This is a genomic window from Actinomycetospora endophytica, from assembly GCF_021026375.1.
GTDB lineage: Bacteria > Actinomycetota > Actinomycetes > Mycobacteriales > Pseudonocardiaceae > Actinomycetospora > Actinomycetospora endophytica.
The window spans coordinates 906,620-1,018,634 of record NZ_JAJNDB010000001.1; the positions used below are offsets into that span (position 1 = coordinate 906,620).

At 73.6% G+C, this 112,015-nt stretch carries 114 protein-coding genes, 3 tRNA genes and 1 pseudogene (2 of these 118 cut by a window edge); 31 read left to right on the plus strand and 87 right to left on the minus strand.

Annotated elements, in window-relative coordinates:
• From nuoL to menD, 22 genes are all read right to left on the minus strand, one after another.
• On the minus strand, positions 1 to 1,921 hold the 5' portion of the coding sequence (gene nuoL / locus LQ327_RS04400; RefSeq protein WP_230730313.1) for an NADH-quinone oxidoreductase subunit L. Its footprint begins 104 nt before the window's first position; the window shows 1,921 of its 2,025 coding nt (coding positions 1-1,921); its start codon is at positions 1,919 to 1,921; its stop codon lies beyond the left edge, outside the window.
• Positions 1,922 to 1,931: 10 nt separating this feature from the next.
• Entirely contained in the window at positions 1,932 to 2,231 is a 300-nt protein-coding gene (nuoK, locus tag LQ327_RS04405) for an NADH-quinone oxidoreductase subunit NuoK (RefSeq protein ID WP_230730314.1), read from the minus strand.
• A complete protein-coding gene (locus LQ327_RS04410; protein WP_230730315.1) occupies positions 2,228 to 3,037 on the minus strand; it encodes an NADH-quinone oxidoreductase subunit J in 810 nt (269 codons plus the stop codon). Before LQ327_RS04410 ends, nuoK begins: the two co-directional genes overlap by 4 nt.
• Positions 3,034 to 3,660: an NADH-quinone oxidoreductase subunit NuoI gene (gene nuoI / locus LQ327_RS04415; RefSeq protein ID WP_230730316.1), complete on the minus strand. Its 627-nt coding sequence runs from the start codon at positions 3,658 to 3,660 to the stop codon at positions 3,034 to 3,036. Before nuoI ends, LQ327_RS04410 begins: the two co-directional genes overlap by 4 nt.
• On the minus strand, positions 3,660 to 4,985 hold the full coding sequence (gene nuoH, locus LQ327_RS04420; RefSeq protein WP_230730317.1) for an NADH-quinone oxidoreductase subunit NuoH: 1,326 nt from the start codon (positions 4,983 to 4,985) through the stop codon (positions 3,660 to 3,662). Before nuoH ends, nuoI begins: the two co-directional genes overlap by 1 nt.
• A complete protein-coding gene (locus tag LQ327_RS04425) occupies positions 4,982 to 7,669 on the minus strand; it encodes an NADH-quinone oxidoreductase subunit G (RefSeq protein WP_230730318.1) in 2,688 nt (895 codons plus the stop codon). The genes nuoH and LQ327_RS04425 overlap by 4 nt, the downstream gene beginning before the upstream one ends.
• A gap of 1 nt (position 7,670) precedes the next feature.
• A complete protein-coding gene (gene nuoF, locus LQ327_RS04430) occupies positions 7,671 to 9,032 on the minus strand; it encodes an NADH-quinone oxidoreductase subunit NuoF (protein WP_230730319.1) in 1,362 nt (453 codons plus the stop codon).
• Positions 9,029 to 9,784, minus strand: coding sequence for an NADH-quinone oxidoreductase subunit NuoE (gene nuoE, locus LQ327_RS04435; RefSeq protein WP_230730320.1), 756 nt, complete (start codon positions 9,782 to 9,784; stop codon positions 9,029 to 9,031). Before nuoE ends, nuoF begins: the two co-directional genes overlap by 4 nt.
• Positions 9,781 to 11,148 carry an NADH-quinone oxidoreductase subunit D gene (locus tag LQ327_RS04440; RefSeq protein ID WP_230730321.1) on the minus strand — a complete coding sequence of 456 codons (1,368 nt, stop codon included), beginning with the start codon at positions 11,146 to 11,148 and terminating at the stop codon, positions 9,781 to 9,783. Before LQ327_RS04440 ends, nuoE begins: the two co-directional genes overlap by 4 nt.
• Positions 11,145 to 11,963, minus strand: coding sequence for an NADH-quinone oxidoreductase subunit C (locus LQ327_RS04445; RefSeq protein WP_230730322.1), 819 nt, complete (start codon positions 11,961 to 11,963; stop codon positions 11,145 to 11,147). Before LQ327_RS04445 ends, LQ327_RS04440 begins: the two co-directional genes overlap by 4 nt.
• Positions 11,963 to 12,523 (minus strand): NuoB/complex I 20 kDa subunit family protein, encoded by a 561-nt coding sequence (locus LQ327_RS04450; RefSeq protein WP_230730323.1) that lies wholly within the window; start codon positions 12,521 to 12,523, stop codon positions 11,963 to 11,965. The genes LQ327_RS04445 and LQ327_RS04450 overlap by 1 nt, the downstream gene beginning before the upstream one ends.
• A 16-nt stretch (positions 12,524 to 12,539) precedes the next feature.
• Positions 12,540 to 12,926: an NADH-quinone oxidoreductase subunit A gene (locus tag LQ327_RS04455; protein WP_230730324.1), complete on the minus strand. Its 387-nt coding sequence runs from the start codon at positions 12,924 to 12,926 to the stop codon at positions 12,540 to 12,542.
• A gap of 197 nt (positions 12,927 to 13,123) precedes the next feature.
• Positions 13,124 to 14,509, minus strand: a complete 1,386-nt coding sequence (locus LQ327_RS04460; RefSeq protein ID WP_230730325.1) for a geranylgeranyl reductase family protein — start codon at positions 14,507 to 14,509, stop codon at positions 13,124 to 13,126.
• A 265-nt stretch (positions 14,510 to 14,774) separates the two neighbouring features.
• Positions 14,775 to 15,482 (minus strand): demethylmenaquinone methyltransferase, encoded by a 708-nt coding sequence (locus tag LQ327_RS04465; RefSeq protein ID WP_308286246.1) that lies wholly within the window; start codon positions 15,480 to 15,482, stop codon positions 14,775 to 14,777.
• Positions 15,479 to 16,111, minus strand: a complete 633-nt coding sequence (locus tag LQ327_RS04470) for a DUF3592 domain-containing protein (RefSeq protein ID WP_230730326.1) — start codon at positions 16,109 to 16,111, stop codon at positions 15,479 to 15,481. Before LQ327_RS04470 ends, LQ327_RS04465 begins: the two co-directional genes overlap by 4 nt.
• A gap of 164 nt (positions 16,112 to 16,275) precedes the next feature.
• Positions 16,276 to 16,629 (minus strand): monovalent cation/H(+) antiporter subunit G, encoded by a 354-nt coding sequence (gene mnhG, locus LQ327_RS04475; protein WP_230730327.1) that lies wholly within the window; start codon positions 16,627 to 16,629, stop codon positions 16,276 to 16,278.
• Positions 16,626 to 16,907, minus strand: a complete 282-nt coding sequence (locus LQ327_RS04480) for a monovalent cation/H+ antiporter complex subunit F (RefSeq protein WP_230730328.1) — start codon at positions 16,905 to 16,907, stop codon at positions 16,626 to 16,628. The genes mnhG and LQ327_RS04480 overlap by 4 nt, the downstream gene beginning before the upstream one ends.
• Positions 16,904 to 17,503 (minus strand): Na+/H+ antiporter subunit E, encoded by a 600-nt coding sequence (locus LQ327_RS04485; protein ID WP_230730329.1) that lies wholly within the window; start codon positions 17,501 to 17,503, stop codon positions 16,904 to 16,906. The genes LQ327_RS04480 and LQ327_RS04485 overlap by 4 nt, the downstream gene beginning before the upstream one ends.
• Complete coding sequence (locus LQ327_RS04490) at positions 17,500 to 19,179, minus strand: Na+/H+ antiporter subunit D (RefSeq protein WP_230730330.1); 1,680 nt, start codon at positions 19,177 to 19,179, stop codon at positions 17,500 to 17,502. Before LQ327_RS04490 ends, LQ327_RS04485 begins: the two co-directional genes overlap by 4 nt.
• Complete coding sequence (locus LQ327_RS04495; RefSeq protein ID WP_230730331.1) at positions 19,176 to 19,640, minus strand: Na(+)/H(+) antiporter subunit C; 465 nt, start codon at positions 19,638 to 19,640, stop codon at positions 19,176 to 19,178. Before LQ327_RS04495 ends, LQ327_RS04490 begins: the two co-directional genes overlap by 4 nt.
• The gene (locus LQ327_RS04500; RefSeq protein ID WP_230730332.1) at positions 19,637 to 22,537 is read right to left on the minus strand and encodes a Na+/H+ antiporter subunit A; all 2,901 of its coding nucleotides are present in this window, start codon (positions 22,535 to 22,537) and stop codon (positions 19,637 to 19,639) included. The genes LQ327_RS04495 and LQ327_RS04500 overlap by 4 nt, the downstream gene beginning before the upstream one ends.
• 18 nt (positions 22,538 to 22,555) lie before the next feature.
• Positions 22,556 to 24,328: a 2-succinyl-5-enolpyruvyl-6-hydroxy-3-cyclohexene-1-carboxylic-acid synthase gene (gene menD, locus LQ327_RS04505; RefSeq protein ID WP_230730333.1), complete on the minus strand. Its 1,773-nt coding sequence runs from the start codon at positions 24,326 to 24,328 to the stop codon at positions 22,556 to 22,558.
• Between the two features lie 236 nt (positions 24,329 to 24,564).
• Between menD and LQ327_RS04510 the strand changes: the two genes are divergently transcribed.
• The gene (locus LQ327_RS04510) at positions 24,565 to 25,854 is read left to right on the plus strand and encodes a DUF8814 domain-containing protein (RefSeq protein ID WP_230730334.1); all 1,290 of its coding nucleotides are present in this window, start codon (positions 24,565 to 24,567) and stop codon (positions 25,852 to 25,854) included.
• 27 nt (positions 25,855 to 25,881) lie between these two features.
• On the plus strand, positions 25,882 to 26,760 hold the full coding sequence (locus LQ327_RS04515) for a 1,4-dihydroxy-2-naphthoate polyprenyltransferase (RefSeq protein ID WP_230730335.1): 879 nt from the start codon (positions 25,882 to 25,884) through the stop codon (positions 26,758 to 26,760).
• Positions 26,761 to 26,764: 4 nt separating this feature from the next.
• On the opposite strand, the gene LQ327_RS04520 is transcribed toward LQ327_RS04515, so the two are convergent.
• The gene (locus tag LQ327_RS04520; protein WP_230730336.1) at positions 26,765 to 27,205 is read right to left on the minus strand and encodes a DUF4229 domain-containing protein; all 441 of its coding nucleotides are present in this window, start codon (positions 27,203 to 27,205) and stop codon (positions 26,765 to 26,767) included.
• A gap of 224 nt (positions 27,206 to 27,429) precedes the next feature.
• Between LQ327_RS04520 and LQ327_RS04525 the strand changes: the two genes are divergently transcribed.
• The 5 genes from LQ327_RS04525 to LQ327_RS04545 all read left to right on the plus strand — a co-directional run bounded on the left by LQ327_RS04525 (position 27,430) and on the right by LQ327_RS04545 (position 30,309).
• Positions 27,430 to 27,633, plus strand: coding sequence for a BldC family transcriptional regulator (locus LQ327_RS04525; protein ID WP_230730337.1), 204 nt, complete (start codon positions 27,430 to 27,432; stop codon positions 27,631 to 27,633).
• Positions 27,634 to 27,825: 192 nt separating this feature from the next.
• The gene (locus LQ327_RS04530) at positions 27,826 to 28,089 is read left to right on the plus strand and encodes a hypothetical protein (protein WP_230730338.1); all 264 of its coding nucleotides are present in this window, start codon (positions 27,826 to 27,828) and stop codon (positions 28,087 to 28,089) included.
• A 140-nt stretch (positions 28,090 to 28,229) separates the two neighbouring features.
• Entirely contained in the window at positions 28,230 to 29,138 is a 909-nt protein-coding gene (locus tag LQ327_RS04535) for a TIGR04222 domain-containing membrane protein (RefSeq protein WP_230730339.1), read from the plus strand.
• Positions 29,135 to 29,980: an MbnB/TglH/ChrH family RiPP precursor modification enzyme gene (locus tag LQ327_RS04540; protein WP_230730340.1), complete on the plus strand. Its 846-nt coding sequence runs from the start codon at positions 29,135 to 29,137 to the stop codon at positions 29,978 to 29,980. The genes LQ327_RS04535 and LQ327_RS04540 overlap by 4 nt, the downstream gene beginning before the upstream one ends.
• Positions 29,977 to 30,309: an SCO6045 C-terminal-like domain-containing protein gene (locus LQ327_RS04545; RefSeq protein WP_230730341.1), complete on the plus strand. Its 333-nt coding sequence runs from the start codon at positions 29,977 to 29,979 to the stop codon at positions 30,307 to 30,309. The genes LQ327_RS04540 and LQ327_RS04545 overlap by 4 nt, the downstream gene beginning before the upstream one ends.
• 85 nt (positions 30,310 to 30,394) lie before the next feature.
• On the opposite strand, the gene LQ327_RS04550 is transcribed toward LQ327_RS04545, so the two are convergent.
• The 7 genes from LQ327_RS04550 to hemL form a co-directional block, all read right to left on the minus strand.
• The gene (locus LQ327_RS04550) at positions 30,395 to 32,038 is read right to left on the minus strand and encodes an AAA family ATPase (RefSeq protein ID WP_372460599.1); all 1,644 of its coding nucleotides are present in this window, start codon (positions 32,036 to 32,038) and stop codon (positions 30,395 to 30,397) included.
• Between the two features lie 402 nt (positions 32,039 to 32,440).
• Positions 32,441 to 33,481, minus strand: a complete 1,041-nt coding sequence (gene ccsB, locus LQ327_RS04555) for a c-type cytochrome biogenesis protein CcsB (protein WP_230730342.1) — start codon at positions 33,479 to 33,481, stop codon at positions 32,441 to 32,443.
• On the minus strand, positions 33,478 to 35,187 hold the full coding sequence (locus tag LQ327_RS04560; protein WP_230730343.1) for a cytochrome c biogenesis protein ResB: 1,710 nt from the start codon (positions 35,185 to 35,187) through the stop codon (positions 33,478 to 33,480). Before LQ327_RS04560 ends, ccsB begins: the two co-directional genes overlap by 4 nt.
• 6 nt (positions 35,188 to 35,193) lie before the next feature.
• Positions 35,194 to 36,066 carry a cytochrome c biogenesis CcdA family protein gene (locus LQ327_RS04565; RefSeq protein ID WP_230730344.1) on the minus strand — a complete coding sequence of 291 codons (873 nt, stop codon included), beginning with the start codon at positions 36,064 to 36,066 and terminating at the stop codon, positions 35,194 to 35,196.
• A gap of 131 nt (positions 36,067 to 36,197) precedes the next feature.
• A complete protein-coding gene (locus tag LQ327_RS04570; RefSeq protein ID WP_269069134.1) occupies positions 36,198 to 36,824 on the minus strand; it encodes a TlpA disulfide reductase family protein in 627 nt (208 codons plus the stop codon).
• The gene (locus LQ327_RS04575) at positions 36,821 to 37,447 is read right to left on the minus strand and encodes a histidine phosphatase family protein (RefSeq protein WP_230733024.1); all 627 of its coding nucleotides are present in this window, start codon (positions 37,445 to 37,447) and stop codon (positions 36,821 to 36,823) included. Before LQ327_RS04575 ends, LQ327_RS04570 begins: the two co-directional genes overlap by 4 nt.
• 20 nt (positions 37,448 to 37,467) lie before the next feature.
• Positions 37,468 to 38,802 (minus strand): glutamate-1-semialdehyde 2,1-aminomutase, encoded by a 1,335-nt coding sequence (hemL, locus tag LQ327_RS04580; protein ID WP_230730346.1) that lies wholly within the window; start codon positions 38,800 to 38,802, stop codon positions 37,468 to 37,470.
• 241 nt (positions 38,803 to 39,043) lie between these two features.
• Here hemL and LQ327_RS04585 point away from each other — a divergent pair, with 241 nt between their 5' ends.
• Positions 39,044 to 39,562, plus strand: coding sequence for a DUF3761 domain-containing protein (locus LQ327_RS04585; protein WP_230730347.1), 519 nt, complete (start codon positions 39,044 to 39,046; stop codon positions 39,560 to 39,562).
• A 90-nt stretch (positions 39,563 to 39,652) separates the two neighbouring features.
• On the opposite strand, the gene LQ327_RS04590 is transcribed toward LQ327_RS04585, so the two are convergent.
• From LQ327_RS04590 to LQ327_RS04640, 11 genes are all read right to left on the minus strand, one after another.
• Positions 39,653 to 39,898: a hypothetical protein gene (locus LQ327_RS04590; protein WP_230730348.1), complete on the minus strand. Its 246-nt coding sequence runs from the start codon at positions 39,896 to 39,898 to the stop codon at positions 39,653 to 39,655.
• Entirely contained in the window at positions 39,895 to 40,386 is a 492-nt protein-coding gene (gene mce1N, locus LQ327_RS04595) for a transport-regulating membrane protein Mce1N (RefSeq protein WP_230730349.1), read from the minus strand. The genes LQ327_RS04590 and mce1N overlap by 4 nt, the downstream gene beginning before the upstream one ends.
• Positions 40,383 to 40,796 (minus strand): hypothetical protein, encoded by a 414-nt coding sequence (locus LQ327_RS04600; protein ID WP_230730350.1) that lies wholly within the window; start codon positions 40,794 to 40,796, stop codon positions 40,383 to 40,385. Before LQ327_RS04600 ends, mce1N begins: the two co-directional genes overlap by 4 nt.
• A gap of 31 nt (positions 40,797 to 40,827) precedes the next feature.
• Entirely contained in the window at positions 40,828 to 41,802 is a 975-nt protein-coding gene (gene hemB, locus LQ327_RS04605) for a porphobilinogen synthase (protein WP_230730351.1), read from the minus strand.
• Between the two features lie 74 nt (positions 41,803 to 41,876).
• Positions 41,877 to 43,502, minus strand: coding sequence for a bifunctional uroporphyrinogen-III C-methyltransferase/uroporphyrinogen-III synthase (locus LQ327_RS04610; RefSeq protein ID WP_230730352.1), 1,626 nt, complete (start codon positions 43,500 to 43,502; stop codon positions 41,877 to 41,879).
• 51 nt (positions 43,503 to 43,553) lie between these two features.
• The gene (gene hemC / locus LQ327_RS04615) at positions 43,554 to 44,480 is read right to left on the minus strand and encodes a hydroxymethylbilane synthase (RefSeq protein ID WP_230733032.1); all 927 of its coding nucleotides are present in this window, start codon (positions 44,478 to 44,480) and stop codon (positions 43,554 to 43,556) included.
• Between the two features lie 29 nt (positions 44,481 to 44,509).
• Complete coding sequence (locus tag LQ327_RS04620; RefSeq protein WP_230730353.1) at positions 44,510 to 45,970, minus strand: glutamyl-tRNA reductase; 1,461 nt, start codon at positions 45,968 to 45,970, stop codon at positions 44,510 to 44,512.
• A complete protein-coding gene (locus LQ327_RS04625) occupies positions 45,967 to 46,719 on the minus strand; it encodes a redox-sensing transcriptional repressor Rex (RefSeq protein ID WP_308286247.1) in 753 nt (250 codons plus the stop codon). Before LQ327_RS04625 ends, LQ327_RS04620 begins: the two co-directional genes overlap by 4 nt.
• 264 nt (positions 46,720 to 46,983) lie before the next feature.
• Positions 46,984 to 47,655: a ferritin-like domain-containing protein gene (locus LQ327_RS04630; protein WP_230730354.1), complete on the minus strand. Its 672-nt coding sequence runs from the start codon at positions 47,653 to 47,655 to the stop codon at positions 46,984 to 46,986.
• Positions 47,652 to 48,287 (minus strand): hypothetical protein, encoded by a 636-nt coding sequence (locus LQ327_RS04635; protein ID WP_230730355.1) that lies wholly within the window; start codon positions 48,285 to 48,287, stop codon positions 47,652 to 47,654. Before LQ327_RS04635 ends, LQ327_RS04630 begins: the two co-directional genes overlap by 4 nt.
• Positions 48,284 to 48,514: a glutaredoxin family protein gene (locus LQ327_RS04640; RefSeq protein ID WP_230730356.1), complete on the minus strand. Its 231-nt coding sequence runs from the start codon at positions 48,512 to 48,514 to the stop codon at positions 48,284 to 48,286. The genes LQ327_RS04635 and LQ327_RS04640 overlap by 4 nt, the downstream gene beginning before the upstream one ends.
• 929 nt (positions 48,515 to 49,443) lie before the next feature.
• Between LQ327_RS04640 and LQ327_RS04645 the strand changes: the two genes are divergently transcribed.
• From LQ327_RS04645 to LQ327_RS04655, 3 genes are all read left to right on the plus strand, one after another.
• Complete coding sequence (locus tag LQ327_RS04645; RefSeq protein ID WP_230733036.1) at positions 49,444 to 50,031, plus strand: sigma-70 family RNA polymerase sigma factor; 588 nt, start codon at positions 49,444 to 49,446, stop codon at positions 50,029 to 50,031.
• 181 nt (positions 50,032 to 50,212) lie between these two features.
• Entirely contained in the window at positions 50,213 to 51,484 is a 1,272-nt protein-coding gene (locus LQ327_RS04650) for a DUF5667 domain-containing protein (protein WP_230730357.1), read from the plus strand.
• 210 nt (positions 51,485 to 51,694) lie between these two features.
• Positions 51,695 to 52,606: an HAD family hydrolase gene (locus LQ327_RS04655; RefSeq protein ID WP_230733038.1), complete on the plus strand. Its 912-nt coding sequence runs from the start codon at positions 51,695 to 51,697 to the stop codon at positions 52,604 to 52,606.
• A 172-nt stretch (positions 52,607 to 52,778) separates the two neighbouring features.
• Here the strand turns inward: LQ327_RS04655 and LQ327_RS04660 are convergent, their stop codons facing one another.
• The 11 genes from LQ327_RS04660 to LQ327_RS04710 form a co-directional block, all read right to left on the minus strand.
• Positions 52,779 to 53,867: a lysophospholipid acyltransferase family protein gene (locus tag LQ327_RS04660; protein ID WP_372460600.1), complete on the minus strand. Its 1,089-nt coding sequence runs from the start codon at positions 53,865 to 53,867 to the stop codon at positions 52,779 to 52,781.
• A 2-nt stretch (positions 53,868 to 53,869) separates the two neighbouring features.
• Positions 53,870 to 54,991, minus strand: a complete 1,122-nt coding sequence (locus LQ327_RS04665; protein WP_230730358.1) for an NAD-dependent epimerase/dehydratase family protein — start codon at positions 54,989 to 54,991, stop codon at positions 53,870 to 53,872.
• A gap of 96 nt (positions 54,992 to 55,087) precedes the next feature.
• Positions 55,088 to 55,189 (minus strand): 30S ribosomal protein bS22, encoded by a 102-nt coding sequence (locus LQ327_RS04670; RefSeq protein WP_010241351.1) that lies wholly within the window; start codon positions 55,187 to 55,189, stop codon positions 55,088 to 55,090.
• A 158-nt stretch (positions 55,190 to 55,347) separates the two neighbouring features.
• A complete protein-coding gene (locus tag LQ327_RS04675; RefSeq protein WP_230730359.1) occupies positions 55,348 to 55,572 on the minus strand; it encodes a helix-turn-helix domain-containing protein in 225 nt (74 codons plus the stop codon).
• 256 nt (positions 55,573 to 55,828) lie between these two features.
• Positions 55,829 to 56,641: a pyrroline-5-carboxylate reductase gene (gene proC, locus LQ327_RS04680; protein WP_230730360.1), complete on the minus strand. Its 813-nt coding sequence runs from the start codon at positions 56,639 to 56,641 to the stop codon at positions 55,829 to 55,831.
• 53 nt (positions 56,642 to 56,694) lie between these two features.
• Positions 56,695 to 57,444 (minus strand): sugar phosphate isomerase/epimerase family protein, encoded by a 750-nt coding sequence (locus LQ327_RS04685; RefSeq protein ID WP_230733042.1) that lies wholly within the window; start codon positions 57,442 to 57,444, stop codon positions 56,695 to 56,697.
• Between the two features lie 88 nt (positions 57,445 to 57,532).
• On the minus strand, positions 57,533 to 58,903 hold the full coding sequence (locus tag LQ327_RS34555) for an Rv0497 family membrane protein (RefSeq protein ID WP_308286248.1): 1,371 nt from the start codon (positions 58,901 to 58,903) through the stop codon (positions 57,533 to 57,535).
• Positions 58,900 to 59,919 (minus strand): Ppx/GppA phosphatase family protein, encoded by a 1,020-nt coding sequence (locus LQ327_RS04695; RefSeq protein WP_230730361.1) that lies wholly within the window; start codon positions 59,917 to 59,919, stop codon positions 58,900 to 58,902. The genes LQ327_RS34555 and LQ327_RS04695 overlap by 4 nt, the downstream gene beginning before the upstream one ends.
• A 36-nt stretch (positions 59,920 to 59,955) precedes the next feature.
• Positions 59,956 to 60,678 (minus strand): response regulator transcription factor, encoded by a 723-nt coding sequence (locus LQ327_RS04700; RefSeq protein WP_230730362.1) that lies wholly within the window; start codon positions 60,676 to 60,678, stop codon positions 59,956 to 59,958.
• 2 nt (positions 60,679 to 60,680) lie between these two features.
• Positions 60,681 to 62,129, minus strand: coding sequence for a sensor histidine kinase (locus LQ327_RS04705; protein ID WP_230730363.1), 1,449 nt, complete (start codon positions 62,127 to 62,129; stop codon positions 60,681 to 60,683).
• Between the two features lie 143 nt (positions 62,130 to 62,272).
• Positions 62,273 to 63,028 (minus strand): phosphoglyceromutase, encoded by a 756-nt coding sequence (locus tag LQ327_RS04710; protein WP_230730364.1) that lies wholly within the window; start codon positions 63,026 to 63,028, stop codon positions 62,273 to 62,275.
• 173 nt (positions 63,029 to 63,201) lie between these two features.
• On the opposite strand from LQ327_RS04710, the gene LQ327_RS04715 reads away from it, so the two are divergent.
• From LQ327_RS04715 to LQ327_RS33640, 3 genes are all read left to right on the plus strand, one after another.
• The gene (locus LQ327_RS04715; protein ID WP_230730365.1) at positions 63,202 to 63,525 is read left to right on the plus strand and encodes a BatC protein; all 324 of its coding nucleotides are present in this window, start codon (positions 63,202 to 63,204) and stop codon (positions 63,523 to 63,525) included.
• A 135-nt stretch (positions 63,526 to 63,660) separates the two neighbouring features.
• Entirely contained in the window at positions 63,661 to 64,965 is a 1,305-nt protein-coding gene (locus tag LQ327_RS04720) for a cupin domain-containing protein (RefSeq protein ID WP_230730366.1), read from the plus strand.
• Entirely contained in the window at positions 64,962 to 66,005 is a 1,044-nt protein-coding gene (locus LQ327_RS33640; protein ID WP_308286249.1) for a ferredoxin family protein, read from the plus strand. The genes LQ327_RS04720 and LQ327_RS33640 overlap by 4 nt, the downstream gene beginning before the upstream one ends.
• Before the next feature lie 71 nt (positions 66,006 to 66,076).
• On the opposite strand, the pseudogene LQ327_RS04730 reads toward LQ327_RS33640, so the two are convergent.
• Positions 66,077 to 67,183 (minus strand): annotated as a pseudogene (locus tag LQ327_RS04730) (acyltransferase family protein); the annotation flags it as partial.
• A gap of 36 nt (positions 67,184 to 67,219) precedes the next feature.
• A complete protein-coding gene (gene tatA / locus LQ327_RS04735; protein WP_230730368.1) occupies positions 67,220 to 67,528 on the minus strand; it encodes a Sec-independent protein translocase subunit TatA in 309 nt (102 codons plus the stop codon).
• Positions 67,529 to 67,743: 215 nt separating this feature from the next.
• Here tatA and LQ327_RS04740 point away from each other — a divergent pair, with 215 nt between their 5' ends.
• From LQ327_RS04740 to LQ327_RS04760, 5 genes are all read left to right on the plus strand, one after another.
• Positions 67,744 to 68,019: a GlsB/YeaQ/YmgE family stress response membrane protein gene (locus tag LQ327_RS04740; RefSeq protein ID WP_230730369.1), complete on the plus strand. Its 276-nt coding sequence runs from the start codon at positions 67,744 to 67,746 to the stop codon at positions 68,017 to 68,019.
• A 27-nt stretch (positions 68,020 to 68,046) separates the two neighbouring features.
• Positions 68,047 to 68,484, plus strand: coding sequence for an OsmC family peroxiredoxin (locus LQ327_RS04745; protein WP_230730370.1), 438 nt, complete (start codon positions 68,047 to 68,049; stop codon positions 68,482 to 68,484).
• 211 nt (positions 68,485 to 68,695) lie between these two features.
• Positions 68,696 to 69,535 (plus strand): hypothetical protein, encoded by an 840-nt coding sequence (locus LQ327_RS04750; protein ID WP_230730371.1) that lies wholly within the window; start codon positions 68,696 to 68,698, stop codon positions 69,533 to 69,535.
• Positions 69,536 to 69,566: 31 nt separating this feature from the next.
• Positions 69,567 to 69,746 carry a hypothetical protein gene (locus LQ327_RS04755; RefSeq protein ID WP_230730372.1) on the plus strand — a complete coding sequence of 60 codons (180 nt, stop codon included), beginning with the start codon at positions 69,567 to 69,569 and terminating at the stop codon, positions 69,744 to 69,746.
• Positions 69,747 to 69,779: 33 nt separating this feature from the next.
• Entirely contained in the window at positions 69,780 to 71,234 is a 1,455-nt protein-coding gene (locus LQ327_RS04760) for a hypothetical protein (protein WP_230730373.1), read from the plus strand.
• On the opposite strand, the gene LQ327_RS04765 is transcribed toward LQ327_RS04760, so the two are convergent.
• The 9 genes from LQ327_RS04765 to LQ327_RS04805 form a co-directional block, all read right to left on the minus strand.
• Positions 71,235 to 71,630 carry a trypco2 family protein gene (locus LQ327_RS04765; protein ID WP_230730374.1) on the minus strand — a complete coding sequence of 132 codons (396 nt, stop codon included), beginning with the start codon at positions 71,628 to 71,630 and terminating at the stop codon, positions 71,235 to 71,237. It lies immediately after the preceding gene.
• A gap of 52 nt (positions 71,631 to 71,682) precedes the next feature.
• Entirely contained in the window at positions 71,683 to 72,483 is an 801-nt protein-coding gene (locus LQ327_RS04770; RefSeq protein ID WP_230730375.1) for a pentapeptide repeat-containing protein, read from the minus strand.
• An 11-nt stretch (positions 72,484 to 72,494) separates the two neighbouring features.
• Complete coding sequence (locus LQ327_RS04775) at positions 72,495 to 73,061, minus strand: 2'-5' RNA ligase family protein (protein ID WP_230730376.1); 567 nt, start codon at positions 73,059 to 73,061, stop codon at positions 72,495 to 72,497.
• A gap of 100 nt (positions 73,062 to 73,161) precedes the next feature.
• Positions 73,162 to 73,608, minus strand: coding sequence for a MerR family DNA-binding protein (locus LQ327_RS04780; RefSeq protein ID WP_230730377.1), 447 nt, complete (start codon positions 73,606 to 73,608; stop codon positions 73,162 to 73,164).
• 117 nt (positions 73,609 to 73,725) lie between these two features.
• Positions 73,726 to 74,004: a hypothetical protein gene (locus LQ327_RS04785; protein WP_230730378.1), complete on the minus strand. Its 279-nt coding sequence runs from the start codon at positions 74,002 to 74,004 to the stop codon at positions 73,726 to 73,728.
• Positions 74,005 to 74,047: 43 nt separating this feature from the next.
• A complete protein-coding gene (locus LQ327_RS04790) occupies positions 74,048 to 74,443 on the minus strand; it encodes a DUF2568 domain-containing protein (RefSeq protein WP_230730379.1) in 396 nt (131 codons plus the stop codon).
• 352 nt (positions 74,444 to 74,795) lie between these two features.
• Entirely contained in the window at positions 74,796 to 75,770 is a 975-nt protein-coding gene (locus LQ327_RS04795; protein WP_230730380.1) for a DUF4190 domain-containing protein, read from the minus strand.
• Between the two features lie 140 nt (positions 75,771 to 75,910).
• A complete protein-coding gene (locus LQ327_RS04800; protein ID WP_230730381.1) occupies positions 75,911 to 76,342 on the minus strand; it encodes a cupin domain-containing protein in 432 nt (143 codons plus the stop codon).
• A 42-nt stretch (positions 76,343 to 76,384) separates the two neighbouring features.
• Positions 76,385 to 76,855 carry an HIT family protein gene (locus LQ327_RS04805; RefSeq protein ID WP_230730382.1) on the minus strand — a complete coding sequence of 157 codons (471 nt, stop codon included), beginning with the start codon at positions 76,853 to 76,855 and terminating at the stop codon, positions 76,385 to 76,387.
• Positions 76,856 to 76,923: 68 nt separating this feature from the next.
• Between LQ327_RS04805 and LQ327_RS04810 the strand changes: the two genes are divergently transcribed.
• Positions 76,924 to 77,664, plus strand: coding sequence for a class I SAM-dependent methyltransferase (locus LQ327_RS04810; protein ID WP_230730383.1), 741 nt, complete (start codon positions 76,924 to 76,926; stop codon positions 77,662 to 77,664).
• Between the two features lie 115 nt (positions 77,665 to 77,779).
• Entirely contained in the window at positions 77,780 to 79,429 is a 1,650-nt protein-coding gene (gene qcrB, locus LQ327_RS04815) for a cytochrome bc1 complex cytochrome b subunit (RefSeq protein ID WP_372460602.1), read from the plus strand.
• A 16-nt stretch (positions 79,430 to 79,445) separates the two neighbouring features.
• Here the strand turns inward: qcrB and LQ327_RS04820 are convergent, their stop codons facing one another.
• The 4 genes from LQ327_RS04820 to mshA all read right to left on the minus strand — a co-directional run bounded on the left by LQ327_RS04820 (position 79,446) and on the right by mshA (position 83,834).
• Positions 79,446 to 80,309, minus strand: coding sequence for a class I SAM-dependent methyltransferase (locus LQ327_RS04820; protein WP_230730384.1), 864 nt, complete (start codon positions 80,307 to 80,309; stop codon positions 79,446 to 79,448).
• Positions 80,310 to 80,337: 28 nt separating this feature from the next.
• The gene (locus LQ327_RS04825) at positions 80,338 to 81,924 is read right to left on the minus strand and encodes an AMP-binding protein (RefSeq protein ID WP_230730385.1); all 1,587 of its coding nucleotides are present in this window, start codon (positions 81,922 to 81,924) and stop codon (positions 80,338 to 80,340) included.
• Between the two features lie 135 nt (positions 81,925 to 82,059).
• Positions 82,060 to 82,563 (minus strand): type III secretion system chaperone family protein, encoded by a 504-nt coding sequence (locus LQ327_RS04830; RefSeq protein WP_230730386.1) that lies wholly within the window; start codon positions 82,561 to 82,563, stop codon positions 82,060 to 82,062.
• Positions 82,560 to 83,834 (minus strand): D-inositol-3-phosphate glycosyltransferase, encoded by a 1,275-nt coding sequence (gene mshA / locus LQ327_RS04835; RefSeq protein ID WP_230730387.1) that lies wholly within the window; start codon positions 83,832 to 83,834, stop codon positions 82,560 to 82,562. The genes LQ327_RS04830 and mshA overlap by 4 nt, the downstream gene beginning before the upstream one ends.
• A gap of 190 nt (positions 83,835 to 84,024) precedes the next feature.
• On the opposite strand from mshA, the gene LQ327_RS04840 reads away from it, so the two are divergent.
• Entirely contained in the window at positions 84,025 to 84,786 is a 762-nt protein-coding gene (locus tag LQ327_RS04840; protein WP_230730388.1) for an SDR family NAD(P)-dependent oxidoreductase, read from the plus strand.
• 70 nt (positions 84,787 to 84,856) lie between these two features.
• Here the strand turns inward: LQ327_RS04840 and LQ327_RS04845 are convergent, their stop codons facing one another.
• Positions 84,857 to 86,026, minus strand: a complete 1,170-nt coding sequence (locus tag LQ327_RS04845) for a L,D-transpeptidase (RefSeq protein WP_230730389.1) — start codon at positions 86,024 to 86,026, stop codon at positions 84,857 to 84,859.
• A gap of 118 nt (positions 86,027 to 86,144) precedes the next feature.
• A complete protein-coding gene (locus tag LQ327_RS04850; RefSeq protein WP_230730390.1) occupies positions 86,145 to 87,224 on the minus strand; it encodes a UDP-N-acetylmuramate dehydrogenase in 1,080 nt (359 codons plus the stop codon).
• 25 nt (positions 87,225 to 87,249) lie between these two features.
• On the opposite strand from LQ327_RS04850, the gene LQ327_RS04855 reads away from it, so the two are divergent.
• Positions 87,250 to 87,753 (plus strand): DUF2505 domain-containing protein, encoded by a 504-nt coding sequence (locus LQ327_RS04855; protein WP_230730391.1) that lies wholly within the window; start codon positions 87,250 to 87,252, stop codon positions 87,751 to 87,753.
• A 6-nt stretch (positions 87,754 to 87,759) separates the two neighbouring features.
• Here the strand turns inward: LQ327_RS04855 and LQ327_RS04860 are convergent, their stop codons facing one another.
• From LQ327_RS04860 to LQ327_RS04875, 4 genes are all read right to left on the minus strand, one after another.
• Positions 87,760 to 88,758, minus strand: a complete 999-nt coding sequence (locus LQ327_RS04860) for a pirin family protein (protein WP_230730392.1) — start codon at positions 88,756 to 88,758, stop codon at positions 87,760 to 87,762.
• A gap of 36 nt (positions 88,759 to 88,794) precedes the next feature.
• Entirely contained in the window at positions 88,795 to 89,352 is a 558-nt protein-coding gene (locus LQ327_RS04865) for a YbaK/EbsC family protein (RefSeq protein ID WP_230730393.1), read from the minus strand.
• On the minus strand, positions 89,349 to 89,675 hold the full coding sequence (locus tag LQ327_RS04870; RefSeq protein ID WP_308286251.1) for a DUF2516 family protein: 327 nt from the start codon (positions 89,673 to 89,675) through the stop codon (positions 89,349 to 89,351). The genes LQ327_RS04865 and LQ327_RS04870 overlap by 4 nt, the downstream gene beginning before the upstream one ends.
• Before the next feature lie 116 nt (positions 89,676 to 89,791).
• On the minus strand, positions 89,792 to 90,514 hold the full coding sequence (locus LQ327_RS04875; protein ID WP_230730394.1) for a hypothetical protein: 723 nt from the start codon (positions 90,512 to 90,514) through the stop codon (positions 89,792 to 89,794).
• Between the two features lie 355 nt (positions 90,515 to 90,869).
• Here LQ327_RS04875 and crcB point away from each other — a divergent pair, with 355 nt between their 5' ends.
• Both crcB and LQ327_RS04885 read left to right on the plus strand, forming a co-directional pair.
• On the plus strand, positions 90,870 to 91,340 hold the full coding sequence (gene crcB, locus LQ327_RS04880) for a fluoride efflux transporter CrcB (RefSeq protein WP_230730395.1): 471 nt from the start codon (positions 90,870 to 90,872) through the stop codon (positions 91,338 to 91,340).
• Positions 91,337 to 91,693 carry a fluoride efflux transporter FluC gene (locus tag LQ327_RS04885; protein ID WP_230730396.1) on the plus strand — a complete coding sequence of 119 codons (357 nt, stop codon included), beginning with the start codon at positions 91,337 to 91,339 and terminating at the stop codon, positions 91,691 to 91,693. Before crcB ends, LQ327_RS04885 begins: the two co-directional genes overlap by 4 nt.
• A gap of 14 nt (positions 91,694 to 91,707) precedes the next feature.
• Here the strand turns inward: LQ327_RS04885 and LQ327_RS04890 are convergent, their stop codons facing one another.
• From LQ327_RS04890 to LQ327_RS04905, 4 genes are all read right to left on the minus strand, one after another.
• Complete coding sequence (locus tag LQ327_RS04890) at positions 91,708 to 93,024, minus strand: DUF445 domain-containing protein (protein WP_372460603.1); 1,317 nt, start codon at positions 93,022 to 93,024, stop codon at positions 91,708 to 91,710.
• A 396-nt stretch (positions 93,025 to 93,420) separates the two neighbouring features.
• Positions 93,421 to 95,289 carry an asparagine synthase (glutamine-hydrolyzing) gene (gene asnB / locus LQ327_RS04895; protein ID WP_230730397.1) on the minus strand — a complete coding sequence of 623 codons (1,869 nt, stop codon included), beginning with the start codon at positions 95,287 to 95,289 and terminating at the stop codon, positions 93,421 to 93,423.
• A 174-nt stretch (positions 95,290 to 95,463) separates the two neighbouring features.
• Positions 95,464 to 96,879, minus strand: a complete 1,416-nt coding sequence (locus LQ327_RS04900) for an ATP-binding protein (protein WP_230730398.1) — start codon at positions 96,877 to 96,879, stop codon at positions 95,464 to 95,466.
• On the minus strand, positions 96,876 to 98,540 hold the full coding sequence (locus LQ327_RS04905) for an NAD(P)/FAD-dependent oxidoreductase (protein WP_230730399.1): 1,665 nt from the start codon (positions 98,538 to 98,540) through the stop codon (positions 96,876 to 96,878). The genes LQ327_RS04900 and LQ327_RS04905 overlap by 4 nt, the downstream gene beginning before the upstream one ends.
• Positions 98,541 to 98,721: 181 nt before the next feature.
• Here LQ327_RS04905 and mycP point away from each other — a divergent pair, with 181 nt between their 5' ends.
• The 3 genes from mycP (at position 98,722) to LQ327_RS04920 (ending at position 101,987) form a co-directional block, all read left to right on the plus strand.
• Positions 98,722 to 100,095, plus strand: a complete 1,374-nt coding sequence (gene mycP / locus LQ327_RS04910) for a type VII secretion-associated serine protease mycosin (protein WP_230730400.1) — start codon at positions 98,722 to 98,724, stop codon at positions 100,093 to 100,095.
• A gap of 71 nt (positions 100,096 to 100,166) precedes the next feature.
• Positions 100,167 to 101,024: a nitrilase-related carbon-nitrogen hydrolase gene (locus tag LQ327_RS04915; protein WP_230730401.1), complete on the plus strand. Its 858-nt coding sequence runs from the start codon at positions 100,167 to 100,169 to the stop codon at positions 101,022 to 101,024.
• An 81-nt stretch (positions 101,025 to 101,105) separates the two neighbouring features.
• Positions 101,106 to 101,987: an LLM class flavin-dependent oxidoreductase gene (locus LQ327_RS04920; RefSeq protein WP_230730402.1), complete on the plus strand. Its 882-nt coding sequence runs from the start codon at positions 101,106 to 101,108 to the stop codon at positions 101,985 to 101,987.
• Here the strand turns inward: LQ327_RS04920 and LQ327_RS04925 are convergent.
• A complete protein-coding gene (locus tag LQ327_RS04925) occupies positions 101,984 to 102,802 on the minus strand; it encodes a PhzF family phenazine biosynthesis protein (RefSeq protein ID WP_230730403.1) in 819 nt (272 codons plus the stop codon). The two genes, LQ327_RS04920 and LQ327_RS04925, sit on opposite strands and share 4 nt — an antisense overlap.
• Positions 102,803 to 102,969: 167 nt before the next feature.
• Between LQ327_RS04925 and LQ327_RS04930 the strand changes: the two genes are divergently transcribed.
• Both LQ327_RS04930 and LQ327_RS04935 read left to right on the plus strand, forming a co-directional pair.
• Positions 102,970 to 103,743, plus strand: coding sequence for a coniferyl-alcohol dehydrogenase (locus tag LQ327_RS04930; RefSeq protein ID WP_230730404.1), 774 nt, complete (start codon positions 102,970 to 102,972; stop codon positions 103,741 to 103,743).
• A gap of 126 nt (positions 103,744 to 103,869) precedes the next feature.
• Positions 103,870 to 104,772 (plus strand): serine protease, encoded by a 903-nt coding sequence (locus LQ327_RS04935; RefSeq protein WP_230733049.1) that lies wholly within the window; start codon positions 103,870 to 103,872, stop codon positions 104,770 to 104,772.
• Between the two features lie 64 nt (positions 104,773 to 104,836).
• Here the strand turns inward: LQ327_RS04935 and LQ327_RS04940 are convergent, their stop codons facing one another.
• On the minus strand, positions 104,837 to 105,889 hold the full coding sequence (locus LQ327_RS04940) for an NAD(P)-dependent alcohol dehydrogenase (RefSeq protein ID WP_230730405.1): 1,053 nt from the start codon (positions 105,887 to 105,889) through the stop codon (positions 104,837 to 104,839).
• Between the two features lie 202 nt (positions 105,890 to 106,091).
• Here LQ327_RS04940 and LQ327_RS04945 point away from each other — a divergent pair, with 202 nt between their 5' ends.
• Positions 106,092 to 108,137, plus strand: coding sequence for a glycoside hydrolase family 88 protein (locus LQ327_RS04945; protein ID WP_230730406.1), 2,046 nt, complete (start codon positions 106,092 to 106,094; stop codon positions 108,135 to 108,137).
• Between the two features lie 40 nt (positions 108,138 to 108,177).
• Here the strand turns inward: LQ327_RS04945 and LQ327_RS04950 are convergent, their stop codons facing one another.
• The 8 genes from LQ327_RS04950 to LQ327_RS04985 all read right to left on the minus strand — a co-directional run.
• Positions 108,178 to 109,035 carry a DUF2127 domain-containing protein gene (locus LQ327_RS04950; RefSeq protein ID WP_230730407.1) on the minus strand — a complete coding sequence of 286 codons (858 nt, stop codon included), beginning with the start codon at positions 109,033 to 109,035 and terminating at the stop codon, positions 108,178 to 108,180.
• 161 nt (positions 109,036 to 109,196) lie between these two features.
• A complete protein-coding gene (locus LQ327_RS04955; RefSeq protein WP_230730408.1) occupies positions 109,197 to 109,793 on the minus strand; it encodes a hypothetical protein in 597 nt (198 codons plus the stop codon).
• A gap of 447 nt (positions 109,794 to 110,240) precedes the next feature.
• Positions 110,241 to 110,314, minus strand: a tRNA-Phe gene (locus tag LQ327_RS04960).
• A gap of 40 nt (positions 110,315 to 110,354) precedes the next feature.
• Positions 110,355 to 110,428, minus strand: a tRNA-Asp gene (locus tag LQ327_RS04965).
• A gap of 20 nt (positions 110,429 to 110,448) precedes the next feature.
• Positions 110,449 to 110,521, minus strand: a tRNA-Glu gene (locus LQ327_RS04970).
• Between the two features lie 106 nt (positions 110,522 to 110,627).
• Positions 110,628 to 111,356: a ScbR family autoregulator-binding transcription factor gene (locus tag LQ327_RS04975; RefSeq protein ID WP_230730409.1), complete on the minus strand. Its 729-nt coding sequence runs from the start codon at positions 111,354 to 111,356 to the stop codon at positions 110,628 to 110,630.
• A 63-nt stretch (positions 111,357 to 111,419) separates the two neighbouring features.
• Complete coding sequence (locus tag LQ327_RS04980; protein ID WP_230730410.1) at positions 111,420 to 111,599, minus strand: hypothetical protein; 180 nt, start codon at positions 111,597 to 111,599, stop codon at positions 111,420 to 111,422.
• Between the two features lie 298 nt (positions 111,600 to 111,897).
• Positions 111,898 to 112,015: the final stretch of a serine hydrolase domain-containing protein gene (locus tag LQ327_RS04985; RefSeq protein WP_230730411.1), read on the minus strand. 1,133 nt of this gene lie beyond the right edge of the window; the window shows 118 of its 1,251 coding nt (coding positions 1,134-1,251); its start codon lies off the right edge, out of view — the gene reads right to left on this strand; it ends in the stop codon at positions 111,898 to 111,900.

Sequence of the window (112,015 nt, forward strand, 5' to 3'; positions counted from 1 at the left end):
GGCCCGAGGCACCGCCGAGCAGCGCGGCGGTGCCGTTGACGGCGCCGTCGACCCCCCGGTTGTCGAGGTAGACCAGCGCCCGGGAGAGCCAGAGGCCGGGGCGGGCGATGAGCCCCTCGTTGATCGCGTTGGCGTAGAGGTCCGCGCGGGCCGCCCGCACCGGCCAGGAGACCCGGACCGGGCGCTCGACCGGGACCGGCTTGCGCCCGACCGTCAGGTACGCGGTCCCGGCGCCGAGGATCATCAGCACCGACGCGATGCCGGGGACGAGGCCGGTCGGGATGACGGCGTCGGAGACCTCGCGGACCGGGCCGATCGCAGGCTCGAGCCAGCCGCCGAGACGCTCCCCGATGACGAGGAACGCGCCCGCGCCGACCGAGCCGATCGCCAGGATGATCATCGGCACCGTCATCGAGGCCGACGACTCGTGCGGGTGGTACCCGTGCTCGTGACCGGCCGCAGGGGCCTGCGGCGGCGCCTCGCTCTCCGCCGCGACGTCCCACGGTGCCCGCCGCGGCGTGAGGTCGCGCCACCGCTCGGCGCCGAAGAAGGTCATGAGCATCAGCCGCGTCATGTAGAACGCGGTCAGCCCCGCGGCCAGCAGCGCCGCCCCGCCGAGCAGCCAGCCGCGCAGCGGTGAGCCGCCGAGCGAGGCCTCGATGATCATGTCCTTGGTGTAGAAGCCGGACAGGAACGGAAAACCGATCAGGGCGAGGTATCCGAGGGTGAACGTGGCGAACGTGATCGGCATGTGGCGCCACAGCCCGCCGAAGCGCCGCATGTCGGTCTCGTCGGCCATCCCGTGCATCACCGAACCGGCCCCGAGGAAGAGCCCGGCCTTGAAGAAGCCGTGGGCGAGCAGATGCGCGAGGCCGGCCGCGTAGCCGATCGGGCCGAGGCCCACCGCCAGCATCATGTAGCCGATCTGGCTGACCGTGGAGTACGCCAGGACCTTCTTGATGTCGTCGTAGGCGCACCCGACGATCGCGCCGATCAGCAGCGTGATCGCCCCGACGATCGTCACGACCAGCTGGCCCGCCGGGGCGAGGTCGTACAGCGGGTGCGTGCGGGCGACGAGGTAGACCCCGGCGGTGACCATCGTGGCCGCGTGGATCAGCGCCGACACCGGGGTCGGGCCCTCCATGGCGTCGGGGAGCCAGGCCTGCAGCGGGAACTGACCGGACTTGCCGCATGCGCCGAGCAGGAGCAGCAGGACGACGGCGGTCACCGTGCCCGTCGACATCTCCCCGGCCCGGGCGAAGATCTCGGTGTACTGGGTCGTGCCGAACTGCTTGAACAGGATGAAGATCGCGAGCGCCAGGCCGACGTCGCCGACGCGGTTCATCAGGAACGCCTTCTTCGCCGCGCTCGCCGCGAGCGGGCGGGCGACGTAGAAGCCGATGAGCAGGTACGACGCCAGGCCGACGCCCTCCCACCCGAGGTAGAGGGTCAGGAAGCCGTTGCCCAGGACCAGGATCAGCATCGACGCGACGAACAGGTTGAGCATCGCGAAGAACTTGCGCCGGTGCGGGTCGTGGCTCATGTAGCCCACGGAGTAGATGTGGATCAGCGAGCCGACTCCGGTGATCAGCAGGACGAACGTCAGCGACAGCGGGTCGAGGCGCAGCCCGAACTCCACGGTGAGCGATCCGGAGCCGAACCACTCGTAGAGCGGCAGGTCGCGGACGCGCTCCTCGCCGGGCAGGGCGAGGGCACCGAAGAACAGCACCAGGCCGTAGACGAACGACAGCACCACCGTCGCCACCCCGATGAGGTGGCCGAACCGGTCGGTGCGACGCCCTCCGAGGAAGAGCACCAGTGCGCCGAGCGCAGGCAGCGCGACGAGGATCCACGCAGCGGATCCGGCGCCGGACGCGGGGCCGACGGGCGGCAGCGCGTCTGCCGCGAGCAGGGTGTGCATCCGGCTCCCGTCAGTACTTGAGGAGGTTCGCGTCGTCCACCGAGGCGGTCCGTCGCGTGCGGAAGATGGACATGATGATCGAGAGGCCGACGACGACCTCCGCGGCCGCGACGACCATGACGAAGAACGCCATGACCTGGCCGTCGAGCGAACCGTTGATGCGCGCGAAGGTGACCAGCGAGAGGTTCACCGCGTTGAGCATGAGCTCGATGCACATGAACACGACGATCGCGTTGCGCCGCACGAGCACCCCGACGGTGCCGATGGCGAACAGGATGGCGGACAGCAGCAGGTAGTTCGTGGGGCTCACGCCTGGCTCCCCTGGATCTCGCCCTGGCCGTGGTGGGCCTCGTGGTCACGCGCGTGCTGGTCGTGCTCGTCGCCCGCGTGGGCGAGCTCGGCGGAGTGGCCGAGCCGCTCGCGGGCGGTCGCCTCGATGATCGAGGAGAGCGACTCCGGGGCGATCGAGCCGTCGGGCAGCAGCGCCGGGGTGGCCACCGAGTCGCCGGTGGCGAACACCCCGGGCCCGGAGCGGGAGCCCTGCTTCTCGAGCGGGCCGAGCAGCCGCTCGGTCACCCGCTCCCGCTGGGTGATGACCTTGGCCTTGGCCCGCCCCGCGAACGTGTAGACCATCGCCCCGAGCGCCCCGGTGATGATCAGCGCCGAGGTGAGCTCGAAGGCGAGCAGGTAGCGCTGGTAGATCAGCAGGCCGAGGTTGCCGACGTTGGAGCCGGGCGCGGGCCCGGTCGCCAGCGGCACCACCACCGAGTTCGCCACCGCGCCGAGGAGCAGCGCCGCGAACCCGATGCCGAGGATCGCGGCCGCGACCCGCTGGCCGCGCAGCACCTCGACGACGGAGTCCGACGCGTCCCGGCCGACCATCATCAGCACGAAGACGAACAGCATCATGATCGCGCCGGTGTAGACGATGATCTGGGTGAAGCCCAGGAACGGCGCGGACTGGACCATGTACAGCCCGCCGAGCGAGAGCATGGTCAGCACCAGCCACAGCGCGGAGTGCACCGCGTTGCGGGCGAACACCATCCCGAGGCCGCCGGCCAGGGCGATCGGCCCGAGGATCCAGAAGGCGACGGCCTCGCCGGTCGAGGTGGTCATCCCTCGCTCCTCTTGCTCACGGGGCCCTTCCCGACCAGGGCGGCACCCGGCTCGACGTTCGCCCCGGCCCGGTTGTCGGTGTCGAGGTCGTGCTCGCCTGCCTGCTCGAGGCCCTTGCGCGCCATCTCGGGGCCCTGCACGTAGTAGTCCTGCTCGTCCTCACCGAGGCGCATCGGGTGCGGCGGCTGCTCCATGCCCGGCAGCAGCGGGGCCAGCAGCATGTCCTTGGTGTAGATCAGGTCCTGGCGGTCGTCGTCGGCGAGCTCGTACTCGTTCGTCATCGTCAGCGACCGCGTCGGGCACGCCTCGATGCAGAGCCCGCAGCCGATGCAGCGCAGGTAGTTGATCTGGTAGATCGCGCCGTAGCGCTCGCCCGGGGAGAAGCGCTCCGCCTCGGTGTTGTCCCCGCCCTCGACGTAGATCGCGTCGGCGGGGCACGCCCAGGCGCACAGCTCGCAGCCGACGCACTTCTCGAGGCCGTCGGGATGCCGGTTGAGCTGGTGGCGGCCGTGGTAGCGCGGCGCCGTCACCTTCTTGACCAGCGGGTACTCCTCGGTGACCACCTTCTTGAACATCGTCGAGAAGGTGACCCCGAAGCCCGCGATGCCGTCGAACATGCCCATCAGGCGTCCTCCTTCTCCGGCGAGCCCGAGCCGACGGCGGCCGTCTCCTTGGCCTCGGGGACCGACCGCCGTCGTCGTGGCGGTGGCGGCGGGACGGTGAGGTCGAGCGGCGGCACCGGGTAGTCGGAGACCACGGTCGGCTCCTCCGGTGCCTCGTCGGCCGGCTTGCGGTCGGGCAGCAGCACCGCGACGACGATCGCCACGACCAGCACGACGAAGCCGATCAGCAGCACGACCGGCGCGGACACCGTGCCGTACTGGACGCGCAGCACGCGCAGCGCGGAGACGGCGACGATCCACACCAGGCTGACCGGGATGAGGATCTTCCAGCCGAGCCGCATGAACTGGTCGTAGCGCTGGCGGGGCAGCGTCCCGCGCAGCCAGATGTAGACGAAGAGGAACACGAACATCTTGGAGATGAACCAGATGATCGGGAACCAGCCCTCGTTCGCGCCGGCCCACAGCGACAGCGGCCACGGGGCCCGCCAGCCGCCGAGGAACAGCGTCGTGGCGACCGCGGAGAGGGTGACCATGTTGACGTACTCGGCGAGGAAGAACAGCGCGAACTTCAGCGACGAGTACTCGGTGTGGAAGCCGCCGACCAGCTCGGACTCGGCCTCCGGGAGGTCGAAGGGGGCGCGGTTGGTCTCGCCGACCATCGAGATCGCGAACACCACGAAGCTCACCGGGAGCAGCCAGATGTACCAGCCGGACGCCTGCGCGGCGACGATGTCCGCGGTCGAGAGCGATCCGGCGTAGAGCACCACACCGATGATCGACAGGCCGAGGGCCAGCTCGTAGGAGATGACCTGGGCGGCGCTGCGCAGGCTGCCGAGCAGCGGGTACGGCGAGCCGGACGCCCAGCCCGAGAGCACGATCCCGTACACGCCGACCGACGAGCACGCCATCGCGACGAGCACACCCACCGGCAGGTCCGCGACCTGCAGCGCGGTGTGGTGGCCGAAGATCGAGACCTCGGGGCCGAGCGGGATGACCGCGAACGCGACGAACGCGGGGATCGTCGAGATCACCGGCGCGATGAAGAAGACCGGGAAGTCCGCCAACGTCGGGCGGATGTCCTCCTTGAACGCCAGCTTCAGCCCGTCGGCCAACGACTGGAGCAGACCGAACGGGCCGTTCCAGTTCGGGCCGGGGCGCTGCTGCATCCGGCCGACCACGCGCCGCTCGAGCCAGATCATGAACAGCGTCATGAGCAGCAGCAGCGCGAAGACCACGACGACCTTGATGATCGTCAGCCAGAGCGGGTCGTCCGCCAGCAGCGCCTGGGTGTAGCCGGGCGTGTTGGGGGGTGGGAGCGGGTTCACTGCTGGTCTCCCGACTCGGTGTACTCGACGGCGGCGGCCGGCGGCATGGCGCCCACCGGCACGGCGCCCGTGGCGACGGGGTCCGGTTCGGCGGTGCGGGGCCCGGTCACCAGCACCGGGCCGCCGTGGCGCAGGCCCAGCCCCGCGAGGGTCGTGACCCCGCCCGGACCGGGCACGTGCGAGGGCGCCCAGACGACGTTCTCCGGGAGGTCCGCGAGCTCGACGACGAGGTCGAGCACCGGGCCGTCCGGCGTCGCGTGCCGCCCCGGGTCGGCGGCCGTCTGCAGGCGGGCCGGTTCGCCGGCGACGAGGCCGAGCCGCTCGGCCGTCGCGGCGGCCACCCGCAGGCGGACCGGCCGGGCGGTGCCGGGCAGGTCGGGCTCCTCGGCGAGCATGGCGCCGCCGTCGAGGAGCTCGCGCCAGGTGGCGAGGCGCGGACGGGTGGAGCCGGCCGTCCGGTCGTCCGCGGTCAGCGACGGGGCGTGGCCGACGTCGGGCCGGGTGGCCGGCGTCGAGGGGGTCACCGCGACGGTGCCCAGCTCGGCGAGCTCGGCGGCCGCCGCGGCCGGGGTCTGGGTGAACAGGTCGACGTCCATCTCGACGGCGAGCGAGTCCAGCACCCGGCAGTCGGGCAGCGTGACCGCCGCCGTCCCGCCGACGCGCCCGGAGCCGCCCTGGCCGGGGTCGATCGTCGTCCCGAACTCCCGGTCGCGGCCCTCCCAGTTGCGGTAGGTGCCGCTGCGGTTGACCGCGGGGGCCACCGGGAGCACGACGTCGGCGTACCCGCTGGCCTCGGAGAGCACCTGCTCCAGCGAGATCACGACGTCGGCCTCGGCCAGCGCCGCGCGGGCGAGCGCGGGGTCGGGCAGGTCGGAGAGCTCCAGGCCCCCGACGACGAGCCCGGCGAGCGTGCCGTCCGCGGCCGCCCGCAGCATCGCGGTGGCGTCGCGGCCGGGGGTCTCCGGCAGCGCGGGCACTCCCCAGATCTCGGCGACGGCCTCGCGGTCGGCCGCGTCGGTGACCCGGCGCGACCCGGGCAGGAACGTCGGGAGCGTGCCGGCGTCGACGCCGCCGCGCTCCCCCGCCCGGCGCGGCACCCAGGCGATCCGGGCGCCCGTCCGGGACCCGAGCCCGGCGACCGCGGTGAGCAGCCCCGGGACCTCGACGGCCCGCTCGCCGACGAGGACCACCGCGCCCGGCTGGGCGAGCGCGTCGGCCACGTCCTGCGGCAGCGCGTCCAGGGCGGCCGGCTCGTCCCCGGGGGCGACCCGCACCAGGTGACCGCCGGTCCGGGTGACCGCGGGGGTCGTCCAGGACCCGACGTGGACCACCCGGGTGCCGTGGCGGGAGGCCTTGCGCAGCCGCAGGTAGACGATCGGCGACTCCTCCTCCGGCTCGAAGCCGACGCACAGCACGGTGCGGGCGGCCTCGAGGTGGGCGTAGGAGACGTGGCTCGGGGCGACGCCCGCGACGTGGCCGGCGAGGAAGTCGAGCTCCTCGTCGGAGTGGGCGCGGGCGCGCTGGTCGACGTCGTTGGTGCGCAGCGCGAGGCGGGCGAACTTGGCGTAGGCGTAGGCGTCCTCGACGGTCAGCCGGCCGCCGGGCAGCACCCCGACACCGCGCTTCGGGTCGCCCTCGACCTCGACGCCGTCGTCACCGACGAGGACCCGGCCGGGACCGTCGCCGTCGCGCGCGGCGGTCAGCAGGGCGGCGGCCCGCTCCAGGGCCTCCATCCACGAGACCGGCGCGAGCTCGCCGTCGTCGCCGCGGACCAGCGGCTGCAGCACCCGCTGCGCCGAGGTCGGGTAGCGGAACGCGAAGCGGCCCTTGTCGCAGAGCCACTCCTCGTTGACGTTCGGATCCTCGCCGGCGAGCACGCGGGTGACCCCGCCGCGGCGCCAGTCCCGGCGGGTGGAGCACCCCGACGCGCAGTGCTCGCACTTGCCCGGCGTCGAGACCAGGTCGAAGGGGCGGCTGCGGAACCGGTAGGACGCCGAGGTGAGCGCCCCGACCGGGCAGATCTGGATGGTGTTGCCCGAGAAGTAGGACTGGAAGTCCTCGCCGTCGCCGAAGGCGGTCTCCTCGGTGCCGATCTGCTGGTGGGCACCGCGCTCGAGCAGCTCGATGAACGGGTCGCCGGCGATCTGCTCGGAGAACCGGGTGCAGCGCTGGCAGAGCACGCAGCGCTCGCGGTCGAGCAGCACCTCGTCGGAGATCGGCAGGGGCTTCTCGAACGTCCGCTTGTGCTCGTGGAACCGCGACTCCGGCCGGCCCGAGGACATCGCCTGGTTCTGGAGCGGGCACTCGCCGCCCTTGTCGCAGATCGGGCAGTCGAGCGGGTGGTTGATGAGCAGCAGCTCCATCACACCCTGCTGCGCCTTGTCGGCGACGGGCGAGGTGTGCTGGGTCTTGACGACCATCCCGTCGGCGACGGTCATCGTGCAGCTGGCCTGCGGCTTCGGCATCGGCCGGCCGCCCATCTCCACCTCGACCAGGCACTGGCGGCAGGCGCCCGCCGGGTCGAGCAGCGGGTGGTCGCAGAACCGGGGGACGACGATGCCGAGGCGCTCGCAGGTCCGGATGAGGATCTCGCCCTTCGGCGCGTCGACGGTCTGCCCGTCGATCGTCAGCCGGACGTGACCCTCGGGGACCGGGGGCGCTTCCTGCTCTGGCGCTTGCGTCATGTCAGTGCGCTCCGGCGAGAACTCGGGCGTTGTCGGTGCCGGCCGGCTGTTCCTGACAGAGATCCAGGAACTCCTGCCGGAAGTACTTGATGCCGCTGGTGATCGGCGAGACGGCGCCGTCGCCGAGGGCGCAGAACGACCGGCCGAGCACGTTGGAGCAGACGTCGAGCAGGGTGTCGATGTCCTCCGGCGTGCCCTGGTGGGCGTTCATGCGCTGCAGGATCCCGGCGAGCCAGTAGTTGCCCTCGCGGCACGGCGTGCACTTGCCGCAGGACTCGTGCTCGTAGAACTCGGTCCACTTCATGACCGCCCACGGCACGCTGACGGTCTCGTTGAAGATCATCAGCGCGGTGGTGCCGAGCATGGAGCCCGCCTCGGCCGCGCCCTCGAAGTCCAGCGGGACGTCGAGGTGCTCGGCCGTGAACAGCGGCGTCGAGGATCCGCCCGGCGTCCAGAACTTCAGCGGGACGCCGTCCTTCATCCCGCCGGCCATCTCGAGGAGCTGGCGCAGCGTGGTGCCCAGCGGGGCCTCGTACTGGCCGGGGTTCTCGACGTGCCCGGACAGCGAGTAGATCTTCGGGCCAGGTGACTTCTCGCGGCCCATCGTCCGGAACCAGTCCTTGCCGCCCGCGACGATCGACGGGACCGTCGCGATCGTCTCGACGTTGTTGACCACCGTCGGCGCCGCGTACAGGCCCGCCGTCGCGGGGAAGGGCGGCTTGAGACGGGGCTGGCCGCGGCGGCCCTCGAGCGAGTCGAGCAGCGCGGTCTCCTCGCCGCAGATGTACGCGCCCGCGCCGGCGTGCACCACGATGTCGAGGTCGAACCCGGTGCCGTGGATGTCCGTGCCGAGGTGGCCGGCCTCGTAGGCCTCGCGGACCGCCCAGTGCAGCCGGCGGATGGCGTGCACGACCTCGCCGCGGACGTAGATCGCGCAGAAGTTCGCGCGGATCGCGTAGCTGGTGATGATGCAGCCCTCGATGAGGCTGTGCGGGTCCGCCATCATCAGCGGGACGTCCTTGCAGGTACCCGGCTCGCCCTCGTCGGCGTTGATGACGAGGTACTTGGGCTTGAACTGCGGGGCGTCCTTGGTGGCCTCGGTCGGCTCCTCGCCCGGCTTGGGCTGCGGGATGAAGGACCACTTCATGCCCGTCGGGAAGCCGGCGCCGCCGCGGCCGCGCAGCCCGGCGTCCTTGACCAGCGTCACCAGGTCGGCCGGGTCGGTGGCGAACGCGGTGTCGAGCGCCTCGTAGCCGCCGAGCTCGGTGTAGTGGCGCAGGGTCCACGACTCGGGCAGCAGCCAGCGCCGCGTCAGCACCGGGGTCAGCGGGGCCGGGCGGTAGCTCTCCGGGGCCTCGGTCATGACGCACCTCCCTGCAGGGTCGCTCCGGAGTCCCGGTCCCCGGGTTCCGGCATCGGCGGCGCGTGCCAGCCGCGTTCCTCGGCGAGCCGGGCGCCCGCCAGCGTCGCCGTGTCGGCGCTCGGGCCGGCGTTGGCCGCCGCGCCGCCGAGCTCGACCTCGTCGAAGAACCCGGCGAGCAGCAGCTCGATGCGCCGGAAGTCGGTCAGCGGGGCGCCGCGGGTGGGATGCGGCTTCTCGCCGCGCTGCAGCGCGTCGATGATCTCGCGCGCGCTGTCCACGGTCTGCCGGTCGAAGAACTCGTAGTCCACGGTCAGCACCGGGGCGAGGTCGCAGGCGGCGAGGCACTCGGCGTGCTCGATGGTCAGCGAGCCGGGCTCGCCGGGGGTTCCCGCGGTCTCCTCGTGCCCGATCCCGCCGAGCCGCTCGCGGACCGCCGCGTAGATGTCGTCGCCGCCCAGCGCCGCGCACAGCGTGTTGGTGCAGACGCTGACCAGGTGCTCGCCGACCGGTTCGCGCTTGTACATCGTGTAGAACGTCGCGACCGCGGAGACCTCGGCGGGCGTGATGTCCAGGACCTCGGCGCAGAAGGCCACCCCGGCGCGCGAGACGTGGCCCTCGACGTGCTGCACGAGGTGCAGCAGCGGCAGCAGGGCCGATCGCGGCTGCGGGTAGCGGGCGACGATCGCGGCGGCCCGCTCGCGCTGGCCGTCGAAGACGCCGAGGTCGAGATCGGACGACTCGGTTGTCGTCATCGGTCGCAGCCCCCCATCACCGGGTCGAGACTCGCCAGGGCCGCGATGACGTCGGAGACCATTCCGCCCTCGCACATCGCCGGCGCGGCCTGCAGGTTGACGAAGCTGGGGTCGCGCAGGTGCACGCGCAGCGGGCGGGTGCCGCCGTCGGAGACCAGGTGCGCGCCGAGCTCGCCGCGGGGCGACTCGATCGGCACGTAGGCCTGGCCCGGCGGCACCTTGAAGCCCTCGGTGACCAGCTTGAAGTGGTGGATCAGGGACTCCATCGACTGGCCCATGATCTTGCGGACGTGCTCGAGCGAGTTGCCCATGCCGTCCGCGCCGATGGAGAGCTTCGCCGGCCAGGCGATCTTCGCGTCCTCGACCATGACCGGGCCCGGCTCGAGCGCCTCGACGCACTGCCGGATGATCCGCAGCGACTGGTGCATCTCCTCGACCCGCAGCTTGTAGCGGGCGAAGGAGTCGGCGGCGTTGTCGGTCGGGACCTCGAACTCGTACTGGTCGTAGCCCAGGTACGGGTCGATCTTGCGGAGGTCCCAGGCCAGGCCCGCGGAGCGCAGGATCGGGCCGGTGACGCCGAGCGAGAGGCACCCGTCGAGGGGCAGGTAGCCGATCCCGACGAGACGCTGCTGCCAGATCGCGTTGCCGGTGAGCAGCTGGTGGAAGCCGGGCAGGCGCCCGTCCATGACGTCGCAGAACTCGAGGATGCGCTTCTCGGCGCCCTCCGGGAGGTCCTGGACGACGCCGCCGGGCCGGATGAACGCGTGGTTCATGCGCAGCCCGGTGAGGAACTCGAGCAGGTGCAGGACCTCCTCGCGCTCCCGGAAGCCGTTGGTCATGCCGGTGAGTGCGCCCAGCTCCATGCCGCCGGTGGCGAGCGCGACCAGGTGCGAGCCGATCCGGTTGATCTCCATGAGGAGCACCCGGATGACCTGGGCCCGCGTCGGGACCTCGATGCCGAGCAGCCGCTCGGTCGACATGCAGTAGGCGGTCTCGGTGAACAGCGGCGCGAGGTAGTCGCACCGGGTCACGAAGGTGACGCCCTGGGTCCAGGTGCGGTACTCGCAGTTCTTCTCGATCCCGGTGTGCAGGTAGCCGATCACCAGGCGGCAGTCGGTCACCGTCTCGCCGGCGATCTCCAGGACGAGGCGCAGCACGCCGTGGGTCGAGGGGTGCTGCGGCCCCATGTTGATGACGATGCGCTCGTCACCGGTGGTCTCGCTCAGCAGCTCGTCCCAGTCGCCGCCGGTGACCGTGTAGACGGTGCCCTCGGTGGTCTCGCGGGAGGACGCGGCGTACGGGTCGGGCGTGGCGGGGTCGGCGACGGTGGGGTCGGTGCCGAGGCCCGGCTCGAGCGTGCTCATGTGTAGGCCCTCCGCTGGTCGGGCGGCGGGATCTCGGCGCCCTTGTACTCGACCGGGATGCCGCCCAGCGGGTAGCTCTTGAGCTGCGGGTGGCCGTTCCAGTCGTCCGGCATGAGGATCCGGGTCAGGCTCGGGTGGCCGTCGTAGACGATGCCGAACATGTCCCAGGTCTCGCGCTCGTGCCAGTCCGCCGTGGGGTAGATCGACACGAGCGACGGGCAGTGCGGGTCGTCGAGCTCCAGGCAGACCTCGAGGCGCAGCCGCCGGCGGTAGGTCATCGACAGCAGCTGGGTCACCGAGTGCAGCTGCTGCGGGACGCCCTCGCCGTAGTCCACCCCGGACACCCCGGAGCAGAACTCGAAGCGCAGCGCCGGGTCGTCGCGCAGCGTCCGGGCCAGCGTCGGGAGGTGCTCGCGGGCGACGTACCAGGTCATCTCGCCACGGTCGACGGTCACCTGCGGGACGGCCGCGTCGAACGTGGTCACGCCCCCCTCGTCGAGGGCCGCGGCGGTCTCGTCGACGACCTCGTCGAACCAGCCGCCGTAGGGGCGCTCGGCCGGGGCGGGCGCGTAGGCCGGCAGCCGCAGGCCGCCGAAGCCGGACGTGTCGCCGGAGCCGGAGATGCCGAACATGCCCTCGCGCGAGCGGCCGGTGACCGTCGGGGCGTGCGGGCGGTGCTGCTCGGTCGGGCCGAACGCGACGGCGCTGCCGGTGGCCGCCTCGCTCTCGGGGGTGCCGGGGGTGGCGCCGGTCGGTCCGCTGGCCCCACCGGCACCGGTCGGTGGGACGCCGGGCTGCTTGTCGTCGTCGGGCATTACTTCTCCCGCCCGTACTTCACGGACGACGGCAGCAGCTCGAGCTTCTCGCCCTGCGCCCGGCGCTCCGCGGCGAGCTCGGCACGCACCGGTCCGAGCGGCTCGTGCTGGATCTTCTGGTGGAGCTTGAGGATCGCGTCGATCAGCATCTCGGGCCGCGGCGGGCAGCCCGGCAGGTACATGTCGACGGGGACGACGTGGTCGACGCCCTGCACCACCGCGTAGTTGTTGAACATCCCGCCGCTCGACGCGCAGACGCCCATGGCCAGGACCCAGCGGGGCTCGGCCATCTGGTCGTAGATCTGGCGCAGGACCGGGGCCATCTTGTTGGTGACGCGGCCGGCCACGATCATCAGGTCGGCCTGGCGGGGGCTGGGGCGGAAGACCTCCATGCCGAACCGGCCGAGGTCGTAGCGCGGGGCACCCGAGGTCATCATCTCGATGGCGCAGCAGGCGAGGCCGAACGTCGCGGGCCACAGCGAGGCCTTGCGCGTCCAGTTCACCATCCCCTCGACGGTGGCCAGCAGGATGCCGTTGGGCAGCTTCTCTTCGAGTCCCATGTGAGCGGACCTCCCTCTAGGTCCAGTCCAGGCCGCCGCGACGCCACACGTAGGCGTACGCGAACGCGACGGTCCCGATGAACAGCACGACCTCGACCAGGCCGAACAGGCCGAGGGCATCGATGTTGATGACGAACGGGTAGAGGAACACCATCTCGACGTCGAAGAGGATGAACATCATCGCCGTGAGGTAGTAGGCGACCGGCACGCGACCGCCGCCCACGAGCGGCTGCGGTGACGGCTCGATGCCGCACTCGTAGGTGTCGAGCTTGGCGCGGTTGTAGCGCCGCGGGCCGATGAACGGCGCGGCGGTGACCGAGAAGAGCGCGAACCCTCCCGCCAGCACGAACATGACGAGGAGGGGGACGTAGGCGGTCAAACCCGCCGTTCCCGGGCCCTGCATCTCCGAGAGACCTCCTGCTCCGTCACGGTCGTGCCGTCCTGTGTTCCTGCCCGCCCGGCCCCGCACGGCCGGGCGTGGCGCTCACCACCGGGATCCTGGTGTCCGAGGTCACGTCCTCCGGACGGAGGTCGACCCTACGGAGCGCGGTGGTATGCGGCCCTGATGAGGGTCGCCTTACTCTTGGCGTGCTCGTCGTCTCATGCGGCGCGATCCCTCCCGGGCGCGGAGCGGGTGGTCGGCTTGGCGTGCCGGGCCGGTCGCCCGACGGACGGCGGGGCCTCCGAGAGCTGCGGGGTCAGGCGTAGCACCAGCTCCAGGAGCCGGTCGGAGGCGTCCCCGTCGCGACGGTCGTGCAGGTTCGCGAGCAGCTTCAGCAGGAACCGCATGAGCGTCTGGCGCGGGAGCCCGTGACGGGCGGTGTACTGCACCAGCCACGGGTGGCGCAGCGCGTGGGCGAACCGGTTGCCCAGCCGGTAGTAGCTGGCCAGCTCGGCGCGCACCGCCGCCGGATAGCCCTCGAGGGCCCGTTCCCGCGCGGGGCCCTCGGGACGGGCGAGGGCCTGCACGACGGCGGTCGCGGCCAGCGTCGCCGACTGCATCGCGTAGGCGATGCCCTCGCCGTTGAACGAGTTGACCATGCCGCCGGCGTCCCCGACGAGCAACAGGCCGTCCGCGTAGACCGGGGTTCGGTTGAACCCCATCGGCAGCGCGGCGCCGCCGATCTCACCGGCCGCGTTCTCCTCGGTGAAGCCCCAGTCGTCGGGCAGCGAGTCGCACCACGCGCGGAGCATGGTGCGGTAGTTCGACCCGTTCGCGTTGGACTGCGACAGGATCCCGAGCCCGACGTTGGCCGTCCCGTCACCCATCCCGAACACCCAGCCGTAGCCGGGCAGCAGGCGGTCCTCCTCGCCGGAGCGGTCCCACAGCTCGAGGTGGGTCTCCAGGAAGTCGTCCCGGCTGCGCGGGCTGGTGTAGTAGCGGCGGACGGCGACTCCGAGCGGGCGGTCGTCGCGCTTGCCGATGCCCCGGGACAGCGCGGTCCGGGCCCCGACCCCGTCGCACGCCACGACCAGCGGCGCGCGGTACGTCACCGGCTCGCGCTCCGGGCCGCGCCGCGCCTCGACGCCGGTGACGCGACCGCTCCGCTCGTCGGTCAGCGCGGCCGACACGGCGGTGCGCTCCTCGATGCGGGCGCCCGCCGTCCTCGCGTGGTCGGCCAGCATCTGGTCGAAGTCGCGGCGCTGCCGGACCAGCCCGTAGGGCGGGAAGCTCGTGAGCTCGGGCCACGGCAGCTCGACCGAGAGCCCGCCGCCGAGCACCCGCAGGCCCTTGTTGTGCAGCCAGCCGGCCTCGGGGCGGGTGTCGACCCCGAGGTCGATCAGCTGCTTCACGGCCCGCGGGGTCAGCCCGTCGCCGCAGACCTTCTCGCGGGGGAAGTCGGCCTTCTCGAGCACCAGCACGTCGAGCCCGGCGCGGGCGAGGTAGGTGGCCGCGGTGGAGCCCGCGGGACCGGCGCCGACGACGATGACGTCGGCGTCACCCCCGACGGTTCGCCGGGTGCGCTCGTGGTGGTGAGCGGACACCGTGGCTCCTTGTGAAATCGTTCACTAGCTCCGGGCGGGCACGAGTCTAGGCATGTTGCGTGCGACACGCCCGCTGGAATCACGGTTTGATCGAGGAAGATCAGGGACACGGTGCGGATCCGCTGATCAGCCCCATGATCACGAGCACGTCGCGCAGGTTGGCATGACCCCTCCGCGGCCCACCCCACCCCGCTGATCAGGAGCACATCCGGCACGTTCAGCGGCTGCGGCGGCTGCCTGACGTACCCCTCGTCGAGGGGCCGCCTCAGCGGACGGCAGTGTGCAGCGCGACGATCCCGCCCGTCAGGTCCCGCCAGCTCACCGCACCCCACCCGGCGCCGGCGATCCGGCGGGCGAGGGCCGCCTGATCGGGCCACGAGCGGATCGACTCGGCGAGGTAGACGTACGCGTCCGGGTTCGAGCTCACCGCGCGCGCCACCCGCGGCAGCGCCCGCATCAGGTAATCGGTGTACACGCGCCGGAACGGCGTCCACGTCGGGGTGGAGAACTCGCAGATCGCGAGCGTCCCGCCCGGCCGGGTCACCCGCGCGAACTCGGCCAGCGCGGCATCGGTGTCGACGACGTTGCGCAGGCCGAACGACATGACGACCGCGTCGACGGAAGCGTCCGCCAGCGGCAGGCGCATCGCGTCCGCGGCGAGGTAGGGCACCTCGCCCGCGTGCCGGGCGTGGCCGGTGCGCAGCATGCCGAGCGAGAAGTCGGCGGCGAGGCAGGTCGCCCCGGACCGCGCGAGCTCGACGGTGGAGACGCCGGTACCGGCCGCGATGTCCAGCACGACGTCGCCGGGCGCGAGGGCCAGCGCGTCGCGGGTCGCCCGGCGCCAGGAGCGGTCGCGTCCGAACGAGAGCACGGTGTTGGTGACGTCGTAGCGGGCCGCGACGCCGTCGAACATCCGCGCGACCGCGGAGGGGTCGCGGTCGAGCCCGGCGCGCGAGGGGGCGCCCGCCGTCACCGGGCGGCCCCGACCGGCTCGCGGCGCGGAGTCTCGACGGGAGCGGCGTCGTCGTCGACGGACTCGTCGGTGGGTGCGGCCTCGGGCGGCGTCGTGACCTCCGGGCCCTCCGGGACCTCGTCGTCCGCCCCGGATCGGCGGCGCCGGGAGAGGTACCAGGCGAGCGGGCCGAGCACGACCCACAGCCCGACGACGCCGAGCCCGGCCGGCACGAGCCCCTCGGTCCAGTTCCGGTCGGCGACCCGGACGAGCTCCGGCTTCGAGCGGTCGTACTCGACGAGCACGTAGTTGCCGGGCTCGAGACCCCGCGGGTAGAGCACGCCGTTCTCCGGCGTGAGGACCGCACCGTCGGACGCGGTGTACCGGATGTAGGTGTGCTGGGCGTCGGAGCCGTCGAGGACCTCACCCACGGCCACGCCGCGGTCGGCCATGATCGACGCGTCGTCGCGCGCGGCGCCGACCAGCACCAGCACGATGAGGGCGGTGAGCACCACCCCGACGCCCACGAGGATCTCGGGGACCCGGCGGCCGACCGGGGCCATCACCGTCCGCACGGCGTCGACGCCGATCCCGAGCCCGCGACGCGCGAGCTGGACACGCCCGGTCATCAGCTCGCGGAGGTCCGTCACGCCGTCCAGGGTAGTGAGGTCCGTCGGGCCGCCCCCTCCGACCGGGGCGCCGTGCGCCGGTCGGGTGACGCTACGGGGCGAACGGCGCGCGGTGTGCTAGTCCGCTCACCGGGACCTCACCGCCGGGCCGCGCACGCCGCGGGGACGGCACCGCCCGCCGCAGCTCAATCCGAGGAGTCCGTCCGGTCGGCGAGGTCGTCGCGCCGCAGCAGGTCCGGGCGCACCCCGCCGGAGCGGTACGCCAGCCGGCCGACGAGGTGGGCGGTCACCGGTGCGGTGATGAGCTGGAAGGCGCCGACCAGGAGCAGCATCCACACGTCGACGCTGGTCCGGAGCAGCAGCGCGGTGCCGATGACGACGAGCACCAGCCCGGCGGTCTGCGGCTTCGTGGCCGCGTGCATCCGCGAGAGGACGTCGGGCAGGCGCAGGAGCCCGATCGCGGCGGCGAGCGCGAGCAGCGCCCCGAGCACCACGAGCACGGCGCCGACGACGTCGAGGACGGACTCCAGCGCGCTCACCGGTCCTCACCGTCCCCGCGCCGCCCGACGAAGCGGGCCACCGTCGACGACCCGAGGAAGCCGACCAGGCTGACCGCGACGATCGCGGGCACCGTCGAGGAGTCCCGGGTCAGCGCGACGTGGGCCATCAGCGCGCACATGATCACCGCGACGATCGCGTCGAGCGACACCAGCCGGTCGAGCGCCGACGGGCCGCGCACGAAGCGCACCGTCACCAGCAGCAGGCTCAGCCCGAGCACGGCGAGCGCGACGGTGAGCAGGAAACCCGCGGTGCTCATCGTGGGCCCTCCTCGTCGGGGTCGTCGCGGGGATCGGTGCCCGCCCCGCTGCGTCCGGAGTGCTCCGGCTCGACGCGCACCCGGTGCACCCCGGCGGCCATCAGGTCGGTGACGAGCCGGGACACCTGCCGTCGGAAGCGCTCGACCCCGGCGTCGTCCTCGACGCCGAGCACGTGGGCCCAGAGGGTCCGCTCCGCCGCGGAGGCCTCGACGACGACGCTGCCCGGCACCAGCGAGAGGCACTCCACCAGCAGTGCCATGAGCAGCTCGGAGTCGTCCGGGACCTCGACGGCGACGATCGAGCTGCGGATCGGCGGCCCCGGACGCACCGACTGCCAGGCCACCTGGACGCTCGAGACGGCGAGGTCGCGGGCGACGTCGAGAACCACCCGCAGCAGCGCGAGCGGGCGTACCCGACCGCCGGAGGTCACCGCGGGGAGCGGGAACACCACCAGCACCCCGACCGCGACCACGAGCCCGCCGATCAGGTTCGCCCACGAGAACGTCCCCCAGAGCAGGATCCACACCAGGGTCAGCCACAGCACCCGCAGGACCTGGGGGCGCCGCACCGACCAGGCGCGGGCGGGGGCGCTCACCGGGTCACCCGGTGGTCGACGGTCTGGGCGAACACCGCCGAGATGTACGGCGTGCGGGCGACGAGGTCGGTGCCCGCCCGGTCGGTGAGGGTGTAGAGCGGGCCGGCGAGGACGGTGATCGCGAGCCCGGCCGCCACCAGGCCCGCCGTCGCGGCCGTCATCACCCGCGGCAGCGCGACCGGCAGCCGCCGCGACGTCAGCGCGGACGGCGCCCCGAGGAAGTCCCCGGAGTAGGCGGCCGACCCGGCGCCGCTCGCGCCCGGCCGCGGCCGACCGGAACCGATCAGCTGGGGGTACCGACCCTCGTCGTCGTCGGCGGGCTCCCCGGCCGGGAGCTGATCGACCGGGCGCCAGAACGCGAGCACCCACACCTTCGCCATCGCGTAGAGCGTGAGCAGGCTGGTGAGCACCGCGCCGCCGACGAGCAGCCAGGCCAGCACCGAACCGTCCTGCACGCCCGCCTCCACCAGGCCGAGCTTCCCGATGAACCCGGACAGCGGCGGGATGCCGCCGAGGTTGACCGCCGGGACGAAGTACAGGACGGCGAGCACCGGGGAGGCGGCCGCGAGCCCGGCCAGCCGGGTCATCGACGTCGATCCCCCGACCCGTTCGACGAGGCCGGCGACGCAGAACAGTGTCGCTTGCACGGTGATGTGGTGGACGACGTAGAAGATCGCCGCGCCCACGCCCGCCGGGGTCGCGAGCGCCACCCCGAAGATCATGTAGCCGATGTGGCTGACCAGGGTGAACGACAGGACCCGCTTGATGTCCTCCTGGGCGATCGCGCCGAGCGCGCCGATGACCATGGTCGCGAGCGCGGCGACCATGAGGATGTCGCGGGTGACGACGTCGTCGGGGAAGAGCAGCGTCTGCGTGCGGATGATCGAGTAGACGCCGACCTTGGTGAGCAGGCCGGCGAACACCGCGGTGACCGGGGCGGCCGCCGTCGGGTAGGAGTCGGGCAGCCACGCCGAGAGCGGGAACACCGCGGCCTTGATGCCGAACGCGGTGAGCAGCACCAGGTGGATCGCGAGCTGGACGCCCGGCGGGACCGTCGCCATCCGGGTCGAGATCTGCGCCAGGTTCAGCGTGCCGACCGCGGCGTAGACCAGCGCGATCCCGATGAGGAAGACCAGCGAGGACAGCACGTTGACGACGACGTAGGTCAGTCCCGCGCGCACCCGGGAGCGCGTCCCGCCCAGGGTGAGCAGCACGTAGCTCGCCATGAGCAGGACCTCGAAGCCGACGTAGAGGTTGAACAGGTCGCCGGAGAGGAACGCGTTCGCGACGCCCGCGGTGAGCACCAGGTAGGTCGGGTGGAAGATCGACACCGGGGTGCGGGAGTCGTCGTCGGAGGTGCCCTGGCCGATGGCGTAGAGCAGCACCAGCAGGGTCACCGTCATCGACGTGAGCAGCATGATCGTCGAGAGCTGGTCGGCGACCAGGGTGATCCCGAGCGGCGCGGGCCAGGACCCGAGGGTGACCACGCGGGGCCCGTCGGCCGCCCCGGCCACGAGGAACGCCGAGATCGCGACGACGGCGACCAGCACGCCCACCGAGACGACCCGCTGCAGGGTCGGCCGCCCGGCGAGCACCAGCGCGGCCCCGGCGCCGAGCAGCGGCAGCAGCACCGTCAGCGGCATGAGGCTCTCGACGAGCGTCGACGCCGGGTTCACGAGCCGCCCCCGGCAGCGGCCGACCGCGCGCGCTCGTCGTCGGTGTCCGAGGTGGCCTCGCACCCGGTGGTGTCGAGCTCGTCCTCGTCGACCTGCTCGCCGCTGGCCAGCCGGCGGCGCACCGAGCGGTCCTCGGTGTCCTCGGTGAGGTCGTCCTCGCGGTCGAGCGTCCAGGTCCGGTGGATGATCGAGAGCAGGAACGCGGCGACGCCGAGGGTGATGACGATCGCGGTGAGCACCAGCGCCTGGACCAGCGCGTCGCTCATCGCCGGCTCCGGGGCGCGCCCGACGAGCGCCGCCGCCCCGAACGGCCCGCCCGCCGAGATCACCAGCAGGTTGGTGGCGTTGCCGAGGACCAGCACGCCGAGGAGCACCCGGGTGAGGCTGCGGTCGAGCACGAGGTAGATCCCCGCTGTGTAGAGCAGGGCGATCACCACGAGCAGCAGCAGCGACGTACTCACGTCCGCACCCCCGGGCCGGGTTCCGACGGGATGACGGCGCTGTCTCCGAGCCGGTCCAGCTCGGCCCCGAGGCTGCGCAGGATGTCGAGCACGAGCCCGACGACGATGAGGTAGACGCCGATGTCGAAGACGAGCGAGGACACCAGCTTGACGTGGCCGAGCACCGGCAGGTCGAGCTGGAGCACCGCGGTCTGGAGCACCTCGCCGCCCAGCAGCAGTCCCCCGAACCCGGACAGGCCGGCGAGCAGCAGCCCGGCGCCGAGCAGCGTGCCGGCCTCCACCGGCGCGGCCTCGCCGAGCTCGTAGCGGCCGCCCGCGACGTAGCGCACCACCAGCGCCAGACCGGCCAGCAGCCCGCCCGCGAACCCCCCGCCCGGGGCGTTGTGCCCGGCGAACAGGAAGTACACCGAGAGCACCATGATCGTCGGGAAGACGAGGCGGGTGACGACCTCGAGCAGCAGCGTCCGCTCGGTCACCGCCGGCCCGGGGCGCAGCTGCCGGGCGAGCCGCTCGAGGGTCGGGCCGCGCAGCCACGACGACTCCCCGACGGGGCCCGGCGCGACCGGGGTGCGACGACGGGTCCCCCTCGCCGGGACGCGGGTGCGGCGGTCGAGGAACACGAGGCTCGCGACGCCGGTCGCGGCGGCCAGCAGCACGGAGAGCTCGCCGATGGTGTCCCAGGCGCGGATGTCGACCAGGGTCACGTTGACGACGTTCTGGCCCGCCCCGAAGTCGTAGGCCTGCGACGGGAAGGCCAGCGACACCGGCGGGACGGTGCGGGCGCCGAGCGCGACGGCCCCGAGCAGCGCGAGCAGCACCCCGATCGGCGCCGCGATCGCGAGGCGGGCGAGCCGGCGGCGCGGCGAGTGGTGCTCGGTGATGTCGGCGGGCAGGCGGCGCAGCACGAGGACGACCACGACCAGCGTCATCGTCTCCACGAGGGCCTGGGTCAGCGCGACGTCGGGCGCACCGCCCAGCGCGAAGATCACCGCGACCGCGTAGCCGAGCCCGCCGACGAGCAGGACCGCGGCGAGGCGCCGGCGGGCGAGCGCCGCGGCGGCGGTGGACGCGACGGCGAGCACGGCCGCCACGACCTGCGCCGGCGAGTCCGCCAGGCGGTCGATCCGGATCTCGCCGAGCGCGCCGGACGCCACCAGCGCCACGCCCGGCCCGGCCAGCAGCACCCCGAGGATCGTGCACACCACGACGGCCAGCGACCCGCGCTGCGTCTGGGCCGTGACCCGCAGCGAGCCCTTCTCCACGGCGTGGACCAGCGCGCGCCAGGTGACCTCGGAGCGGATCGCGGACAGCGGACGGAGCGCGGCGAGCCACCCGGCGGGCCGGGGCAGCGCGAGCCCGAGGCCGAGCACGATCGCGAGCACCGAGAGACCCAGCGCGATCGCGTTGCCGGGGACCAGGTCGAACACGAAGAGCGTCGGGTAGCTGACGGCGAGGGCGTCGGCGTAGCGGGTGAGCAGCGGGGCGAGCGACGGCGCCGCGAGGCCGGCCACGAGACAGGCGAGGCCGAGCACCGCGGGCGAGATCACGAACAACGGCCCCGGCCGGATCCACTGCGTCCCGGCGCGCTCGGTGAAGGCGCTGGTGAACGCTCCGGCGACGAACCGGGCGCTGTAGGCGACGGTGAGCACCGAGCCGACGACGACCACCGCCAGCAGCAGGTCCGCGTACGACCCGTACGCATCGTGGAGGAACGCCTCGAGCGCACCCTCCTTGGTGACGAACCCGAGCAGCGGTGGGATGCCCGCCATCGACGCGGCGGCGAGCGTGCCCGCCGTCGCGAGGACGGGGGCCCGGCGCCACAGCCCGGACAGCTCGCGGAGGTCCCGGGTGCCGGCGCTGCGGTCGATGACGCCGACGGTGAGGAACAGCGTCGACTTGAACAGCGCGTGTGCGACGACGAGGCCGAGGGCCGCCAGCGCCGCGTCCCGGGTCCCCGCCCCGGCCAGCAGGATCATGAACCCGAGCTGGGACACCGTGCCGTGCGCGAGCAGCAGCTTGAGGTCGGTCTGGCGGGCCGCGAGGACCCCGCCGAGCAGCATGGTGAGCGCTGCCAGCACCGCGATCATCGGCCGCCAGGCCCCGACGTCGGCGAATCCGGGCGCCAGCCGCAGGACGAGGTACACGCCCGCCTTGACCATCGCGGCGGCGTGCAGGAACGCGCTGACCGGGGTGGGCGCGGCCATCGCCGAGGGCAGCCAGAACTGGAACGGGACCAGCGCCGACTTCGACAGCGCCCCGACCAGGACGCACACCACGCCCGCCGTCACCGCGGCGCCGGAGAGCCCCGGACCCGCCGCGACGATGCCGGAGAGCCGGTACGTGCCGGCGGCCTCGGCGAGGATCACCAGGCCGACGAGCATGGTGAGCCCGCCCGCGGCGGTGACGATCAGGGCCTGCATCGCGGCGGCCCGGCTCGCGCGCTTGTGCGCGTCCTGCCCGACGAGCAGGAACGAGAAGATCGTCGTCAGCTCCCAGCAGACGTAGAGCACGACGACGTCGTCGGCCCACACCAGCGCGAGCATCGCGCCGGCGAAGGCCGTGAGGACCCCGGCGAAGCGGCCCAGCCCGCCGGACGAGGGGGTGAAGTAGCGGGCGCAGTAGAGGACGACGAGCGCGCCGACCCCGGTGACGAGCAGCGACAGGGTGGCCGAGAGCGCATCGAGCCGGAACGCGACGTCGACGCCGAGCGCGGGGATCCAGGTGAACCCCTCGGTCACCTCACCGCCGGCGACGACCGTGGGCAGGCGGGTCAGGATCCAGACGAAGGCGGCGGCCGGGACCAGCGCCAGCACGAGGAAGGCACGGCGGCCGAGGGCGCGGACGAGGCTGGGGGCGAGCAGGGCGGCCAGGGCGTGGACCCCGATCAGCACCAGCACGAACCGCCCCCGTTCCGCTCACACACCGTCGCCAACGATGCTACCGATCGGAGCAGGCCCGTCCTGTTCGTCGGGAACATCCGGTTCCTCGGCCGCGTCGTCGCCGCCGACGGCATCCAGGGCCACGCCGCGTTGCCGCTCGGCCAGCCCGCGCCGGTCGGCGCGGTCCACGGCGACCTCGACGACGCGCACCCCTGTCCGGCCCGTCGGGACGAGGGCGGCCGCGAGCGCGGCGGCGTCCGTCGGGGCGGCGTGCTCGACGTGGTGCGCCCCGCACAGCGCCGCGAGGTCGGTGCCGTGCGGGACGGCGAAGACGCGCTCGAAGGCCGCCGCGTGCTCCGGGGCGCCCTGCTCGAGGGTGGCGAACACGCTGCCCCCGTCGTCGTTGGCCACGACCACCACGAGCTCGGGGCGCGGCTCGCGCTCGCCGACGAGCAGTCCGCCGGAGTCGTGGAGGAACGTCAGGTCGCCGAGCAGCGCGTACGCGGGTCCGGCGTGGGCGAGCGCGGCGCCGGTCGCGTAGGACACCGCGCCGTCGATCCCGGACACGCCGCGCGCCGAGAGCACGGTGACGTCCGCGCGCGGGCGGGCGGCGAGCGCGACGTCGCGCACCGGGCTGGACGAGCCGACCACCAGCAGGGCCCCGGGCGGCAGCGCCGCGACGACCGCCGCAGCCAGCGCCGGGCCCGTCCCCTCGTCGGCCGCCGTCTCCAGGGCGTCGGCGACACGGTCGTCGGCGGCCCGCACCCGCTCGCCGTAGGCGGCGTCGACACCCCAGGCGGGCGGCGGGGGCAGCGCGCCGACGTGCGCGGCGGTCCCGGCGACGTCGGTCCAGCCCGGCCGGGCGGCGCCGTCGACGGTGCTCGCGGGCACCACCACGACCTCCACCCGGGGATCGGCGAGCAGCCGCGAGACCGGGCGGTGCAGCGTCGGGCGACCGAGGACGACGACCCGCGCCGGCAGCAGCTCCGGCGCGGACCCGGCCAGCGCGGCGTCGAGCAGCCGCGTCCCGGCCCGCAGCCCGCGTCCCCACAACGGCGAGGTCGGCTCGGCGATCACCGGGACCCCGGCCGGGATCCCGTCCGGGGCGGCGGCGCCGTGGCCGGCGACGACGAGCGTCGGGACCGCGGCGGCGAGGTCGAGCGTGCCGACGCGCGGGACGTGCGGGGCGACGCGGGTCCAGGGGCCGCCGTCGGGACGTCCGGCAGCCCACGACGGCAGGCCGGCGGCATCGTCGTCGTCGGGCACCAGCGGCTCGCGCAGCGGGACGTCGACCTGGACCGGCCCGGGGTCACCGGTGCTGGTGCCCGCGGCACGGTCGAGCGCGCGGCAGACCGCGGCGCGCCACCCGTCGGCGGTCCTGGCGCGCTCGTCCGCCAACGGCAGCACGACGCCGGCCCGGACCGCGCCGCCGAACAGGCCGACCTGGTCGACGGTCTGGTTGGCGCCGGTCCCGACCAGCTCCAGCGGTCGGTCGGCGCTCACCACAACGAGCGGCACGCCGGCGTGGGAGGCCTCGAGCACCGCCGGGTGCAGGTTGGCGACCGCGGTCCCGGAAGTGACGACGACGGGCACCGGCCGCCCCGACCGGGCCGCCAGGCCCACCGCGAGGAACCCGGCCGACCGCTCGTCGATGCGCACGTGCAGGCGCAGGCGCCCCTCGGCGTCGGCGGCGTGCAGCGCGAGCAGCAGCGGCGCGTTGCGCGAGCCCGGGCACGCCACGGCCTCGCGGACCCCGCCACGGATCCATTCGTCGACGACCACGCGAGCCTGCACCGACGACGGGTTCACGGCGGGCGAGCGTAATGAGCAGGACGTCTTCCGGCCGCGTGAACCGGCCATCGTCACGTCACGGAGCCGGTTCGGACGGCCCGCCACGATCGCCACGGTCGGACACCCACGGCGATCGGCGACGTACCAGCAGGCGCGCCGATCGAGGCCAGGACCACCAGGTCGAGTGACCCCCGTGTGGTTGGAGGGGCGCGTGGGGACGTATCGGAGGCCCGTCCGACGGGGTTGCCCCGGACATGCGCACCTGGTCCCGGCGCCGCCGCCCCGCGTCCACCCCGGTCGTGCTGTGGGTGCTCGCCGCGGCCGCCGTCCTGCTCCTCGCGACCGGGGTCGCCGCCACCGGAGCGTCCCCGGACGACCCCGGCGTCGTCACCCCCGGCACCGACGCCCAGCGCTGGGACCCGCAGCTCGCGGGCAGCGCGGTCCGCGTCCAGGTCGACGGCGGGGCCGCCCGGCTCGCGAGCCCGCGCGACGGCGAGCCACCGCAGCGGGCGGGCAGTCTGCGCGGCGCCCAGCGGCAGGGCTTCCTCGACCTCGGCACGCACACCTTCGCGCACCCCGTCGACCGCTTCGACGTGCCGGTGACGGCCGAGAGGCCGCCGGGCACGTCGATCATCGCGGAGGTGCGCGGCCGCGACGACGCCGGGCGCTGGACGGAGTGGGTGCCGTCCGCTCCGGGCGCACCCGCCGTCCTGCCGGCCCCGAGCCGGACCGTGGCCCTGCGGCTGACCCTCACCGCCCCGGGCACCGCCGCCGGGCCGACGGTGCGCTCGGCCTCGGTCCACGCCGACCGTCGCGTCGGCGCGCAGCGCGAGCTGACGCCGCGGGCGTCCTACAAGGTGTTCGCCACCCGGGAGGGCCTCACCGGCGGCACGACCTCCAACGGCCACGTGATCACCGAGAACGACCAGTTCGTCGCCCTGCCCTCCCGCGGCGCCCTCGACGCCGACGGCAAGGGCGACTACAGCGTGCGGATGTGCACCGACGCCGGGCGCTGCGCCATCGTCCCGGTCTGGGACGTCGGGCCGTGGAACACCGACGACGACTACTGGAACCCCGCCCCGCCGCGCACCACCTACACCGATCTGCCCCAGGGCATGCCGCAGGCCCAGGCCGCCTTCCAGAACAAGTACAACGACGGCGACGACGGGCTCGGGCGCACGGTGAAGAACCCGGCGGGCATCGACGTGGCGGACGGCACGTTCCACGCCCTCGGACTCGGCGACAACTCGTTCGTCACCGTCGACTACCTCTGGACCGGCCGGGCGGGCGAGTCCCCCACCGACGTGCACCTGGCCACCGCCGACAGCCCGGACAACCCGGTGACCATCCGCTCCACGCCCGCGAACGGCGGTGACGACAAGGGCCTGGTCGGCAACGACGCCCAGGTCGACGTGCAGTGCCACGTCGCGGGCGACTCGGTGACCGGTAGCCACGGCACCAGCACCGACTGGCTGCGCATCGACACCGACAAGTACGTCCCGGCCGCCTGGATGGTGCCGACCAACCAGGCACCCGACTGCTGAGCGGCGCGCTGGCTAGTCTCCCTGCACATGGCCACCGTGGCGGAATGGGTCGAGGGCGCGCGGCCCCGCACGCTCCCCAACGCGATCGCCCCCGTCGTCGCCGGCACCGGCGCGGCCGCCAGCGGGGACGCCGTGAGCCCCGTGGCGGCCGTCCTCGCGCTGCTCGTCGCGGTCGGGATGGTCGTCGGCGTCAACTTCGCCAACGACTACTCCGACGGCGTCCGCGGCACCGACGACGAACGGGTCGGCCCGATGCGCCTCGTCGGATCCCGCGCGGCGACCCCGGGCGCGGTGCGGAAGGCGGCCTTCGTCTCGCTCGGGATCGGGGCGCTGGCCGGGATCGCGCTGCTCGCGGTGAGCGGCGCCTGGTGGCTGCTGCTGGTGGGCCTGATCTGCCTGGCCGGCGCGTGGTTCTACACCGGCGGGTCGAGCCCCTACGGCTACCGCGGCATGGGCGAGATCGCGGTGTTCCTGTTCTTCGGCCCGGTCGCGGTGCTCGGCACCGAGTACACCCAGTCCGGCCGGGTGAGCGGGCTCGGGATCGGGACGTCGATCGGGATCGGGCTGCTCTCCTGCGCCGTGCTCGTCGCCAACAACCTGCGCGACGTCCCCTCGGACGCCCTCGTCGGTAAACGGACCTTGGCCGTCCTGCTCGGCGAGCGCGACACCCGGGTGCTCTACGCGGCCCTCGTCGTCATCCCGCTGGGCATGAGCCTGGTGCTGAGCCTCCGCGCCCCGTGGGCGTTGCTGGGGCTGCTCGCACTGGTGGTGCTGATCCCCGCGCTGCGCCGGGTCCTCGGTGGGGCGCGGGGGACGTCGCTGATCCCGGTGCTGCGCGACACCGGGGTGGCGCTGCTCGTCTGGGCCGTCGGTACGGCGATCGGTCTGGCCCTGGTGGTGGGCTAGCCGGTCAGTCCTCCGGCGCCGGCCGGTCCGCCGGCGGCGGGGCGTCGCCGCGCAGCTCGGCTCGCAGCCGCTCCTTCTGCGCGCGGCGGGTGGCGGTGGCGGCCGCGAGCTCCCGGTTGAGCCGGGTGCGCAGCGGCCGGAAGAGCACCAGCGAGAGCGGCAGGGCCACCACCAGCGCGATGAGGAGCGCGATCAGCAGCGGCAGTCCGACGAGCATCAGGACACCGGCGATGACCGCGACGAGCACCACGCGCGCGGCGACGTAGACGGTGATGGCGAGCGCGAGCGAGCGGCCGTTCCCGGGCTCGGGCGCGGGCGGCGGCGCGTCGGGTCCGGGCGACCGCGCGTCAGCTCCGGGCGACCGCGCGTCCGCTCCGGCCGATGACGCGGTGGCTTCGGACGACGGCGCTCCGGAGCCGGTCGACGGGGATCCAGCGGGTTCCACGGAGCCCAGGGTAGGCGCCCGGTCACGAGCCCCGACACGACCCGATCGTCCGATTCCTGCCTTTATGAACCTTTTACCTCCGCACTAGCGTTCGAGTACGTGAGGGGTCCGGTGTCACGATTCGACCCAGAACGTCTGCTCCGCCCCGCGTCGCGGCCTCACCGACCACGCGCCCGGCGACAGAGTCCCTCGTAGTCGGGCCATCGGGCCCGAGGAGGTGCCGCATGACCGTCGCACCCGAAGCGACCGAGCGTCTCATGACCCCCGGTGAAGTCGCCGCAATGTTCCGCGTCGACCCGAAGACCGTCACCCGCTGGGCGGCAGCCGGCCGCATCGGCTCGATCCGTACGCCGGGCGGGCACCGCCGCTTCCGCGAGTCCGAGGTGCGCACCCTGCTCGACGGTCTCACCAGCGAGGCTCACGACTAGCGCTCATCACGACGAGGACCCGGCCGCGGCACCCGCGGCCGGGTCCTTTTCGTCGTTTCGGTCCGTTCGCCGTCACGGGCCGTCCACCCGGCGGACCTCGGTCGATCGATCCCCGGACACCTCCTTCGCCGGGTAGCGTGGGCCGGGCGAGCGATCGGCCGCCCCCATGGGCGTCCGGAGGAGGTGCGTGCCGTGCTGCTTTTCGTCGTCGCAGTGATGGTTCTGGTGGCGGTCGGAGTGCTGCTCTGGAAGGCCGTGTCCGCTCAGGCCCTCACCACGGGCTCGAGCACCTCCGAGGACGAGGCGCCGACCGGTCCCACGCGCACCCCCGGCGCCGGTCGCCCCCGCCGGACGCGCCCGATCGCCCCGGACGACGACCCGGAGTTCCTCCGCAGCCTCGACGAGCAGGTCAAGCGCGGACGGATCGACGGCCAGGACCCGTCGTCCGGCACCTGAGTCTCACGCTCCGCTTCTGACGCCTCCCTCGGACTACTCCATCGGAGTGGTTCGCTCTTGCTCTGGCCAGGCCTGACCGGCGATCGTTTCACTCATCGTGATGACCATTCGGTCGTCCTCGTGCGAAACGGACGACCGCCGTGACTCCCACCTGGGGCATCTCCGGCCCGCTGTTCCTGCTGGTCTGGATCCCGCTCGCGATCGTCACGCTGCTGCTTCCGCGCCTGGTCCTGGTCGCGGCGCGACGGGGTCCGACCGCGCCACCGGACCGGACGCTGAGCCCCGAGCAGCTCGGTGCCCTGGCCGGCGGCCCCGACCGGGCGGTCGCGGCGAGCGTCGCGGGACTCGTCGAGAACGGTCGGCTGCGGGTCGACGACGAGCGCCGGTTGTGCGCCGTCGTCGCCGACGGTCGCCCCGCCCCCGAGGACGACCCGGCGCTGTCCGACCTCGACGTCGCGGTCCTGCACAGTGCCGAGTCCCCGACCTCGGGCCGGCAGGTCCTCGGCGCGATCGACCCCTGGTTCCGGGCACGGGATCTCGATGAGCAGCTCGTCGCGCGCGGGCTGCTCCGCGATCCGGCACAGATGCGCTCCCGCGCCCGCCGGGCGTGGATTCCGTTCGGGCTCGTCGTCGTCCTCGCCCTCGCCCGGCTCGCCGCCGGCCTCGGGCACGGAGCGTCCATCGGGTTCCTCGGGACCGTCCTGGTGATCGCCGTGATCCTGGCGCTGTGGGCCCGGCCGAAGTCCCATCGCGTGGTCACCCCGGCGGGCCGGGCGACGCTCGCCGCCGCGCGCGAGTCCGCGGGCCGGCCGGTGTCGGCCGCAGCCGGTCACCGGACCGCGCTCGTCGTCGGGGCCGGGGTCCTCGTCGCCCTCGGTGGGCTCGCCGCGTTCCCGGACCCGGCGACGGCGGCGCTCCTGGTCCCACCGGCCTTCTCCGGCGGCGGTTCCGACGGTGGGTTCGACGGCGGGTCGTCCTGCGGCTCGTCGTGCGGTTCCTCCTGCGGCGGCGGCTCGTCCTGCGGCGGGGGCGGAGGGTGCGGCGGATGACCGCGGGCCCGGACGGCGTCGGGATCGGCTGGCGTCCCGGCATCGACCGCACCGTCGAGCGCCTGGTCGCCTCCGAGGCGGCGTCGTTCGTCGAGGTCGTCGCCGAGGACGTCCACCCGGCGTCGCCACCCGCCTCGCTGGGGCGGCTGCGGGCGGCAGGGGTCACCGTCGTGCCGCACGCGGTCTCGCTGTCGCTCGGCGGCGCGGAGCCGCTGCGCACCGACCGCGTAGACCATCTGGCGGCGGTCGCGACGGCGCTCGACGCCCCGCTGGTGAGCGACCACGTGTGCTTCGTGCGCGCGGGGGGCCTGGAGTCCGGGCACCTGCTGCCGGTGCCACGCACCCGGGACGCCCTCGACGTGCTGGTGGCCAACGTCACCGAGGCGGCCACGCGGCTGCCGGTGCCGCTCGCGCTGGAGAACATCGCGGCTCTGCTCGACTGGCCGGACGCCGAGATGGGCGAGGGCGCGTTCCTGGCCGAGCTGTGTGAGCGCACCGGGGTCCGGCTCGTGCTCGACGTCGCCAACCTGCACGCCTGCGCGGTGAACCTCGGCCGGGACCCGGCCCGCGTGCTCGACGACCTGCCGCTGGAACGGGTGGCCTACGTCCACGCCGCGGGCGGGATCACCTCGCCCGACGGGCTCTACCACGACACCCACGCCCACCCGCTCACCGAACCGGTCCTCGAGCTGCTCGCCGACCTGGTGGGGCGGGCCGCGTCGTGCGGGACGCGGCCCGCGGTGATGCTCGAGCGCGACGACCGCTTCCCGTCGGACGCGGACCTGGCCGCCGAGCTCGGGCTGTTGCGGCGGGCGCACGGGCGGGTCGGGGCCGTGGGATGAGCACCGTCGACGCGCGGGCCGACCTGGCGGCGCGGCAGGCGGCGCTGCTGGCGGCGCTCGTCGGGGCCGGGCCGGTGCCCGACGGGTTCGACGCCGGCCAGGTGCGCGCGGAGGCCGGGGCGTTGCGGGCCAAGCGGGTCCGCGTGCTCGTCCGGATCGTGGCGGCGATGCTCGACGACGCGCGCGAACCGGTCCCCGCCGACCTGTCCGCGCGCCTGCGGGACTGGGTCATCGAGCACCCCCGCCGCACGGGCACCGGCTTCCACGACGACGCCCGGGCGTTCCTCGCGACCCGCCGTCGTCGGCGTCGGTGGCGCCGGTCGGCCTGACGGGTGCGGCTCCGTTGTCAGCGATGCGGCGTTGCTGACGTCGAGCGTCAGCGATGCCGCATCGCTGACATCGGCACGGGGGCGGTCAGCGCGGACCGATGCGGACGCGGGACCCGGCCCGCGGGAAGTCGTCGGCCACGACCGCGGCCAGCTCGAGCATCGCGGTCCGCGTCCGGGGCGCGAGCTTCTCCAGTTCGATCTCCGCGCCCTCGTCGAGGTGCGGGTCGAACGGCAGCCGGGCCACGGTGCGGCAGCGCGCCGCGAAGTGCTCCGCGACCCGGTCGAGATCGACGCCGCCCGAGGAGCGCCGCACGTAGTTGATCACGGCGGTCGAGCGGGCCACGAGGTCGCCGTAGCCGTGCGCGTCCAGCCAGTCGAGGGTCGCCGAGGCGCTGCGCGCACCGTCGATGGAGGACGAGGACACGACGACGAGCGAGTCCGCGACATCGAGTACCCCGCGCATGGCCGAGTGCATGAGTCCGGTCCCGCAGTCGGTGAGCACGATGTTGTAGAAGTGCTCGAGCAGGTCCACCGCGCGCCGGTAGTCGAGCTCGCTGAACGCCTCCGAGACCGCCGGGTCCTGCTCGCTCGCGAGGACCTCGAGCCGCGACGGGCCCTGCGAGGTGTACGCCCGCACGTCGGAGTACCGCCGGACCAGCGCGGCGTCGCGCAGCAGGTGGCGCACCGTCGCCGTCGTCTCCACCGGCACCTTCTCGGCGAGGGTGCCCCGGTCGGGGTTGGCGTCGACGGCGACGACCCGGTCCCCGCGCAGCGACGCGAACGTCGCGCCGAGGGCCGCCGTCGTCGTGGTCTTCCCGACGCCGCCCTTCAGGCTCAGCATCGCGATCTTGTAGCAGCCCTGCAGCGGCTGGTTGACCCGCGCGACGAGCGCCCGGCGCGCGGTGTCGGCCTCGCTCTCGCCGGGGTTCACGACGCCGCCGCTCGCGACGTAGACCGCCCGCCGCCAGCCCGTGCGCGGCACCGGCCTGGCGGGGCGCAGCAGTTGCGCGGACGAGAGGTCGGACATCGCAGGCGGGCCGAACGACGGCGCGACGGTCGCGATCTCCGACGACGGCGGGTGCGGGTCGGCACCCTCGTCGGGGCGGGTCTCCCCGGCGCGCGGCTCGGCGGCCGGGAAGGGGGCCGGGAAGGGGGCCGACGCCGGCTGGGAGGAGTGGCCCTGGGCTGCTGCCGGCTGGGGGCCCGCCGGCTGGGACGTCGCCGGCTGGGGGCCCGCCGGTTGGGACGTCGCCGGCTGGGGGCCCGCCGGCTGGGACGAGCCGGGTGGTGCGGCCGGACCGTGGGAGGACAGGGACCGTGCCGACGACGGCAGCCGCGTCGAGGACGTGGTGCTCCGTCCGTCGGAGGAGGCCGGCCGGCGGACGTCGCCCCGCGCCGCGCCGGCGGTGTCGACCTGCCGGGTCGTCTCGGCGGCGAGGTCCTCCTCCGACGCGGAACCGCCGCTCGGCTCCGTGCCCGCGGCCGAGGCGGCACCGTTCGCCTGCGTCGGGCCGGCACTTGTCGGGCCCGCACTCGTCGCGCCCGCAGGCGTCGGATCGATGCCCGGCCCCGACGACATCGCGGAGCCCGCACCCGTCGTCGTCGCCTGCTCCGTGCCCGTGGTGGGGTGCTCCGGCGTCGGGGTCGACCCGTTCGCCGTCCCGCCCTCACCCGGGCCCGACTCGTCCTCGCGGCCATCCATCGTCGGCGCGTTCCCCTCCGTCGTCACCGGCGCCTGGTCGGCCCGCGGCCTCGGGGGCGCCGACCGGCCGCACGACCGTATCCGCCCGGGACGAACAGGACGAGCCGATCGGCCGATCTACTCCGGATCTCGGTCCGGACACGCCGCCCGACCGATGATCACCGGGCCTGTGTTGCAGCCGTGGAGATCCACGACAGCCACCCGGGCCCGTTGATCACGAGCTGGGCCACCACGAGATCACCGGGCACCTGGCGGGCCGGCGGATCTCCGATCAGCCCCGCACGTGCCCGATGATCACCAGCGACCGGACCCGCCGAGGCCGAGCGAGGCGCTCAGCGGGCCCCGCCCATGATCACCGGGACTTCACAGCGCCAGTGGATCTCCGGCGACGACCACATGGTCCCGGTGACCATGAACTGGGCGACCGGCTCAGCCCACCCCGGCGTACGAGTGCAGGCCGGTGACGACGAGGTTGACGAAGAACAGGTTGAACGACATCACCGCGAAGCCGACGACGTTCACCGCCGCCGCCTTGCGACCGCGCCACCCCGCCGTCGAGCGCGCGTGCAGGTAGCCCGCGTAGACGACCCACGCGATGAACGCCGTCGTCTCCTTCGGGTCCCAGCCCCAGTACCGACCCCATGCCGCCTCGGCCCAGATGGCGCCGGCGATGACGGCGAACGTCCAGATCGGGAAGGCGACGGCGGTGGCGCGGTAGGCGACGCGGTCGAGCACCGCGGCGCCGGGCAGCTTGGCGGTCCAGGCCATGCGGCCGTTCGAGTCGTGGACGCTGCGCAACAGGTAGAGCACGCTGGCCACGCCGGCGAAGAGCAGGATCCCGGAGGAGATCACCGCGGCCGTCACGTGGATGGCGAGCCAGTACGAGTGCAGCGCCGGCACGACCGGTGCCGTCTGCGTGTAGAGCACCGTGCCGCCGAGCATCATCAGCACGATCACCGGCAGGAGCACGAACACGCCGAGTCGACGCAGCTCCGGGCGCCGGAAGAGCACGACCAGCCAGGCGAGCACCCCGACGAGCGTCACCGCCGCGACGAACTCGTACATGTTGCCCCACGGCGGGCGGTCGGCGGCCACGCCCCGCACCACGAGCATCGCGATGTGCAGGCCCAGGCCCAGCACCGTCAGCGAGACGCCCATCCGCCCGAACCGCTCCGACGCGGGCCGCGGCGGGCGGCCGTCGCGCGTCCGGGGGCCGGCCGGGGCGGGGTCGTCGCCGGCGGCGTCGTCACCGGCAGCGGGGTCGTCCGGCACCACCGTGGTCGTGCCGGGCTCGTCGCCACCACCGGCGCCCACGGCCGCCGGCACCGCGGCGGGTACTGCCTCCGCCGACGCGACCCGGCGCAGCATGCCGTGCTCCACGGCGTGCAGGAGCATCGCGAGAATGTAGACCGCGAGCGCCGAGTAGAACAGCACGTCGCCGAAGTCGCCCAGCGGGGCGTCGACGTTCATCCGCTACCTCCGTGGTCGCCCGGGCCGGCCTCGTCGGGGTCGGTCCGGGGTGGGGTCTCGTGCCTGCTGGTGGGCCGGTCGGGCAGCAGGTCCGTCCGGAGCCGGTCGAACTCCTCGCCGTACCCGGCCTGGTCGGTGCGGGCGAGGCCACCGAGCTCCACGCTCGACCCCGCCGCCACCGTACGACCGTCTGTCGTAGACCGCGCGCCCGGGGCCGTCGGTGTGGCCCGCACCCAGAACCGGCGCCGCTTGACCGTCAGGGACAACGTGATGCCCACGAGCAGCGCGATCGCCGCGACGAGGACCGCGTCCTGCGCCGGATCGTGCGAGACCTGCAGCCTCACCCACTGCTTGACGGCGTCGAACCGGATCGTCGTCCCGTCGTCGAGGGTGAGCGACTGACCCGGGACCAGGTTCTGGCGGTCCACCCGCACGAGCCGGCCCTGGTCGACCATCGACTGGTCGATCCCGAAGATCGACTGCCCCTTCCCGGAGTCCAGCCCCAGGTCGCCGCGGTAGACGTCGGCGGCCACCTCCGGAGCGGTCAGCGCGGGGTAGGTGGAGGTCACCACGCCCCCGCCGCTGGAGGTCGGCGCGAAGAGGCCGGTGATGGCGAGCTGGGTACGACGACGGGTGGCGTCGTCGGTGACTCCGGGCCGGTCGAACTTCGTGGCGCCCTGGGAGAGGAACGTCGACGGGTTGACGGGCTCCCACTGGATGGCCTGCGTGCGCTGCTGGCCGTCGGGGAAGGTCACGGTGAACTGCGGCGCGTAGCCGTGGTCGATCAGGTACACCCGCTCACCGTCGAAGCGCAGCGGATCGTTGACCTGGATGGTCGCCGGAGTCGGCGCGGCCCCGTCCGCGATCTGCGCCGCGTCGGAGTACCGGACGTCGGCCCGGTAGGATTCGGGGGCTCCGTCGGGCCGGTACTGCGCGTCGAAGCGGTCGACGTCGAGGCAGAACGGGTCGAGGTTCGTGCCGTCCACCTGCAGGCCGGGCCGGAACGTGTCGTAGGAGAGGATCCCGGAGTTGCAGAACTCCGAGCCGTCGGCCATGACGATGACGTCGCCCTCATAGCCGAAGAGCTTCCCGACCGCGATCCCGATGAGCAGCGCCAGCAGGCTCATGTGGAAGACGAGGTTGCCGACCTCGCGCAGCGCGCCCCGCTCCGCCGAGACCGTCCGCACCCCGTCGGGCTCCTCGCGGACGTCGAGCTTCCAGCCCCGGAGCCGACGGCGGGTGTCGGCGACGACGTCGTCGGGCGAACGCGGATCCGTGCCCGCGGCGTGGTGCGGCAGCCGCGAGAGGTTGCGCGGGACGGCGACGGTGCGGGCCCGCAGGCCCTGGATCTGCTCCCAGGTGCGCGGGACGAGGCAGCCGACCAGCGAGATGAACAGCAGCAGGTAGACCGCCGAGAACCACGGCGTCGAGAAGAGGTTGAAGATGCCGATCTTGTCGAGGAGCGGCGCGAGCGTGGGGTGGGCGGTGAAGTAGTCCTGCACCGCCTGCGGGCTCGGGCCGCGCTGCGGCAGGAACGCCCCGGGCAGCGCGGCGAGCGCGAGCAGGAACAGCAGGATCAGCGCCGTGCGCATGCTCGTCAGCCCGCGCCAGGTGTTGCGAGCGAGGGCGAGCAGGTCGCGCCACCAGCGACGGCCGGCGGGCGGCTCGGGGGACTCGTCGGGCGGCGACTTCAGTGTCTGTGTCATCAGCGGCTACAGCGGGGTCGAGAAGCCCGCGACGGGCTCCCGGAGCAGGGTCACGATCTCGGCCCACAGGCCGGTGGCCAGCGCGAGGCCGACGACGACGAGCAGCACGCCACCGGCGATCTGGATGCCGCGGACGTGGGTGCGCAGCCACGCCTGGGCCCGCACCGCCCGGCCGGCGCCGAGCGCGATCAGCACGAACGGCAGGCCCAGCCCGGCGCAGTAGGCGAGCACCAGCAGCCCGCCGCGCCACGCCCCGGTGCCCGCGCCGGTCCCGGAGGCCAGCGCGATGACGCCGGTGAGGGTCGGGCCGAGGCACGGGGTCCAGCCGAGGCCGAACGTGGCGCCGAGCAGCGGAGCCCCGGCGATCCCCATCCGCGGCACCCAGTGCGGGCGGGTGTCGCGCTGCAGGGCGGGCACCAGGCCCAGGAACACCAGGCCCATCGCGACGGTGACGACGCCCCCGAGACGCTGCAGCAGCGACTCGTTCTCGATCAGCGCGTCGGCCGCCCACACGATCGCGCCGAGCCCGAGCACGAAGACCACCGTGAAGCCGAGCACGAACAGCGCCGCCGCCCCGGCGAGCCGCAGCCGGCCGCGGGGTGCCCGCGGCGGGAGCGTGGCGGTGGCGAGCCCGGTCCCCGTGGTCGGCTCGGCGGGAGTGTTCGCGGTGACAGCGGCGCGGCGCTCGGCCCGCTGGGCGGCGGCCTCCTCGGCGGTGACCGCGGGAGCAGTGGCCCCGACGAGCCCGGCGAGGTAGGCGAGGTAGCCCGGGACGAGCGGCACGACGCACGGCGACGCGAAGCTCACGAGGCCCGCGGCGAGGGAGAGCACGAGCGCCAGCAGCACGGGACCCGAGGTCACCGTCTGGGTCAGGTCCATGCGGACTCGCAGTACCGGGCGTTCATGTCGCGCCCCAGGGTAGGGCGGGGGCGTCCTGGCCGCGTGAGGGCGGGGGACTTCGTCCTACGGGATGTCGTAGGTCACGCCCGCGGCCCGCCGTTCCGAGCGGGTCAGGCCGGCGCGGGAGCCGGCTCCGCCGCGATCCGGTCGACCACGGGCTGCAGATCGCTCGCCAGCACCGAGGTGAGGAACACCGCCGCCACCCGGTGCTGCCGGTCGAGCACGATCGTCGACGGCACCGCGTTGCGCGGGTAGCCGGAGAGCACGAGCAGCGACCGGCCCGGCGGGTCGAAGATCGACGGGTAGGTGATCGCCCGGCTGCGGACGAAGTCGGAGGCGGCGTCGCGGTCGTCGCGCACGTCGACCCCGAGGAACTGCACCCCACGCGGCGCGGCCTCGGTCGCGACCTGCTCGAGACCGGGCGCCTCGCCGCGGCACGGCCCGCACCACGAGCCCCAGATGTTCACCACGACGACCTTGCCCTTGAAGTCCGCGCTCGATACCTGCTGGCCCGCCTGGAGCAGCGAGTCCCCGGACACCGGGGCGAGCGGACGACGCTGCGCCTCCGGATAGGTGATCTGGGTCTGCCCGCCGGGCGCGACGAACGTGAACCCGCCGCCGTCCGACGACCCCGACGAGCACCCCGCCAGCAGCGCCAGCCCGACGACGGCGAGCACCGCGGCCAGCTGCAGCGCCACGGGTCGAGCTGTGCCGCGCCTCGTTCCCCGCCGCCTCATGCGCCGGTCGCCGAGGGGTCGGAGGTGCCCGACGGCTCGGTGTAGCCGATGTCGACCAGCGACTCGTCGTCGAACACCAGCGTGGTCACCGAGCCGAGCGCGCACTGGCGCTGCGTCGGGTTGTGCCAGAGCCGCTGCCCGGCGAGGAAGCGGCGCAGCGTCCAGATCGGCAGCTGGTGCGACACGCACACCGCCTCGTGGCCCGCGGCGGCCGCCCGCGCCCGGTGCGCCGCGCCGAGCATGCGGTGCGCGATCTCCAGGTACGGCTCGCCCCACGACGGGCGGAACGGGTTACGCAGGAGCGGCCAGAACTCGGGACGGCGCAGCGCACCGTCGCCGACGCCGACGTGCTCGCCCTCGAAGGCGTTGGCCGCCTCGATGAGCCGGTCGTCGGTGACGGGCTCGACGCCGAGCTTCTCCGCGATCGGCACCGCGGTCTCCTGCGCCCGCTGCATCGGCGAGACGAGCAGTGCCGTGACGTCGTTGGACGCGAGGTGCTCGGCGACCCGACGGGCCTGCTCCCGGCCCGTCTCGGAGAGCCCGTAGCCGGGGAGGCGCCCGTAGAGGATCTTCTCCGGGTTGTGGACCTCGCCGTGCCGGACGAGGTGGACCACCGTCCGCACGGGTTCGATGCCGCCGCCCGTCACTGCTCCTCCGGCGGGGTCGCGGCGGCCGCCGCCGCGGCGGCGTGCGGCAGCGCGTCGGCGATGACGCCGAACGCGTCCTCGTCGAGGGCGGCGGAGACGAAGCACGACTCGAACACGCTCGGCGGGAAGTACACGCCCCGGTCGAGCAACGCGTGGAAGAACGGCGGGAACCGCCAGGTCTCGGCGTCGCGCATGTCGTCGTAGTCCCGGCCGGCTCCGACGGCGAACCGGATCGAGACGAGCGAGCCGGCCCGCTGGATCGTGTGCTCGACCCCGGCCTGCGTCAGCGCCGAGGAGATCAGGCCGTGCAGCCGGTCGGCCGCCGCATCGAGGGCGGTGTAGACGTCGTCGGTCGCGTGCTGCAGCGTCGTCAGGCCCGCCGCGACCGCGACCGGGTTCCCGGCGAGCGTCCCTGCCTGGTAGACGGGTCCGGCCGGCGCGAGGTGGGCCATGACGTCCGCGCGGCCGCCGAACGCCGCCGCGGGCAGCCCGCCGGACATCACCTTGCCGAAGCAGTACAGGTCGCCGGCCACGCCCTCGAGGCCGTACCAGCCGGCGGGCGAGACGCGGAAGCCGGTCATCACCTCGTCGACGACCAGCAGCGCGCCGTGTGCGGCGCACAGCCGCTTGAGCCCGGCGTTGAACCCGTCGTCGGGAGCGACCGCGCCCATGTTCCCGGCGGCGGCCTCGGTGATCACGCAGGCGATCTCGGTGCCGCGCTCGGCGAAGACGGCGGCGACGGCGTCCAGGTCGTTGTAGGGCAGCACGACGGTGTCGGTGGCCTGCGCACCGGTGACACCGGGGCTCGACGGCAGCCCGAAGGTCGCGACGCCGCTGCCCGCCTCGGCGAGCAGCGAGTCGACGTGACCGTGGTAGCAGCCGGCGAACTTCACGACGACGCTGCGGCCGGTGAAGCCGCGCGCCAGCCGGATGGCGCTCATCGTCGCCTCGGTGCCCGAATTGACGAGCCGGACCTGCTCGACCGGCTCGACCCGCCGGACGATCTCCTCGGCCAGCGCGACCTCGCCCTCGGCCGGGGTCCCGAAGCTCAGCCCGTGGGTCGCCGCCTCGCGGACCGCCTCGACGACGGCGGGATGCGCGTGCCCGAGGATCATCGGTCCCCAGGAGCTGACGAGGTCGACGTAGCGGTTGCCGTCGGCGTCGGTCAGCCACGCGCCCTGCGCCGAGGACATGAACCGCGGCGTCCCGCCGACCGAGCGGAAGGCGCGCACCGGGGAGTTGACGCCGCCGGGGACGACCGCCTCGGCGCGCGCGAAGAGCTCAGCCGAGCGGGCGACCGGCCCGGCTGCCGTTGTGGGAGCGCTGCTCACGTCCCCATCCTCCCAGGCCGACCGGTGTGACCGTCGTCCGCCGGGGGTCCGACGGTGTGGCGTTCCGTGGTGATCGCAGGACCACTCGGGCGTGCGAGGCCCGCCGTTCGGCCGAGCGGGTGACGCGTGTAACACACATGTATCGCTCAGCGCTTCCACCACCGTCACACATCGACGCGGGGGAGACATCATGGCGCGCAGCGTCCGTCCGGCAGACCACGACACCGACCGAAAGGTCCTCGTGACTGCAACGTCCGATGCAGCGGCGGCCCGGCGCTCCGGCCGGTGGGCGCGCATCGGCATCTGCATCGCCGGGCTCGGCCTGCTCACCGGCGTCGCCGCGTGCACCCCGACGACGGAGGTCCCGACCTCGTCGAGCAGTTCCGTCCCCGTCGTGGCCCCGACGACCACCACCACGCCGTACGGCTCGTCGACCTACGGTTCGTCCACCTACGGCTCGTCCAGCTCCGGGTCCTCCACGTACGGGTCCTCGACCTACAGCTCGTCGGGGTCCTACGACTCGAGCTCGTCGTCGGGATCGTCCTCGTCCAGCTCGTCGTCGGGCGACTCCTCGAGCTCGTCGGGCGCCTCCGGCAGCCCCTACGCCGGGACCTACACCAACTCGGACGGCCAGCAGGTCGAGCGCCCCGACGCGAACAGCTCGGGCGCGACCGCGCGCTGCAAGGACGGCACCGACAGTCACTCGAAGCACAAGTCCGGGACGTGCTCCGGCCACGGCGGCGTCTCGGAGTGGCTCTGACACCGGAAGTCTGGTGGCGCAACCGAGTCACGCTGACTCGGTTGCACCACCGAGTTCAGGGTCGGCGACGGGGCACGACGGCCCAGCGACCTAGGAGGCCCGCTCCGACCGCGCCGAGCGCCACCGCGCGACCGCGTCGATCCCGCACACCAGCGCCGCGGTGACCAGCGCGACGCCCCCGCTCACCCAGCCGCCCCGCACCTGGGTCAGCGGCACCGGGGCCACGAGCAGCCCGCCCGTGGACGGTGAGGTGTCGACCCCGTGCAGCAGGCAGACCACCCCGCCGGCGAGGAGCAGCACGGCGATCACCGCGGTCACCACCGCGCGCCGGCTCACGCGCCCTCCACCGGCGCCGCGGTGCGTTCCGCGAGCACCCGGGAGAGCGCCGCGTGCAGCCCGTCGGCGTCCCGCGCCCAGGCCGCCCGGCGGCTCCCGTCGTCCAGGGTCACGACGACGACGCCGAGGTGACGCGGCACCGACGGGTGCCCGCCCAGGGGGCGGATGCCGTAGCGGCCGCTGCCGTCGGCCGGGCGGGCGCCGACGATGCTCGCCGTCCCGACCGCCTCGTCGCCCTGCGTCAACGTCGCGGGCGTGAGCCGGACCCCGAGCAACCGTCGGCGCGTCCGGACGATGAGCGCGATCGGCAGGAGCAGCAGGACCCCGATCGCGATCCAGGCCCACGGCGTCGCCCCGCCGGGCGCGAGGCGGTCGAGCAGCAGACCACCGCCCCCCACGACCGGGCCGATCAGCAGCGGCCACCACGGCGCGCCGGCCTCGGCGAAGAGCACCTCGTCGTCGGGCACGGGAGCCGTCGCGCCCGTCACGAGAAGTAGGACCGGGCCGCGGGCACGTGCAGCAGCAGGGCGGCCACGGCGAACGCCACGAAGTAGACACCGCCCACGCCGAGGAACGTCAGCTGGACGAGCCCGGCGACGGCGAGCACGACGCCGATCCCGGTCAGCGCCGCGCGGGCCGGGCGCGACCCGAGGCGTAGCGCCCGCGTGGCCACCAGGGTCCCCGCACCGGCGATGACCAGCACGATCGCCGTCAGGACCAGCGAGCCCTTCCCGGTGTTCGGGTCGGTGATGCCGACGGCGGTCGCGATCGCGAAGAGCAGCCCGGTCAGCACGAGCAGCACCCCGAGCACGCCCCACAGCCAGATCGCGGCGGTCACCACCCGGGGGCGGCCGGGCTCCTCCCGGGGAGGGGTCACCTCGCGCACGACGTCGTTCATGCCCGGTCCAACGACCCGGGCACCCGAATGGTCATCGGTCCAACCGGCCGGCCAGCTCGGTGGCCCAGTAGGTGAGGACGATGTCCGCCCCGGCGCGCCGGATGCCGGTGATCGTCTCGAGGATGGTGCGCTCGCGGTCGATCCAGCCCCGCTCGGCGGCGGCGGAGATCATCGCGTACTCCCCGGAGACCTGGTAGGCGGCGACCGGCACCTCGGAGACCTCCGCGACCGAGCGCAGCACGTCGAGGTAGCCCATGGCCGGCTTGACCATGACCATGTCGGCACCCTCGGCGAGATCCAGCGTGGCCTCCCGCAGCGCCTCGCGGGCGTTCGCCGGGTCCTGCTGGTAGGTGCGGCGGTCCCCCTTGAGCTGGGAGTCCACCGCCTCGCGGAACGGGCCGTAGAAGGCGCTCGCGTACTTCGCGGAGTAGGCGAGGATCGCGGTGTCGGCGTGCGCGGCGGCGTCGAGGGCCTCCCGGATGCGCCCGACCTGGCCGTCCATCATCCCGCTGGGGGCGACGACGTGGGCGCCGGCCTCGGCCTGGGCGACCGCCATGTCCGCGTAGATCTCCAGGGTGGCGTCGTTGTCGACCGACCCGTCCGCGGCGAGCACGCCGCAGTGCCCGTGGTCGGTGAACTCGTCCAGGCAGGTGTCCGCCATGACCGGCAGCGCGTCGCCGACCTCCTCGCGGACCTCGCGGAGCCCGACGTTGAGGATGCCGTCCGGGTCGACCGCGCCGGAGCCGGTCGCGTCGTGCCGCGCGGGGACGCCGAACAGCATGATCCCGCCGAGCCCGGCCCCGGCGGCCTCGGCGGCCGCCTTGCGCAGGGTCTCGCGGGTGTGCTGGACGACGCCGGGCATCGACGAGATCGGCTTCGGCGCGTCGAGGCCCTCGGCGACGAACACCGGCAGCACGAGGTGGCGCGGGCGGACGTCCGTCTCGGCGACGAGACGCCGGAGCGCCGGGGTGGTGCGCAGCCGGCGGGGCCGGTCGGTGGGAAACATGGCTTTGTCCTTCGGACTTGTGCGTGCGTTTCCGTGCTCCAGCACGGAAACGCACGCACGAGGCGTCAGCCGAACTACCGCTTGCGGGCCTTGGTCTTGCGGGGCGGGGGCAGCGCGCCCTCGGCCCGCAGCTTGTTCGCGTGCGCGGCGAGCGCCTCGACCAGCGCCGGGACCTCGGCGAGGTCGGGACGGACGTCCACGCGCAGGCCGAACTCGACCGCGGTCTCGGCGGTCTTCGGCCCGATGCACGCCACGATGGTGCGCGCGTGCGGCTTGCCGGCGATACCCACGAGGTTCCGGACCGTGGACGACGAGGTGAAGCACACCGCGTCGAACCCGCCGGTCTTGATCGCCTCGCGGGTCGGGGCGGGCGGCGGCGCCGCGCGCACCGTCCGGTACGCGGTGACGTCGTCGATCTCCCAGCCGCGCGCCTGCAGGCCCTCGGCGAGGGTCTCGGTGGCGATGTCGGCGCGGGGCAGCAGGACGCGGTCGACCGGGTCGAGGACGTCGTCGTGCGGCGGGAAGATGTCGAGCAGGCCCTCCGAGGACTGCTCGGTCTGCTCGGTGGGGACCAGCTCCGGGTGCACGCCGAACGCGCGGATCGCCGAGGCGGTGGCCTCGCCGACGCACGCGATCTTCACGCCGGAGAACGCACGGGCGTCGAGCCCGAACTCCTGGAACTTCTCCCACACCGCGCGCACGGCGTTCTGCGAGGTGAAGACGACCCACTGGTAGCGCCCGTCGACCAGACCCTTGACCGCGCGCTCCATCTGCGCGGGCGAGCGGGGCGGCTCGACGGCGATCGTCGGGACCTCCTCCGGGACCGCCCCGTGGACCCGCAGCCGGTCGCTCATCGCGCCGGCCTGGTCCTTGGTGCGCGGCACCAGCACGCGCCACCCGTAGAGCGCCCGGGACTCCCACCAGGAGAGCGCGGCGCGGTCGCCCGCGGCGTCGCCGACAGTGACCGTCAGCGGGCCCTCGAGCTCGGTGCCGTCGGTGGCCAGCTTCTCGACCGACGACGTGACGGTCTTCTGCTTCGACTCGGTGCCCTGCGAGGTGAGCAGCGCGGGCGTCTCGGGCTTCCAGCCGTTCTCGACGAGCGACGCCGAGGTCGACGCGAGGTCGGCGGCGGTCGCGGTGAGCACGAGCGGCCCGGGTGCGACGGCGAGGGTGGTCCAGTCGAGGCCGTGGCGGACGTCGGCGGCGGTGTGCGCCGAGCCCAGCGCGACCCCGGCGTAGGCCGGGACGGCGGTGCTGGCCGGCATGCCGGGGACGACGTCGAACGGCACCGCGGCGGCCGCGACGGCGCGCACCTCGGTGATCACGGACTCGCGGGTCAGCGGGTCGCCCTCGACGAGACGGACGACCGACGCGCCGTCACACGCCTGGGACGCCAGGTGCTCGGCGAGCGCCGAGGGGTCCTCGGGGAGCGCCTCGGCGATCTCCACCCCGTCCGCCAGGGACCCGTCGGGGTCGGCGAGCGGGGAGACCTCGGTGCCGCCGCCGGGGTGGCGCACGGTGACGGGGCGGGGAGCCTCCGCGAGCAGCGCGATCACGTCGTCGGGCACGCCCGGGTCCGCCACGACGTAGGTCGCGGACGCCAGCGCCTCGCGGGCGCGCACGGTCAGCAGCCCGGGGTCGCCGGGCCCGCTGCCGACGAAGGCGACTCGGCCGGCGGTGGTGGAGGGGGGTGCGGTCATGTCCTGTCTCGTCCCATCGTTTTTCTCTCCTTGCGACGGTGCGGCCGGCGCCTAGGCGCCTTCGGCGCCGCGCGGCTGCGCCCCGTCGACGAGCAGCTCGGCGGCCAGGGACCGCCCGATCTGCTCAGCGTCCTTCGTCTCTCCCGTGGCCGAGTTGCGCACCAGCGCCCCGTCGGCCGTCGTGGCGAACGCCCGCAGAGACAACCTCTCCACGATGCGTCCGTCGTCGTCCAGATCCTCGACGATGTCGGCGAGTGCACCGATCGCTGCGGCGCACGGTGACCCGAGCTCCTTCAGCACGGCGCGTTCGGCGGTGACCGCCGCGGCCGTCGACTCGTCGTGCAGCGTCGCGGCGAGGAATGTTTCGAGCTCGGTGTCGGCGACGCGGCACTCCACCGCGAGCGCCCCCTGGGCGGGGGCGGGCAGCATCTGCAGCGGGTCGAGCACCTCGGTGGCCTCGCCGGCACGGCCGATCCGTGCGAGCCCGGCCCGCGCGAGGATCACCCCGTCGACCTCGCCCTCGGTGACCTTGCGGATCCGCGTCTCCACGTTGCCCCGGATCCCGACGACCTCGAGGCCGAGACCCAGCGCGCGCAGCTGCGCCTCGCGCCGCGGCGACCCGGTCCCCACGACGGCGCCCGGGGGCAGCTGGCCGAGGACCATCTGGTCGCGCGCCACGAGGACGTCGCGGGGGTCGGCGCGCTCCGGGACCGCGGCGAGCACGATGCCGGGCAGACCCGCCGTCGGGAGGTCCTTGTAGGAGTGCACCGCGACGTCGATGCGGTCCTCGAGCAGTGCCTCGCGCAGCGCCGAGGTGAACACCCCGATGCCGGTCTGGGCGATCGGCGTGTTCGCGGCCTGCGAGAGGTCGCCCGACGTCGAGATCTCGACGATCTCCACGGTCGCGCCCTGCGCGATCAGGGCGTCGGCGACCGTCCTCGTCTGCGTCTTCGCCAGCAGGCTCGCCCGGGTGCCGATCCGGATGGGACCCGACGGCGCGGCAGGGCTCACGAGGTTCCTCCCGGCACCCGCAGTGGCGCGTCCGTGCCCTCGGGGGCCGTGCCGCCGAGCATCGGGTTGGCGGCCAGCGCCTGGTCGACCTCGCCGGCCTCGAGCCGGGCCGACTCGGTGGTCTGGGCGTCCTCCGCGGTGATCCCGGAGCCGCTCGGGCCGGAGGCGACCGCGGCGGGGGCCTGCGGGTCGAGCTCGAACAGCTCGCGCAGCGCCTCGGCATAGGTGTCGCCGCCCGGCGACTGGGCGAGCCTCTTCACCTGCACGGTCGGGGTGTGCAGGAGCTTGTCGACGACGCGGCGCACGGTCTTCGCGACCTCGCCGCGCACGTCGGCCTCCAGTCCGGGCAGGCGGCCGTCGAGGCGCAGCAGCTCGGCGTCGACCACCTCGGCGGCCCGGCGGCGCAGGGCGGTGACGGTCGGGGTGACCTCCGCGGAGCGCTGCGCGGCCAGGTAGCCGCGGACCTCCTCGGTCACCACCGCCCGGGTGGCCTCCACGGCCTGGCCCGCGGCAGCGTGCTGCAGCCGCTCGCCGAGGGTGGCCAGGTCGACCAGCGTGACCCCGGCGAGCCCGCCGACCTCGGGGTCGACGTCGCGGGGCAGTCCCAGGTCGCAGACGACGAGCGGGCGGTCGGCACGGGCGCGCCCGGCGCGGACCGCGTCGAGCCCGACGACGGTGCCGACCGCGCCGGTACACACGACGACGAGGTCGGCGGCGCCCATCTCGGTCGAGAGGGCCTCGAGCGGGATCACCCGGGACGGGGTGCCCTCGTCGGCGACGATCTCGGCGAGGCGCTCGGCGCGCTCGGTGGTGCGGTTGGCGACGACGATCTCGCCCACCCCGCGGCGGCGCAGCGCCGCGGCGGCGAGCCCACCCATGGAGCCGGCGCCGACGACGACGGCGCGGCGCCCGGTGAGGCCGCCGCCCAGGGCCTTCTCGGCGTCGTCGAGGGCCTCGGTGACCACGGAGGCGCCGGCGCTGTCGATCCCGGTCTCGGCCTGGGCGCGCTTGCCGACCCGCAGCGCGTGCTGGGCGACCTCGTGCAGCGCGGTCCCGACGGTCCCGAGCTCGCGCGCGGTCGAGTAGGCCGCCCGGAGCTGGCCGAGGATCTGCGCCTCGCCGACGACCATCGAGTCCAGCCCGGCCGCGACCGAGAACAGGTGCTCGACCGCGGACCCGGCGTAGTGCACGTAGAGGTGGTCGCTGAGGTCCGACACGTCGGCCTGGGCGTGGCGGGCGAGGACCCGGGACACCTCGGTGAGGCCGCCGTGGAACGTCTCCACGACCGCGTAGATCTCGATCCGGTTGCACGTCGAGAGCACCACGGCCTCGGAGACGTGCTCACCGGTGATCAGCTCGTCGAGGACCTTGGCGGTGTCCTCGCCGGAGATCGCGACGCGCTCCAGCACCGACACCGGCGCCGTGCGGTGCGACACACCCACGAGCAGCAGACTCATCCGTACACCTTCCCCGTCGCATCGCTCGCGACCCTGTCGTGCCGGCGGGAGACGTGGAACGCGAGGATCTGCATCTCCACCGCCAGGTCGACCTTGCGTACCTCGACTCCGCCCGGCACCGACAGCACCGCCGGCGCGAAGTTGAGGATGCTCTGCACCCCCGCGCCGACCAGCGCGTCGCAGACCTGCTGCGCCGCGGCGGCCGGCGTCGCCACCACCCCGATGGTGACCCCGCGCTCGGCGCAGATCCGGGGGATCTCGGCCACGTCCAGGACCTCCACGCCCGCGATCGTCGTGCCGACCAGGGTCGGGTCGACGTCGAACAGCGCAGTGACGCCGAAGCCCCGGGCCGCGAACCCGCCGTACCCGGCGAGTGCATGTCCCAGGTTCCCCACCCCGACCAGCGCCACGGCGTTCGAGCGCGTGAGCCCGAGCACGGTCTCGACCTGGGCGGTGAGCCGGGAGACGTCGTACCCGACGCCGCGCACCCCCGACGACCCGATGTGCGAGAGGTCCTTGCGCAGCTTCGCGGCGTTCACGCCCGCGGCCGCCGCGAGCACGTCACTGGAGACCGTCGGGACGCCCTCGGCGAGCATGTCGGTGAGGACCCGCAGGTAGACGGCGAGCCGCTCGACGGTGGCCTCCGGCACACGGGCGGTGGCGCGGCGCCCGGCCGGGGTGCCCGACGGGGCCGGGACCTCCGGGGACCCGCCCGTCACGGGGTGCGGTACACCCCCGTCCACCGTCACGCCGGGAGCCTCCTCGTGCCACTGCTGTCGGTCCGCGTCCAGCCCCGTGGGAGGCGGACGCCTGGCCCCGGGCGACGGGCTGCGTCCTGCGCGAGCTTTCCTGGACTGCTTCCAATCGAGGGTACCGCTCGTGAACACAGGCACAAAGTCGCTGGTCACGGCGTCGATCCGACCGTCTCCGGACGGGACCGGCACGCCGTCACACGGCTGTGACCGTGACAGTGTGCCAGCCCCCCACCGGTTCCCCGACTACAGGGCACCCACTCAGACCAGCAGCGCGTCGGGACCGAGCGCGGCGCCGGCGGGGCCGGGGGCGACCCCGGTGGGCCGACCGAGGAGGAAGGCCGCCGTCGCGCCGTGCATCGCCGCCACCGGCGCGACCGTCGCCGCCAGCGCGGCGGCCCCGGCGTCGGTGAACTCCCCCGCCCGGGCGAGCACCGTGGCGCCGACCGACGCCTCGATGTCGACCGCGACCGCGAGCAGGTCCGTGGGCGCCGCCGCGCGCCCGAGCGTGGCGCGCCGCTCGGTCTCCACCGACAGCGGCGTGCCGCTCACCGCGGGCCGGCCGGCCGCCGTGAGGAGCGCGTTCCACGCCGCGGCGTGCTCGGTGTGCTGCGCCCCGGCCCCGGAGAGGAAAGCGGTGACGACGCCGGGCACCTGCCCGAGCCGGCCGTCCCCGGCGGCGGTCACCGCGCCGGAGTAGAGGCTCGCCGCGAGCGAGGCGAGCGCGGCGCAGAGGGCGACGCCGCGCTGGTCGCCGACGTAGGCCGGGCGCGCGGAGGTCGTGGTGCTCGGGGTCGTGGAGCCCGACGCCGGGCCCGCGGGCGCGGCGGGCGGCTCGTCGGAGCAGGCCGCGAGCGCGCCGGCACCCAGCAGGCCCGCGGCGCCCCAGCCCAGGACGAGGCGCCGGGACGGGCGGGAGGAGGAGAGGGTCATCCGGACCCCTCCTCGGGCGGCGAGGCCTTCGACGTCGGGAAGCGGGTGTCGGGGAAGCCGACGGTCCCGACGGCGGCGGGCAGCGCGGTGAGGTCCGGCGGTGCGACCACGAGGTCGGACTGGGCGGAGGACAGCAGGGAGCTGACGATCAGCAGGCTCGCCTTGCGCGAGGCGGCCGCGGCGCCCAGCCGGAGCGCCGTGGCCCGTAGCGCGGGCGTCGACAGGCCCGCCGCGTCGGCCACCAGCGTCTGCGCGAGGACGTCCTCGAGGGTGAGGGCGACCCCGACGACGTCCGCGGGGCTGCGCACCGTCGGCAGGGCCTGGGCGACGACGGAGCTGTACACCGGGTCCGGCGCGGTCTGCGGGCGGCCGCCCGCACCCGTCGTCGCCGAGCTGAGGGCGTCACGGGCGTCGCCGAGCTCGGTGGTCGCCGCGGAGAGCAGGTCACGGACGACCGGGTTGGCCCGGTCACCGCCGCCGGCCGGGAGCCCGGTCAGCGACCGGTACGTCGACTGGGCGAGCACGACGAGCGAGGTCGCGGTCCGGAGCGCGGGCACGTCGGCACTGCCGGACTGCGCGCCGAGGGCGGGGAGGAAGGACACGGCCGGGGAGGTGGACACCGGGGCCGTCACGCCTGCAGCGCCGTCCGCAGCGCGGCGGCCTCGACGCGCCACGTCGCGTGCTCCTCGCCGTCGACCAGCGTCACGGGGATGCGGTCGCCGAACTCGCCGCGCAGGTCGGCGTCGGCGTGGTCGATGTCGACGCGCTCCCAGCCGACGCCGACCTCGGCGCAGACCTCGCGGACGACGTCCTCCATCCGGTCGCAGGTCGTGCACTGCGCACGGACCAACACGGTCACCCGGACAGGGAGTCCTGTCTCGCTGACTACTTCGGACACGCCAGAACCAGTCCTCTCTCGACGTCCGCCCGAACGGGAGTCTGGCAGATCCTCCCGGACCGCCGACGGCATGGTCGGAACCTCTCACCGCAGGTCAAGTGCATGTCAACGAGCCTGGTGGCGGTGGGTGGCGCTCCGGTGACGAGGGCCTCGGAGCCGCACGTATGCTCCGTCCCCAGCGTGCTCCCCGACCGATGCGGACGGGCCCGCACGCCGCCGGAAGCGAGTGGTCGTCCAGCGAGGGAGAACGTCTTGTCCGCTGTCGTCGGCGTCGGCGTGGCGACGGGGGTCGCCGCCACGGCGGCCGTCCCGGACGCGTCGTGCACGACCGACGGAGCGCGATGACGGTCGGAACCGGCGGCATGCCGAACCCGGAGCGCGACCGGCGCGACCGGTCCGGCCGCTCCGCGTCCATGACCGACACCCCTCCGCAGCCACACGACCCCGTGACGGCCGGTCGCGCGGCCCCGGGGGCGCCGACCTCGGAGCGCAGGCACCCGGGCCCGCCCGAGCAGGGGTACGGGTCGCCGTACCCGGAGCAGCGCGGCCCGGACGCGAACTGGCCGGCCGGCCCCGCGACCCCGCGCCCGATGGATCACCCGTCGCACCCCGACCTGCCGCGGGTGAACGGGCACCCGGCACCGCCCGCCCCGCCGCGTCCGGTCGGGCCGCCCGGGCCGCCGCCTGGTCAGCCCGGTCCCCCTCCCGGACAGCAGCCCGGTCCCCCGCCGCCGGCCGCACCGCCCGCCGGGCCGCCGCCCGCGACGGGCGCGCCGACCGGTCCGGTGCCCGCACCCGGTCCCGCGCACCCGCCGACGACGCCGCTCCGGACGCCGGACGCCGCGAACGCGCCCGCCGAGGACGAGCAGACCGAGCTCGACGACTCCGACCTGGAGAGCGCGGGCCTGGAGGAGGCCGACGAGCAGGTCGCCGACGGCTGGGCGCTGGTCAAGGCCACCCAGGAGGGCGACACCGACGCCTTCGGGCAGCTGTTCGACCGCTACCACGACGTCGTCTTCCGGTTCGTCTTCTACCGGCTGGGTGACCGCGGCGTGGCCGAGGACCTCACCCAGGAGACGTTCGTCCGCGCGTTCCGCCGGATCTCGTCGGTGAGCTACCAGGGTCGCGACATCGGTGCGTGGTTCGTCACCATCGCCCGCAACCTGGTGCTCGACCACGTGAAATCCAGCCGCTATCGCCTCGAGCAGGCGACGCCGGAGATCACCGACGTGGCGCCCGACTCGCACCGGCCCGGTCCGGAGAGCGAGGTCATCGCCGGCGCGACCCACGAGGAGCTCCTGCGCTGCGTCGCCAAGCTCGGCGAGGACCAGCAGGAATGCATCACCCTGCGGTTCCTCCAGGGACTCTCCGTGTCCGAGACGGCCCATATCATGGGGCGGAACGAGGGCGCGGTGAAGGCGCTGCAACACCGTGCGGTGCGGCGTCTCGCTCAACTGCTGCCCGAGGGTTTGCGGTGAGTGACAACGATGTAGTTCCACCCGACGGCGTGTACCTCGTAACCAGTGGCCCGTCCGGTCGTTTCGACGTACGACGAGGACGGTTCGTGCCGGACGGCACGAGCGCACGATGAGGACGGACGACATGCCGAGCGGTCGCGATGAGGCAGACGAGCGGTTCGCCGCTGCCTGGGATGAACGGATGCGCGGACGCGCACCCGGTCGCCGCGCGCACCCTGGCGCGTCCGGGGTGCCACTCGGCGATCATGACCAGCCCGGTGACGGGGAGCTCCAGGAGGAGCTCCGGATCGCCGAGATGCTGGGCCGCGCAGCCCGGTCGACCCCGGGGCCCGATCCCGAGGCCTCGCGCCGGATGCGCGCCAATCTCATGGCCGCGATCGCCGAGGAGTCCCCACAGGTCCCGGTGACGCGCCGCACCGAGCGTGTGGAGGCCACCCCCGCCGGCCACGGCCGCCGTCGCGCCGAGCGGCGCGGCGGGTCGCGCCCCGGCGACGGCCGCCCCGCCTCGCCCGCGACCGCCGCCGGTCCGGGCCGGGCCACGCGCCGCACCTCGACGGTGCGCAAGCTGCTCTCGACGACGATGGCCGGGATGGCCTGCGTGCTCGCGCTCGGCGCGCTCACGGTGCTGCTCTCGCGGGGCGCGCTGCCCGGCGACATGCTCTACGGCCTCAAGCGCGCCTCGGAGTCCACCGAGATCGGCCTGACGTCCGGCCAGGAGGCCCAGGCCCGCAAGCACCTCGACGTCGCGGCCCTGCGCCTCGACGAGATCCAGCAGCTGGTGGAGCGCGACTCGACCACCGCAGCGGGCCCGCGTCCCACCGCGTCCGGCGCCGACGACGCGGACGCCGCGCTCTTCGCCGACAACCTGCGCGCCTTCGACGACCAGGCCCGCACCGGCGCGAAGATGCTGCTCCCGCTCGTGAACCAGCCCGCCGGCCCGCCGCCGGGGCTGCTCTCGCAGTGGGCCAGCCAGCAGCAGCAGACCCTCAACGGGTTCTCCCCCTCGCTGCCGCCCTCGGGCCGGGAGCAGGCGGCGTCGTCCCAGCGACTGGTCCAGCAGCTGCAGACCCGGGCCACCGCGTTCGAGAAGTCCACCAGCCCGTGTGGCGGCTCGGACTCCGACGATCTGGGCCCGCTGCCCTCGGCGGCCTGCTCGCAGAGCCAGCAGCCGACGGCGAAGCCCGCGGCTCCGGACACGTCGGCGTTGTCCCCGACGACGAAGACCTCGGCGCCGTCGACGAAGCGGTCCACCACCGACGAGACGACGACGAAGACCTCCGACTCGACGTCGACGACCCGCTCGAGCGATTCGGACTCGCCGCTGGTGCAGCTGCCGCTGCCCGGGCCGACCACCACGAAGCCGCCGATCCAGGTGCCGGTGCCGGTGCCGGGCCTGCCGAAGGTGCAGCTGCCGCCGCTGCTCCCGGGTCTGCCCGGCCTCTCGCTCGGCTGAACGGACCCGGTCACGGCCGCGCCCGGCGGGATCGGCCGACACCACTAAGGTGGTCCGCGGAGGACGCGTCCTCTCACCGGGGCGGTTCCGCGGCAGGCGAGGAGGAGTCGGGCGTTGGTAGGACGGCGCGACCGGCGCGACCGACGGGCGGCTGCCGGACGGGAGGCCGCGCGGCGGGCCGGTGAGGCCTCGGCCGCCGCAGCCTCCGCGCTGGGCACCGACGAGCTCGATCCGGCGGAGGCGTTCGACGGGCCCGGTGCGGACACCGCGGCCGCCCGGGACGCCGGCGCCGCCGCGGCGGCAGCCGCCGAGACCGCCGGTCCCGACCTCGGCTCGGTACCGCCCGACCTCACCGCCGCCGCGTTCTTCGACGTCGACAACACGATGATGATGGGCGCGTCGATCTTCCACTTCGCCCGCGGTCTCGCCTCCCGGAACTTCTTCTCCGGGGCCGACCTGCGGGGCTTCGTCTGGCAGCAGGTGAAGTTCCGGCTGGGCGGCGAGGGCACCCCCGAGGACGTCCAGGCCCACCGCGAGGCGGCGCTGTCCTTCGTGGCCGGGCGGGAGGTGTCCGAGCTCGTGGAGCTCGGCGAGGAGATCTACGACGAGCTGATGGCCGACCGCATCTGGGAGGGCACCCGCGCGCTGGCCCAGATGCACCTCGATGCCGGCCAGCGGGTGTGGCTGGTCACCGCCACGCCGCTGGAGCTCGCCGGGATCATCGCGCGCCGTCTCGGCCTGACGGGGGCGCTGGGCACCGTCGCCGAGCACGACGACGGGGTCTACACCGGGCGTCTCGTCGGCGAGCTCCTCCACGGCCCGGCGAAGGCCCACGCGGTCCGCGCCCTGGCCGCCCGGGAGGGCCTGGACCTGCGCCGGTGCTCGGCGTACTCGGACTCGATCAACGACGCCCCGATGCTCTCGGTCGTGGGCACCGCGGTGGCCGTCAACCCGGACGCCGAGCTGCGGGCCCTCGCCCGGCGCAACGGCTGGGAGATCCGGGACTTCCGCTCCGGGCGCAAGGTGGCCCGCATCGGCGTGCCGTCGGTGCTCGGCGCGGGCGCCGTGGCCGGAGCGGTCGCGGCGGGCGCGGCCTACCGCCGGCGCACCTCGGTGTTCTGAGCCGCGTTCGTCTCGTCCGCCGCCTCGAGGGGCACGTCAGGCAGCTCCGAGGCCTGGGCGGCAAGCGTGGTGTGTCCCTCGTCGGGGGTGGCGCCCGAACCCGTCCTCAGCGATGGTCCTTCGCTGACATGTGACGTCAGGATGAACCCTTGCTCACATCACGGAGGCGGGCTCAGCCGAGGAACGCGTTCCGGCGGCCCGAGAGCAGGCGGTAGAGCGTCTGCTGGATGTTCTCCCGCACCTGGTCGGTGAGGTTGAAGACGAGCATCGGGTCGTCCGCGGCGCCGGGCTCGAACTCGTCGGTGCGGATGGGCTCGCCGAACTCGATGTACCACTTCGACGGGAGCGGAACGAGGCCGAGCGGGCCGAGGAGGGGCCAGGTCGGCGTGATCGGGAAGTACGGCACGCCCAGCAGGCGGGCGATCGGGCCGAGGTCGCCGATCTTCGGGTAGATCTCCTCGGCGCCGACGATCGAGCACGGGATGATCGGCACACCGGTACGAAGCGCCGCCGACACGAAGCCGCCGCGCCCGAAGCGCTGCAGCTTGTAGCGGTCCGCGTAGGCCTTCCCGATGCCCTTGAAGCCCTCCGGCCAGACCCCGACGAGCTCGCCCGACCCGAGCAGCTTCTCGGCGTCCGGGTTGCAGGCCAGGGTGTGGCCCGCCTTGCGCGCGACCGCACCGAACCCGGGCATGCCGAACACCAGGTCCGCGGCCAGCATCCGCAGGTTGCGCGGGGTCGGCAGGTCGTCGTGGGTCGCGACGACGGTCATCAGGGCGTCCAGCGGCAGCGTCCCCGAGTGGTTCGCCACGAGCAGCGCCCCGCCGTGGGCGGGCACGTTCTCGACGCCGATCGTCTCGACCCGGAACCAGCGCTCGTAGAGCGGGCGCAGCACGGGGAGGATGACGTTCTCGTTGAGGTCCGGGTCGAAGCCGAACTCGTCGACCGAGTAGCGCCCCGCCAGGCGACGACGCAGGAAGTCGACGACCTCGGAGACCGCCGCCTCGAGCTCGGAGGGCTGGGACGGCGCCAGCGGACCGGCCGGGATCGTCGCCACCTCGCCGCCCGGCGCGCCCTGCTCGTCCACGATCCCTCCGTCCGTTCCGCTCGCCCCCGTCCCGCCGGCCGGCTCCCCGGGCGGCTGAGCACCGACCACACCACGGCGGCGCGGGGTGGGCCGGGGACGCGGGCGCCCGCCCGCACCCCGCAGCGGGATCACCTCGGCGTCGCCCATGCCGTTCCTCTCGGTCACGTCGGTCATCCTCATCGCACCGGGGTGAGCGCGGGCGTGTTCCTGGTCTCGATCGCGGCCGGTTCCCGCTCCGCGGGCGGCGCCGCACCCTGGCCGGGCAGGGCGTGCAGGGCCCGCAGGGCCAGCGACTCGGCGACGTCGACGTAGCGGTCGGTGTCGAGCATCGGGCGCAGTGCCCGGCCCGCCACGAAGTCGTCGAACGCCTGCGCCGTCGTCCAGCGGGGCTCGAAGCCGAACTCGGTCTTGAGCTTGGTGGTGTCGACGACGCGGCCGTAGTTGAGCAGGCGCATCTGCTCGGGCGAGAAGTCCACGAGGCGGGCGCGCCGGGTGATGCGGCCGACCCAGGGCACGAGCGGCTCCGGGATCGGCAGCGTGACCCGCCCCGCGCGGCGTACTGCCTGGGAGAGCATGAGCACGCCGTCCGCGCCGACGTTGAACACGCCCGGCAGCTCCTCGCGGGTAGCCCGCTCCAGGACCGCGACCGCGTCCTCGGCGTGCAGCAGCTGCACCCGGGCGTCGTACCCGAGCACCACCGGCACGACCGGCAGCGAGAAGTAGTGCGCGAACGCGGTGTCGGCGCGCGGGCCGATGAGGTTGACGAACCGCAGCGTGGTCACCGGGATGTCCGGGCGGCGCCGCGAGAAGCTGCGCACGTAGCCCTCGATCTCGACGGCGTCCTTCGCGTACCCACCGGGCGGCAGCGCCTTCGGCTCGGTGGTCTCGGTGAACGTCGCCGGGTCACGCGGGCTGGCGCCGTACACGCTCGTCGTCGAACGGACGACGAGCCGGCCCACGGTGTCCGATTTCTGGCACGCCGCGAGCAGCTGCATCGTCCCGATGACGTTCATCTCCATCATCATCGAGCGCCCGCCGGCGGCCGACGGGTGGCCGGACAGCGACGCGTGGACGACGGTGTCGACCTTCGCGGTGCTGATGACCTTGCCGATGAGGGGATTGCGGATGTCCACGCGGACGAACTCCGCGCGACCCATCCGCCGTCGCATGTCCCGGGAGGGCGGGGTGGTGTCCACCCCGAGGACGCGCTCGATGGCGGGATCCGCCGCCAGACGCGCCGCCAGCTCGCCGCCGAGCTGGCCGGCGACTCCGGTGACGAGGACGACGGACGGGGCCATGGCTCTCCCGGGCTGCGGGCGTACGAAATGTCAGGATCGGACCCGCGGGACCGCCGTCGGCGCCGGCCGGGGCTCGTCAGACCCGGCCGGTGCCGGTCACTTGCCGAGCTTGCGACGCTGCACGCGGGTCTTGCGCAGCAGCTTACGGTGCTTCTTCTTCGACATCCGCTTCCGGCGCTTCTTGATGACCGAGCCCATACGGGTTCCCTTCGCAACTCATCCGTGGAGACGTACCGGCAGGCCCGGGCGGCCCGGGCAGCAAGCCTCCACCGTACCGGTGACCCGGGCGGAGTCCGCACTCCGCCCGGGCCCCGGGTGGTACTGCGCCGATCACCGACCGGCGCCCTGGGCCGGCCTCAGCCGGCGTCGATGTACGAGCCCCGCAAGTACTCGTGCACCGCCTCCTCGGGCACACGGAAGCTGCGACCGACACGGACGGCCGGCAGCTCTCCGTTGTGCACCAGGCGGTACACCGTCATCTTCGAGACACGCATCGTCGCGGCGACCTCGGCCACGGTCAGGAACTGCACCCGTGACAGGTCGCCGTCGTCCCTCCGCCCAGCGGCGGCATTCTGCGGCATGGTCGACCGCCTTCCGAGCACCCGTCGTGCCGCCGGTCTTCCCCTCCGGCGGTTCGACACGCACGTGCTGATCGGAGAGTAGCGAGACGGATGTGACGGATGAATCGCTCGACGTGATGGTGCGGTGGCCGTAGCGCTCGGCGCGTCAAGCGCACACGCCGGATCGTCGCCACGGGAGATGATCACGACGAACGGTCGGCGGCCCGGGCGAGCGGAGCGACACCGGACGAGCGGATCACCCGTCGGGGCCGCCGGATCAGCCGCCGTAGGCCGCGCCGAGCGCCCGCGACGCGTCACGGCAGCTCTCGACGGCGTCCGCGAACGCGGCCCGCAGGCCGTGCGACTCGAGGGTCCGCAGCGCGGCCGCCGTGGTGCCGCCCGGGGAGGTCACCGCCTCGCGCAGCAGGCCGGGGTGGGCGGGGCCGTCGGTGTCGTCGGTGAGGACCCCGCCCGCGCCGTCCACGGTCGCCGACACGAGCTGCGTCGCGACCGGCCGCGGCAGACCCAGCCCGACGCCGGCCTCGATCATCGCCTCGGCGACCAGGAACAGGTAGGCCGGCCCGGAGCCCGACAGCGCCGTCGCGACGTCCTGCTGCGCCTCCGGCACGCGCACCGTCTGCCCGACGGCCCGCAGGAGCGTCTCGGCCGTCCCGACGGCGTCGTCGTCGGCGTGGGCGCCGGGCGAGAGCACGCACATCGCCCGCCCGACGAGCATCGGCGTGTTCGGCATGACCCGCACGACCGGCGTCCCCGCCGGCAGCCAGCGCTCCAGGGCCGCCGTCGGGATGCCGGCGGCGAGCGAGACGACGACGCGGTCGCGCCCGGCCGGGACGGCCTCCAGCACCCCCTGCACGTCCTGCGGCTTGACGGCGACGACGAGGACGTCGGCCCGCTGCGCCGCGTCGGCGGCGTCGGTGGCGACGATGCCGAGGCGCGCGACGAGGTCGTCGGCGCGCGGGGTGTCGCGCTCGACCACCAGCAGCGAGGCGGGATCGTGCCCCGCCGCCACCAGGCCGCCGAGCAGCGCCTCGCCGATCCGTCCGCCTCCGAGCACCGCGACCGTCGTCATGGTGCGGAGCTTCGCATGTGAACGAATGTGGTCGTCATGGCGACCACATTCGTTCACATGGGCGAAGCCCTCCGGCTCCCCAGGTGCAGCCGGGCGAACAGCAGCGACTCCGCCAGCGCGTCGAGGCGGGCGTTGCGGGTCCTGGCCCGCCGCGTCGAGATCTCGACGACGACGGTGCCGCCGAACCCGGTCAGCGCGAGACGGCGCAGCACGTCGGCGCAGGGCTGGGTGCCCCGGCCCGGGACGAGGTGCTCGTCGCTCGGCAACCCGGTGCCGTCGGCGAGGTGCAGGTGGACGAGGCGCTCGCCCATGCGCTCGAGCAGCTCGAACGCGTCGTCGCCCGCCGTCGCGGTGTGCGAGAGGTCGAGCGTGTAGTTGCGGGCGCCGGGCACCGTCGGGTCGTGCCCCGGGGTGTAGCTGGACACCTTCATCCGGCCCCGGCGCAGCGGGAACATGTTCTCCATCGCGACCCGGACGCCGTGCGCGCGTTCCAGCTCGTCGACCTGCCGGGACAGACCGGCGGCGTAGCGGCGCTGCCAGCGGAACGGCGGGTGGAGCACCACCGTCGTCGCGCCGAGCCCGGCGGCGAGCACGACGCTGCGGCGCAGCCGTTCGGCGGGGTCCGCGCCCCACACGCGCTGGGTGATCGCCAGGCAGGGCGCGTGCACCGCGAGGACCGGCATTCCCGTGCGCTCGGCGTGACGGGCGACGGTGCGCAGCTGTCGTGACTCCGGCTCGTTCCACACCATCAGCTCGACGCCGTCGTAACCGAGCTCGGCGGCCGCGTCGAACGCGGCCGACATGGGCTCCGGGAAGACCGACGCCGTCGAGAGCGCTACCGGCGCCGACGGGCCGGTGGGTGCGGACGGAACGGCGGTCACCACCCGGGGGTCATCGTGCGAGCAGGACGAACGCGGCGGGCGAGACCGTGACGACGAGCCCGACCACGATCGCGAGCACCATCGTCTGCAGGTCGTCCGAGCGGCGCATCGCCCGGACCCCGAAGACCAGGCCACCGGTCGCGGCGGCCGCGAGCACGAGGGCCACCACCGGCAGCGACTGCCACAGGTACGAGAACCCGATCCAGAGCACGGCGCCGAGCAGCGCCCCCACCACGAGCTGGCCCGCGATGACGGCCCACTCCTTCGCGGTGGGCCGCTCCGCCGGCTCGTCGTCGTAGTCGTCGTACTCGTCGTCGTAGTCGTCGTCGGCGAGACCCGCCGGTGCCTCGACGCGCCGGGTCCGCGGGCCCGCGTCGTCCGGGCGGGCGAGCGGGGACGCCGCGGTCGACGGGCCGGTGTCGGTCGGCCGGGGCGAGGCGGTGGTCGGCGTGGCCTGGGTAGGGGCCGGCGTCACCTGGGTCGGCGACGCGCTCGGTCCGACCTGGGTCGGTGCCGCCGACGGGGTCACCTGCGTCGGCGCGGCCTGCGCCGGCGAGGGGGTCACCGCCGTGGGGGCCGCCGCGACCGGCGGCGCGGGCGGAAGGGGCTGCGCCGTCGTCGCCTGGGCCTCCGGTGCCGCGGGCGGCGGGCTCACGCCTGTGGTCGCGGCCGGCGCCCATCCCGCTGCCGGGGGCGGCGGGGCACTGGCCGGCTGCGGACCCGAGCCCGGCGGGGGTCCCGCGGGCCGGGGCACGGCGGGCGGGGGCGGCGGAGGCGGCGCGCCGTAACCGGTGGGGGCGCCCTGGTAGCCGTACGGCTCGGCGTAGGTGTCGCGGCCGTAGCCGGGCGGGGGGCCGTAGGGGTCGGCGCCGTACGGGTCCGGCGCGCCGTACCCGCCGGTGGAGGGGCCGCTGCCGTAGGACTGCGATCCGTACGAGCCGTGGGACGGCGGATCGTAGGACCCGTAGCCGTCCGAGGCGTACCCGTAGCCGTTCGAGCCGTAGCCATCGGGCCCGTACCCGTTCGACCCGTACCCGTTCGAGCCGTACCCGTTCGACCCGTAGGAGTCGGAGCCGTAGCCGGGCGTGCCGTAGCCGTCCGGGTAGCCGCCGAACGAGCCGCCCCGGTATGACGACGACGTCGACGGCCCGCCGTAGGGGTCCCCGTACGCGTCCCGACCACGATCGGGACCGGGAGCGCCGTACCGGTCGTCGTAGGCCGGGGGTGGTCCGGGCGCGTAGCCCGCGCCGTAGGGCTCCGCGGGGGCGGGCTCCGGGGCCGGCTCGGGACGCGACGGCTCGCGCGAGTCACCGCCGTAGGCGGCCAGCAGCTCCGCCACGCTGCGCTGAGTCCCGCGCCGAGGCGCGCCGTCCGTCGTCATCCGGTCCACCGTGCCGTGGCGGACGCCGGTCGTCCAGTAGCTGTGGGATGGACGGTGGTATACGTCCCGTCAGCGGCGAACGGACCGCCTTCGAGGGGCACCTGGTCGAGTCGTCCGAGGATGACGCCCTCACGCAGGGCCCACGGGCAGACCTCGACCTCGTCGAGTCCGAGGGCGTCCATCGCGCCGCGCGCGACGATCGCGCCGGCCACGAGCTGGTGGGCCCGCGAGGCGCTGACGCCCTCCAGTTCGGCCAGGTCGCCCGAGCTCATCCGGCTGATGAAGGCGACGACCTGCCGCAGCCCGGCGGCCGTCAACCGACGCGGCACCCGCGGGCCGGCGCTGCGCGGGGCGGCCCCGGTCAGCCGGGCCAGCGACCGGAACGTCTTCGACGTCACGACGGCGCGGTCCGGGTCCCCGCCGTCGAGGAGCGCGGCCGCGGCGGGGGCGACGGTGTCGTGCACGTACTCGGCGAGCGCGCGGGTCTCCTTGCGCTCGGGCGGGTCGGCGGCGAACCAGTCGCGGGTCAGGCGCCCGGCCCCGAGAGGGAGGGACAGCGCCACGTCGGGGTGCTCGTCGCGCCCGACCGCCATCTCCAGGGAGCCGCCGCCGATGTCGAGCGAGAGCAGGCGGCCCGCCGACCACCCGAACCAGCGGCGGACGGCGAGGAAGGTGAGCGTGGCCTCGTCCGCCCCGGAGAGCACCTGCAGGTCGACGCCGGTCTCGTCCCGGACCCGCGCCAGGACCGCGTCGGAGTTCGTGGCGTCCCGCACCGCGGAGGTGGCGAAGGCGAGCAGGTCGTCGCATCCGAGGGCACGCGCCTCGCGGCGGGCCTCGGCGACCGCGGAGACGAGAGCGTCCGCGCCCTTGCGGGCGAGCACGCCGTCGTTCACGTGCTCGGCGAGCCGCAGTGCGGTCTTCGTCGAGGACTGGGGCGTCGGATGTGCACCGCGGTGGGCGTCCACCACGAGCAGGTGCACGGTGTTCGACCCCACGTCGAGGACCCCGAGTCTCATCGCTGAGCAGCCTAGACGGTCTCGATCGTCGCTCGATCAGGCGTCCAGCTTGTAGCCGAGCCCCCGCACCGTCAGCAGGTGCCGCGGCTGGGAGGGCTCCGGCTCGAGCTTGGCGCGCAGCCGCTTGATGTGGACGTCGAGGGTCTTGGTGTCGCCCACGTAGTCCGCGCCCCACACCCGGTCGATGAGCTGCGCCCGGGTCAGCACCCGCCCGACGTTGCGCATCAGGTACTCGAGCAGGTCGAACTCCTTGAGCGGCAGCGCGACCTCGATGGGGTCGACCCCGTTCCCGCCCTCGACGGTCACGACGTGGCGCCCGACGTCCATGCGGACCGGGCCCGCCTCGAGGATCTGCCGGTCGCCCGTGGGGGTCGCCGCGGGCTCGGCACCCTCGCTCTCCTGCCCGCGCCGCAGCACCGCGCGCACCCGGGCGATCAGCTCGCGGGCCGAGTACGGCTTGGTGACGTAGTCGTCGGCGCCCAGCTCGAGGCCGACCACCTTGTCGATCTCCGCGTCGCGCGCCGTCACCATGATCACCGGGACGGAGGAGCGCTGACGCAGCGCCTTGCAGACGTCGGTGCCGCTCATCCCGGGGAGCATCAGGTCGAGCAGGACGATGTCGGCCCCGTGGCGCTCGAAGTCGTCCAGGGCGGCGGCGCCGGTCACGGCGACGCTGGCCTCGAACCCCTCCTTGCGCAGCAGGTAGGCCAGCGGGTCGGCGAAGGACTCCTCGTCCTCCACGATCAGCACGCGGGTCATGGTCACCTCTGCTCGTCGGGTCCGACGGTCACGGACGTGGGGGTGCGTGGTGGGGAGGGGGCCGGGGGCTCAGGGGGATCCATGGCCTCGTCGTCATCGACCTCGTCGTCGGAGGTCTCGTCGGCCCCGGCGACCGGCTGCTCTGCCGGTCGCGCCGCGGGCCGCTCGGTGGGTCGCTCCGCCGGCCGCTCGGTCGATCGCTCGACCAGGGCGGACCGGGGGCGGTCGGCGGGGCGCCGCGGGTCGTCGAGCGCGCCGTCGACCGGGGTCGGGACGGGCGCGCCCGCCCGCGGCGACCCGCTGTCGTCGGCGGCCCCGCCCGCGGGCGCGGGCAGGCGCAGCGTGAACGTGGAGCCGACGCCGGGCTCGCTCCAGACCCGCACCTCACCGCCGTGGTTGGCGGCGACGTGCTTGACGATCGCCAGGCCGAGGCCCGTGCCCCCGGTCGCGCGGGAGCGGGCGGGGTCGACGCGGAAGAAGCGCTCGAACACCCGCTCCTGGTGGTCCGGCGCGATCCCGATGCCCCGGTCGGTCACCGAGATCTCGACCGAGCCCGCGCCGCCGGTCCCGCGCACCCGGCGGCGGCGCACCGAGACCGACGACCCGGTGGGCGAGTAGGCGACGGCGTTCTCCAGCAGGTTCGCCAGCGCGGTGACGAGCAGCGTCGAGCTGCCGGCGACCTCGAGGCCGCTGGGGGCGTCGAGGGCGAGGTCGGTGCCGGCGGTCTCGGCGGAGACCCGGGCGCGCTCGACGGCCTCGCGGACCACGTCGTCGACGGCGACCGGCTCGAGCTCGGGCAGCGGGTCCGCGCCCTGCAGCCGGGACAGCTCGATGAGCTCGGTGACGAGCGCCCCCATCCGGCGGGACTCGTGGAGGATCTTCGTCGCGAAGCGGGTGACCTCGACGGGGTCGTCGGCGTCGAGCACCGCCTCGGCCAGCACGGCCATCGCGCCGACCGGGGTCTTGAGCTCGTGCCCGACGTTGGCCACGAAGTCCCGCCGGACGGCCTCGAGCCGCACCGCCGCCGAGGTGTCGGAGGCCTCGACCACGACGAAGCCGTCGCCGAGCGGGCCCAGTCGCGCGATCACCGACTGCGGTGAGCGGCGCGAGGACGTGGGCGGGGACAGATCGATCTCGGCGGTGCCGCCGCGCGCCGAGACCGTGGCGGCGGCCTCGGCGACCCGGCCCTCCGGGCGGGCGTCGACGACCGCGCCGAGCACCTCGGCGCGGTCGTTCGAGAGCACCACGTCGCCGAACCGGTTGATCACCGCGAGCCCGGTGTGCGAGCGGCGCACGATGCGGGCGAGCAGTTCGGCCACCGTGGGCCCGGCGGCGACGACGGCGGCCCGCTTGCTCCGCGCCTTCCACTGCACGCCTGCGGCGCCGACGACGACGCCCACGACCGCCGCGAGGACGGCGGCCAGGACGGTCACGTACGCCGGGACGGCCACGCCGCGATGGTAGGGCCGCCACCGGGATTTCGACCCGCGTCGGACCGCCGTTGGTGACCCGTCCAACCCTCGGAAGGGTGACTGTTGGCGACCCGTTCAGGTGGCGTTCACCGCACGGTGACCCCCGACGTCAGCGCCGCTGGTCAGCGCCCCTGGTTGGCGACCGCCGCGATCGCGTCCTTCGCGGCGTCGGGGTCGAGGTAGGTGCCGCCGGGATTCGTCGGCGTGAGGTCGCTGCCGGACTCGACGAGGTCGTAGCGCAGCGGGATGCCGGTCGGGATGTTCAGCCCGGCGATCGTCTCGTCGTCGACGCCGTCCAGGTGCTTGACCACCGCGCGCAGCGAGTTGCCGTGGGCGGCGACGAGGACCGTCCGGCCGGCCTTCAGGTCCGGGACGACGGCCTCGGTCCAGTACGGCAGCAGCCGCTCGAGCACGTCGGAGAGGCACTCGGTGCGGGGCAGGTCCGCGCCGAGGTCGGCGTAGCGCGGGTCGCCGGTCTGGGCGTACTCGTCGTCGGGGTCGATCGGCGGCGGCGGGGTGTCGTAGGAGCGGCGCCAGACCTGGAACTGCTCCTCGCCGTAGGTAGCAAGAGTCTGCTTCTTGTCCTTGCCCTGGAGCGCCCCGTAGTGCCGCTCGTTGAGCCGCCAGTTGCGGCGGACCGGGATCCAGTGGCGGTCGCAGACGTCGAGGGCGAGGTTCGCCGTGCTGATGGCGCGCCGCAGCAGCGAGGTGTGCAGGACGTCCGGCAGGAGCCCGGCGTCGGCGAGGAGCTCGCCGCCCCGGCGTGCCTCCCGCTCGCCGGTGTCGGAGAGGGGCACGTCGACCCACCCGGTGAACAGGTTCTTCTCGTTCCACTCGCTCTGGCCGTGCCGGAGCAGCACCAACGTGCCAACGGTCATGCCGCGGCACCCTGCCATCTCGCTCACCGCACCGGGACCCTGACGGGCGATGTGGGCGCGTGAGATGCGCCGACCCCGGGTAGACGGCCCGCGTCGGGTATCACCCGGATCGAGTAGCGCCGGTCGGCGCGCCACCGGGAGGCTCGTACCCGACCCACCACGAGGAGACGACGATGAACGACGACGACATCACCACCTCCGGCTCGACCCCCGGCCACGGGCCCGCCGACGGCGGCGCCTCGGGTGGCGGCGGCGACGGGGGCGCGGACGGCGGCGCCGACGGCGGGGCGGGCCACGGCCCGGCCGACGGCGGGGCTGCCGGTCACGGGGCCGACGGCGGCGCGGACGGTGGCGCCGACGGCGGGGCCGACGGGGGCGCGGACCACGGCGCCGGGCACGGGCCGGCCGACGGCGGTGCCCGCGGCGGCGGCGCGGACGGCGGTGCCGATGGCGGTGCCGATGGTGGCGCCGACGGCGGGGCCGACGGGGGCGCCTGAGCGCCTTCGAGCGGGCCGCCCCACCGAGATCGCCGAGATGACGGGCTCCTGGACGCCTGGCGTCCAGGACCTCGTCGTTCCGGCGATCATGGGCCGAGGCGCCCCACCCTGCCCACGCCGAACCCCTGGACCGCCATGAGCACGACTGACCGCCGGTACCTCCGCCGCGCCGTGGCGGGGGACCTCGACGCGTTCGCCCACGAGGCCTGGGGCCGCCACGCCGTGCTGTCGCGGCGCGACGACCTCGCCAAGCACCGCGGCGACGACGAGCCCGGGTTCGACGACCTCTTCTCGCTCGACGCCGTCGACGAGCTGCTGGCCAACCGGGGGCTGCGGACCCCGTTCCTGCGCGTCGCGAAGCAGGGCACCGTCGTGGGCTCCGGTCAGTTCACCGGGGACGGCGGGGTCGGCGCCGAGGTGGGCGACCAGGTGCGGGACGACCGGGTCGCCGCGCTGTTCGCCGACGGGCACACCGTCGTGCTGCAGGGCCTGCACCGGACGTGGGCGCCGGTCACCGCGCTCGCCACCGGGCTCAACGCCGACCTGGGCCACCCGGTGCAGGTGAACGCCTACGTCACGCCGGCCTCGTCGACGGGGTTCTCGGCGCACTACGACGTGCACGACGTCTTCGTCCTGCAGATCGCCGGCACCAAGCGCTGGCACGTGCACGCCCCGGTCCACCCCGACCCGCTGCGCAGCCAGCCGTGGAACGACCACGGCGGCGCGGTGAGCGGGCGCGCCCGGGAAGAGCCGCTGCTCGACGAGGTCCTCCACCCCGGCGACGCCCTCTACCTGCCACGCGGCTACCTGCACTCGGCCACCGCGCAGGGCGAGGTGTCCGCACACCTGACCGTCGGCGTCCACGTCGTCACCCGCCACGCCCTGCTGGAGACCCTGCTCGCGGGCCTGGCCGACGACCCCGAGCTGCGCTCCTCCCTCCCCCTCGGCGTGGACGTCTCCGACCCCGCGGCGCTCGCCCCGCACCTGGCGGCCGTCGCCCGCCGCGCCGCCGAGCACCTCGCCGACCGGTCGACCGACGACGAGCACGCCAGGGACGCCGCGGATCAGCTGCGCGGGCGGGTCTGGTCGGGCAACCGGCCGGAGTCGCTGCGCCCGCTGCGCCAGGCCGCGGCCGTCCACGCGGTCGGCCCCGAGACGGTGCTGCGGCTCCGCCACGGTCTGCGCCACCGCGTCCACCCCGACGACGACGGGCGGCTGCGGCTCGAGCTCCCCGACCGGACGCTGGAGCTCCCGGCCGGGGCCGCGACCCCGCTCGCCGCACTGCTCTCCGGCCGCGAGGTGACGCTCGGCCAGGTCGGGGAGGACGAACCCGGCGACGCGGTCGTCGTCGCCCGGCGGCTGCTCACCGAGGGTGTACTGGTGACGCCGGAGTCGGTCGGTGGCGCCCCGGACGATCGTGCGGGTACGACGGAGCCGTGACGGCCGCGGAGACACCCACACCGGGCCCCCTCGACGGGGCCGCCCCGTTCCGCTGCTCGCAGGCCGCCCGGGACCGTGACGACCCGTTGTTCGCCTCCGCTCCGCCCGCGCGGCGGTGGCTGCTCGTGGAGCACCCGGGCCCGTGGGGCGCGCAGGCCCTCGGCGGCGCCGGGTTCGCCGAGGACGTCGTCACCGCGATCGACGCCTTCTGCCGATCGCACGACGCCCGGTTCCAGCTCATCCGGCGCACGGCCGCCCGCGGCGCCCGCACCGAGGCCGGCGGGCGCTTCGCCGTCGTCGACTCCCGCCCGGGCCACGAGTCGGTGCGGTGGGGCCGTGTCGACGCCCCCGAGGCGCTCCCCGGCGCCCTCGCCGATCTCGAGGCCTCCACCGAACCGTCGGACGAACCCGTCTACCTGGTGTGCGCGCACGGCCGCCACGACACGTGCTGCGCGGTGCGCGGCCGGCCGGTCGCCGCCGCGCTCGCCGAGGAGTACACCGAGCGGACCTGGGAGACCACCCACACCGGCGGCGACCGCTTCGCGCCCAACGTCGTGCTGCTCCCGCACGGTCTGGTCCTCGGACGGGTGCCCGCGACCGACGCCCCGGACGTCGCGGCGCGCTACGACGCGGGCGAGGTGGACCCGTCGCTACTGCGTGGCCGGGCCGGGATCGCCCCGCCGGTGCAGGGCGCGCAGCACCACGCCCGGCGCGCGCTCGACGAGCACCGCGTGGACGCGCTGGCCCCGATCGACGCCCGGCAGGACCCGGAGGACCCGGCGACGTGGACGGTGCGCCTCGCGGCACCGGACGGTCGGGGCGAGATCGTCGTCGTGGTGCGCGAGCGGTGGATCCCGTCGCCGACCCCGCTGACCTGCAGTGCCGGTCGGGCGGCGTCGATGCGGACCTACGACCTCGTGACGCGCGACGACGACGGGATCGGTCTGGTCACCCCGGACGACGCGGACATCGGCGTCGTGACGGTGACCGGCGACGCGATCGGCACCGTGGCCAACGGGGCCGCCTCCACCCGTCCGTAGCGGGCCGGGACGCGGTCCCACCAGCGCATCAGGGCCTGGTGCAGCGGCCGCTCGACGAGCCGCGTCAGGAGCCACCCGGCGAACACACCGGTCAGGATCATGACCACGGTCTGGAGCGTCGGCCCGACGCCGAGCTCCTGCACCCGGCGCATGACGACGTAGCCGATCGTCTGGTGGGTGAGGAACACCCCGTAGGAGATGCCGGCCAGCCAGGTGATCGCGCGGCGCCCGACGGCCGGGATCCAGCGGTCCCAGTCGGGCCCGACCGCGGCCGCCGTCATCGCGACCAGCCCGAGGGCGATCCCCACGACGGCGTCCCAGTCGGTGCCCCACCCGGCGACCGGGTCGAGCATCGAGGACTGCAGGGCGTGCTCGGCGACGGCGACGACCTCGATCGCCACGAAGTGCCACAGCCGCAGCCGCCCCGTGGACACCATCCACACCGCGATGCCCGCGACGAAGAGGTGCCAGCGGAACACCCCGAGCCCGTTCGCGAACAGCGCGTACACCGCGCCGCCCCCGCCGGTCGCGAGGAAGTGCCACTGCAGGGCGGGGATGATCAGGGCGGCCCACATGACGACGCGGAGCGCCACGCCGCGTCCCAGCGGCCCGCGCCACATCACCGCGGCCAGGCAGAAGGCCATCAGCTGCAGCGGGATCGTCCAGTAGGAGCCGTCGACGAAGCCCCAGCTCGCGTCCCAGTGCCAGAGCATCAGCAGGTTCGCGACGAGGTCCTTCTTGCCCGGGTAGTACCAGCCGTCCGGGGCGAGGTAGCGCAGGAACAGCCAGGCGTTGACGGTGGCCACGAAGAACGCCGGCATCAGCCGGGCGAGCTTTCCCCACCACCACCGGGCGGTCCCGCCGCGACGCGCGCCGCCACGGCGCACGGTGGCGGCGACGAAGTAGGCGGAGAGCACCAGCAGCAGGCTCGCGCCGACCTGGTGCGGGAACACGAAGTTCTTCGGGAGGATGTCGTGGTAGACGAGCGGCCCGATGAACGTCGAGTGGTACAGGATCACCAGCAGCACGAACGCGACGCGCAGCACGTCCCAGGACAGCTTGCGTCCGGACCCGCCGGGGGTCCGTGCTGTGGGGCCTGGAGCGGGACCGGCCGCGGCACCGTCCGGAACCAGGACGGGCGCGACCGCCGGCTCGGCACGATCCGCGATGTCGGTCACCGAGGCGGACGTTATCAACGCCCCGCGACGGTCAGCTCACGAGGCGTCGCGCTCCGCGCTCGACGGACGTTCCTTCTCAGCGGCCGGTCCAGTGGTACCGCTCGACCGTTCGGAGGTCGGACCGTTGATCGCCGACGTCGAACCGGAGTCGCCGTTCGCCGGGGCGCCTTCACCCGGAGATGACGTCCGGCCGCGGTCGTCGTCCTGCATGCCACGGGTCTCGGCCTTGAGGATGCGCATCGACTGCCCCAGCCCGCGGGCCATGTCGGGCAGTTTCCGCGATCCGAACAGCAACAGCACCACGACGATCACGATCGCCCAGTGCACCGGGCTCAGCGATCCCATCGCGCACACCTCATTTTTCCGGGCCTCGGACAGGGGCGGCACAGCACCGCCGGGGGCCGAGGGTAGCGGCGAGTGGGTGAGCGCGCGGCAAAGAACCGGTGACGGGCCCGGGTTCCGCCGGATGTGTCGCTCGAGTGAGGTTTGGGTGTAGGCATCAGTGGGCGACGTAGGGCCTGCACCGTCACCGCGTCCTCGCGCATCGAAAGGACTTCGCCATGATCTTGAGCATCCTCGGGTGGATCGTCTTCGGTCTCATCGTCGGCTTCATCGCCCGCGCGCTCGTCCCCGGCAAGGACAACATCGGCATCATCGCCACCATCATTCTGGGTGTCCTCGGCTCCGTCGTGGGTGGCGTGCTCGGCTCGCTGCTCTTCTCGCCGCACCAGCTCTCGTACAAGAGCCCGGTCGGCTGGATCGGGTCGATCATCGTCGCGATCATCCTGCTCGTCGTCTACAACAAGGTCACCGGACGCAAGCGCGCCCGCCCCTGATCTGCACCGACCCATCTGGAGGCGACGATGCCGAGCCGTGACGCGACCACCCACTGGGAAGGCGGGCTGCAGGACGGCACCGGACACGTCACGTTGGACTCGTCCAACGCGGGACAGTTCGACGTGTCGTTCCCGACCCGCGCCGAGGAGCCGAATGGCCAGACCAGCCCCGAGGAGCTGATCGCCGCCGCGCACTCGTCGTGCCTGGCGATGAACCTGTCCGGGGTGCTGGGCGGCGAGAACCTCACCGCCCGCTCGATCGACGTGAGCGCCGACGTCACGCTCTCGCCCGCCAAGGGCGGCGGCTTCGAGATCAGCGGGATCGCGATCACGCTGCGCGCCGCCGTCGACGGTCTCGACGAGGCGAAGTTCAAGGAGCTCGCGAAGACCGCCGAGCAGACCTGCCCGGTCTCCAAGGCGCTCGCCGGCACCACGATCACCCTGGACGCCGCGCTCGACTCCTGAGCGCGGGAGTCCCCGCGACCTGAACGAACGGCACCTCCGCCTCCTGACGTGGCGGAGGTGCCGTTCGTGTGTCCGGGCCCTTCCGACGATCGGGTGGTGACGGCACCGCGGCGCCTCCCTCGGTGGTGGTCAGGCGTCCTGCCCATCGGGGTCCCAGCCCGCACCCAGGTGCGGGTCCCAGCCTGAGTGGGACCGACGGGAGGAGAGCCACGTGGGGCTGATGTGGGTGGTGCTGGCGGCGCTGCTGTTCGGCGCGGGTTCGGTGGCCCAGGCCGCGGCGGTGACGGCGCTCGACGACGGGGCCTCGCTGCCCTGGACGAGGCTGCTGCGCCACCCGTGGTTCGTGGCGGGCACGGTCGCCGAGGGCGCCGGGGCGCTCTGCCACGTCGCCGCCCTGCAGTCGGTGTCGATGGCCGTCGCGCAGTGCGCGGTGAGCGCGAGCCTCGCGGTGACCGCCGTCGTCGCCCGCGTCTGGTTCGGCAGCCGGCTCGGGGCCCGTCGGATCGCGGCCGTCGGCGTGCTGTCGGTGGCCCTCGTCGGCCTCGCGGCCGTGGCCGGCCGGACGGGCACGGCGACCGACACGGTGGCGCTGGAGATCAGCCTCGCCGTCGCGGCAGCGGCCATCGGGTTCGTCGGGCTCGCCGGGGCGGTCGCGCGGCGGGGCGTGGTGCTCGCCGTGTGCTCCGGCCTCGGCTTCGCCGCCTGCTCCATCGCCGTCAAGCTCGTCGACCTCTCCCACCCGCTCGCCGCGCTCACCTCGGCGCCCACGCTCATCGCGGCCGTCACCGGCGCCCTGGGCTGCCTGTGGTGGACGCTCGCGCTGCGCCACGCCGCGGTGACGACCGCGACCGCCGTGGTCGTCGTCGCCGAGGTCGTCCCGCCCTCGCTGCTCGCGCCGCTGCTGGGCGACAGCGTCTCCTCGTGGTTCGGCGTGGTCGCCCCGCTCACGCTCGCGCTGGCCGCGGCGGCCTGCGTCGTCCTCGCCCGGACCGGGCACGCCCCGGTCCCCGCGCGGGTCGAGCAGGAGCCGCGGGTGCCGGTCGCGGCGTAACCTCGAGGTGTCCGACCTGGAGGAGGACGACATGGCCGGCATCGTCGGGAAGCGCACCGTCGTCGAGCCGGGCGAGCCGGCGGGAGACCTCGCCGAGCGGCTGGGGCTGCTCCGCCCCGAACAGCGGCGGGCGTTCCGCGCGACGCTCGAGCGGGTCCGCGACGCCGAGCTGCGCGCCGAGTACGAGAGCGACGGCATCCGGCTGCGGTGATCACCGTCGGGGGTCCGTGATAGTGCTTCACGGGTGACCGACTGGCCGTTCCTCGCGTGGTCCCCGGACGACGCGGCGGCGGCGGTCTACGACGTCACCGTCGACGGGGCGTGGGAGCAGCTCGTCGACTTCTACGCCGGCGGCTCCCCGTGCGCGCCGCTGGAACGGATCGTCGCCCTGGCCCGAGAGCACGGCGTGCGGTCCCTGGTCGTCGAGCAGCGCCACCTCGACCCGGACTGGCGCAGCGAGCACGCCGCGTTCCACGGCCGGCTCTTCCGCCGGCACCCGACGGTGACCCACCGCTGGCACCTGTTCACCGACGACGTCGACCCGGAGGACCTCACCCGGCTCGACCCGGTCGCCTACCGCGGCTACGCGGTGATGCGCCCGCTGCCGGCGACGCCGGTCGGGCGCACGATGATCACCCCGCCGCCCGGGCTCGACGGCGGGGTCCGCTGCGAGGCCACCGAGCGGGTCTCCCTGTTCGGGACGCCGCTGACGGTCCGCGCGATGCCGTTCCTGTCGCAGGACGCCGAGTACCTGCGCTGTGCCCACGCGACGCTCTGGATGGTGCTGCGCCACGCCCACCTCGCGCACGGGATCCCGCGCCGGCTCACCGCCGCGGTGCACGACGCGGCGCTGGGCGGGGTGATCGTCGGGCGCCAGGTGCCCAGCGAGGGACTGTCGGTGCAGCAGATGATGGCGGGCGCGACGCGGCTCGGGCTCTCCCCCGGGCTCGTGCACCTCCCGCAGACCCGGGCCGAGGACGGCGACGCCGGGATGCTGACACTGCACGGCATCCTCTCCCGCTACGTGAACAGCCAGGCGCCGCCGATCGTGATCTCGCGGGCGCACGCGTGGGTCGTGGTCGGGTACCGGCGGGTCTCGCCGGAGTCCGGTGCCGGGGTGCGGCTGTGGCGGCACGACGACGCGCGCGGCCCCTATCTCGAGGTCGCCGACCCGTTCGACGAGCTCGACGAGGCGCACCGCCCCTGGCAGGCCGCGATCCTGCCGCTGCTGCCCGACGTCTACGTCACCGCGGAGCGGGCCGAGGCCGCCGGCGAGCACTGGTTCGGCGGCTACCTGGGGCAGGCCGACCCCGACGAGCCGATCGCCCGGGCGGGCGCCGCCGGGGCGCTGACGTGGCGGACCTACGTGACCCGAGCCGACGAGTGGCTCGAACGGCTCCACGGCCGCGGCGTCGACCCGGAGCTCGCGCAGCTCTACCGGCTGACCCCGATGCCCGAGTACGTGTGGGTCGTCGAGGCGGTGGACCGGGCGGCGCGGGCCGCGGGCACACCCGACGTCGTGGGCGAGGCGATCCTCGACTCCACCGCGTCCACCCACCACGAGCCGCTGCTCTCCGGGCTGATCGCGCTGCACGGGGGGCGGCTCGCCCACCGCGTCGGGCCCGACCACGGCGAGCGGCGCGAGATCCATCTCGCCGAGCCGGGCCACTACCGAACGGGGCGCCGCGGCCGGGCCTAGTCAGCCCTCGGGATTGTCCGCGACCGCGCGCGGGATGACGCCGCGCGAGATGTCGGACCCCGCCACCGGCCCACCCGCCGTCGTCGGGCCGTTCTGCCCCGGAGCCGGCGCCAGCGGGCCGAGCGTGAGCGTGACCCGGTTGGTGGTCTTGCGGGCGCGGCTCCCGCCACCCGAGGCCGAGCCGGACAGCACGAACCACTTGGCGCCGACCTGGCCCTTCGCGTCGACGTGGCGGCTCACCTCGACCGAGAGCTCGATCTTGACCTCGCGCACCCCGAGCCCGGTGTTCTCGCCGTCGCTCGCGTGCTGGGCCTCGAGCAGGTCGTGCCGCAGCGCGGCGAGCACCTCGTCGAGTCCGAGCCCCGGCTGGTCGTCGTCGTCCCCCGTGTCCGCCATGCGCGCACGCTAACCGGGCCCACCGACGACGTGGAGCTGCTGACGTCGAGTGTCAGCCCCACGCCGACGGACGACGCACCCGCTCGGGCAACGTCGTCGTCGCGTCCCCCCGCGCGGCGGCCACCTGCGGGCCGGTGAGGAACAGCGTCCGATCGAGCCCGGTACCCCGCAGATCCGCGCCGCGCAGGTCCGCCCCGAGCAGCTCGGCCCGCCCGAGGTCGACCCCGCGCAGGTCGGCGCCCATGAGCAGCGCGCCGCGCAGCGTCGTCCCGGCCAGCGCCCGCTTCGACGCCCGCCCGCTGCGCAGATCCCGCCCGACGAGGTCCGCCCGCGCATGACCCGGACCCGACGACCCGCGCACCGCCTCGCTCACCCGCGCGAGCAGCTCGCCGACCTCGCCGCGCACCGCCCCGACCTCGACACCGTCCAGTGAGCCCTCCGCCAGCCCGGCCACCCGGGACGCCGCGGCCGCCACCTCGTCGCGCAGCCCGGCCGGCGCCTGCGCGACCAGCGGTTCCGTCAGGTACCAGAGGATCTCGTGCAACGGGCGAAGCACGGCGAACGCGTCGAACGCCTCCCGCGCCGGGCCGGGACCGTCGCGCCAGTCCGCGGTGACCCGCTGCCCGGCCCCGAAGCAGTCGAACGCCACGCAGCCCGGGAAGCCGCGGTCGGTCAGCTCGGCGTGGATCGTGCAGGGCGCGTCGGACCGCCCGGGCGCGGAGACCAGCAGGTTCGGGCACGGTGTCTCGGCCGGCTTGTCGAGCGCGAAGTCGGCCGAGCGCGCGAACGCGGGCGCGACGCAGCACAGCCCGGAGCAGCGCCCGCAGTCGGCCTCGAGCTCCAGCGATTCCATCACGTCCGACGCTAGGCGATCCCCGCGAGCGGCAGCTCCGCCACCACCCGCCACGAGTCCGGCGCCCGGGCCCCGGCCAGCAGGTGCAGCCGGTCCACGGCCGCCTCCACCGGCAACGACGGCCGCAGCTCCGCCTCCGCCGCCCGCAGGGCCTCGAGCGAGGCGTGGCTGCCGTAACCGACCGTCAGGTGCGGGTGCGGCTCGTGCTCGCCGCCGTAGGGGACCTGCTCGGGGAACGACCGCCACACGCGGCGGGTCAGCTCCGCGAACGGGTCGGCGGGGGTCGGGGCGAGCCACAGGAGGTCCTCGCCGAACCACCCGGTCCCGGTGAACCGGCACGCGAACGGCGCCACCGGCGACACCGCCGCCCGCAGGGTGGCCACGGTCGTCGTCGTGACCTCCGCCGGAGGCACGAAGGGATAGAGCACCGTGACGTGGGCCGGCACGCCGGCCGCCGTCGTGGGGTCGAGTGCACGACGGTGCTTCCCGACGGCGGGTTCGGCCGCCGGTATCAGGGCGAGCACCGCGGTCTCGGTCGCCGACGGGTCGATCACCGCACCATCGTCGTCGAGGAGCACGTCCCGCGTCCCGGGGCCCTCGGGACACGGTTCGACCGACCTCAGCAGCAGCCGCAGGCGCTGCAGTCACAGGTCGGGTCCCCGCAGCAGGGACAGGCCGTCAGATCGAGCATGCGTCACACCTCCCCCCGGTCACTCGGTGGTCGGGCGGGCACCAGGTGCCGGGGGACGGGTCCGGGCACGTCGCGCTCGGCAACTGGTCGGCCATGGCCACGAGGTCGGCACGCAGCCGCGTGAGCCGCGCCAGCTCGGTGTCGATCTCGGCGATGCGCCCGCGCAGCAGGGGCGCCGCCGGCTCACACGGGCACGCTCCGGTGTCGCGGACGGCGAGGAGGTCGGCGATGTCGGCCAGCCGGAGGCCGAGCCGCTGGGCGCCGCGGATGAAGCGCAACCGGTCGAGGGCGGGCTCGCCGTAGCGGCGGTGCTCGCCGGTGGTGCGCTCGGGCGTCGGCATCAGCCCGACGCGCTCGTAGTAGCGCACGGTGTCGGGCCGCAACCCGGCCTCGCGTGCGAGCCCGGAGATCGTCAGCGTCGCGCTCTCGCCCATGACGCCGACGTTAGGACCTGGAGTCGGGTCCAGGGTCAAGTCAGCGATGGCCATCGCTGACATCGGACGTCAGAACGGCGCCACCCACCCGTCGAGGATGGGCGGACGCCGTCGTGGCTACTCGGCCGCGGCACCGACCTCGATGTTGCGGTGCGCCGCGATCACCGAGGCCAACGCCTGCGAGTTCTGGGCGACCGTGTCGTTGCGCTTTCCGGACACCCGCTCGACGGCCCCGTCGAGGAGCTCGGCGACCCGGGCGAGGTCGTAGAGCACGCCGGCCGCCCAGTCCTGGGGGTCGGCATCTGCGGGGCAGAGATCCTGTCCATGCTGGTTGAGCTGCAGGAGCGCATCGACGGCGCCGTGGACGGGCGAGGGGCTGGTTTCGTCACTCGACATCCCGAACACTTGTACGGGATCGAACTACCTCACGCGAGACCGCTCACCGATCGCGGAGCGGTCTGCGCTCCGTGGCCAGGCCGTCTCCGCGCAGCGGACGTCGCCGGACCTCGGCCGCGACCACCACCGCCTCGGTCACCACGAGGAACACGATCGCGAGGTACAGGGGGCCCGCCCACGCCAGCAGGGCGGCACCGATCGCGAAGAGGACCACCTTGAGGACGAGGCCGGGACGCGGCGGCAGCCGCCGGCGCGCCCGGGGCGCGAGCCACCGTCCCCACACCGCGACGAACACGCCCACCAGGACGACGACGAGGACGACCCGCCCGATCACCGAGTCCGGCAGCGCGATCCCGACGTGGACCAGCGCGGCGAGCATCGCGAGCTCGGCGAGGAACACCCCGATCTCCAGGGCACCGGGGGACTCCGCGCTGGTCATGGCCGAGACGTTAGCGACGGACAGGGCCGCGGAGGGGGTGGTGACTCCGCCGACCCCAAGGGGGCGGAGATCGACGGAGCCACCGGTGATCAGCCACGGGGCGGCGGCCGATCTCGGGGCGCGTGCAGGGGGCCGCACACGCCCACGGGAGGACGGTCCCGCGTCGCCACCCTCTACGTCAACGCAGCAAAGTGGTCGCTTTCTGGACACGATCGGCTCACTGTGCGGCGCCGTCCCACTGCTGATGGTCGTCACACAGATCCACTGGGCGACAAGAGCGGTGCCGAGCCGGGCCGGAATGACGACACCCCGCCGACCCGGAGGACGGCGGGGTGTCGTGTGGTCGGTCGGGCTACTTGGTGCAGGTCACCGAGGCGCTCGGGCCGGAGGCCGAGTTCGTCGCGACCTGGACGCCGTCCTCGACGATCGTGCAGGTGATCGTGTCGGAGCGGTTCATGTGGCCGGCGTCCGGGCTGAGCGAGGCGGTCACCGTCGCGCCCATGAAGCCCGAGACCTGGGCGTTCGCGCTCCACGGCGAACCGGCGCCGGTGACGCTCGCCGAGGCGAGGTTGTTGTCGCGGGACTGGCTGTAGGTGGCCGCGATCCGGGTGCCCTTCGCGGTGGTGACCTTGTAGGTCACGTTGTGGACGGCCGCGCTCTGCTGCTGGGCGGTGGTGACGCCGCTGGCGACGGCACTGAAGACCGCCACGTAGAGGATGCACATGATCAGGGCCACGACGCTCAGCACGACGCCGGCGATCGAGGCGCCGCGACCCTGCCGCGCGCGCCGGGACTTCACGAGGCCGATCACCGACAGCACCAGGGCGATCGGCGCGAGACCCCAGGCGACCATCCCGACGATCGGGATGAACGACAGCACCGCGGCGATGATCCCGACGACGAGGCCGGCCGTCGCGAGCCCGTTGGAGCGGGGCGGCTCGGGGTTCGACGGCTGCGGCGGGACGGCCATCGGCTGCGGCGTCGCGTAGTTCTGCGGGTGGCGCACGAACTGCGGGGCGGCGACGTTCTGCTGCGCCCCGAAGTCCTGCTGCGCACCGTGGCGCTGCTGCGGGACGCCGTAGTGCGCAGGCGTGCCGTAGTGCGCAGGCGTGCCGTAGTGCTGCTGACCGGCGACGTTCTGCGGCGCTCCGAACGTCTGGAAGCTCGGCCCGTACTGCCCGGTGCCGTACTGCTGCGGGATCCCGTAGCCGGCGGGAGGCGTTCCGTATCCGCTCGACATCGGCTGGCCGGAGCCGTTCGCGGCGACACCCGCACGCTCGTCGACGTCGTTGCGACGGTGCCGCGGCCGGTCGATGTTCTGCGTCATTACCGTGATCCCCCGATCTCGTACGTGCTCGTCACGCCGATCTCGCGCCGGGGGATGCGGTCGTTACCGCCGCGTGGTCCGGCCTCCCGGGAATCACCCTCCCGAGCGACATGGCCGGTCGGTCGCGGGCCGCCGTCGGGTCAGAGCACGATCTCGCTGTCGTGACGCCGGTAGATCTCGGCGAGGCGCTCGGGGTCGGGCGGTCCGGAGGCCGGCAGCGCCGCACCGATCTCCGCCATGAAGCTCATCGCGCTCGCCGGGCTCCACACCCCGATGACCCGGGCCGGCTCGTCGTGCGGGTTCGCGAACGTGTGGCGGACCCCGCGGGACGCGAGGATGAGGCCGCCGACCGGGACCGGCTCGGGTTCCCCACGGTCCTTGACCATCGTCAGCGCCCCGCTGAGCACGTAGAGGGACTCGTCGAACCCGTGATGGATGTGCGGGGGCGGTCCGGCGAAGTGGGCCGGCACGGTCAGCTCGCAGAAGGCGATGCCCTCGCTCTCGCCGAGAACGCGGATGATCTCCCCGGCGTAGGGGATCCGGCGAGTCGCCTCCCCCTCGTGCGCGCTCACGTGGTTCAGCCTTGTCGGAGTGTCAAGACCGTGCCCTCGGCTCTAGGCCGTCGCGGCCCCGTCCAGCACGGCGAAGCGCTCCCGGGCCTGGGCGGCGAACGTCGTGACCTGCTCGGGGTCGGGGGACTCGCCGGCGGCGAACATCGCCGTCTGCAGCTCCGGGCCGGAGGCGTCGAAGCGGGTGACCTGCTCCCGGGTCACGGGCTGGACCACGTAGTGCACGTGGCCGGGACGACCCCCGGCGTGGGACCACAGGCAGTTGTAGACCTGCTCGGCCCCGGTCAGTTCGCGCACGACCGTGGAGGTCCCGATGAGCAGGGGTCCGAGCTCGACGGCCTCGTCCTCGGTCAGTTCGTCGACGCCGGTGACGTGACGGATCGGCTTCACGATCAGGCTGCCGACGCCGAGCGGCCCGACGCAGTGCTCGACGACCCAGCTCCGCGACCGGTAGATCGTCCCGCCCGGCAGCGGCACGTCCCCGGTCGACAGATCACAGGCGATGCACGACTCCATCGATCGAGGGTCGCAACGGCGGCAAGATCATCGACCTCGGGCGTGTCCGCCGGTGACACGATCACCCCGTGAGCGCCGACCGGACCACCCACACCGCCGACGACCTGCTCACCCTCCTCGACACGGTGTTCGCCGGCGACCGGGACCGGACGGGCGCCGCGGCCGCGCCGTGGTGGGACCTCTTCTACGCCGACCCCGACCGACCGGCGCCGTTCCTGACCAGTGCTCCGGACGGGAGCCTCGTCGACTGGCTCGAGCACGGCCCGGTCCCCGGCGGTGGCCACGCCCTGGACCTCGGCTGCGGGATCGGGCGGAACGCGGTCCACCTGGCCCGGCAGGGCTTCACCGTCGTCGCCGTCGACCTCTCGCCCGTCGCCATCACGCGGACCCGGGACCTCGCCGCGCGGGCCGGGGTCACGGTCGATGCCCGCGCGGTCGACGTCTTCAGCGCCGCACCCGGCCTCGGCCGGGGCTACGACCTCGTCCACGACAGCGGCCTGTTCCACCACCTGCCGCCTCATCGGCGGCTCAGCCACCTCGCGCTGCTCGACGAGGTCCTCGCTCCCGGCGGCTACCTCAGCCTCACCTGCTTCGGGGCGGCCCCGGCGGCCTCCGAGGTCCCCGACGCCGAGCTCTACCGGAGCGGCGATCTCGGCGGGGGCCTCTCCTATCCCGCCGACGCCCTGCGCACGATCTTCGGACACCTCGACGAGATCGATTTGCGGCCGATGCGCGACGAGCCACCCGATTCCGGACGCTTCGGTGAGCCTTTCCTCTGGGCGGCCCTGTTCCGTCGCCCGCAGAACTGAGCTCGACCACCACCCCGACAGATCGAGAGCGCTCCGCTGCGAGATCGTTCAAACACCCTCCTCACACGCCCAGGATCACCGTAATCTGGGGCAGTAGGTTCGGGGAGCGCAGATCATGAGTGGTATCACGGCACCGAGGCGCCGCGGCAGTACGGCAATGAGGATCGTCGGGACGGCCGCGGACGAGATCGACAGCCGCGTCCATCCGGCGGGACCGATCAGGCGGCAGATCAACAAGGTCTTCCCCACGCACTGGTCGTTCATGTTGGGCGAGATCGCGCTCTACAGCTTCATCGTGCTGCTGCTGACGGGCACCTGGCTGGCGATCTTCTACGACCCCTCGATGGCCGAGACGACCTACGAGGGCTCCTACGCCGGTCTGCGCGGCGTGATCATGTCGCAGGCCTATCTGTCCACGGTCGACATCTCGATCGACGTGCGCGGTGGCCTGTTCATCCGGCAACTGCACCACTGGGCCGCGCTGCTCTTCGTCGCCGCGATGATCGCCCACATGATGCGGACGTTCTTCACCGGAGCGTTCCGCCGGCCGCGGGAAACCAACTGGGTGCTCGGCGTCGTGCTGCTGCTCAGCGGCATGATCGAGGGCTTCGTCGGCTACTCGCTGCCCGACGACCTGCTCTCCGGCACCGGACTGCGCACCGGGATGTCGGCGATCGTCATGTCGATCCCGGTGGTCGGGACGTGGGTGCAATGGGCGATCTTCGGCGGCGAGTTCCCGGGGACGATCATCATTCCGCGGCTCTACATCGTCCACGTGTTCCTGCTGCCGGGAATCATCCTGGCGGTGATCGCCGTGCACGTCGGACTGGTCTGGTTCCAGAAGCACACACAGTTCCCCGGGCCCGGCCGCACCGAGCGTAACGTCGTCGGGGTCCGCATCCTGCCGACGTTCGCGAGCAAGGGCGGCGGTTTCATGGTCGTCGTGGTCGGCGTTCTGGCGATCATGTCCGGCGTGTTCCAGATCAACCCGATCTGGAAGCTCGGCCCCTACGACCCGACCCAGGTCTCCGCCGGTTCCCAGCCCGACTTCTACATGGCGGTCTTCGACGGGGCGGTCCGATTGTGGCCCTCGTGGGAGATGTACCTGTTCGGGCGGTACACCATTCCGGCGATCTTCTTCCCCGCCGTGCTCGGCATGGGAATCCTGATGACGCTGTTGATCGCCTACCCGCTCATCGAGCGCAAGCTGACCGGCGACAAGGCGCACCACAACCTGCTGCAGCGCCCGCGCGACGCCCCGGTGCGGACCGCCACCGGGATGATGGCCCTGGTCTTCTACTTCTGGCTGGTCGTGGCCTGCGGGAACGACATCATCGCCTACACGTTCGACATCTCGCTCAACGCGATGACGTGGATCGGGCGTATCGGCCTGCTCGTCCTGCCACCGCTCTTCTACTTCGCGACCTACCGGATCTGCCTGGGCCTGCAGCGCTCCGATCGCGAGGTGCTCGAGCACGGCATCGAGACCGGCATGATCAAGCGCCTGCCGCAGGGCGAGTTCATCGAGGTGCACCAGCCCCTGGGCGACGTCGACGAGCACGGCCATGCCGTCCCGCTGGACTACCAGGGCGCGAAGGTGCCCAAGAAGATGAACGACCTCGGCTACGCGGGGCACCCGATGAGGGGCGGCTGGTTCCGCCCCGACCCGGCGGTGGAGCAGGAAGAGATCCACGGCGGCCCGGGCGCCGACCGCGAGCTCGCGGGCCGGCCCGACGCCGGACGTCCGCAGGACCCGCGCACATAGGCCACCGCCGTCGGGCTCAATGGCGCGCTCGCGCGATCCGGTAGAACGCCGGGACCGCGCGCGGGTCCAGTCCGTAGCGGATGAGTGCCTCGGTGGTGGAGATGTCCTCGAGCCAGCTCCAGCCGCGATCGTCCAGGTAGGCCGGGAGCTCGGCCGGCTCGAAGCCGAACACGAACGGCTCGCCGGCATCCGCGACCGAACGGACCCACGCGTCGGCGTGCGGGAACTGCACGGTGCCGTCGATCAGGCCGCGGTGGACGTAGGTGAAGGCGAGCTCGCTCGGCGTGCCGGTGGCGTCGTGGGCCCAGCGCACGGTCGCGTCGACGGCCTCGGGTGTGAGGTAGCTGGCCACGCCCTCCCAGAGCACGAAGGTCGGGCGGCCGGTCCGGAAGCCGGCTCGGTCCAGGGCCTCCGCCAGGTCGTCGTGGTCGAAGTCGACGGCGACGAAGTGCACGTGTGCCGGGAGCTGACCGAGCACCCGAGCGAGGACCCGGCGCTTCACGGCCTGGGTGTCGGGGTGGTCGACCTCGAACACGCGCACGTGCGCACACCCCGACAGCCGGTACGGCCGGCTGTCGTAGCCGGCCCCCAGGATCACGAGCTGTTCGATCCCGTCCGCCGCAGCCACGGCGTCGTCGAGAACCTTGGTCCGAGCGACGGCCGACGGGCGCGGGCCCGGGAACCGGCGGTCGATCACCCACGGCAGGACGCCGCGCAGGCCCGGCAACCGGGCGGCACCCGCGACCTGCGCCAGCGGCGAGCTCAGGAACGCGGCCGCCAGCGGGTCGGCGAAGAGCCGGCGCCCGGGAGGCCGACGGGTCTCCAGAGCGCGGAACAACGCCATGTACTCCGCCGTGCGGCTCTGCTCGCCCTCGCGCATGCCTCCAGCTTGCGCCTGGCGGCAATCGTCAGGCGGGCGCGTTCTCCCGGGCGCGGAGGTCCTTGCGCAGGATCTTCCCGGAGCCCGACTTCGGGATCTCGTCGATGAACTCCACGACCCGCACCTTCTTGTGCGGCGCGATCCGCGAGGCCACGAAGGACATGACGTCGTCCTCGGACAGCTGGGCGCCCTGCTGCTTCACGACGAACGCCTTCGGGATCTCCTCGCCGTCGGCGTCCTTGACCCCGATGACCGCCGCGTCCGCGATCGAGTCGTTGGTGAGCAGCAGCGCCTCGAGCTCGGCCGGCGGCACCTGGTAGCCCTTGTACTTGATGAGCTCCTTGACCCGGTCGACGATGTAGAAGACGCCCTCGTCGGTCACCGTCGCGACGTCACCGGTGTGCAGGAAGCCGTCGGAGTCCAGCGTCGAGGACGTGGCGTCGGCGTTGTTGAGGTACTCGCGCATGACGTTCGGGCCCTTGACCCACAGCTCGCCGCGCGGGCCCTCCTCGCCCGTCTCCGGGTCGACGAGCTTGCACTCGACATTCGGCAGCGCGACGCCGATCGAGGACAGGTCCATGTCGGGGCGGTCGTCGGGCATGCAGTGGCTGACGGGCGAGAGCTCGGTCATCCCGTAGCCCTGCAGCACGGTGCAGTTGAGCCGCTTGCCCATGGCGTGACCGAGTTCCGCGTCGAGAGCCGCGGCACCGGAGAAGACGATGTCCACGCAGTCGATGTCGTACTCCTCGACCATCGGGTGCTTCGCCAGCGCGACCGCGATCGGCGGCGCGACGTATACCCGGTCGATCCGGTACTCGGAGATGATCCGCAGGAACTCCGCGAGCTCGAACTTCGGCATCGTCACGACCGCCGCCCGCGCGTGGATGCCCTGATTCATCATGCAGGTCATGCCGTAGATGTGGAAGAACGGCAGCACGGCCAGGATCTTGGTGCCGCTCGAGACGTGGGTCCCCATCGTCTGCACCTGCAGCAGGTTCGCGATCAGGTTGCGGTGGGTCAGCACCACGCCCTTGGCCCGCCCGGTGGTCCCCGACGAGTAGGGCAGCGCCGCGACGTCGTCGCCGGTCACCGTCACCGACGGGCGCTCGGCCGTCGTCGTCAGGAGATCCGCGAGGGCGTTCTCGGGCAGCGGCGTCGAGGCCTCGTCGCGGGCGGCGTCGATGAGGATGATCTCCGAGACGACGACGCCCTCCTCCGCCACCGCGGCGCGGGCGCGGTCGAGGAACGCCGAGATCGTCACCAGGACCTTCGACCCGGAGTCGCGGAGCTGGAACGCGACCTCGTCGGGGGTGTACATCGCGTTGATCGTCGAGACGGCGACGCCGGCGGCGAGTCCGCCGTGGAAGACGACCGGGTAGTAGGCGTTGTTCGGCGCGAACAGCGCGATGACGTCGCCCTTGCCCAGCCCGCGCTCGCCCAGCGCGGCGGCGAAGCGGTCGACGCCGTGCGCCAGCTCGCCGAAGGTCATCTCGCGGCCGCTCGGCCCGTCGATCACGGCGACCGAGTCCGCGTGGTCCGAGACGTCGGAGAACAGGAACTCGGGCAGCCCGACGTCGGGGATGTCGATGTCGGCGTAGGGGCTGCGCACGGTCATGCGGTGTCTCCTCGGATGGGCCGGGGCGGGCGCGCCGGCCTATCGGGCCGTGCGCGTGATCACGCCAACGTACCCGTCCCGTACCCGCCGAGGCGTGCGGCGGAACCCGGCCCGCTCACCCGGACGGCGCAGCCGTCACCCTACGTCGGAATCGGACACCAGGTGCGCGAACGCCCGCAGGTTGGCCAGCGATTCGCCGCGCGACTCCCGCCAGGCCCACTCGCGCCGGATCGACGTCGCGAAGCCGAGCTCGATGAGGGTGTTGAAGTCGCCGTCGGCAGCCTCGAGGACCTGCCCGAGGACGCGGTCGAGCTCGTCGTCGTCGACCGCGTGCAGGCCGATCCGGCCGACCAGGTGGATGTCGCCCATGTCGTCGAGCGTGTAGTGGACGCCGTAGAGGCGGGCGTTGCGCTGCAGCAGCCAGCGGTAGACGCCCTCGTGGTTCTCGTCCGGGCGCCGGCAGACGAACGCCTCGACCAGCAGCGCGTGCGGGGTCAGCACCAGCCAGCAGTTGGTCTGCAGCTTCTTCGTCCCGGGCAGGGTGACGAAGAACGAGCCCTCGGCCCGGCGCTGGTAGCCGAGCTCGCGCTCGTCGAGGGCCGCGGCGATCACGCCGGCGAGACCGTCCAGGTCGCTCACACCGCCACCCCCCGCGGCGCCGAGCCCGCGCGCCGCGCCGTCACGGCCTCGGAATAGGTGGCCAGCAGCGCGTCGGCGGTGCGGTCCCAGGAGAAGACGGCGGCGTGCTCGACGGCGCCCGCGGCGAGCCGGCCGCGCAGCTCCCGGTCCAGGGCGGCGCGCTCCAGCGCGTCCGCCCAGGACCTCGCCGAGTGGTCGTCGACGAGCAGCCCCGAGCACCCGTCGGCGACGGCGACCGGCAGGCCTCCGACGGCGGCGGCGACGACGGGCGTGCCGCACGCCTGGGCCTCGAGCGCGACCAGGCCGAACGACTCGGAATGGCTGGGCACGGCGACGACGTCGGCGGCGCGGTAGACCTCGGCGAGCGCCTCGCCGGAGCGCGGGGGCAGGAAGCTCACGACGTCGGTGATCCCCAGGTCGCGCGCCATCTCGATGAGCACCCGCGGCTGCGCGAGCCCCGACCCGGACGGCCCGCCGACGACGAGGACCCGCAGCCGGGACCGCAGTTCGGGCCGGCGGGCGAGCATCTCCGCGGCCGCCCGCAGCAGGACGTCGGGTGCCTTGAGGGGCTGGATGCGCCCGACGAACGCGAGCACGACGTCGTCCTCGCCGATCGGGACCCCCGCCTCCCGGCCGAGCCGGGCGCGTGCTCCGTCGCGGTCGAGGTCGGGGGTGAAGGTCTGCAGGTCGACGCCGGGGGCGACGGTGCGCACGGTGTCCGGATCGGCGCCGTACTCGGCGACCAGCGCGTCCGCCTCGCCGGGCGTGGAAGCGACCAGCCGGTCGGCCTCGGCGACCACCTGTTCCTCGCCGACCAGGCGCCCCAGCGGCTCGGGCGCGTCGCCCTCGGCCAGCGAGGCGTTCTTGACCTTGGCCAGCGTGTGGGCGGTGTGGACCAGCGGGACGCCCCAGCGGTCGCGCAGCAGCCAGCCGACCTGGCCGGAGAGCCAGTAGTGGGAGTGCACGACGTCGAACCAGTCCGGTTCCTGGCCTGCCTCGTCGCGCAGCACCCCGGCGGTGAACGCGCACAGCTGGCTGGGCAGGTCCTCCTTGCCGAGCCCGCCGAACGGGCCGGCGACGACATGGCGGACCAGCACGCCGGGCGCGAGCTCGGCGACCGGTGGCAGGTCCGACGACGTCTGGCGCGTGAAGATCTCGACCTCGACGCCGCGCTTGGCCATCTCCAGCGCGGTCTGCACGACGTAGACGTTCATCCCGCCCGCGTCGCCGGTGCCGGGCTGGGCGAGCGGGGAGGTGTGCACCGAGATCACCGCGACCCGGCGTGGCGCCCGCCGGACCGGGGAGAGCGACCGGAGGGAGGATCCATCGCCGTCCGGCCGGCTCCTCCCCCGTGAAGAGGATGTTCCGTCCGTCGCCGCCCTCGCCGCCGGAATCACATCGACCAGCTTAGGGAACGCACGCGTCGGCGTCCGGGCGAACCTGGTTCTAGGGTGGCGCCCCGTGACCTCACCCACCACCGCCACGGACCGGCCGGTCGTCGTCGTGACCGGGGCCAGCTCCGGCATCGGCGCCGCCTCCGCCCGCGCTCTCGCGGCCGACGGCTGGCATCCCGTGCTCGGCGCCCGTCGCCTCGACCGCCTCCGCGAGATCGCCGACGAGACCGGCGGGACCGCGCTCCCCCTCGACGTCACCGACGCGGCCTCGGTCGAGACCTTCGTGGGCCGCGTCCGGGATCTCGGCAACGTCCGGGGCCTGGTCAACAACGCGGGCGGCGCCAAGGGCACCGAGACGGTGATGGACGCCGACGAGGAGCACTGGCGCTGGATGTGGGAGTCCAACGTCCTGGGCACGATGCGGATCACGAAGGGGCTGCTGCCCTCGCTCATCGCCTCCGGCGACGGCCACGTCGTCACGATCACCTCGATCGCCGGGCTCGAGACGTACGACGGCGGGTCCGGCTACACCTCCGCGAAGCACGCCGAGGGCGCGCTGCACCGGACGTTGCGCGGCGAGCTGCTCGGGCAGCCGGTGCGCCTCACCGAGATCGCGCCGGGCGCCGTCGAGACCGAGTTCTCGCTGGTCCGGTTCGGCGGCGACACCGAGCGGGCCGACAAGGTCTACGACGGCATCACCCCGCTGACCGCCGACGACGTGGCCGCGACGGTCGCCTTCGCCATGAGCCGACCGAGCCACGTCAACCTCGACACGATCGTCATGAAGCCGCGGGACCAGGCGAGCGGGATGCGGTTCTACCGCCAGTAGGTGCGCTTCGGGCTCGTGAGCACCAATTGACGCTCTGGCATCAATTAGTGCTCACAAGCCCGAAGGGCACCTAGAGGGCCGACTGCGCCTTCCACGTCGACCAGGGCACCGCCCAGTCGTAGATGTCGCCGTCGCGGGGCGAGAGCTGGATCGGGGTGCCGGTGACCTCGACCGGGTCGCCGTACATCGCCGAGTCGTAGTAGGTCTTGGCGTCGGGCAGCGACAGGTTGACGCAGCCGTGGGTGACGTTGCTCGTCCCCTGCGCGGCCGCCGACTTCGGATTCGCGTGGATGAACTCGCCGTTGTTGCTCATCCGCACCGCCCACTGCTCGACGACGTCGTAGTCGTACTGGCGGCTGACCATCCGCTTGTCGGTGAACTTCTCGGACACGACGTGGATGCCCGAGCGGGTGGTGCGGTTCGGGTCGGCGTCGATGCCGTAGGAGGCCGGGACGTCCATCACCGGCTTCCCGTCGCGGATCACGACCATCCGGAAGCTGTTCACGTCGGCCTTCACGATCTGCGAGCGCCCGATCGTGAAGTGCGAGCTGACGTCCTCGCGGCCGAACCCGCCGTCGCCGAGGTCGACCCCGAGCATGTCGGCCGTGACCGTGACCTTGGTGCCGGGGTCCCAGTACTCCTTCGGGCGCCAGTGCACCCGGGAACCGCCGTCCTGGTCGGGCAGCCACGCCCACGAGCCCTCGGTGGGCTTCGACGTGTCCACCTTCAGCGCCTTCTCGGCGGCGGCGCGGTCGCTGACGTGGCCGTCGAACTGGACCTCGACGGGGGCGGCGACCCCGACGGTGCGGCCGTCGCCGATGTTCAGCGTCGCCTCGATCTGCTTCTTCGGGACGATCGTGCGCAGGGTGCCGCCGAGCGGGTTCGTCCGGCCGTCGGCGGCCGTCGCGGTGCCGCTCCAGGTGTAGGTGGTCGCGAGCGCGAGCGGGCCCGACGCGGTCCAGCGCTTCCCGTCGGGCGAGAGCGTGCCGTCGACGGCCTTCCCGCCGCCCGTCGGCGTCAGCGCGACCCCGGCCAGCCGGCCGTCGGGCACCGACACCGACACGGGCGACCTGGGGGCCACGTCGGTGGCGTTCGCGGTCGGGGCGTACACGACGGGCACCGGTGCCGGCGGCGACGCCGCGTCCGCCGCTCCCGAGTCACCGCTCGAACAGGCCGACACCAGGGCCAGCACCGAGACGACGACGGGCAGCAGCACCCGACCCGCCCGCTCCGTCGTCATCACGCCGTCCCCGCTCCCCCAGCCCACGTGCCCCTGGATGACACAACGACGGCGACCCGAACCGCGTCACTGGTGTGAACCAGGTCCCGGAAATCCTTTCGGTCCGGGTCAGGGGCGTTCAGTCCAGCGCGCAGCCGACCAGGACGGGCTCTGGGACGAGGCGCACACCGAACGCGGTCTCGACGCGGTCGCGCACGTCCCGGGCGAGGGCGAGCAGCTGCGCGGTCGTCCCGCCGCCGCGGTGGGTCAGCGCGAGGGTGTGGCGGGTGGAGACGCGGACCGGTGAGTCCGACCCCGGATAGCCGCGAGGCACCCCCGCGCGTTCGATCAGCGCCGCGGCGGAGAGCTTCACGCGCCCGTCGACGGTCGGCCAGGCGGTGACGGGCCGCTGGTCGGTGGCGGCCACCCGCGCCGCGACCCGCTCGGCGACGTCGCCGTGGACCACCGGGTTGGTGAAGAACGACCCGGCGCTCCAGGTGTCGTGGTCGGCCTCGTCGAGGACCATCCCCTTGCCTCGCCGTAGCCCGAGGACCGCCTCCCGGACGGCGGCGAGCGGGGCCCGGACGCCCGGCTCGACGTCGAGCGCGCGGGCGAGCTCGGCGTAGCGGACCGGGGCGGACAGCCCGTCGGTCGTCATCCGGAACCGGGCGGCGAGCACGATCTCCCGGTCCGTGCTCTTGAGCCGGCTGGTCCGGTAACCCAGCCCGAGGTCCGCGGCGGGGACGGTCCCGACGTCGCCGGTCCGGCGGTCCAAGAGCGTTGCGTCGACGAGCAGGTCGGCGACCTCGACGCCGTAGGCCCCGACGTTCTGCACCGGCGTCGCGCCCGCGCAACCCGGGATGCCGGACAGGCACTCGAGGCCACCGAGGCCCTCGTCCACCGTCGCCGCGACGAGCTCGTCCCAGTCTTGCCCCGCCTCGACCCGCACCAGGGCCTCGCCGTCGTGACGCTCCACGGTGTGGCCCCGGGACTCCAGGTGGACGACCGTGCCGTCTAATCCGTCGTCGCCGACGACGAGGTTCGACCCGCCCCCGACGACGAGGACCCGCTCACCCGCCGCGTCACCGGCCCGGACCGCCGCGACGATCTCGTCGGCGCTGCCCGCGCGGACGAGCCGGCCGGCCGGTCCGCCGAGGCGCAGGGTGGTCAGCGCGGCGAGCGGGGTCGCGGGTGGCGACGACGTGGTCGGGGTCGGCACGCCTGCGACGGTAGCCTCCTGCCTCGTGGCCCAGACGATCTCCCACCGCGCCGGCTGGGATGCCGACGCCGACACCGTGTACCGCGTGCTGGTCGACGCCGACCATCTCGAGGCGCGCCTGAAGGAGCTGGGGGGCAAGGACCCCGCGCTGGTCGAGCGCACGGTCGACGACTCCGGGGCGCGCCTGAAGCTCCGGCACTCGGTGGCGGTGGAGTTCCTGCCCTCGATCATCCGGAAGTTCACCGGGGGCGACCTGATCCTCGACCGCGTCGAGACCTGGACCCCGGACGCCGGCGGCGGCTACCGCGGGACGTTCGACGTCACCGTGCGCGGACTGCCCGGCAAGCTCACCGGCACGCAGGGCCTGCACGACGTCGAGGACGGCTCGCAGAGCACCATCGACGGCCGTGCCGAGGTCCCGGTGCCGTTCGTGGCGGGGAAGATCGAGTCGATCGTCAACGAGCAGGTCAGTGGGCTGCTGGACGCCGAGGACGAGTTCACACGCCGCTGGATCGCCGAGCACGGCTGAGGTCGGTCACGTGGTCTGCACGCCCCGCGACGCGCCCGCGTGCGGCACCCGCTCGGCCGGGATCGCGCCCAGGCGGCCCTTGGAGAAGTCCGAGAACGCCTCCATGACCTCCTCGCGGGTGTTCATCACGAACGGCCCGCCCCACGCGACCGGCTCCCGCAGCGGCCGCCCGCCGAGCAGCACGACCTCGAGCTTGGGGTGCCGCCCCTCCTGCCCCGTCGACGCCTCGACGCGCAGCGACTCGCCCGGGCCGAAGACCACGAGCTGCCCCGTCGACACCGGGCGCCGCTCGGCCCCGGCGTACCCGTCACCGGAGAGCACGTAGGCCAGCGCGTTCTGCTCGCGGTCCCACGGCACGTGCAGCAGCGCCCCGGGCTCCACCGACGCGTGGGCCATCGTCATGGGCGTGTACGTCGATCCGGGCCCGGAGTGGCCGTCGAGCGACCCGGCGATCACCCGCACCAGCGCCCCGGCGTCCGGGGATGTCACCAGCGAGGCCTGACCGGCCCGGAGGTCCTGGTAGCGGGGCTGGGCCCACTTCTGCGCGCGGGGCAGGTTCACCCACAGCTGCAGGCCGTGGAACAGCCCGCCCGACGCGACGAGCGCCTCCGGCGGCCGCTCGATGTGCAGCACGCCGCCGCCCGCGGTCATCCACTGCGTGTCGCCGTTGGTGATCAGCCCGCCGCCGCCGTGGTTGTCGGCGTGCTCGAAGGTGCCGTCGACGATGTAGGTGACGGTCTCGAAGCCGCGGTGCGGATGCCACGCGGTGCCCTTGGGCTCGCCCGGGGCGTACTCGACCTCGCCCATCTGGTCCATGTGGATGAACGGGTCGAGGTCGGCGAGGTCGACGCCGGAGAACGCGCGCCGCACCGGGAAGCCCTCGCCCTCGAACCCGCGCGGCGCGGTCGTCACCGTGCGCACGCCGCGCTCGGTGATCCCCGTGTCGGGGCCGAGGTCCGCGAGCCGGGGCAGGACGGTCAGGTCGGGAACGGTGACGGCGGGCATCGCTGCCTCCAGGTGATTGAAGGTTGAACGATACCGCTAACGGCCGAGACCCTCCAGGGATTCCGCGCCGGGGAGCTGCCCGAGGACCGATCCCGGGACGACGAGCTTGCTGCCCCGGATCCCGCTCCCGACGACGACGGCGGGTGCGGCCACGACGGCGGCATCCACCAGCACCGGCCAGCCGGCGGGGACTCCGAACGGCGTGATCCCGCCGTAGGCCATGCCGGTCAGTTCGACCGCCGTGTCCATCGGCGCGAACGAGGCCTTCCGGACGTCGAGGCGCTTGCGGACGACGCCGTTGACGTCGGCCCGGGTGGTCGCGAGGACGACGCACGCCCCGAAGCGCTGCTCCCCGGAGCGCGACCCGGCGACGACGACGCAGTTCGCCGAGGCCTCGAGCGGCGAGCCGTAGGCCTCGCAGAAGGCGGCGGTGTCCGCGAGGTCGGGGTCGATCGCGGCGACGGCGCACGACGCGGCCACGTCGTCGGGCAGGGCCTTCAGCGCGGCCGTCACCGGCTCGGCGAGCAGGTCGGGACGGGAGAGCGCGGGCGCAAGCTCCAGGGTGCCGGCGGCGGAGGCGAGGTCCGCGGTCACCAGCGACCGCCCCCGCCCTGCTGCACCTCGGTCACCTTCGGGCGCACGTCGACGAGGTAGACCAGCACCGCGCAGAGGGCCACCAGCCAGAGGATGGCGAGGCTCGCGACCGGGCCACCCACGGAGATGACCAGCAGCAGCGCCCCGACCCCGGTGATGCCGCACCAGGCCGGCTTCGTCAGCTTGTCGACCGCCGTGAACGCGTCCGCCCGCTGCAGCAGCGAGTGGATGAAGGCGTAGAGGCCGACCGGGATGGCCACGATCCAGATGAGCATCGACAGGTAGTAGTCGAGGTACTCGAACACCGGCACTTGCAGCAGCACACGGCGAGGATACGTGCTGGTGGGGCCGGTCGACCGGGACCCGTTCCCCTCGGGACGACGACGGCCCCGTCACCACCTCGGAGGTGGCGACGGGGCCGGTGCCGGAGCGGGGAGCGTCAGCTCTTCGGGGCGCGCTTGTCGGCGGCCGTGGTGGCCGCGGACTTCGGCGCGTTCTTCGGGCCCTGCTTCTTCGGGGCCGTCTGCGCCGCGGTCTTGCGGGCGGCGCTGCGGGTCTCGGAGGCCACCTCGTCGCCGGCCTCCTTGACCTCGGCGGCGACCTCGGTGCTCGTCTCGGTCAGCACCTCGGCGGCCTGCCCGGTGACCTGCTGGGTGTAGCGCGCGGCGCGCTCACCGACCGAGCGGGTCTGCTTGGTGACCCCGGCCAGCACGCTCTCGCCGCGGACGCGGACGTCCTCGACGGTGTCCTCGAGGCGCCCCTCGATCTCGGTGGAGACCGAGTCGACGGTGTCGAGGGCCTGCTTGACCTGCGGCTGCGCCTTGATCTTGGAGTAGGCGCCGGTGCCGCGCTTGACGAGGTCGTCGTAAACGCTGCGGACGGCCTTGACGTAGCTGTCGGCCAGCTTGCGGAAGTCCTCGGCGGTCAGCTTGTGGCGCAGCTCCTGCAGCTCCGAGGGCAGGTCCTCGACGCGGGCCTGGACCTCGGTGGCGCCGGACTGGACCTTGGAGAAGGCCTCCTGGGCGCTCGCCACGGCGTAGTCACCGAGGCCGAGCAGCGCCAGCGACGGCGAACGGAACGGGTCCCACGCCTCGGAGGCGAGCTTGTTGGCCTGGTCGCGGGCCTCGCGGACGTCGAACTTGGTGGGGAAGGTGACGGCCATGATGATCACTCCTGATCGGTCGTGATTCAGCGGGACGACCGGCGGGTCCTCCCGGTGTTGGCACCCTTGCTCGATGCCGGCTGACCTCCACGCTAACACTGGTGCTAGCTCTTGCAAGCACTGTGTTTGCGCAGATGGGGTGGCGTGTCGCACAACTGGGGAGATCGTTCTGATGACCGGTCCGTGCGCTGCGACGACGCCCGCGCTAGCGTTCTGGCCGATGGCGGTGGGGCCCGCCGACAACCGCGCCGACCCGCCGTCACACCCGACGACGCGGTCGACGCCAACGGTCCCTGGAGCTCAGACGTTCCGGCCCGGCCGCGGGTCGGTGACCGACCGCGCCCAGGGAGCCGCCGTGAGCCACGAGGACGATCCGGAGATCGCCGAGGACGTGATCGCCGGGCGTGAACCCGGCACCGCCGTCCTGCGGGGCCAGGGCCGTGCCGTCGCCGTGGTGGCGGCCGGCGGGGCACTCGGCGCGCTCGCCCGCTGGGGGATCGGGCTCGCCTGGCCCGCCCCGCACGGCAGCTTCCCGACGGCGACGCTGCTGATCAACGTCGTCGGGTGCCTGTTGATGGGCGTGCTCGTCGTGCACGTGGCCGAGGTCCGCGAGGCCCATCCGCTGGTCCGGCCCTTCCTGGGCGTCGGCGTCCTCGGCGGCTTCACCACGTTCTCGACGTTCGCGGTGGACACCCAGCAGCTGCTCGTCGGCGGTCACCTCGGCGTGGCGCTGGGCTATCTCGCGGCGACGGTGCTCGGCTCGGTCGGCGCCGCGGCGCTCGGCCTGACCCTCGCTCGCACGACGGCCCGGGGAGGCCGGCGATGACCGCGCTCTTCGTCATCATCGGCGCCGCGGTCGGCGCGCCGCTGCGCTACGTCACCGACCGCGCGGTCCAGTCCGCGCACGGCACCTCGTTCCCGTGGGGCACCGTGACGGTGAACCTCGTGGCGTCGCTGGTGCTCGGGGTCGTGATCGGCGCGTCCGCCGGGTCGGGGGTGTCCGCCCTCGTCGGGACCGGCTTCTGCGGCGGGCTCTCCACCTGGTCGACCCTCGGGTACGAGACGATCCGGCTGGCCGAGGCCGGGGAGCGCACGCACGCCGTGCTCGACGTCGTCATCCAGACCTTCGCCGGGCTGGGCGCGGCCGCGCTCGGGCTCGTCATCGGCGCGGCGCTGTAGGTGCGCTGTCGCGCCTATCCGACGACCAGCACGCCGATCGTGTAGATGATCAGCCCCGCGAGCGCGCCCACGACGGTGCCGTTGATCCGGATGAACTGCAGGTCCCGGCCGACCTGGAGCTCGATCTTGCGCGAGGTCTCCGGGCCGTCCCAGCGCTTCACGGTGTCCGAGATCAGCGCGGTGATCTCGGGGGCGTAGCGGCTCACGACGTAGGACGCCGCGTCGACGATCCAGGAGTCGACCTTCTCGCGCAGCGCCTCGTCGACCACCATCCGCTCGCCGAAGCGGGTCACGCCGTCGGTGGCGCGGCGGCGCAGCTCGCTCGACGGGTCCTCGGCCGCGTCGAGGATCATCGCCTTGCCGGTCGCCCAGGCCCGGCTGATGAGGTCCTGGACGTCGGGGTGTGCGAGCAGCTGGGCCTTGATCGCCTCGACGCGGGCGATGGTGTCGGGCTCGTGCTGCAGGTCGCCCGCGAAGCTCGTGAGGAACCGGTCGATCGCCTTGCGCAGCGGGTGGTCCTGGTCGGACTTCACCGCCCACGCGAACGACAGCGCCTCGGCGTAGAGCCGGTCGCCGATCAGGCCGTCGACGAAGCGCGGCGACCAGCTCGGCGCCTGCTTGCTGACCAGCGACATCACGGTGTCGTAGTTCAGCCGCACCCAGTCGTAGGCGCGGTCGCAGATGAGGTCGACGACGCGACGGTGCGAGCCGTCGTCGAGGATCCCCTCGAGCAGCTTGCCCATCGGCGGGCCCCACTCCTGGGCGACGAGCCGGCGGGTGACGGTCTGCTCGATGACCGCCTGCACCTCGTCGTCGCGCAGCACCGCGACGGCGCCGCGGACGACGGTCGCGGCCTCGGCGGTGACCCGCTCGGCGTTCTCGCGCCGGGAGATCCAGGCGCCCGCGCGGCTCGCGATCCGCGCCGAGCGCAGCTTCTCGCTGACGACCGGCACCGAGAGGAAGTTCTCCCCGACGAAGTCGGACAGGCTCTCCCCGAGCTGGTCCTTCTTGCGCGGGATGATCGCGGTGTGGGGGATCTTCAGCCCCAGGGGGTGCCGGAAGAGCGCGGTGACGGCGAACCAGTCGGCGAACGCACCGACCATGCCCGCCTCGGCCGCCGACCGGACGTAGCCGGTGAACGCCGGCCCGCCGTGGTGCTCCCAGTACAGGAAGACGATCCACACGATGGCCGCGCCGACGAGGAAACCCGTGGCCACGAGCTTCATCCGCCGCAGGCGCGCCTGCTTGCCCTCGTCGTCGCTGAAGCCCGCCAGCCCGGACCCGCCGGGTGGCTGCGGGATCGGCTCGGTCTCCGGTGCCACTGCGCTCACCCCACGAATTGTGCCCCCATCGTGGCAGCGACCCGACCGGGTGAACCGCGAGAGCCTGTGATGCGAAGCGACCGACAGGACCCGGATCGCCCCGCATCGTCGTCGGCGCCCGGCGCGTTACACACACGACGCCCCGAGGAGGCCGGCGACCTCCGACGCGCGACGACGCGCCCATGACACCCCGTGCGACCGACCGCGCCCGGCCGCACGGGGTTCCCGCGCCCCCCGGTCGCCGTGCTGCCCCACGGCGGTCGGGGGGCGCCCCCGCGGCGTCGGTGGGCGAGTCGAGCACCCCGGAAACGGACGCACCCCCGAAACGGACGAACGGCTCGTTCGTCACCATCATGAGTGACGAACGAGCCTTCGTGCCGGAAGAGGGCCGAGCAGACGGACGAGTCAGCTGGTCTCGACGGTGGGCGAGTAGCGCGACATCCAGGCGTTGAGCTGCAGCACGTTCTCCATCTGCGCCCGGTCGACCTCGAGGCTCGCGCCCGACTGGGACGGCGCGTCCACCGCCTCGCGGATCTTGTCGGAGGCGATGAGCCGGCGCACCGGGGCGTTCTGGTCGGCCAGCAGGTCGGCGAGGTCCCCGCGCACCGCCTTCTCGTAGCCCGGGTCCTGCGTCGAGGGGTACGGGCTCTTCACGCGGTCGACGATCGACGCCGGCAGCACGTCCCGCGTCGCCGCCCGCAGCAGCGACTTCTCCCGGCCGTCGAAGGTCTTGAGCGACCACGGGGTGTTGAACACGTACTGGACGAGCCGGTGGTCGCAGAACGGCACGCGGACCTCGAGCCCGCTGGCCATCGACATCCGGTCCTTGCGGTCGAGCAGCACCTGCACGAACCGGGTCAGGTGCAGGTAGCAGACCTCCCGCATCCGCCGTTCCTGCGCGGAGACCCCGTCGACGTGCGGCACCTCGGCCAGCGCGTCCCGGTACGACTGGTCGATGTAGCCCGGGAGGTCGAGCGCCTTCAACAGGTCCGGGTCGAAGAACGCGCGCGTGTGGTCCATCGGGCTCGACCGCGCGGCCATCCACGGGAAGGTGTCGGCGTTGACCGCGTCGGCGTCGTGGAACCAGCGGTAGCCGCCGAAGACCTCGTCGGCCGACTCCCCGGACAGCGCCACGGTCGACCGGCCCCGGATCGCCTTGAACAGCAGGTAGAGCGAGGTGTCCATGTCGCCGAGCGAGAGCGGCAGGTCGCGGGCGCGCAGCACGGCGGCGCGGGCGTCCGGGTCCATGAGGTCGTCGTTGGAGAGCGTGATCGCCTCGTGGTCGGCGGCCACGTACTCGGCCAGCTCCCGGACGTACGGGCCGTCCGGGGTGTCGCGCATCGGGTCGGCGGCGAAGGAGTCCTCGTAGCCGACGAAGTCGACCGAGAACGACCGCACCGGGCCGGCGTCCTGGTCGCGCAGCTGCTGGGCCGCGAGCGCGGTGATCGCCGACGAGTCCAGCCCGCCGGAGAGCAGCGAGCAGAGCGGGACGTCGGAGATCAGCTGGCGGCCGACGATGTCGTCGAGCAGCTCGCGGACGTGGGCGACGGTGGTGTCGCGGTCGTCGACGTGCTCGAGCGCCTCGAGCTGCCAGTAGCGGCGGATCGAGAGGCCTTCGCGGCGGATGCGGACCAGCGAGCCGGGACGGACCTCGTGCATGCCGCGGTACCCGCCGTGCCCGGGGGTCTTGACGTGCGAGAGCAGCTCGCGCAGCCCGTCGAGGTCGACGACGGCCTCGGCGCGCGGGTGGGCGAGGATCGCCTTCGGCTCGGAGCCGAACAGCACCCCGTCCGGCGTCGGGTAGTAGTAGAGCGGCTTGATGCCCATGCGGTCACGGACGAGGAAGAGGTCCTCGGTCCGGGTGTCCCAGAGCGCGAACGCGAACATGCCGTTCAGGCGCTCGACGACGTCCTCGCCCCACTCCAGCCAGCCGTGGAGGATGACCTCGGTGTCGGAGTCGGTGCGGAAGCGGTGGCCCTTGCCCTGCAGTTCGGTGCGCAGCTCGGTGAAGTTGTAGACCTCGCCCGAGTAGACGATCGACAGCCGCGTCTCGCCGGTCACCGGGTCGTCGAGCACCATCGGCTGACGCCCGCCCGGCACGTCGATGATCGCGAGCCTGCGGTGGCCCAGCGCGGCGTGGCGGGTCGTCCAGAGGCCCTCGTCGTCCGGTCCGCGGCAGGCCATGGTGTCGGTCATGGCCTGGGCGGCCGCGCGCGCGGCGGGGTCGTCGTCGAAGTTCCCGGTGAAGTCGACCGTTCCTGCGATGCCACACATGGGCCGTGCCTCCTGTCGTCGTCGACAGGTCCGGGTTACCCCGAATGTTTAGCGCATGTAACCAAATGTGACGGACGGGTGAACCGGACATTCGGGGCCCCGCCCCCTGTGCGTGCCCTATCGGCGTGCTGTATCTCCAACGCGTCCTCGGCGCACAGCGGCACGCACGTGGCGTCAGCCCAACGGCAGGCGGATCTCGAAGGTCGTCCCCGCCGACGAGCTGTGCACCCGGATGTCCCCGTGGTGCTTGGTCACGACGATCCGCCACGAGATGTCGAGCCCCAGGCCCGTCCCCTCGCCCACGTCCTTCGTCGTGAAGAACGGCTCGAAGATCCGCGGCCGGACCTCGTCCGGGATGCCGGGCCCGGTGTCGGAGATCTCGACGACGGCCGTCTGGTTCTCGCGGCGCGTACGCACCGTCAGCGTCCCTGAGCCCCCCATGGCCGAGACCGCGTTGTCGACCATGTTCGTCCAGACCTGGTTCAGCTCGGCCGGATAGCAGGGCACCTGGGGCAGGTCCGGGTCGAAGTCCTTGACCAGCTCGACCCCCTCGAGCTTGCGCGAGAGCATCGTCAGCGTCGACTTGAGCAGCACCCGCAGGTCCGAGGCCTGGTAGGGCGCCCGGTCGAGCTGGGAGTACTGCCGCGCGGCGTTGACCAGCGTGCCGATCCGCGCCGTCGCGTCGGTGATCTCGCCCATCAGCGTCTCGGTCTCGACGGCGTACGCGATCCAGCGCACCGCCGCCCCGAGCGTGCCGTCGGGCACCGTCCGCTCGATCTTGGAGAGCCACTCCGCGTCGAGCCCGCCCGCCACCAGCACCGCGGCGAGGTCCCACGCGCCGTCGACCTCGCGGTCGGCCAGCCAGTCGCCGATCTCGTCCTCGGCGTCCGAGGTCTGCATGGCGGTGAGCTCGGGCGCGGTCGCGACGCCGAGCACCGCCTCCTCCTGCAGGTCGACGAGCTGCGCGACGACCGCGCCGTCGAGCTTCCCGGAGGCCAGCATCGCCAGCTTGTGCCGCATCCCGGCGACCCGGTCACGCAGCGACTCGGTGGCGCGGATGGCCGCCGCGGCCGGGTTGTTGAGCTCGTGGGTCAGGCCGGCCGAGAGCGAGCCGAGCGCGAGCAGGCGCTCCCGCTCCCCGATCGCCGTCGACGAGCGCTGCATCCCGATGAACAGCCCCGCCACCAGATGCATCGGCAGCGGGAACCACTCGCGCAGCTTCTCCGACCAGTCCGCGGCGGGCAGCGCGAGCAGCGTCGTGTCGGAGCACGCCCGCAGCGTGTGCTTGTAGGTCTGCTCGACGCCGGGCACGAACGCCTCGGTCGACCCGCCGTAGGTCCCGGGGGTGGTCGAGCGGCTGATCTCGACCTCGTCCCCACGCGAGAGCCGGATGAGGGCGATCTCGCCGCGGCACAGGACCCAGAAACAGCGGGCCGGCTCCCCCTCGCGGCACACGTCCTCGCCCGCGGGGGCGTCGACGACGTCCGCGTGCTCGCCGATCCAGGCGAGCTGGGCGTCGTCCAGCGACTCGAAGAGGAAGAGCTCCCGCAGACGGGCGGGGTCCAGTTCCGGACGTTCGACGGTGGTCATCTGTTCTCCAACCAGCGGTGCACCAGGCTCACCGCCATCGCGCCCTCGCCGACGGCGGAGGCCACGCGCTTCACCGACCCGCCCCGGACGTCGCCGACGGCGAACACCCCGGGCAGGGAGGTCTCCAGGTGGAACGGATCCCGCTCCGGTTCCCATCCCGACGGGCCCCGCGAATCCGGTCCCGCCGGCAGATCCGGCCCCGAGAGGACGAACCCGCGGTCGTCGCGCACGACGACGCCGTCGAGCCAGTCGGTCCGCGGCTCGGCGCCGATGAAGACGAACAGCCAGTGCGCGTCGACGACCTGCTCGTCCCCGGAGTTCCGGTCGCGCAGCGTCAGCTTCTCCAGGTGGTCGTCCCCGGAGGCGCCGACGACCTCGGTGCAGGTCCGGACCTCGATGTGCTCGACGGCCTCGATCTGCTCGATGAGGTACTGCGACATCGACGCCTGCAGCGACGGCCCGCGCACCAGCATCACGACGCGCTCGGCGTAGCGGGAGAAGTTCATGGCCGCCTGCCCCGCCGAGTTCGCGCCCCCGACGACGTACACCGTCTCGCCGGCGCACGACGGCGCCTCGGTGGTCGCGGCGCCGTAGTAGACGCCCAGGCCGGCCAGCTCGGTGAGCCCCGGGACGTCGAGCGTCCGGTACGAGACGCCGGTGGCCAGCACGACGGAGTGCGCGGCGATCTCGCTGCCGTCGTCGAAGGTCAGCACCCGCACCCCGCCGTGGGTCGCGAGGCCGGTGACGGTCCTCGTCGTCAGGACCTCCACGCCGAACTTCACCGCCTGACGTCGGGCCCGGTCGGTGAGCTGGGCGCCGGAGACGCCGTCGGGGAAGCCCAGGTAGTTCTCGATGCGGCTCGACGTGCCGGCCTGTCCGCCGGTGGCCACCGACTCGACGAGCACCGTCCGCAGTCCCTCCGACCCGCCGTAGACCGCCGCGCCGAGCCCGCCGGGGCCACCCCCGACGACGGCGAGGTCGTACAGCTCCCCGGTCGCGTGCGTCGCCAGCCCGGCCTTCTCGGCGACCTCGGCGTCGCTGGGATCGACGAGGGCCTCGCCCTCCCCGGTGACGACGACGGGCAGCCGCGCGCCGTCGAGGCCCGCGGCCTCCAGCAGCCGGTGGCCCTCGGGGTCGTCGGCGAGGTGGAAGCGGAAGGGGACCTGGTTGCGGGCGAGCAGGTCGCGCAGTTCGTAGGAGCGCGCGGACCAGCGGTGACCGATGATGCGGGTCTCGGTGGCCGGCCGGTCGGGGGTGCGCCGCCAGGCCTCGAGCAGCTGGTCGACGACGGGGTAGAGCTTCTCCTCGGGCGGGTCCCAGGGCTTGAGCAGGTAGTGGTCGAGGTCGACGACGTTGATCGCGGTGATCGCCGCCTCGGTGTCGGCGTAGGCGGTGAGCAGGACGCGGCGGGCGCGCGGGAAGAGGTCCATGGCGCGCTCGAGGAACTCGACGCCGCTCATGCGCGGCATGCGCTGGTCGGCGAGGATCACGGCGACCTGCTCGCCGCGCAGCGCGATCTCCCGCAGGGCCTCCAGGGCCGCGTCGCCGGAATCGGCTCGGACGATGCGGTGGTACTCGCCGTACTCGCGACGGAGGTCGCGCGCGACGGCCCGGGAGACCCCGGGATCGTCGTCCACCGTGAGGATGACCGGTCGGGGCACCTCACCAATGTAAGCGGGTGCGCCACCCTCCGGCGGTGATCATCTCGGGAGGACCGGGATTGCGGTCGTGGAGATCGACTTCCGCAACGGCGGTCCGGTCGAGGCGATCACTGCGGGACGGCCGGGACCGAACCGCGCGAAACGGGCCCGGCGGGCGATCCGCCCGATCTACGCTCGCCCCGTGACCGGGGGCGCGCGGGCGGCGGGGGTGCTGCTCGGCGTCGTGCTGGTGCTGCTCGGCACGGCGCCCGCGTCGGCCGCCGTGCCCGCCCCGCCCGCTCCCGACCCCGCGCTGCTCGCCGGGCTGGACCCGACACCGTCGCCGCTCCCGGGCGTCCGGCAGCAGGTCGCGTGCGTCGCGCCGCTGAGCGAGGGCCCGACCGTCACTCCCTGGGCGCAGGAACGGCTGCGAATCACCGACGCGTGGCGCTGGGGGCGCGGGGCCGGACAGACCGTCGCCGTCATCGACACCGGGGTCGCGACGCACCCGCGCCTGGCGGGGCGCCTGCTCGACGGCGGCGACTTCGTCGGCCCGGGGGGGACCGGTACCACCGACTGCGACGGGCACGGCACGCTGGTCGCGGGCATCGTCGCGGCCGCCCCGGACCCAGCACCAGGGGAGTCGGGACCCTCGGGATTCACCGGCGTGGCCCCGGAGGCGCGGGTCCTCACCATCCGCCAGAGCAGCGCCACCGCCACGGCGGGCGGGCGCACCGGCCCGGGGGCGGGCGACGTCGTCACGCTCGCCCGGGCCGTGCGGCACGCGGTCGACCTCGGCGCGACCGTCGTCAACATCTCCGAGGCCGCCTGCCTGCCCGTCGCGGTGGCGCCGCGCGTGCTCGCGCCGCTGCGGGCCGCGGTCCGCGACGCGGTGGACCGCAACGTCGTCGTGGTCGCCGCGGCCGGCAACGCCGGGTCCGGGTCCTGCGAGCAGACGGATCCGTCGGGGACCGAGGAGGGACAGGTCGTCGCGCCCGCGTGGTTCGGCGACGACGTGCTCTCGGTCGGCTACGTCGGGCAGGACGGCCGGCCCTCGCCACGGACGGTCCGCGGGCCGTGGGTGTCGGTGGCCGCGCCGGGCACCGACGTCGTGTCCCTCTCGCCGACCGGGCCGGGGCTCGTCGACCGCGTGCAACCGGCCGGCGCGGGCACCGGCGACCCGGCGGGCTCGCCGATCGAGGGGTCGAGCTTCGCGGCGCCCTACGTGGCCGGTGTCGCGGCCCTGGTCCGGGCCCGGTTCCCGCAGCTCAGCGCCCGTCAGGTGACCGCCCGGATCGTCGCCACCGCCCAGGCCGCCGGCCCGCGCGACGACGCCGTCGGCGCCGGGATCGTCGACCCCGTGGCCGCCCTGTCCACCCCGGTCGCGGCTGCCGCCGGGGCGTCGTCCGGGGCGTCCGAGAACGGTGGACCGGGCCGGGTCGACCTCGCCGGAGGCGGGGATGCACACTCCGGGGCGCGCGCGGTCGCGCTGATCGGTACCGCCGGGGCGGTCGTCCTCGGCGGTGTGGTCCTCGGCGCGGTCGTGCTCGCGCGCCGGGCGCGCCGACCGCGGTGAGGGGCCGGAGGCGCCTGCCGATCGGCTCCGCTCGCGAACGCCGCCGTCCGAGAAGCGACCGAGGAGCCATCGTGCGGATCACCCTGGCCCAGACCGACGCCACCCTCGGGGACCTCGACGGCAATCTCAAGCGCGCCGAGCGGGTGCTCGGCGAGGCGGTCGAGGCCGAGTCCGACCTGGTCGTCTTCCCCGAGCTCGCCCTCTCCGGGTACCAGATCGGCGAGGTGCCGCACGACCTCTCGCTCGCCCCCGACGACCGCCGGCTGCTGCGGCTCTCGCAGCGCGCGGGCGGCGCGGGGATGCTGCTGGGCTACCCGGAGGCCGGCACCCACGGCCTGCACACCTACAACAGCGCGGGCTACTACGAGGACGGCAACCTCGTGCACGTCCACCGCAAGCTCTACCTGCCGACCTACTCGACCTTCGAGGAGCGCAAGCACTTCCTGCCCGGTCAGCACTCCCGCGCCTACGGGGTCCGTGGCGGCCGGCACCGCGCGGCCACGCTGATCTGCAACGACGCCTGGCAGCCGCAGGTGGCGTTCCTGTCCACCCAGGACGGCGCGCACCTGCTGCTCGTGCCGGCGAACTCCGCACAGTCGATGTCGCCGGAGCGCTACGACTCCCGCGAGTACTGGCGCAACATCACCACCTTCTACGGACGCATCTACCAGCTGTTCGTGGTGTTCGTGAACCGCGTGGGCATCGAGGGCGGGCTGACGTTCTGGGGCGGCTCACACATCGTGGATCCCTGGGGCGAGGTCGTCGGCGAGTGCGGTGAGGGCTCCGGCGCGGAGGAGACCCTGACGGTGGACATCGACCTGGCCGACGTCCGACGACGCCGCCGCGACATCCCGCTGGTCCGCGAGGCGCGCCTGGGACTGCTGCGCCGGGAGATCGACCGGCTGCTCGACGAGGGTGGGGACCTGTAGGTGCGCTCCGCGCTCGTGAGCAGTAATTGATGCTCTGACGTCAATTAGTGCTCACGGGCCGCAGGCACCTAGGGTGCGGCCGTGACGAGGACGCCCCGGTTCGGCTGGCTCTCCCCCGCGATCGGCAACCGCTTCTCGGGCCGCCGCCCGATCGTCGTCGACCAGGACACCGCGATCCTGCCGACGGCGCTCCCGCACTTCGACTCGCTGTGGCTGGCCGACCACTTCTACGGGATGGACACGCCGACCGACCCGTTCATGGAGGCCTGGACGACGCTGACCTGGCTCGCCGCCCGCCACGAGCGCGTCGAGCTCTGTCACCACGTGCTCGGCGTCGGTTACCGGTACCCGCCGCTGCTCGCGAAGATGGCGGCGACCCTGCAGCACCTCTCCGGCGGGCGCTTCGTCCTCGGCATCGGCGCGGGGTGGCGCGCCGACGAGTACGCCGCCTACGGGTACGACTTCCCGAAGCCCTCGGTGCGGTTCGCGCAGCTCGAGGAGGCCGTGACGATCTGTCGGCTGATGTGGACCCAGGACTCGCCGTCGTACGAGGGCCGCTACTACCGGATCGACGGGGCCGCCGCGCCACCGATGCCCGACCCGCCGCCCCGGGTCTGCATCGGCGCGGCCGGGGAGAAGATCGGCCTGCCGCTGGTCGGGCGGATCGCCGATGTCTGGAACGCCCCGCCGGCGCGCGAGGCCGCGGACTGGGACCGCCGGCTCGGCATCGTCCGCCGCGCCGCCGAGGGGGCGGGCCGCGACCCGGACGGCATCGAGGTGACAGTGACGCTGGAGCGGGCGCTGCCGGAGTCCGACGACGACTCGGCACGTCTGGTCGACGAGCTCTCCGCGCGGCACGCCCAAGGAGCCGACCACTTCGTCATGGACTTCGGGAACCCGGCCTCGACCGAGCCGGTGCTCCGGTTCGCCGAGCAGGTGATCGCCCCGCTGCGGGCCGGTTAGACCGAGAGCTCGCCCCGGGTGATCGTCACCGCGTTGCCCCGCAGCAGCACCCGGCCGCCCGCCACCTCGACGCCCACGGTCCCGCCGCGGCGGGAGAGCTGCGCGCCGACCAGGGACGGCTTGCCCAGCTTCTCGGCCCAGTACGGCGCGAGGCAGCAGTGCGCCGAGCCCGTGACCGGGTCCTCGTCGATCCCGACGGCGGGCGCGAAGAAGCGGGAGACGAAGTCGGCGTCCTCGACGCCGTCCGCGGCGGCGGTGACGATCACCCCGCGGCCGGTCGCCGCCCGCAGCACGGCCAGGTCCGGCTCCAGCTCGCGGACCTCCGCGGCCTCCGAGACCTCGACGAGCACGTCGTAGCGGCAGCGCGCGACGGCGACCACCGAGGCCCCGAGCGCGTCGCCGAACTCGTCGGCGAAGTACCCGTCGGGCATGCCCGCCACCGGCACGTCGATCGGGAAGTCGAGCGCGATCGCGTCGCGGCCCGCCCGGTCGGCACGCAGCACCCCGGACGCGGTGCGGAACGCGAGCGGCGGCGTCGCGAGCCCCTCGGAGAGCAGGACGTGGGCGGACGCCAGCGTCGCGTGCCCGCAGATGTCCACCTCGACGGTCGGGGTGAACCAGCGCAGGCCGATCTCGCCGGAGCGCTGCAGCTCGGAGAGGTCGACGAACGCCGTCTCCGAGTGGTTCATCTCGGCCGCGAGGTCCTGCATCCAGGCCGCGTCGGCGGCCCGGACCGGGTCGTCGAGCAGGCAGACCGCGGCCGGGTTGCCGGTGAAGGGCACGGACGTGAAGGCATCGACGACGAAGAGCTGCACGTCACCATGGTGCCGTGTGCGGCCCTCCGACGGGGCGGCCGCCGCAACTCGGATGTCTGCTCCGCTCGGACGACGCGTGACCACGGGGGTCGCCCGCGAGGAGCAGTCGGCGCGACGAGCATCACCTGGCCGTGACCGGCGTGTCGCCGTCTACTCTGACCGGTGCCATGAGCACCGTCTTCATCGTCACGGGATCCTCCTCCGGGGTGGGGCGCGCCCTCGCGCAGTTCCTGTCCCGCCACGGGGTGACCGTCGTCGGCCTCGACCGCCGGGATCCGCCCGACCGGGAGATCGCGCACGTCCGCTGCGACCTCACCGACCCGCGGGCGATCGACGCCGCCGTCGAACGGCTGGACGAGCGGGTGGACGCGCTCGCGAACGTCGCGGGGGTCCCCGGCACGTCGCCCACCGAGACGGTGCTCGCCGTGAACTTCCTCGGCATGCGCCACCTCACCGAGCAACTGCTGCCCCGCATCCAGCGCGGCGGCTCGGTGGTCAACGTGTCCTCCTCGGAGGGCAGGCACTGGGTCGCCCACCTCGCGGAGCTGCGGCCGCTGCTGGCGACGACGTCGTTCGACGAGGGCCTGCGCTGGTGCCGGGAGCGCCGCCCCGACCGGTCGATCTACGACATCTCGAAGGAGGCCGTGCTCGCCTACACGACCGCCTCCTCCACGCTGACCTGGCCGGACGGCGTGCGCATGAACGCCGTCGCGCCGGGGCCGGTGCGCACCCCGCAGCTCGCCGACGTCGAGCGCTCGTCCGACCCGCGCCGGCTCGCCCGGCAGCGGTCGGCCGCGGGACGTGACGCCGAGGCCGACGAGATCGCGGCCGTCGTCGCGTTCCTCATGTCGAACGAGAGCCGCTGGATCAACGGCCAGACGCTGGCCGCGGACGGGGGCGTCGCCGCGGCCACCACCTGGGCGGCGCTCCAGACGCGCTGAGCCGGACGAGATCGCCGATTCTCACCGTGCGCACTCATCCGACTCCGGATGGTGCGTCACCTCGCCCGATCACGCGCGTTTGACTCCCCAACGGTGAGGTCCGTTCGACGGAGATCGGTGGGGTACATGCGCTTGGGCGGAGCACGACAGGGACGACGGCTCGCGGTGGTGCTCCTCGGGGCCGCCGCATTGAGCGCCGCCACTCTCGGGTCCGCCTGGGCCGACCAGGCGCCGACCCCGGCTCCGGCCCCGAACGTCGCGGTTCCGGCGCCCGCCCCGGCCGCCGGCCCGAACGTGGGCGCGGCGATCGACAGCGGCATCCACCCGGGCGTGCAGATGCGCACCGACGGCGCCCAGTGCACCGCCAACTTCGTCTACTCCGGCGGCGGCAAGACCTACCTCGGCCAGGCCGCGCACTGCTCGGGCACCGGCGGGGCCGAGGACACCAACGGGTGCACCTCGAAGTCGCTCCCGATCGGCACGCCGGTCGAGGTCGGCGGCGCCTCGAAGCCCGGCAAGCTCGTCTACAACTCCTGGCTCGCGATGCAGCACAGCGGGGAGAAGAACCCCGACGCGTGCGACTACAACGACCTCGCGCTCGTCGAGATCGACCCGGCCGACGTCGCGAAGGTCAGCCCGGCGGTGCCCTTCTTCGGCGGGCCGACCGGCGTCGACACCGCGGGCACGACGCCCGGCGAGCGGGTCGCCAGCTACGGCAACTCGGAGCTGCGCGGCGGCATCCCCGCCCTGAGCCCGAAGGTCGGCACCAGCCTCGGCGATCAGGGCCACGGGTGGAGCCACTCGGTCGCCACGGTCAGCCCGGGCATCCCCGGCGACTCGGGCAGCGCCTTCCTCAGCCCCGACGGCAAGGCGCTCGGCATCCTCTCGACGCTGAACTTCACGCCGGCGCCCGGCACCAACGGCATCGGCGACCTCGCCAAGATGCTCGACTACGCGCGCAGCCACGGCGGGCCCGGCGACCTCGCCGTCAAGACCGGTGGCCCGTTCAAGAGCCTGGGGCTCGTGTAGGTGCGACGTCGTCGCTCGTGAGCACTGATCCGTGCCAGAGCACGGATCAGTGCTCACGAGCGCGTCAGCGCACCTGGAAGGACGCCGTGTCGATGACGAACCGGTACCGGACGTCCGAGTCCACGACCCGGTCGTAGGCCTTGTTCACGTCGTCCGCCGTGATCGTCTCGATCTCGGCGCCGATGTGGTGCTCGGCGCAGAAGTCGAGCATCTTCTGGGTGTCGCGGATGCCGCCGATCGCCGAGCCCGCGAGGCTGCGGCGGCCCGTGATCAGGGTGAACGCGTGCACCGACGCCGGGTTGATCGGCGCCCCGACATTGACCATCGAGCCGTCGACCCGTAGCAGCCCCAGGTACTTCTGGATGTCGAGGTCGGCCGACACCGTGTTGACGATGAGGTCGAAGCTGCTGGCGAGCTGCTTGAACGTCGACTCGTCGGACGTCGCGTAGTAGTGGTCGGCGCCCAGGCGCTTGCCATCGTCCTCCTTGGACAGCGTCTGGGACAGGACGGTCACCTCGGCGCCGAGCGCGTGGGCGATCTTGACGCCCATGTGCCCGAGGCCGCCCATCCCGACGATCGCGACCTTCTTGCCGGGCCCGGCGCCCCAGTGGGTCAGCGGCGTGTAGAGCGTGATCCCGGCGCAGAGCAGCGGCGCGGCCTCGTCGAGCGCGATGCCCTCGGGGATGCCCAGCACGTAGTTCTCGTCGACGACGACCTGGGTGGAGTAGCCGCCGAAGGTCTGCTCGCCGGAGTACTCGCGGCCGTTGTAGGTCGCGACCATCCCCTTCGTGCAGAACTGCTCCTCGCCGGCCCGGCAGTTCTCGCACTCGCGGCAGGAGTCGACGAAGCACCCGACGCCGACTCGGTCGCCGACGGAGTAGCGGCTCACGTCCGGGCCGACGGCGGAGACGGTGCCCGCGATCTCGTGGCCCGGGACCATCGGGAACTCGCTGCCGCCCCACTCGTCGCGGGCCTGGTGGATGTCCGAGTGGCAGATGCCCGCGTAGGCGATGTCGATGACGACGTCGTGCGGCTTCGGGTCCCGGCGCTCGATCGTCGAGCGCTCGAGCGGCTTCTCGGCGCCCTCGGTGACCAGGGCGGAGACGGTGCTCGGCACGGGTGGTGGACCTTCCTCTCACGGACGACGTGGCGACCCATGCGTGGATCGCCATCTCGCCCAACGGGTTGTCCACGATTGAACGGTTCCAATCGCCTCCGCCGTGTGCGTCACATGGAGTGAGCCTGTGAGATTCCTGTAACACGTCCGGCCGGTCGTCGCGACTGCTCCGAGTGACGGTGAGTCATGCGGAGGGGGAGACATGAACGGGACGGGACGGGCGGGGGCCACCGGGGACGGTGGGTCCCGACGGCGGCCGTGGGCGCTCGCGGCCGCGATGACGGTGATCGCGGTGCTGGTGTCGATGGCGCAGGTCGCGGCGGCCACGCCGGCCCGCGCGGCCGATCTGGGCGCCGACACCATCCAGCGGGACCTCGCGTTCGCGGACTCCCGTCTCGCCGCGACGGCGGGGCGCCTCGCGACGACGGCCTATCCCGTCCGCACCGGCACGAACGGCGCCTGGACGACGGTCGGCGCCACCGACTGGACCAGCGGCTTCTTCCCCGGCGCCATGTGGCAGGAGTACGCCCGCACCCAGGACCCGGTCTGGAAGCAGCGCGCGGAGGCCTGGCAGGCCGGCGTCGAGGTGAACAAGACCGACGACTCCAGCCACGACGTCGGGTTCCAGATCTTCGACAGCTTCGGCAAGGACGCCGCGATCACCGGCGACGGAGGAGCCAAGGCCGTCACCCTCACCGCCGCGAAGACCCTCGCGACCCGCTACAACCCGACCGTCGGCGCGATCCGCTCCTGGGACGCCCGCACCGACACCACCAAGTACCAGGTGATCATGGACAACATGATGAACCTGGAACTGCTGTTCTGGGCATCGCAGAACGGTGGCGACCCGTCGCTCGCGACGATGGCCGCCACGCACGCGAAGACGACGGCTCGGGACTTCTTCCGCCCCGACGGCGGCAGCTGGCACGTCGTGAACTACGACCAGAAGACCGGCAAGGTGCTCTCGAAGTACACCGCGCAGGGCTACAGCAACGACTCCACCTGGTCGCGCGGCGAGGCGTGGGCGATCCACGGCTTCACGATGTCCTACCGGTTCACCCACGACGCCACGTTCCTGACGACCGCGCAGAACTCCGCGGACTACTTCCTCTCCCACCTGCCCGCCGACAAGGTCCCCTACTGGGACTTCTCGCTGCCCTCGACGGCGGGCCAGCCGCGGGACACCTCGGCGGCCGCGATCGCCGCGTCGGGGATGGTCGAGCTCGCCTCGTTCACGACCGACGCGACCCGCAAGGCCCGCTACCTCGACGGCGCCCGCGACATCCTGGCCGCGCTCTCGAGCACCGCCTACCTGTCGGACGGCACGACCAACCAGGCGGTCCTCCTGCACGGTACGCAGAACAAGCCCTCGGGGTCCTACGACACCGGGATCATGTTCGGCGACTACTACTTCATCGAGGCGCTGCAGCGCTACGCGGCCGCCACGGGCGTGAGCACGACGACGCCGCCCACCACCACGGCCCCGCCGACGACGACGGCCCCGCCGCCCACCACGACGACGCCTCCGACGACCACGGTTCCGCCCACGACCACCGTCCCGCCGACGACGACCACCCCGCCGGGCACGGACCCGGTGACGGCGTACTACCAGCAGCTCGGCGGGGCGTCGTCGTACCTCGGGGCGCCGAAGACGGCGGTCACGGACGTCGCCGGCGGCAAGACGGCCGACTACGCGGGCGGGTCGATCTACTGGTCGTCCACGACCGGGGCGCACGCGGTGCGCGGCACGATCCTGGCCCGCTACAAGGCGCTCGGCGGGCCCAGTGGCACGTTGAAGTTCCCGACGAGCGACGAGTTCGCCACCGCCGACGGCAAGGGCCGCGGCACGAACTTCTCCGTCGCCGGGGGCGGGGGCCTGTACTGGAACTCGTCGACGAACGTCGCCTACGGCCTGCTCGGCCCGCTCCGCGACAAGTGGCTGGCCCTCGGGGACACGAAGAGCGCGCTCGGCTACCCGACCCGCGACATCACGGCCACCGCCGACGGCGCCGGCCGGTACGCCACGTTCACCGGGAACGGGTCGATCTACTGGTCGACCGCGACCGGGGCGCACACGATCTTCAACGCCATCCGCACGAAGTGGACCTCGCTCGGCGCGGAGCGCTCGTCGCTCGGCTACCCCACGACCGACGAGTACGCCGTCACCGGCGGGACCCGCAACGACTTCGTGAAGGGCACGATCGTCTGGAACCAGGCGAAGAACACCACCACGGTGACGCAGCGGTGACGGTCCCGACGGCGGGTCGGGTCGACCCGCCGTCGGGATCTCACGCCCGGACCGGCGTGGCGGGGGTCTCGGGCAGGTGGCGTCGCAGCGCCGCCCAGCTGATGTCGTGCTCGCGCTCGGCCGCGATCGCCGCCACGCCACCGCGGAGCCCGAACAGGCGCTTGGAGAGCAGCAGGTAGAGCACGACCGCGATGTTCACGGCCATGCCGATGATCGTGCCGGGGCTCGACGAGCTCGTCAGCTCGAGGGCCTCCGGGACCAGCAGCAACGTCGTCAGGACGAAGCTCAGGTACTCGCCCCACCGCGTCGTGCGCCAGAGGCCGATGCCCTCGGCCGCCTCGAGGACGACGAGGGCGAGCAGGCCGGCCGCGATCAGCCACAGCGGGCCCGCGCCGCCGGAGAGCACGCCCTGGAGCTGGCCGACGACCTGGCCGCCGAGGATCTCCTGGAAGGCCGATGCGTTGGCGACCAGGTCGTCCCGCAGCGTCGCCTGGTTGACCAGCACGGCGATCGCCCCGCCGAGCACGAGCAGCAGGACGAGGACGTTGAAGACCCGGGTCAGCGCGATCATCCGCAGCACGTAGCGGCTCTTGAGCGGGCGGCCGCGGGTGGGGAGGTGGATCTCGTCGCGGGGCGCCGGGCGTTCGCGGGCCGGGTCCGCCGGGGTCGGGAGCATCATCCACGCGTCGCAGCGCAGGCACCGGTGCAGGCGCCGCTCGCCGTCGAGCTCGCGGACGACGAGCGCGTCCTCCTCGGAGACGGTGGCGGCGTCGGTACCGACCAGGGCGTGGCCGTTCCAGGCGCACCCGACCAGCTCGAAGGTCAGTTGGCGGTGGCGCCGGGCCGGGTCCGTCCCGGGCGGGCGGACGAAGCCATCGGCGGGTTCCTGCGAGGGCATTCGGACGGGTTACCCGCTCATCCGATGCGCAAGTCCCTCGTTGCGCCGCGGTTCGCCCGCTCCATGATCGCCAGGATGACGAGGATCTGGACGCCTGGCGCCCGAATCCTCGTCATCTCGGTGATCTTCGAGTGGGGCCGTCGCGTGGCGACCCGAACCGGTCAGGCGAGGGCGCCCGGTGCCTCCGATGGCTTCGGAGCCGAGCGCTCGGCGGGGGCCTCACGATCCGGCAGGGGCTGCCAGGCGGCCCACTGCTCGTTCGACAACGACAGGATCGTCCAGGCGATCGCACCGAACCCGATCGCGAGCACCAGGTCGGCCAGCGCGTCGATCAGGTTGTTCGAGGCCAGGAAACTGACCACGACCTGCACGAACACCAGGGTCGCCGCCCAGACCGGGACCGCGTGCCGACGGATCAGACCCACGGCGAGCAGCAGCGATCCCAGGACGAAGCCGCCGAAGAACGCCACGGCGAAGACCTGCGCGAAGGCGCTGTCGTTGGAGGCGACGATCAGTGCGAGCACCTGGGACCGGATGGAGCCCGGCGCGACGGCGGCGGCCTGGATGAGCGAGGTCGCGAACGTCCCGGCCTCCAGCACGACTGCGGCGACCAGGATCAACCCCGCCCCGATGCGACCGAGAGCGCCGCGTGGGCCGCGCAGCAGCCGGATCACGCCGACCAGACCGACGATGAACGCCAGCACGGAGACGAGGTTGAGCAGCCCGGCGGTCTCGTGGAGCGCTGGCGACGACGCCACCTGATCGACATAGTCCGGAGGTGTGTCGGGCCCGTTCGAGTAGGCGGGATCGATCAGCGTCGCGATGATCGAGAGAACCGGGCCGAGAACGAGCCCTGCAGCGGCATAGAACCGGCTGCGACCGCGTGAATCAGACAAGTCGAACATCGTGTCTCCCCTCGTCCGGCGGTTCGCCGGTCGAGCGGACAGTACGCTCTGTTACTGACAGAGAGATCGAACTAGTTCTAACGGCTCACTATTCGCCGCGTCGAGCCCGTTCGATGACTACGAATTGCGACCATGTCATTCGGTCATCCGACGCAGAGTGGCACATCGGCCGACGCGAGGAGGTCGCGCCTCGGAACCCGACTCCATGATCACCACGATGAGGCGGATCTGTACGCCAGGGCCCCAAAGTCCGCATCATCTCGGTGATCTTGAACCGGCGCGGGCCCGGCGGGAAGAGGGTGGCCAGGGGCGGGGTCGAACCGCCGACCTATCGCTTTTCAGGCGATCGCTCGTACCGACTGAGCTACCTGGCCTTGTCGGCGACCACGCCGAGACGACGCGCGCACGACCGTGCGACCCAGACGGGACTCGAACCCGCGACCTTCGCCGTGACAGGGCGACGCGCTAACCAACTGCGCCACTGGGCCTTGCTCTTCAGTTTACTGCGTACCCCCAACGGGATTCGAACCCGCGTTGCCGCCTTGAAAGGGCGGAGTCCTAGGCCGCTGAACGATGGGGGCTCGAGTTCCTCTGAATCCCGCGAGGACCTTACCCCCTCCAGCGACGGTGACCGTCCGGCCCCGTTGGGTGCGAGAGGAAGCTTACGGGACGGGTGAGCTGCCCCCGTCAGGTACCCCCGGGAAGCGCCGAGAACCCACCGGCCGTGTGCCGCTGCTCGAGCCAGGCCGGGTCGGCGGCCGTGCTCAGGAGCACCGTCCAGGAGGCCGCGGTCCGCTCCCGGACGTCGGCGAGCCCGGTGAACGCCGCGGAGATCGCCCAGTGCCCGACGCAGGTCGCGACCACCGTGCGGGCGAGCTCCGCCGTGTCGACCTCCGCGCGCAGGGACCCGTCACGCTGGGCACGCCCCAGGAGATCGGCGTGGGTGCCCTCCCAGAACTCGTAGGGCCACCGGGCGCGCTCGGGCCCCAGCGCGCGGTCGGTGACGACCCGGAGGCCGGCCCGGCAGGGCGCCTCGTCACGGACGAGCTCGGCGAACCCCAGGCTCACCGACACCGCCGTCGTCAACGGATCGAGGCCGTCGGCCGACCGCGCGGCCAGCACCTCCGGCAGGCGCGCCTCGAAGCGCTCGGCCACCGCCGAGCCCATCGCCTCCTTGGACGCGAAGTGGAAGTACATCGCGCCCTTGGTGACCCCACTGCGCTCGTGGATGCGCGACAGCGAGGCGGCACGGTAGCCCTCGACGGCGAACTCGTGCGCTGCCGCGTCGAGGATCGCCGTCCGGGTCGCGAGTGCCCGAGCCTGGCGTGGGGCACGGCCCGCGGCCACACCGGCCACGGCGTCGTCGTCAGCGGCCCCCGAGGCAGGGGGCCGCGACGAGGAGGGGAGCGCGACCATGGCAGGAGCACGCTACGACGACGGCGGGCGGCGCCACCAAGCCCGCCACGCCGGTCGACTCCGTCAGCGACGCACCGGCGGCGGCTCGCCCGGCTCGCCGATCAGCCCGAGCATGTCGAGCAGCTCGCGGCAGTCGTCGGAGTCGAGCGCGTTCCGGGCCACCGCCATCCGGGCGCGGTGCACCTGGTCCTCGCTCACCCGGTAGACGTCGGCCGCGGTGCGTTGCGCCGGGACCCCCGACACCACTCCTGCACTGCCGTTCTCCGTCCCGGACCTCGGTTCGGGGACCCCGCCCGCGTCCGTCGTGCCCCGTTCCGGGTGCGGCCCGGTAGGTCGTCGTCGTGGACCCGGCGTCACACTCATCCGTCTCCCTCGGTCCCATCGACTGCCCGCGATGGCAGGCGCAGACGCTACAGAGCGGGGGTGCTCTGTGCAGCCCTCTCTCAGGGTGACGCGGCATCTGCTCAGGTTTATGACGCAGCGTGTGCGTCCGTTCACGAAGAGCAGACATCGGCCACACGCCGGGCCTACGACAGGTCCGTCAGGACGCGCGGGGCGGCTCGTCGACGAGGGCCTGGTAGACCAGCCGGCGCAGCGAGCTCCGGATCGGGTAGGCGCTCGAGGGCATCAACTGGGTGAAGAACAGCGCCGTGACCTCC

Excerpts from the sequence above, each read along its gene's own strand:
- LQ327_RS04700 (WP_230730362.1), bottom strand. The coding sequence starts at position 60,678 with ATGACCCGCGTGCTGATCGTGGAGGACGAGGAGTCCTTCGCCGACCCG.
- LQ327_RS04610 (WP_230730352.1), bottom strand. The coding sequence starts at position 43,502 with ATGACCGCACCCCCCTCCACCACCGCCGGCCGAGTCGCCTTCGTCGGC.
- LQ327_RS04795 (WP_230730380.1), bottom strand. The coding sequence starts at position 75,770 with ATGACGCAGAACATCGACCGGCCGCGGCACCGTCGCAACGACGTCGAC.
- LQ327_RS04410 (WP_230730315.1), bottom strand. The coding sequence starts at position 3,037 with ATGACCACCTCGACCGGCGAGGCCGTCGCCTTCTGGATCCTCGGGCCG.
- LQ327_RS04545 (WP_230730341.1), top strand. The coding sequence starts at position 29,977 with ATGAGCACCGTCGACGCGCGGGCCGACCTGGCGGCGCGGCAGGCGGCG.
- LQ327_RS04950 (WP_230730407.1), bottom strand. The coding sequence starts at position 109,035 with ATGCCCTCGCAGGAACCCGCCGATGGCTTCGTCCGCCCGCCCGGGACG.
- LQ327_RS04825 (WP_230730385.1), bottom strand. The coding sequence starts at position 81,924 with ATGACCGTGCGCAGCCCCTACGCCGACATCGACATCCCCGACGTCGGG.
- LQ327_RS04450 (WP_230730323.1), bottom strand. The coding sequence starts at position 12,523 with ATGGGACTCGAAGAGAAGCTGCCCAACGGCATCCTGCTGGCCACCGTC.
- tatA (WP_230730368.1), bottom strand. The coding sequence starts at position 67,528 with ATGGGATCGCTGAGCCCGGTGCACTGGGCGATCGTGATCGTCGTGGTG.
- LQ327_RS04440 (WP_230730321.1), bottom strand. The coding sequence starts at position 11,148 with ATGAGCACGCTCGAGCCGGGCCTCGGCACCGACCCCACCGTCGCCGAC.
- LQ327_RS04425 (WP_230730318.1), bottom strand. The coding sequence starts at position 7,669 with ATGACGCAAGCGCCAGAGCAGGAAGCGCCCCCGGTCCCCGAGGGTCAC.
- LQ327_RS04455 (WP_230730324.1), bottom strand. The coding sequence starts at position 12,926 with ATGCAGGGCCCGGGAACGGCGGGTTTGACCGCCTACGTCCCCCTCCTC.
- LQ327_RS04650 (WP_230730357.1), top strand. The coding sequence starts at position 50,213 with ATGCGCGGACGCGCACCCGGTCGCCGCGCGCACCCTGGCGCGTCCGGG.
- LQ327_RS04935 (WP_230733049.1), top strand. The coding sequence starts at position 103,870 with ATGCGCTTGGGCGGAGCACGACAGGGACGACGGCTCGCGGTGGTGCTC.
- LQ327_RS04845 (WP_230730389.1), bottom strand. The coding sequence starts at position 86,026 with ATGACGACGGAGCGGGCGGGTCGGGTGCTGCTGCCCGTCGTCGTCTCG.
- qcrB (WP_372460602.1), top strand. The coding sequence starts at position 77,780 with ATGAGTGGTATCACGGCACCGAGGCGCCGCGGCAGTACGGCAATGAGG.
- LQ327_RS04780 (WP_230730377.1), bottom strand. The coding sequence starts at position 73,608 with ATGGGCGAGAGCGCGACGCTGACGATCTCCGGGCTCGCACGCGAGGCC.
- proC (WP_230730360.1), bottom strand. The coding sequence starts at position 56,641 with ATGACGACGGTCGCGGTGCTCGGAGGCGGACGGATCGGCGAGGCGCTG.
- nuoE (WP_230730320.1), bottom strand. The coding sequence starts at position 9,784 with ATGACGACAACCGAGTCGTCCGATCTCGACCTCGGCGTCTTCGACGGC.
- nuoI (WP_230730316.1), bottom strand. The coding sequence starts at position 3,660 with ATGGGCATGTTCGACGGCATCGCGGGCTTCGGGGTCACCTTCTCGACG.
- LQ327_RS04565 (WP_230730344.1), bottom strand. The coding sequence starts at position 36,066 with ATGGACCTGACCCAGACGGTGACCTCGGGTCCCGTGCTGCTGGCGCTC.
- LQ327_RS04710 (WP_230730364.1), bottom strand. The coding sequence starts at position 63,028 with ATGACCGTTGGCACGTTGGTGCTGCTCCGGCACGGCCAGAGCGAGTGG.
- ccsB (WP_230730342.1), bottom strand. The coding sequence starts at position 33,481 with ATGAACGTCGACGCCCCGCTGGGCGACTTCGGCGACGTGCTGTTCTAC.
- LQ327_RS04570 (WP_269069134.1), bottom strand. The coding sequence starts at position 36,824 with ATGAGGCGGCGGGGAACGAGGCGCGGCACAGCTCGACCCGTGGCGCTG.
- LQ327_RS04600 (WP_230730350.1), bottom strand. The coding sequence starts at position 40,796 with ATGAACGACGTCGTGCGCGAGGTGACCCCTCCCCGGGAGGAGCCCGGC.
- LQ327_RS04480 (WP_230730328.1), bottom strand. The coding sequence starts at position 16,907 with ATGAGCACCGCGGGTTTCCTGCTCACCGTCGCGCTCGCCGTGCTCGGG.
- LQ327_RS04670 (WP_010241351.1), bottom strand. The coding sequence starts at position 55,189 with ATGGGCTCGGTCATCAAGAAGCGCCGGAAGCGGATGTCGAAGAAGAAG.
- LQ327_RS04785 (WP_230730378.1), bottom strand. The coding sequence starts at position 74,004 with ATGTCGAGTGACGAAACCAGCCCCTCGCCCGTCCACGGCGCCGTCGAT.
- LQ327_RS04805 (WP_230730382.1), bottom strand. The coding sequence starts at position 76,855 with ATGGAGTCGTGCATCGCCTGTGATCTGTCGACCGGGGACGTGCCGCTG.
- LQ327_RS34555 (WP_308286248.1), bottom strand. The coding sequence starts at position 58,903 with ATGACGACGGACGGCGCGCCTCGGCGCGGGACTCAGCGCAGCGTGGCG.
- LQ327_RS04515 (WP_230730335.1), top strand. The coding sequence starts at position 25,882 with ATGGCCACCGTGGCGGAATGGGTCGAGGGCGCGCGGCCCCGCACGCTC.
- LQ327_RS04755 (WP_230730372.1), top strand. The coding sequence starts at position 69,567 with ATGGCCGGCATCGTCGGGAAGCGCACCGTCGTCGAGCCGGGCGAGCCG.
- LQ327_RS04720 (WP_230730366.1), top strand. The coding sequence starts at position 63,661 with ATGAGCACGACTGACCGCCGGTACCTCCGCCGCGCCGTGGCGGGGGAC.
- LQ327_RS04900 (WP_230730398.1), bottom strand. The coding sequence starts at position 96,879 with ATGACCACCGTCGAACGTCCGGAACTGGACCCCGCCCGTCTGCGGGAG.
- LQ327_RS04620 (WP_230730353.1), bottom strand. The coding sequence starts at position 45,970 with ATGAGTCTGCTGCTCGTGGGTGTGTCGCACCGCACGGCGCCGGTGTCG.
- LQ327_RS04790 (WP_230730379.1), bottom strand. The coding sequence starts at position 74,443 with ATGACCAGCGCGGAGTCCCCCGGTGCCCTGGAGATCGGGGTGTTCCTC.
- LQ327_RS04630 (WP_230730354.1), bottom strand. The coding sequence starts at position 47,655 with ATGACCCTCTCCTCCTCCCGCCCGTCCCGGCGCCTCGTCCTGGGCTGG.
- LQ327_RS04665 (WP_230730358.1), bottom strand. The coding sequence starts at position 54,991 with ATGGCCCCGTCCGTCGTCCTCGTCACCGGAGTCGCCGGCCAGCTCGGC.
- hemB (WP_230730351.1), bottom strand. The coding sequence starts at position 41,802 with ATGTTTCCCACCGACCGGCCCCGCCGGCTGCGCACCACCCCGGCGCTC.
- LQ327_RS04975 (WP_230730409.1), bottom strand. The coding sequence starts at position 111,356 with ATGGTCGCGCTCCCCTCCTCGTCGCGGCCCCCTGCCTCGGGGGCCGCT.
- LQ327_RS04660 (WP_372460600.1), bottom strand. The coding sequence starts at position 53,867 with ATGACCGACGTGACCGAGAGGAACGGCATGGGCGACGCCGAGGTGATC.
- LQ327_RS04525 (WP_230730337.1), top strand. The coding sequence starts at position 27,430 with ATGACCGTCGCACCCGAAGCGACCGAGCGTCTCATGACCCCCGGTGAA.
- LQ327_RS04740 (WP_230730369.1), top strand. The coding sequence starts at position 67,744 with ATGATCTTGAGCATCCTCGGGTGGATCGTCTTCGGTCTCATCGTCGGC.
- LQ327_RS04560 (WP_230730343.1), bottom strand. The coding sequence starts at position 35,187 with ATGACACAGACACTGAAGTCGCCGCCCGACGAGTCCCCCGAGCCGCCC.
- LQ327_RS04540 (WP_230730340.1), top strand. The coding sequence starts at position 29,135 with ATGACCGCGGGCCCGGACGGCGTCGGGATCGGCTGGCGTCCCGGCATC.
- LQ327_RS04875 (WP_230730394.1), bottom strand. The coding sequence starts at position 90,514 with ATGGCCGTCACCTTCCCCACCAAGTTCGACGTCCGCGAGGCCCGCGAC.
- LQ327_RS04715 (WP_230730365.1), top strand. The coding sequence starts at position 63,202 with ATGAACGACGACGACATCACCACCTCCGGCTCGACCCCCGGCCACGGG.
- LQ327_RS04930 (WP_230730404.1), top strand. The coding sequence starts at position 102,970 with ATGAGCACCGTCTTCATCGTCACGGGATCCTCCTCCGGGGTGGGGCGC.
- LQ327_RS04685 (WP_230733042.1), bottom strand. The coding sequence starts at position 57,444 with ATGTCGGCCGCGTTCGACGCGGCCGCCGAGCTCGGTTACGACGGCGTC.
- LQ327_RS04695 (WP_230730361.1), bottom strand. The coding sequence starts at position 59,919 with ATGAGACTCGGGGTCCTCGACGTGGGGTCGAACACCGTGCACCTGCTC.
- nuoF (WP_230730319.1), bottom strand. The coding sequence starts at position 9,032 with ATGACCGAGGCCCCGGAGAGCTACCGCCCGGCCCCGCTGACCCCGGTG.
- LQ327_RS04445 (WP_230730322.1), bottom strand. The coding sequence starts at position 11,963 with ATGCCCGACGACGACAAGCAGCCCGGCGTCCCACCGACCGGTGCCGGT.
- LQ327_RS04945 (WP_230730406.1), top strand. The coding sequence starts at position 106,092 with ATGAACGGGACGGGACGGGCGGGGGCCACCGGGGACGGTGGGTCCCGA.
- LQ327_RS04745 (WP_230730370.1), top strand. The coding sequence starts at position 68,047 with ATGCCGAGCCGTGACGCGACCACCCACTGGGAAGGCGGGCTGCAGGAC.
- LQ327_RS04860 (WP_230730392.1), bottom strand. The coding sequence starts at position 88,758 with ATGCCCGCCGTCACCGTTCCCGACCTGACCGTCCTGCCCCGGCTCGCG.
- LQ327_RS04675 (WP_230730359.1), bottom strand. The coding sequence starts at position 55,572 with ATGCCGCAGAATGCCGCCGCTGGGCGGAGGGACGACGGCGACCTGTCA.
- LQ327_RS04770 (WP_230730375.1), bottom strand. The coding sequence starts at position 72,483 with ATGGAATCGCTGGAGCTCGAGGCCGACTGCGGGCGCTGCTCCGGGCTG.
- asnB (WP_230730397.1), bottom strand. The coding sequence starts at position 95,289 with ATGTGTGGCATCGCAGGAACGGTCGACTTCACCGGGAACTTCGACGAC.
- LQ327_RS04765 (WP_230730374.1), bottom strand. The coding sequence starts at position 71,630 with ATGGCGGACACGGGGGACGACGACGACCAGCCGGGGCTCGGACTCGAC.
- LQ327_RS04820 (WP_230730384.1), bottom strand. The coding sequence starts at position 80,309 with ATGCGCGAGGGCGAGCAGAGCCGCACGGCGGAGTACATGGCGTTGTTC.
- LQ327_RS04885 (WP_230730396.1), top strand. The coding sequence starts at position 91,337 with ATGACCGCGCTCTTCGTCATCATCGGCGCCGCGGTCGGCGCGCCGCTG.
- LQ327_RS04510 (WP_230730334.1), top strand. The coding sequence starts at position 24,565 with ATGCGCACCTGGTCCCGGCGCCGCCGCCCCGCGTCCACCCCGGTCGTG.